111 protein-coding genes and 2 tRNA genes (1 of these 113 running past the window's edge) are annotated in these 112,037 nt (G+C 71.8%); 49 read left to right on the top strand and 64 right to left on the bottom strand.

The window, feature by feature from the left end:
• The 3 genes in view from KME79_RS07125 to KME79_RS07115 are tightly spaced (at most 54 nt apart) and all read left to right on the top strand, a layout consistent with a single transcriptional unit that may run on beyond the window.
• Positions 1-1,813 carry the final stretch of a WXG100-like domain-containing protein gene (locus KME79_RS07125; protein ID WP_219543772.1) on the top strand. 7,691 nt of this gene lie to the left of the window's left edge, so only the last 1,813 of its 9,504 coding nucleotides appear in the window; the start codon falls outside the window, past its left edge; its stop codon occupies positions 1,811-1,813.
• 54 nt (positions 1,814-1,867) lie between these two features.
• Positions 1,868-2,380, top strand: coding sequence for a hypothetical protein (locus tag KME79_RS07120; protein ID WP_308248823.1), 513 nt, complete (start codon positions 1,868-1,870; stop codon positions 2,378-2,380).
• Positions 2,373-2,903, top strand: coding sequence for a hypothetical protein (locus KME79_RS07115; RefSeq protein WP_219543770.1), 531 nt, complete (start codon positions 2,373-2,375; stop codon positions 2,901-2,903). The genes KME79_RS07120 and KME79_RS07115 overlap by 8 nt, the downstream gene beginning before the upstream one ends.
• A 79-nt stretch (positions 2,904-2,982) precedes the next feature.
• On the opposite strand, the gene KME79_RS07110 is transcribed toward KME79_RS07115, so the two are convergent.
• Positions 2,983-3,606 carry a TetR/AcrR family transcriptional regulator gene (locus KME79_RS07110; protein WP_308248822.1) on the bottom strand — a complete coding sequence of 208 codons (624 nt, stop codon included), beginning with the start codon at positions 3,604-3,606 and terminating at the stop codon, positions 2,983-2,985.
• 60 nt (positions 3,607-3,666) lie between these two features.
• Between KME79_RS07110 and KME79_RS07105 the strand changes: the two genes are divergently transcribed.
• Positions 3,667-4,056, top strand: a complete 390-nt coding sequence (locus KME79_RS07105; RefSeq protein ID WP_219543769.1) for a VOC family protein — start codon at positions 3,667-3,669, stop codon at positions 4,054-4,056.
• A gap of 244 nt (positions 4,057-4,300) precedes the next feature.
• Here the strand turns inward: KME79_RS07105 and KME79_RS07100 are convergent.
• Positions 4,301-4,377 (bottom strand) — tRNA-Lys (locus tag KME79_RS07100).
• Between the two features lie 100 nt (positions 4,378-4,477).
• Between KME79_RS07100 and KME79_RS07095 the strand changes: the two genes are divergently transcribed.
• Entirely contained in the window at positions 4,478-5,311 is an 834-nt protein-coding gene (locus KME79_RS07095; RefSeq protein ID WP_148029597.1) for an AAA family ATPase, read from the top strand.
• The gene (locus tag KME79_RS07090; RefSeq protein WP_219543768.1) at positions 5,311-6,663 is read left to right on the top strand and encodes a vWA domain-containing protein; all 1,353 of its coding nucleotides are present in this window, start codon (positions 5,311-5,313) and stop codon (positions 6,661-6,663) included. The genes KME79_RS07095 and KME79_RS07090 overlap by 1 nt, the downstream gene beginning before the upstream one ends.
• A gap of 19 nt (positions 6,664-6,682) precedes the next feature.
• Here the strand turns inward: KME79_RS07090 and KME79_RS07085 are convergent, their stop codons facing one another.
• Complete coding sequence (locus tag KME79_RS07085; RefSeq protein WP_219543767.1) at positions 6,683-7,447, bottom strand: nuclease-related domain-containing protein; 765 nt, start codon at positions 7,445-7,447, stop codon at positions 6,683-6,685.
• A 172-nt stretch (positions 7,448-7,619) separates the two neighbouring features.
• Between KME79_RS07085 and KME79_RS07080 the strand changes: the two genes are divergently transcribed.
• Positions 7,620-8,210 carry a TetR/AcrR family transcriptional regulator gene (locus KME79_RS07080; RefSeq protein WP_148029594.1) on the top strand — a complete coding sequence of 197 codons (591 nt, stop codon included), beginning with the start codon at positions 7,620-7,622 and terminating at the stop codon, positions 8,208-8,210.
• Here the strand turns inward: KME79_RS07080 and KME79_RS07075 are convergent.
• The 3 genes from KME79_RS07075 to KME79_RS07065 are packed head-to-tail and all read right to left on the bottom strand — an operon-like array spanning position 8,181 to position 11,612.
• Positions 8,181-9,227 carry an acyl-CoA dehydrogenase family protein gene (locus KME79_RS07075; RefSeq protein ID WP_148029593.1) on the bottom strand — a complete coding sequence of 349 codons (1,047 nt, stop codon included), beginning with the start codon at positions 9,225-9,227 and terminating at the stop codon, positions 8,181-8,183. The genes KME79_RS07080 and KME79_RS07075 overlap by 30 nt on opposite strands.
• Positions 9,224-10,387, bottom strand: coding sequence for an acyl-CoA dehydrogenase family protein (locus tag KME79_RS07070; RefSeq protein ID WP_219543766.1), 1,164 nt, complete (start codon positions 10,385-10,387; stop codon positions 9,224-9,226). Before KME79_RS07070 ends, KME79_RS07075 begins: the two co-directional genes overlap by 4 nt.
• Positions 10,388-10,409: 22 nt before the next feature.
• Positions 10,410-11,612, bottom strand: a complete 1,203-nt coding sequence (locus KME79_RS07065; RefSeq protein ID WP_219543765.1) for an acyl-CoA dehydrogenase family protein — start codon at positions 11,610-11,612, stop codon at positions 10,410-10,412.
• Between the two features lie 106 nt (positions 11,613-11,718).
• Between KME79_RS07065 and KME79_RS07060 the strand changes: the two genes are divergently transcribed.
• On the top strand, positions 11,719-12,297 hold the full coding sequence (locus KME79_RS07060; protein WP_219543764.1) for a GNAT family N-acetyltransferase: 579 nt from the start codon (positions 11,719-11,721) through the stop codon (positions 12,295-12,297).
• A gap of 25 nt (positions 12,298-12,322) precedes the next feature.
• On the opposite strand, the gene KME79_RS07055 is transcribed toward KME79_RS07060, so the two are convergent.
• A complete protein-coding gene (locus KME79_RS07055; protein ID WP_308248821.1) occupies positions 12,323-12,925 on the bottom strand; it encodes a TetR/AcrR family transcriptional regulator in 603 nt (200 codons plus the stop codon).
• A gap of 77 nt (positions 12,926-13,002) precedes the next feature.
• Between KME79_RS07055 and KME79_RS07050 the strand changes: the two genes are divergently transcribed.
• A complete protein-coding gene (locus KME79_RS07050) occupies positions 13,003-14,163 on the top strand; it encodes an FAD-dependent monooxygenase (protein WP_219543763.1) in 1,161 nt (386 codons plus the stop codon).
• On the opposite strand, the gene KME79_RS07045 is transcribed toward KME79_RS07050, so the two are convergent.
• The 5 genes from KME79_RS07045 to KME79_RS07025 all read right to left on the bottom strand — a co-directional run bounded on the left by KME79_RS07045 (position 14,066) and on the right by KME79_RS07025 (position 19,527).
• A complete protein-coding gene (locus KME79_RS07045; RefSeq protein WP_148029588.1) occupies positions 14,066-14,950 on the bottom strand; it encodes a DMT family transporter in 885 nt (294 codons plus the stop codon). The genes KME79_RS07050 and KME79_RS07045 overlap by 98 nt on opposite strands.
• Before the next feature lie 123 nt (positions 14,951-15,073).
• Positions 15,074-15,448, bottom strand: coding sequence for a VOC family protein (locus tag KME79_RS07040; protein WP_148029587.1), 375 nt, complete (start codon positions 15,446-15,448; stop codon positions 15,074-15,076).
• Positions 15,449-15,484: 36 nt separating this feature from the next.
• A complete protein-coding gene (gene secA2, locus KME79_RS07035) occupies positions 15,485-17,686 on the bottom strand; it encodes an accessory Sec system translocase SecA2 (protein WP_372452407.1) in 2,202 nt (733 codons plus the stop codon).
• Between the two features lie 104 nt (positions 17,687-17,790).
• Entirely contained in the window at positions 17,791-18,678 is an 888-nt protein-coding gene (locus KME79_RS07030) for a DMT family transporter (protein WP_219543761.1), read from the bottom strand.
• 252 nt (positions 18,679-18,930) lie between these two features.
• Positions 18,931-19,527 carry a nucleotidyltransferase gene (locus tag KME79_RS07025; protein WP_148029585.1) on the bottom strand — a complete coding sequence of 199 codons (597 nt, stop codon included), beginning with the start codon at positions 19,525-19,527 and terminating at the stop codon, positions 18,931-18,933.
• Between the two features lie 79 nt (positions 19,528-19,606).
• Here KME79_RS07025 and KME79_RS07020 point away from each other — a divergent pair, with 79 nt between their 5' ends.
• Both KME79_RS07020 and KME79_RS07015 read left to right on the top strand, forming a co-directional pair.
• The gene (locus KME79_RS07020) at positions 19,607-20,092 is read left to right on the top strand and encodes a DUF1360 domain-containing protein (protein WP_219543760.1); all 486 of its coding nucleotides are present in this window, start codon (positions 19,607-19,609) and stop codon (positions 20,090-20,092) included.
• A gap of 64 nt (positions 20,093-20,156) precedes the next feature.
• Positions 20,157-20,306 (top strand): GPGG-motif small membrane protein, encoded by a 150-nt coding sequence (locus KME79_RS07015; protein ID WP_020543887.1) that lies wholly within the window; start codon positions 20,157-20,159, stop codon positions 20,304-20,306.
• A gap of 137 nt (positions 20,307-20,443) precedes the next feature.
• On the opposite strand, the gene KME79_RS07010 is transcribed toward KME79_RS07015, so the two are convergent.
• Genes KME79_RS07010 through KME79_RS07000 form a run of 3 tightly spaced genes read right to left on the bottom strand, consistent with a single transcriptional unit; the run spans position 20,444 to position 22,454 of the window.
• Entirely contained in the window at positions 20,444-21,166 is a 723-nt protein-coding gene (locus KME79_RS07010; protein ID WP_219543759.1) for a metallophosphoesterase family protein, read from the bottom strand.
• Positions 21,159-21,407 carry a BON domain-containing protein gene (locus tag KME79_RS07005; RefSeq protein WP_148029583.1) on the bottom strand — a complete coding sequence of 83 codons (249 nt, stop codon included), beginning with the start codon at positions 21,405-21,407 and terminating at the stop codon, positions 21,159-21,161. Before KME79_RS07005 ends, KME79_RS07010 begins: the two co-directional genes overlap by 8 nt.
• Before the next feature lie 48 nt (positions 21,408-21,455).
• A complete protein-coding gene (locus KME79_RS07000; RefSeq protein WP_308248820.1) occupies positions 21,456-22,454 on the bottom strand; it encodes a DNA topoisomerase IB in 999 nt (332 codons plus the stop codon).
• Positions 22,455-22,510: 56 nt separating this feature from the next.
• On the opposite strand from KME79_RS07000, the gene KME79_RS06995 reads away from it, so the two are divergent.
• From KME79_RS06995 to KME79_RS06985, 3 genes are all read left to right on the top strand, one after another.
• Positions 22,511-22,768 (top strand): hypothetical protein, encoded by a 258-nt coding sequence (locus KME79_RS06995; RefSeq protein ID WP_219543758.1) that lies wholly within the window; start codon positions 22,511-22,513, stop codon positions 22,766-22,768.
• 7 nt (positions 22,769-22,775) lie between these two features.
• The gene (locus tag KME79_RS06990) at positions 22,776-23,786 is read left to right on the top strand and encodes an SDR family oxidoreductase (protein WP_219543757.1); all 1,011 of its coding nucleotides are present in this window, start codon (positions 22,776-22,778) and stop codon (positions 23,784-23,786) included.
• Positions 23,787-23,900: 114 nt separating this feature from the next.
• Positions 23,901-25,727: a transketolase gene (locus tag KME79_RS06985; RefSeq protein WP_219543756.1), complete on the top strand. Its 1,827-nt coding sequence runs from the start codon at positions 23,901-23,903 to the stop codon at positions 25,725-25,727.
• A gap of 104 nt (positions 25,728-25,831) precedes the next feature.
• Here KME79_RS06985 and KME79_RS06980 read toward each other — a convergent pair whose 3' ends face one another.
• Positions 25,832-26,218, bottom strand: a complete 387-nt coding sequence (locus tag KME79_RS06980) for a ChaB family protein (RefSeq protein WP_148029579.1) — start codon at positions 26,216-26,218, stop codon at positions 25,832-25,834.
• A gap of 14 nt (positions 26,219-26,232) precedes the next feature.
• Complete coding sequence (locus KME79_RS06975; protein ID WP_148029578.1) at positions 26,233-26,514, bottom strand: DUF6458 family protein; 282 nt, start codon at positions 26,512-26,514, stop codon at positions 26,233-26,235.
• Between the two features lie 37 nt (positions 26,515-26,551).
• Between KME79_RS06975 and KME79_RS06970 the strand changes: the two genes are divergently transcribed.
• The 5 genes from KME79_RS06970 to KME79_RS06950 all read left to right on the top strand — a co-directional run bounded on the left by KME79_RS06970 (position 26,552) and on the right by KME79_RS06950 (position 31,094).
• Positions 26,552-27,061, top strand: coding sequence for a shikimate kinase (locus KME79_RS06970; RefSeq protein WP_281429310.1), 510 nt, complete (start codon positions 26,552-26,554; stop codon positions 27,059-27,061).
• Positions 27,062-27,073: 12 nt separating this feature from the next.
• Entirely contained in the window at positions 27,074-27,625 is a 552-nt protein-coding gene (locus tag KME79_RS06965) for a GNAT family N-acetyltransferase (protein ID WP_219543754.1), read from the top strand.
• Positions 27,626-27,739: 114 nt separating this feature from the next.
• Complete coding sequence (locus KME79_RS06960; RefSeq protein WP_219543753.1) at positions 27,740-29,005, top strand: serine/threonine-protein kinase; 1,266 nt, start codon at positions 27,740-27,742, stop codon at positions 29,003-29,005.
• A 74-nt stretch (positions 29,006-29,079) separates the two neighbouring features.
• Positions 29,080-30,099, top strand: coding sequence for a sugar kinase (locus tag KME79_RS06955; protein WP_308248819.1), 1,020 nt, complete (start codon positions 29,080-29,082; stop codon positions 30,097-30,099).
• A 146-nt stretch (positions 30,100-30,245) separates the two neighbouring features.
• Positions 30,246-31,094 carry a DUF4429 domain-containing protein gene (locus KME79_RS06950; protein WP_219543752.1) on the top strand — a complete coding sequence of 283 codons (849 nt, stop codon included), beginning with the start codon at positions 30,246-30,248 and terminating at the stop codon, positions 31,092-31,094.
• Between the two features lie 19 nt (positions 31,095-31,113).
• Here KME79_RS06950 and KME79_RS06945 read toward each other — a convergent pair whose 3' ends face one another.
• The 4 genes from KME79_RS06945 to KME79_RS06930 form a co-directional block, all read right to left on the bottom strand.
• A complete protein-coding gene (locus tag KME79_RS06945) occupies positions 31,114-32,775 on the bottom strand; it encodes a catalase (RefSeq protein ID WP_219543751.1) in 1,662 nt (553 codons plus the stop codon).
• A gap of 180 nt (positions 32,776-32,955) precedes the next feature.
• Positions 32,956-33,032, bottom strand: a tRNA-Lys gene (locus KME79_RS06940).
• 54 nt (positions 33,033-33,086) lie between these two features.
• Positions 33,087-34,010, bottom strand: a complete 924-nt coding sequence (locus tag KME79_RS06935) for a nucleoside hydrolase (protein ID WP_219543750.1) — start codon at positions 34,008-34,010, stop codon at positions 33,087-33,089.
• Between the two features lie 311 nt (positions 34,011-34,321).
• Entirely contained in the window at positions 34,322-34,711 is a 390-nt protein-coding gene (locus tag KME79_RS06930; RefSeq protein ID WP_148029562.1) for an OsmC family protein, read from the bottom strand.
• A gap of 51 nt (positions 34,712-34,762) precedes the next feature.
• Between KME79_RS06930 and KME79_RS06925 the strand changes: the two genes are divergently transcribed.
• Positions 34,763-35,269, top strand: a complete 507-nt coding sequence (locus KME79_RS06925) for a ferredoxin reductase domain-containing protein (protein ID WP_219543749.1) — start codon at positions 34,763-34,765, stop codon at positions 35,267-35,269.
• An 80-nt stretch (positions 35,270-35,349) separates the two neighbouring features.
• On the top strand, positions 35,350-36,123 hold the full coding sequence (locus KME79_RS06920; RefSeq protein WP_219543748.1) for an FAD:protein FMN transferase: 774 nt from the start codon (positions 35,350-35,352) through the stop codon (positions 36,121-36,123).
• A 32-nt stretch (positions 36,124-36,155) separates the two neighbouring features.
• On the opposite strand, the gene KME79_RS06915 is transcribed toward KME79_RS06920, so the two are convergent.
• Positions 36,156-36,431 (bottom strand): hypothetical protein, encoded by a 276-nt coding sequence (locus KME79_RS06915; RefSeq protein WP_148029559.1) that lies wholly within the window; start codon positions 36,429-36,431, stop codon positions 36,156-36,158.
• A 109-nt stretch (positions 36,432-36,540) separates the two neighbouring features.
• Between KME79_RS06915 and KME79_RS06910 the strand changes: the two genes are divergently transcribed.
• Positions 36,541-36,918 carry a phage holin family protein gene (locus KME79_RS06910; RefSeq protein WP_148029558.1) on the top strand — a complete coding sequence of 126 codons (378 nt, stop codon included), beginning with the start codon at positions 36,541-36,543 and terminating at the stop codon, positions 36,916-36,918.
• Here the strand turns inward: KME79_RS06910 and KME79_RS06905 are convergent.
• From KME79_RS06905 to KME79_RS06895, 3 genes are all read right to left on the bottom strand, one after another.
• The gene (locus KME79_RS06905; RefSeq protein WP_219543747.1) at positions 36,902-37,900 is read right to left on the bottom strand and encodes a LacI family DNA-binding transcriptional regulator; all 999 of its coding nucleotides are present in this window, start codon (positions 37,898-37,900) and stop codon (positions 36,902-36,904) included. The two genes, KME79_RS06910 and KME79_RS06905, sit on opposite strands and share 17 nt — an antisense overlap.
• Before the next feature lie 129 nt (positions 37,901-38,029).
• Positions 38,030-38,686, bottom strand: coding sequence for a (2Fe-2S)-binding protein (locus tag KME79_RS06900; protein ID WP_219543746.1), 657 nt, complete (start codon positions 38,684-38,686; stop codon positions 38,030-38,032).
• A gap of 15 nt (positions 38,687-38,701) precedes the next feature.
• Positions 38,702-39,874 (bottom strand): CynX/NimT family MFS transporter, encoded by a 1,173-nt coding sequence (locus KME79_RS06895; RefSeq protein ID WP_219543745.1) that lies wholly within the window; start codon positions 39,872-39,874, stop codon positions 38,702-38,704.
• 70 nt (positions 39,875-39,944) lie between these two features.
• On the opposite strand from KME79_RS06895, the gene KME79_RS06890 reads away from it, so the two are divergent.
• The gene (locus KME79_RS06890) at positions 39,945-40,922 is read left to right on the top strand and encodes a LacI family DNA-binding transcriptional regulator (RefSeq protein ID WP_372452406.1); all 978 of its coding nucleotides are present in this window, start codon (positions 39,945-39,947) and stop codon (positions 40,920-40,922) included.
• A 252-nt stretch (positions 40,923-41,174) separates the two neighbouring features.
• On the opposite strand, the gene KME79_RS06885 is transcribed toward KME79_RS06890, so the two are convergent.
• Positions 41,175-42,416, bottom strand: coding sequence for an MFS transporter (locus tag KME79_RS06885; RefSeq protein ID WP_246639414.1), 1,242 nt, complete (start codon positions 42,414-42,416; stop codon positions 41,175-41,177).
• 124 nt (positions 42,417-42,540) lie between these two features.
• On the opposite strand from KME79_RS06885, the gene KME79_RS06880 reads away from it, so the two are divergent.
• The 9 genes from KME79_RS06880 (at position 42,541) to KME79_RS06840 (ending at position 53,042) form a co-directional block, all read left to right on the top strand.
• The gene (locus KME79_RS06880) at positions 42,541-43,557 is read left to right on the top strand and encodes an ArsR/SmtB family transcription factor (protein ID WP_148029554.1); all 1,017 of its coding nucleotides are present in this window, start codon (positions 42,541-42,543) and stop codon (positions 43,555-43,557) included.
• Positions 43,558-43,639: 82 nt separating this feature from the next.
• A complete protein-coding gene (locus tag KME79_RS06875; protein WP_219543744.1) occupies positions 43,640-44,590 on the top strand; it encodes a sugar-binding transcriptional regulator in 951 nt (316 codons plus the stop codon).
• A gap of 193 nt (positions 44,591-44,783) precedes the next feature.
• A complete protein-coding gene (locus KME79_RS06870; RefSeq protein WP_219543743.1) occupies positions 44,784-45,875 on the top strand; it encodes an ABC transporter substrate-binding protein in 1,092 nt (363 codons plus the stop codon).
• 9 nt (positions 45,876-45,884) lie between these two features.
• Entirely contained in the window at positions 45,885-46,676 is a 792-nt protein-coding gene (locus tag KME79_RS06865; RefSeq protein ID WP_219543742.1) for an ATP-binding cassette domain-containing protein, read from the top strand.
• Positions 46,673-47,944, top strand: coding sequence for a sugar ABC transporter permease (locus KME79_RS06860; RefSeq protein WP_219543741.1), 1,272 nt, complete (start codon positions 46,673-46,675; stop codon positions 47,942-47,944). The genes KME79_RS06865 and KME79_RS06860 overlap by 4 nt, the downstream gene beginning before the upstream one ends.
• Entirely contained in the window at positions 47,941-49,416 is a 1,476-nt protein-coding gene (locus tag KME79_RS06855; protein ID WP_246639413.1) for an FGGY-family carbohydrate kinase, read from the top strand. The genes KME79_RS06860 and KME79_RS06855 overlap by 4 nt, the downstream gene beginning before the upstream one ends.
• On the top strand, positions 49,413-51,113 hold the full coding sequence (locus KME79_RS06850) for an FGGY-family carbohydrate kinase (RefSeq protein WP_219543740.1): 1,701 nt from the start codon (positions 49,413-49,415) through the stop codon (positions 51,111-51,113). The genes KME79_RS06855 and KME79_RS06850 overlap by 4 nt, the downstream gene beginning before the upstream one ends.
• A gap of 253 nt (positions 51,114-51,366) precedes the next feature.
• On the top strand, positions 51,367-52,002 hold the full coding sequence (locus KME79_RS06845; protein ID WP_219543739.1) for a histidine phosphatase family protein: 636 nt from the start codon (positions 51,367-51,369) through the stop codon (positions 52,000-52,002).
• A complete protein-coding gene (locus KME79_RS06840) occupies positions 51,999-53,042 on the top strand; it encodes a 2-hydroxyacid dehydrogenase (RefSeq protein ID WP_219543738.1) in 1,044 nt (347 codons plus the stop codon). Before KME79_RS06845 ends, KME79_RS06840 begins: the two co-directional genes overlap by 4 nt.
• Here the strand turns inward: KME79_RS06840 and KME79_RS06835 are convergent.
• From KME79_RS06835 to KME79_RS06825, 3 genes are read right to left on the bottom strand one after another with little or no spacing between them, the layout of a single operon-like run.
• A complete protein-coding gene (locus tag KME79_RS06835; RefSeq protein ID WP_219543737.1) occupies positions 53,005-53,871 on the bottom strand; it encodes a carbohydrate ABC transporter permease in 867 nt (288 codons plus the stop codon). The genes KME79_RS06840 and KME79_RS06835 overlap by 38 nt on opposite strands.
• Complete coding sequence (locus KME79_RS06830) at positions 53,868-54,749, bottom strand: carbohydrate ABC transporter permease (protein ID WP_148029547.1); 882 nt, start codon at positions 54,747-54,749, stop codon at positions 53,868-53,870. The genes KME79_RS06835 and KME79_RS06830 overlap by 4 nt, the downstream gene beginning before the upstream one ends.
• A gap of 60 nt (positions 54,750-54,809) precedes the next feature.
• Positions 54,810-56,099 (bottom strand): ABC transporter substrate-binding protein, encoded by a 1,290-nt coding sequence (locus KME79_RS06825; RefSeq protein WP_148029546.1) that lies wholly within the window; start codon positions 56,097-56,099, stop codon positions 54,810-54,812.
• A 185-nt stretch (positions 56,100-56,284) separates the two neighbouring features.
• On the opposite strand from KME79_RS06825, the gene KME79_RS06820 reads away from it, so the two are divergent.
• Complete coding sequence (locus KME79_RS06820; protein WP_219543736.1) at positions 56,285-58,147, top strand: ABC transporter ATP-binding protein; 1,863 nt, start codon at positions 56,285-56,287, stop codon at positions 58,145-58,147.
• 9 nt (positions 58,148-58,156) lie between these two features.
• On the opposite strand, the gene KME79_RS06815 is transcribed toward KME79_RS06820, so the two are convergent.
• Together KME79_RS06815 and KME79_RS06810 are read right to left on the bottom strand one after the other, a co-directional pair.
• On the bottom strand, positions 58,157-58,357 hold the full coding sequence (locus KME79_RS06815; protein ID WP_219543735.1) for a hypothetical protein: 201 nt from the start codon (positions 58,355-58,357) through the stop codon (positions 58,157-58,159).
• A 76-nt stretch (positions 58,358-58,433) separates the two neighbouring features.
• On the bottom strand, positions 58,434-58,793 hold the full coding sequence (locus KME79_RS06810) for a MerR family transcriptional regulator (protein ID WP_261808334.1): 360 nt from the start codon (positions 58,791-58,793) through the stop codon (positions 58,434-58,436).
• A gap of 129 nt (positions 58,794-58,922) precedes the next feature.
• On the opposite strand from KME79_RS06810, the gene KME79_RS06805 reads away from it, so the two are divergent.
• Positions 58,923-59,843: an aldo/keto reductase gene (locus tag KME79_RS06805; protein WP_219543734.1), complete on the top strand. Its 921-nt coding sequence runs from the start codon at positions 58,923-58,925 to the stop codon at positions 59,841-59,843.
• A 37-nt stretch (positions 59,844-59,880) separates the two neighbouring features.
• Positions 59,881-60,642, top strand: a complete 762-nt coding sequence (locus KME79_RS06800; protein ID WP_246639412.1) for an alpha/beta hydrolase — start codon at positions 59,881-59,883, stop codon at positions 60,640-60,642.
• A gap of 222 nt (positions 60,643-60,864) precedes the next feature.
• Here KME79_RS06800 and KME79_RS06795 read toward each other — a convergent pair whose 3' ends face one another.
• A complete protein-coding gene (locus KME79_RS06795; RefSeq protein ID WP_148029542.1) occupies positions 60,865-62,298 on the bottom strand; it encodes an aldehyde dehydrogenase in 1,434 nt (477 codons plus the stop codon).
• A gap of 113 nt (positions 62,299-62,411) precedes the next feature.
• Positions 62,412-65,396, bottom strand: a complete 2,985-nt coding sequence (locus KME79_RS06790; RefSeq protein ID WP_308248818.1) for a M14 family metallopeptidase — start codon at positions 65,394-65,396, stop codon at positions 62,412-62,414.
• A 231-nt stretch (positions 65,397-65,627) separates the two neighbouring features.
• Between KME79_RS06790 and KME79_RS06785 the strand changes: the two genes are divergently transcribed.
• Positions 65,628-66,518, top strand: a complete 891-nt coding sequence (locus KME79_RS06785; protein WP_219543733.1) for a VldE C-terminal domain-containing protein — start codon at positions 65,628-65,630, stop codon at positions 66,516-66,518.
• On the opposite strand, the gene KME79_RS06780 is transcribed toward KME79_RS06785, so the two are convergent.
• A complete protein-coding gene (locus KME79_RS06780; protein WP_219543732.1) occupies positions 66,507-67,814 on the bottom strand; it encodes a GH1 family beta-glucosidase in 1,308 nt (435 codons plus the stop codon). The two genes, KME79_RS06785 and KME79_RS06780, sit on opposite strands and share 12 nt — an antisense overlap.
• Before the next feature lie 79 nt (positions 67,815-67,893).
• On the opposite strand from KME79_RS06780, the gene KME79_RS06775 reads away from it, so the two are divergent.
• Positions 67,894-68,544: a TetR/AcrR family transcriptional regulator gene (locus KME79_RS06775; RefSeq protein ID WP_219543731.1), complete on the top strand. Its 651-nt coding sequence runs from the start codon at positions 67,894-67,896 to the stop codon at positions 68,542-68,544.
• Positions 68,545-68,562: 18 nt separating this feature from the next.
• Here the strand turns inward: KME79_RS06775 and KME79_RS06770 are convergent, their stop codons facing one another.
• Positions 68,563-69,768, bottom strand: coding sequence for a hypothetical protein (locus KME79_RS06770; RefSeq protein WP_219543730.1), 1,206 nt, complete (start codon positions 69,766-69,768; stop codon positions 68,563-68,565).
• A gap of 178 nt (positions 69,769-69,946) precedes the next feature.
• Here KME79_RS06770 and typA point away from each other — a divergent pair, with 178 nt between their 5' ends.
• Positions 69,947-71,797, top strand: coding sequence for a translational GTPase TypA (typA, locus tag KME79_RS06765; protein ID WP_219543729.1), 1,851 nt, complete (start codon positions 69,947-69,949; stop codon positions 71,795-71,797).
• Positions 71,798-72,117: 320 nt separating this feature from the next.
• Positions 72,118-74,643 carry a hypothetical protein gene (locus KME79_RS06760; protein WP_219543728.1) on the top strand — a complete coding sequence of 842 codons (2,526 nt, stop codon included), beginning with the start codon at positions 72,118-72,120 and terminating at the stop codon, positions 74,641-74,643.
• On the opposite strand, the gene KME79_RS06755 is transcribed toward KME79_RS06760, so the two are convergent.
• The 4 genes from KME79_RS06755 to KME79_RS06740 form a co-directional block, all read right to left on the bottom strand.
• The gene (locus tag KME79_RS06755; RefSeq protein ID WP_148029535.1) at positions 74,644-75,297 is read right to left on the bottom strand and encodes a DUF2461 domain-containing protein; all 654 of its coding nucleotides are present in this window, start codon (positions 75,295-75,297) and stop codon (positions 74,644-74,646) included. It lies immediately after the preceding gene.
• Between the two features lie 30 nt (positions 75,298-75,327).
• Positions 75,328-76,119 (bottom strand): polysaccharide deacetylase family protein, encoded by a 792-nt coding sequence (locus tag KME79_RS06750; RefSeq protein WP_219543727.1) that lies wholly within the window; start codon positions 76,117-76,119, stop codon positions 75,328-75,330.
• A 30-nt stretch (positions 76,120-76,149) separates the two neighbouring features.
• Positions 76,150-76,455, bottom strand: a complete 306-nt coding sequence (locus KME79_RS06745) for a hypothetical protein (RefSeq protein WP_219543726.1) — start codon at positions 76,453-76,455, stop codon at positions 76,150-76,152.
• A 93-nt stretch (positions 76,456-76,548) separates the two neighbouring features.
• Positions 76,549-77,124: a helix-turn-helix domain-containing protein gene (locus tag KME79_RS06740; protein WP_219543725.1), complete on the bottom strand. Its 576-nt coding sequence runs from the start codon at positions 77,122-77,124 to the stop codon at positions 76,549-76,551.
• Positions 77,125-77,217: 93 nt separating this feature from the next.
• On the opposite strand from KME79_RS06740, the gene KME79_RS46175 reads away from it, so the two are divergent.
• Positions 77,218-78,051, top strand: a complete 834-nt coding sequence (locus KME79_RS46175; protein WP_219543724.1) for a DMT family transporter — start codon at positions 77,218-77,220, stop codon at positions 78,049-78,051.
• A gap of 21 nt (positions 78,052-78,072) precedes the next feature.
• On the opposite strand, the gene KME79_RS06730 is transcribed toward KME79_RS46175, so the two are convergent.
• Entirely contained in the window at positions 78,073-78,657 is a 585-nt protein-coding gene (locus tag KME79_RS06730; protein WP_187280970.1) for a sigma-70 family RNA polymerase sigma factor, read from the bottom strand.
• 245 nt (positions 78,658-78,902) lie between these two features.
• Between KME79_RS06730 and KME79_RS06725 the strand changes: the two genes are divergently transcribed.
• A complete protein-coding gene (locus KME79_RS06725) occupies positions 78,903-79,976 on the top strand; it encodes a PLP-dependent cysteine synthase family protein (protein ID WP_148029529.1) in 1,074 nt (357 codons plus the stop codon).
• Here the strand turns inward: KME79_RS06725 and KME79_RS06720 are convergent.
• The 6 genes from KME79_RS06720 to KME79_RS06695 all read right to left on the bottom strand — a co-directional run bounded on the left by KME79_RS06720 (position 79,973) and on the right by KME79_RS06695 (position 88,778).
• A complete protein-coding gene (locus KME79_RS06720) occupies positions 79,973-81,565 on the bottom strand; it encodes a tetratricopeptide repeat protein (protein ID WP_219543723.1) in 1,593 nt (530 codons plus the stop codon). The two genes, KME79_RS06725 and KME79_RS06720, sit on opposite strands and share 4 nt — an antisense overlap.
• Positions 81,566-81,932: 367 nt before the next feature.
• Positions 81,933-83,102: a signal recognition particle-docking protein FtsY gene (ftsY, locus tag KME79_RS06715; RefSeq protein WP_219543722.1), complete on the bottom strand. Its 1,170-nt coding sequence runs from the start codon at positions 83,100-83,102 to the stop codon at positions 81,933-81,935.
• A 53-nt stretch (positions 83,103-83,155) separates the two neighbouring features.
• Positions 83,156-86,947 carry an SMC hinge domain-related protein gene (locus tag KME79_RS06710; protein WP_219543721.1) on the bottom strand — a complete coding sequence of 1,264 codons (3,792 nt, stop codon included), beginning with the start codon at positions 86,945-86,947 and terminating at the stop codon, positions 83,156-83,158.
• A gap of 201 nt (positions 86,948-87,148) precedes the next feature.
• Positions 87,149-87,343, bottom strand: a complete 195-nt coding sequence (locus KME79_RS06705) for a hypothetical protein (RefSeq protein ID WP_055505123.1) — start codon at positions 87,341-87,343, stop codon at positions 87,149-87,151.
• A 192-nt stretch (positions 87,344-87,535) separates the two neighbouring features.
• The gene (locus KME79_RS06700; protein WP_148029525.1) at positions 87,536-87,811 is read right to left on the bottom strand and encodes an acylphosphatase; all 276 of its coding nucleotides are present in this window, start codon (positions 87,809-87,811) and stop codon (positions 87,536-87,538) included.
• 64 nt (positions 87,812-87,875) lie between these two features.
• Positions 87,876-88,778, bottom strand: a complete 903-nt coding sequence (locus KME79_RS06695) for a LysR family transcriptional regulator (protein ID WP_219543720.1) — start codon at positions 88,776-88,778, stop codon at positions 87,876-87,878.
• 91 nt (positions 88,779-88,869) lie between these two features.
• On the opposite strand from KME79_RS06695, the gene KME79_RS06690 reads away from it, so the two are divergent.
• A complete protein-coding gene (locus KME79_RS06690) occupies positions 88,870-90,060 on the top strand; it encodes an MFS transporter (protein ID WP_219543719.1) in 1,191 nt (396 codons plus the stop codon).
• Here the strand turns inward: KME79_RS06690 and mutM are convergent.
• The 8 genes from mutM to KME79_RS06650 all read right to left on the bottom strand — a co-directional run bounded on the left by mutM (position 90,008) and on the right by KME79_RS06650 (position 97,723).
• On the bottom strand, positions 90,008-90,853 hold the full coding sequence (gene mutM / locus KME79_RS06685; RefSeq protein ID WP_219543718.1) for a bifunctional DNA-formamidopyrimidine glycosylase/DNA-(apurinic or apyrimidinic site) lyase: 846 nt from the start codon (positions 90,851-90,853) through the stop codon (positions 90,008-90,010). The genes KME79_RS06690 and mutM overlap by 53 nt on opposite strands.
• 1 nt (position 90,854) lies before the next feature.
• Positions 90,855-91,574, bottom strand: coding sequence for a ribonuclease III (gene rnc / locus KME79_RS06680; protein ID WP_148034313.1), 720 nt, complete (start codon positions 91,572-91,574; stop codon positions 90,855-90,857).
• Positions 91,575-91,787: 213 nt separating this feature from the next.
• Positions 91,788-91,967, bottom strand: a complete 180-nt coding sequence (rpmF, locus tag KME79_RS06675) for a 50S ribosomal protein L32 (RefSeq protein WP_082535183.1) — start codon at positions 91,965-91,967, stop codon at positions 91,788-91,790.
• A gap of 1 nt (position 91,968) precedes the next feature.
• Positions 91,969-92,520, bottom strand: coding sequence for a YceD family protein (locus KME79_RS06670; protein ID WP_219543717.1), 552 nt, complete (start codon positions 92,518-92,520; stop codon positions 91,969-91,971).
• Positions 92,521-92,588: 68 nt separating this feature from the next.
• The gene (gene coaD / locus KME79_RS06665) at positions 92,589-93,065 is read right to left on the bottom strand and encodes a pantetheine-phosphate adenylyltransferase (protein WP_148029520.1); all 477 of its coding nucleotides are present in this window, start codon (positions 93,063-93,065) and stop codon (positions 92,589-92,591) included.
• A 28-nt stretch (positions 93,066-93,093) separates the two neighbouring features.
• Positions 93,094-93,657 (bottom strand): 16S rRNA (guanine(966)-N(2))-methyltransferase RsmD, encoded by a 564-nt coding sequence (gene rsmD, locus KME79_RS06660; RefSeq protein WP_219543716.1) that lies wholly within the window; start codon positions 93,655-93,657, stop codon positions 93,094-93,096.
• A 297-nt stretch (positions 93,658-93,954) separates the two neighbouring features.
• A complete protein-coding gene (gene recG / locus KME79_RS06655; RefSeq protein ID WP_219543715.1) occupies positions 93,955-96,141 on the bottom strand; it encodes an ATP-dependent DNA helicase RecG in 2,187 nt (728 codons plus the stop codon).
• Between the two features lie 34 nt (positions 96,142-96,175).
• A complete protein-coding gene (locus tag KME79_RS06650; RefSeq protein WP_219543714.1) occupies positions 96,176-97,723 on the bottom strand; it encodes a DAK2 domain-containing protein in 1,548 nt (515 codons plus the stop codon).
• A gap of 199 nt (positions 97,724-97,922) precedes the next feature.
• On the opposite strand from KME79_RS06650, the gene rpmB reads away from it, so the two are divergent.
• The gene (gene rpmB, locus KME79_RS06645) at positions 97,923-98,108 is read left to right on the top strand and encodes a 50S ribosomal protein L28 (protein ID WP_043618345.1); all 186 of its coding nucleotides are present in this window, start codon (positions 97,923-97,925) and stop codon (positions 98,106-98,108) included.
• 110 nt (positions 98,109-98,218) lie between these two features.
• On the opposite strand, the gene thiD is transcribed toward rpmB, so the two are convergent.
• The 3 genes from thiD to KME79_RS44600 form a co-directional block, all read right to left on the bottom strand.
• Positions 98,219-99,004: a bifunctional hydroxymethylpyrimidine kinase/phosphomethylpyrimidine kinase gene (gene thiD / locus KME79_RS06640; RefSeq protein ID WP_148029516.1), complete on the bottom strand. Its 786-nt coding sequence runs from the start codon at positions 99,002-99,004 to the stop codon at positions 98,219-98,221.
• A gap of 68 nt (positions 99,005-99,072) precedes the next feature.
• Positions 99,073-100,677 (bottom strand): hypothetical protein, encoded by a 1,605-nt coding sequence (locus KME79_RS06635; RefSeq protein WP_219543713.1) that lies wholly within the window; start codon positions 100,675-100,677, stop codon positions 99,073-99,075.
• A gap of 300 nt (positions 100,678-100,977) precedes the next feature.
• Complete coding sequence (locus KME79_RS44600; protein WP_308248817.1) at positions 100,978-102,033, bottom strand: thiamine-monophosphate kinase; 1,056 nt, start codon at positions 102,031-102,033, stop codon at positions 100,978-100,980.
• A 140-nt stretch (positions 102,034-102,173) separates the two neighbouring features.
• Here KME79_RS44600 and KME79_RS06625 point away from each other — a divergent pair, with 140 nt between their 5' ends.
• The gene (locus tag KME79_RS06625) at positions 102,174-102,407 is read left to right on the top strand and encodes an Lrp/AsnC family transcriptional regulator (protein WP_138708324.1); all 234 of its coding nucleotides are present in this window, start codon (positions 102,174-102,176) and stop codon (positions 102,405-102,407) included.
• 11 nt (positions 102,408-102,418) lie between these two features.
• Positions 102,419-102,847: a DUF3515 family protein gene (locus tag KME79_RS06620; protein ID WP_148029513.1), complete on the top strand. Its 429-nt coding sequence runs from the start codon at positions 102,419-102,421 to the stop codon at positions 102,845-102,847.
• On the opposite strand, the gene KME79_RS06615 is transcribed toward KME79_RS06620, so the two are convergent.
• The 3 genes from KME79_RS06615 to KME79_RS06605 are packed head-to-tail and all read right to left on the bottom strand — an operon-like array spanning position 102,830 to position 105,711.
• The gene (locus KME79_RS06615; protein WP_219543712.1) at positions 102,830-103,927 is read right to left on the bottom strand and encodes a D-alanine--D-alanine ligase family protein; all 1,098 of its coding nucleotides are present in this window, start codon (positions 103,925-103,927) and stop codon (positions 102,830-102,832) included. The two genes, KME79_RS06620 and KME79_RS06615, sit on opposite strands and share 18 nt — an antisense overlap.
• A 58-nt stretch (positions 103,928-103,985) precedes the next feature.
• The gene (locus KME79_RS06610; protein ID WP_148029511.1) at positions 103,986-104,996 is read right to left on the bottom strand and encodes an NAD(P)H-dependent glycerol-3-phosphate dehydrogenase; all 1,011 of its coding nucleotides are present in this window, start codon (positions 104,994-104,996) and stop codon (positions 103,986-103,988) included.
• Between the two features lie 4 nt (positions 104,997-105,000).
• The gene (locus tag KME79_RS06605) at positions 105,001-105,711 is read right to left on the bottom strand and encodes a lysophospholipid acyltransferase family protein (RefSeq protein ID WP_148029510.1); all 711 of its coding nucleotides are present in this window, start codon (positions 105,709-105,711) and stop codon (positions 105,001-105,003) included.
• Positions 105,712-105,788: 77 nt separating this feature from the next.
• Here KME79_RS06605 and cofC point away from each other — a divergent pair, with 77 nt between their 5' ends.
• Both cofC and KME79_RS06595 read left to right on the top strand, forming a co-directional pair.
• The gene (gene cofC, locus KME79_RS06600) at positions 105,789-106,427 is read left to right on the top strand and encodes a 2-phospho-L-lactate guanylyltransferase (RefSeq protein WP_148029509.1); all 639 of its coding nucleotides are present in this window, start codon (positions 105,789-105,791) and stop codon (positions 106,425-106,427) included.
• Positions 106,428-106,445: 18 nt separating this feature from the next.
• A complete protein-coding gene (locus tag KME79_RS06595) occupies positions 106,446-106,646 on the top strand; it encodes a hypothetical protein (RefSeq protein ID WP_219543711.1) in 201 nt (66 codons plus the stop codon).
• 48 nt (positions 106,647-106,694) lie between these two features.
• On the opposite strand, the gene KME79_RS06590 is transcribed toward KME79_RS06595, so the two are convergent.
• The 4 genes from KME79_RS06590 to leuC form a co-directional block, all read right to left on the bottom strand.
• Positions 106,695-106,994 carry an HU family DNA-binding protein gene (locus tag KME79_RS06590; protein WP_148029507.1) on the bottom strand — a complete coding sequence of 100 codons (300 nt, stop codon included), beginning with the start codon at positions 106,992-106,994 and terminating at the stop codon, positions 106,695-106,697.
• Between the two features lie 100 nt (positions 106,995-107,094).
• Positions 107,095-107,322, bottom strand: coding sequence for an SCO5555 family protein (locus tag KME79_RS06585; RefSeq protein ID WP_148029506.1), 228 nt, complete (start codon positions 107,320-107,322; stop codon positions 107,095-107,097).
• Entirely contained in the window at positions 107,301-107,888 is a 588-nt protein-coding gene (leuD, locus tag KME79_RS06580; RefSeq protein ID WP_148029505.1) for a 3-isopropylmalate dehydratase small subunit, read from the bottom strand. The genes KME79_RS06585 and leuD overlap by 22 nt, the downstream gene beginning before the upstream one ends.
• A 14-nt stretch (positions 107,889-107,902) precedes the next feature.
• Positions 107,903-109,288, bottom strand: a complete 1,386-nt coding sequence (leuC, locus tag KME79_RS06575; RefSeq protein WP_219543710.1) for a 3-isopropylmalate dehydratase large subunit — start codon at positions 109,286-109,288, stop codon at positions 107,903-107,905.
• Positions 109,289-109,389: 101 nt separating this feature from the next.
• On the opposite strand from leuC, the gene KME79_RS06570 reads away from it, so the two are divergent.
• Positions 109,390-110,106 (top strand): IclR family transcriptional regulator, encoded by a 717-nt coding sequence (locus tag KME79_RS06570; protein WP_148029504.1) that lies wholly within the window; start codon positions 109,390-109,392, stop codon positions 110,104-110,106.
• A 121-nt stretch (positions 110,107-110,227) separates the two neighbouring features.
• Entirely contained in the window at positions 110,228-111,946 is a 1,719-nt protein-coding gene (locus KME79_RS06565) for a hypothetical protein (RefSeq protein ID WP_148029503.1), read from the top strand.
• Positions 111,947-112,037: the final 91 nt, after the last annotated feature.

The raw sequence follows: 112,037 nt of genomic DNA, 5'->3' as shown, positions 1-112,037 counted from the left end.
CATCTCCCGGATGGAGTCGAACGTACGGCTCGCTCCCGCCTCCGATCCGGGAACGAGGCCGTTCATGTTCGTCCCCGGCCCCGGCCGCCAAGGGCTGATCAAGGTGGTGCAGGACGCTCGCCTCGCCGCCCGCGAGCGCGGCATCCCGGCACGTGTGCGGGTCCGGGACGCGGTGGGCATGCACGAGTACGTGGCGTCCCCCGACGGTTCGCTACGCAGCGCGAAGCCGGACGGCGGGTTCGCCGAGGCGTTCGCCACCCTGTCCCCCGCCCTGCTGGAGGCCGCCGACAACGTCCGCCTCGACCTGCGCGACGTGTTCATGAACTCCCCGGTGCCCGGCTCGTTCGTCCGGCAGGTCACGCACGCGCTGAACGAGCACGGCGTCTTCGCGGTGGACGTCGGGAAGCCGGTCTGGCCCGCCGACGTCCGCAAGTCGCACGCGCCGGTGGGCGGCAGCGTCGCCCAGGGCTGGTCCGGCGGCGGCGCGCCCTCTCCGGCCCTGGCGAACACGATCTTCGACAGGGCGGGGCGGCCCGACGGGGACCCGGATCTGGACCTGGCCGAGGTGCGTGCGCAGGACCTGCCCGCGGGCGACCTGGGCGGGGCCGCCGCGCACCTGTCCTGGACGTCCGGCGACCTGCTGACCGTCCAGTTCCCCGCCGCGCCCGACCAGCACGTCCGGGTGCTGATCGAGGATCCCGGCGCGGATCTCAACGGCGCCACCGAGGTGCGCGCGGGCACCCCCGAGGAGCCGCACCTGGTGCGCCTCTGGCAGCGGATCCACCCTGACGTGGTGTCGTCGGTCCTGGTGCACGAGCTCTCGCACGTCGCGCAGGCCGTCTCGGCGGCCGCGGCCGGTGCGCCGCAGGGCGTCATCAGACCGTCGCCGCAGGCTCACGAGGGCGACGACCTGTGCCTGGTCCCCCGCTTGGACGAGCACACCCACCTGGCGCGCAAGTGGCGTGCGGCCACGGACCCCGACACGCGTTCCGGTCTGGCCGACGCGATCGACGCCATCGCGGCCGACCTCGAACAGCGGGGCCACACACCACCGTCGCCCTGGGGCACCGGCTCGCGCACGGCCGCACCGGAGCAGCAGAGCAGGATCGCCAGGCTGCTCAACGGCGGCCCGGCCGTCGACCCGCTCGCGGCCGGGGACCGGCCGGCCCTTCCGGAGGCGGCCGCCGCGGCCGCCGTCCAGCGCGCCGCCGCCCACCTGGGCGGTCGCGTCCACGCGCCCAGCCCCGGCGTCCTGGACATCCTGCTGCCCGGCCACCCGTCCGTCCGCGTCGAGGTGCGACCGGCCGCGGCCCCCTCCTCGGGGCAGCCCTCCGGACAGCATGTCGTCACGTACGAGGTGGACGGGAGGCTCACGATCGGGGCGAACGAGCGGGCCGCCGCCGCGACGACCGCGCGGGCGATCGCGCAGGCTCGCGGGCAGGCGGCGGCGGACCACGCGGCCCTGGCGGAGCTGAACGAGGCGGTCCGGCAGGTGCGGGCGGCCACCGCGGCGCAGCGGCCCGGCCGGCTGGGCACGCTGTTCGACCTGGTGTCCGCCACCCGCCCGGAGGTGTTGCGGCTCCTGTCCGCGCCGGTGGCCGCCGAGCTCGCCACGCTCGCGAACGGCGCCCGGCCCCGCGACTGGCCCGCACACCTGCAGCGGCTCCGGACACTCGCCAACGCCACCGGCTGGTACCCACCGGAGTGGGAGTGCCGCTGCCCGGAGGACGAGCCGTGCACCTGCGGCCGCGGCGCGGGAGCCCAGGCTCCGGCGGACGCACCCCGGGAGCCCGCCGGCGCGGTCCGGGCGTGATCGGGGTCGTGCATGATGGGAACCCCGGACGAGAGGACGGTTATGGCTTTCGCGGTGGCGAGGACGAGAGACGAGGCACACCTCTATCTCGATCTGCATCCGTGTGCCTGCGGGTCCGCCGACACCACCTGGGAGAGCGGGCTGGTCACCGTGGAAGGCGAGCTGGCCAACCGCTACTCCGGCGCGTGCCAGGAATGCGCGAGCCCGAGGGAATACCTGTTCGGCCTGCCTCAGCGCCCGGTGATGCCGGCCGGCTATCCGACGTTCGGCGGCCCCGAGCCGTCCGAGCTCCTCGACGCGGGCGAGTGGCTGTGGGTGTCCGACCTGTCGGCGGGCAACGTGCCGGTCGACGACCCGGCCGAGGCCGAGCGGGTGCTGCGGGTGGCGACTGCGGCCGTGGCTGAGGTGGTCAAGTTCGTGCCGCCGGGCGCGGACGCGGTGCCCGACGACGGGTTCTGGTCCGAGCGCGGGCAGCGGGTGCGCGCGGCCGAGCCCGGCCGGTTCCAGCTAGACCGGCTGCTGGTCGTCAGGGACACCTACCAGGGTCTGGTGGGCCGGCATGCCTGAGCAGGGTCTCGCCCGTACGCTCGTGGAGGCGTACGTCCACCTCGACCTGGCCGGCGGCTCGCGCGGGGCGTCGACCGAGGAGGTGGCCGACGGCTGGCTGGTGCGTCTCGGCGACGCTGAGGTGTTCGTGCCCCAGGAGTCCGAGGCGTGGGCGCGGGAGCAGGACCTGACCTTCGGCGCGGGCCTGTCGGAGCTGATCGACCCGGGCCAGTGGGTGCTCGTCGCTGACACGTACGCGCGCCGGGCGCTGGAGGGCGCGCTGTCCTTCGCCGCCGACCCGTCGGACGCCGGGAGGTTCGACGAGGTCGCGACCGGCTGGCGGTTCGCCGCCGACGCCGTGGCGGAGGCGCTGAAGTTCTTCCCCGACGGCGCGGCCGAGCTGTCCGATGAGGACTTCTGGACCGAGGCGGGCAGGTCGCTGCGCGAGTCGGAGCCCGGCAGGCTCACCCGGGGCAAGCTGGAGCTCGATCTCGCCTTCTACCGCGCGAGCCTGGACGACTTCCTCCGCCTGCACGGCCGCTGACAGCCACCACACTGACCGAGCCCGTCGGCTGTCTGCTCGACAATCCTCCCGCGCGGCCGGGCGCCGGCGCGCCCGATCGTCAGGGAGACAGCAGGCCGTAGGAGAGCTGATCGGCGGCCCAGTCCTCCCACTGCGGCGTCGGCCAGCCGCATTCGCGCGTCATCACCAGGAACAGATCCGGCGACAAGATCCCCACGGTGATGTCGGTGGCCCGGCTCTCGGTCAAGCCGGGCCGCAGGGCCCCGAGGCCGGCCAGGATGGCGATGACCGTGCCGTGGGCGGTGTGCCGCTGCTCACTGTTGGCGGCCCATTGGGCGGCCATGCCGGGGTCGCCGCCCGCCGCGTCGCGGACCACCGCCAGCACGGGTGCGACCCGGTCGAGGATGACCCCGCTCTGATGGACCCATCCTCGTACGACCTCCGCAGGGTCCTTCGCCGCTCGCAAGGCCGCGAACCAGGGCCGTTGCAGGAGCGGCACGGGCTCGTCGTCCCCGGCGGAGGCGACGTCGACCACGTGCTTGAGCAACTCGCTCTTGGTCCCGTAATGGAAGTAGACCGTCTGCACCGACACCTCGGCCGTGTCGGCGACCAGCTGGAACGTCGTCCCGGCGTAGCCCCGCATGACGAACAGCTCTTGAGCGGCTTTCACGATGCGGCTTCTGGTCTGGGCCGAGCGACGCATCGGGCTCTTGACGTCTTCCACGACTTTAGAGTATCACTTTAAAGTATAGCTTTAAAGTACGGCTACAAGGGGTGAGGCACGATGCTCTTAGGTGGGTTCCACCACGTCAAGCTGCCGATCTCCAACGTCCACAAGAGCCTGGAGTGGTACCGCCGCGTGCTCGGCCTTGAGGTGGCGATCGAGTTCGTCGAGGACGGCGTGCTGCGCGGCGTGGCGTTGACCGACGCGGGGCAGACGCTCATGATCGCGCTGCGCGAGGAGCCCCGGCGAGCCGCGGGGTGGAGCGGGTTCGATCCCCTCGCGCTGGCCGTGCCGACCCTGCAGGAGCTCCACGCCTGGTCCGACCACCTGAACGCCATCGAGGTGAGTCATTCCGGCATCACCGAAGGCAGCGCGGGATGGCTGATCGGTGGCATCACCGACCCCGACGGCATCGAGATCCGGCTCTACACCCAGCAGAGGCGGCCATGAGCCCGCTCCGCCTGCCCGTGCTCGCCCTGCTCGCCGACTGAGGACCGCCGCCTGACAAAACGGCGGACGCGGCGGCCGACGCCCTCCAAGCGGGCTCCGATCCGGCGGCATCGCGTCCGGCCGCTGGTCCGCCAAGGTCCCGGTCCGCGTCGGCTGCTCCGTCTACTGAGCCGCCCAGCCGGAGAGCAGCCGCCCCACAACCAAGAAACCCCAGTTCAGCACAGTGAACTGGGGTTTCTCGCGGTGGTACGCCGCCAGGGACTCGAACCCCGGACCCGCTGATTAAGAGTCAGCTGCTCTGACCAACTGAGCTAGCGGCGCTTGCGGGGATGAATATACCGGCGATTCGCATGCTGGTCGAATCGGTTGGACGCGGACATCTCCGGCTAGAATAAAGTTCGGCCACCAGACAGGAGCATCGATGTTCGCATCCCCCGCCGACGTGACCGAGCGGCTCACCGCCGTCGACTATCTCTCCGACGACGCCATCTCCACCTCGGTGTTCCTGGCCGCCGCACTCGGCAAGCCGCTGCTCGTGGAGGGCCCCGCGGGCGTCGGCAAGACCCAGCTCGCCAAGGCCGTCGCCCAGGCCACCGGGTCCGCCCTGGTCAGGCTGCAGTGCTACGAGGGCCTGGACGAGGCGCGGGCGCTGTACGAGTGGAACTACAAGAAGCAGCTGCTGCGCATCCAGGCCACCAGCGCCGACGACGACATCTTCACCGAGGAGTTCCTGCTGGAGCGGCCGCTGCTCAAGGCCATCAGGGCCGAGGAGCCGACCGTGCTGCTCATCGACGAGATGGACAAGGCCGACGTCGAGGTCGAGGGCCTGCTGCTGGAGCTGCTGTCCGACTTCCAGGTGACGATCCCCGAGCTGGGCACGATCGTCGCCAGGCGCAGGCCGTACGTGGTGCTGACCTCGAACGCCACCCGCGAGCTGTCGGAGGCGCTCAAGCGGCGCTGCCTCTACCTGCACATCGAGTACCCGACACCCGAACGCGAGCGCGACATCGTGCTCGCGCAGGTGCCGTCGCTGCCCGCCGGCGTGGCCGAGCAGCTCGCCCGCACGGTGGCGACGCTGCGCGCGCTGGAGCTGAAGAAGGCGCCGTCGGTGGCCGAGACCGTTGACTGGGCCCACACGCTGCTGGCGCTCGGGCGGGGCGACCTGGACGAGGAGACGGTGGCGGAGACCTTGGGCGTGGTGCTCAAGCACAACTCCGACCACGAGCGTGCCGTCAAGGAACTCGGGCTGGCCTGATGTCGCTCGTCGACAGGCACATCGGATTCGTGCACGCGCTGCGGGACGCCGGGCTGCCCGTGTCGCTGGCCGAAGGGCTGGACGCGGCGCGGGCGCTGCAGGTGATCGACCTGGTCGAGAGGGAGTCGCTGCGCGAGGCGTACGCGGCCACGCTGGTGAAGAAGCCGGCCAACCGGCCCGGCTTCGACGTGCTGTTCGACCTGTGGTTCCCGCCGACGACGAGCGGCCTGCGGCAGCGTGAGGACGTCGACCTGGACCAGGCCCCGGTCCCCGAGCTGCGCGAGCACCTGGCCGGGCTGCTGATGGACGGCACGGAGAGCGAGCTGCGCGCGTTCGCGCGGGCCATGGTGGGCCGTTTCGGCAGGCAGGAGGCGCGGCCGGGGCGGCAGAACTGGTTCTCCTACAGCGTGCTGCGCGCCCTGTCGCCCGAGACGCTCATGGCCGGCATCCTGCGCGAGGTGCTGGCCGGGCAGGAGCGCGGCGGGCTGGCCGAGAAGACCGCCCGGCAGCGGGTGAACTCGGGCATCAGGCGGTTCGAGGAGGCGGTCTCCGCCGACGTGCGCCGCCGCATCGCCGAGGACTCCGGGATCGAGAAGATCGCCCGCTCGGCCGTGCGGCCGCCGCTCGACCAGCTCGACTTTCTCCGCGTCACCAAGGCCGACCTGGCCCGGCTGCGCCGCGAGGTCCATCCGCTGGCCCGCAGGCTGGCCGCGCGGCTGACGATCAAGCACAGGAAGGGCAGGCGCGGGCGGCTGGACTTCCGCCGCACCGTGCGGGCCTCGCTGCAGAGCGGCGGCGTGCCGATGGACACCCACTTCAAGCCGCCCCGGCCGCACAAGCCCGAGCTGGTCATCCTCTGCGACACCAGCGACTCGGTGTCGTCGTTCGCGCACTTCACGCTGCTGCTCACGTACGCGCTGCGGGAGCAGTTCACGAAGGTGCGGGCGTTCGGGTTCGTGGACACCGTGGACGAGATCACCCGGTTCTTCCAGCCCGGCGCCGACGTGCTGGACGCGATGAGCCGGCTGGCGACCGAGGCCGACATGGTGCGCTTCGGCCGCACCAACTACGGTCACGCGCTGGAGACGTTCGCCGAGCGCTACGGCGACGCGATCGGCCCGAAGAGCTCCCTGCTCATCCTGGGCGACGCCCGCTCCAACTACCAGCCGCCCGCCCTGGAGGTGCTGAAGTCGCTGGCCGGCAAGGCCCGCCACGCGTACTGGCTGAACCCGGAGCCGCGCCGCCAGTGGGACACCGGCGACTCGATCGCCACCGACTACGGCACGGTGGTGCCGATGCACGAGTGCAGGAACGTGGCCCAGCTGACCGCGTTCATCGAGGACATCGCCTGACCCGTCGCCGGGCGGCGGGTCAGACGCGCTGCAGCTCGCGGGCGGCGGTGCGGGCCAGCAGCTCGATCTGCGCGGCGTCCAGCAGGGCCTTCTGGTTGGCCCTGATGTGCCTGGCCACCAGGCGCGGCTTGAGGAAGGTGACGCCCTCGGCCGTGAGCGAGCCGCCGCGCGGCAGCATGCCGCAGTGGACGGCCATCAGCGGGCTGATGGAGATCTGGATGCCGGTCTCGCGGCCGAGCAGCTCGGCGAACGCCTGCGCGGCGTCGCACAGCGGCTTGGCCGTCTTCGTGCCGTACTTCTCGCCGAAGAACAGCCGCCCGTTGTAGGAGGCGATCTCGGTGTCGGGGCTCCACGACTCGTTGTCGACGATCCACACCCCGCCCGGCCCGATCACCAGGTGGTCGATGGACGCCTGGTCCCTGATGGCGCGGCCGTCGAGCACGCGATAGCCCTGCCTGCCGAGGGAGCGCCGCAGCAGCCGGCCCGTGATGACCTCGCCGCGCCGCCTGCCCCGCCAGACCGCGGTGGCCCGGAACGCGCGCCAGTCGAGCCACCAGTCGATGCCCGCGACGACGCCGCCGAGCGCGACGGCGTAGAGGACGGGCGCCGGAAGGGTGAACCGGAGCGCGAGCGCGAACCCGGCGACGGCTCCCACCGCCGCCTTGACCATGCGGGAGCGGCGCCTGCTCTGGGCTCCCTCCCGCCAGAACTTCTCGTACCACCACTGCGGAGACGATCCTGTGAATTTCTCGTCCTGCTGCACGTAGATAGAGCCACCGGGCACGGCAAACTCCCCGAATGAAGATGTCGTGAAACCACAGGATCTGCTACGCCGAAGATCCCTCGCCGAACTAAGAGATACCCCATGCCGAAGCAAGGCGAGCCTAAGGTGACGTAATTGGTACCTCCAGGGCCACAATCAAGACGCTCAACCGACCAGTCGGTATGCTTGCCCCGTGAAAGATGAACCGGTACGCCAGCGGCTCCTCGGCGAGGCCACCAGGCTCTTCGCCGAGCAGGGCTTCGAGAGCACCTCGGTGCAGGAGATCGTCGTCGCGGCGGGCGTCACCAAGGGCGCCATGTACCACTACTTCGACTCCAAGGACGACCTGCTGCACGAGATCTACGCCAGGGTCCTGCGCATGCAGATGCAGCGCCTGACGCAGATCGCCGACAGCGGCGGCACGGTCGTGGAGCGGCTGCACCGGGCGGCGGCCGACGTGGTGGAGACCACGACGGACAACCTCGACGACTCCAAGATCTTCTTCCGCTCGATGCACCTGCTCGCCCCCGAGACCCGCAAGACCGTGCGGGCCGAGCGCCGCCGCTACCACGAGCGCTTCCGCGACCTGGTGCTGGAGGGCCAGCGCGAGGGCGTGTTCAGCGACCGGGTGCCGGCCGAGCTGGTCGTCGACTACTTCTTCGGCTCGGTGCACCACCTGGGCACCTGGTTCCACGCGGACGGGCCGCTGACCGGTGCCCAGGTGGGCGAGCACTTCGCCGACCTGCTGCTCACCTCACTCGGGGCCGGGCACCCCGGCGAGTGAGGCCAGCGCCTCCCGGTGGTCGCCCGGCGTGCCGAGCGCGACCTCCGCGGACTTGGCGCGCTTGAGATACAGATGCAGCGGGTGCTCCCAGGTCATGCCGATCCCGCCGTGCAACTGCAGCGCCTCCTCCGCGGCGCGTACGGCCACGCCCGCGTTCCACGCCTGGGCCACGGCGGCCGCGACCGGCGTGTCCTCGGTGACGGCGTTGCGGGCGGCGGCGCGGGCGCGCACCACGTCCAGCCACAGGTCGGCCAGCCGGTGCTTGATCGACTGGAAGGAGCCGACCGGCCGGGCGAACTGGTGACGCTCCTTGACGTAGGCCAGCGTGGTGTCCAGGCACCACTGCGCGACCCCGTACTGCTCGGAGGCCAGCAGCCCGGCGCCGAACCGCAGGACGGCCACCAGGTCCACGTCGCCCACGCGGGTGGCGCCCGCGCCGTCGAACGTGACGGTGGAGACCGGCCGGGTGAGGTCGAACGACGTCTCCGCCCGCACCTCGGCGCCCTCCACGTGATACAGATCGCCCTCGACCGGGACGAGCAGCACGTCGGCCACGTCGGCCCCGGCGACGCCGGTGACCGTGCCGGACAGCGTCCCGCCCGAGTGCCGCACCGACGCGCCGCGGTCGGGCCGGTACGGGGATGCGGCGAACGACACCGCCAGCGCGGCCGTCGAGCGCCCGTCGGCCAGCCGTTCGAGCAGCTCGCCCGCCCCCGCCTGGACGAGCGCGCGGGTGGCCAGCACCGAGCTGGTGAAGAACGGCACCGGCGCGATGCCGCGGCCCAGCTCCTCCAGCACGACGGCGGCCTCGCTGGCGGACGCGCCCGCGCCGCCGTACTCCTCGGGGACGATCAGCCCGGCCACGCCGATCTCCCCGGCCAGCGTCTTCCACAGGTCCGGGTCGTACGGCCGCGACTCGGCGCGCTTGAGCACCGCCGACGGCGGGCAGCGGTCGGCGAGCAGGTCGCGCACGGCGGCGCGGAGCTCCTCCTCGACCTCGGAATACAGCAGGCTCATCGCGGCAGGTCCTTCCAGGGCACGTCCTTGTCGATGCGGGGTTCCGAGGGCAGGCCGAGCACCCGTTCGGAGATGATGTTGCGCAGGATCTCCGAGGTGCCGCCCTCGATCGAGTTGCCCTTGGCGCGCAGGTAGCGGTAGCCGGGGCCGCGGCCGTAGAAGTCGACGGTCTCGGAGCGGCGGAAGGCGTAGTCGTCGTAGCCGAGGTCGCGCAGGAACTCCATCTCCAGGCCGGTCAGCGCCTGGTTGAGCTTGGCGAACGACAGCTTCATGCCGGACCCCTCGGGCCCCGGCTGGCCGGCGGCGAGCTGCTCGCGCAGCCGCGCGCCCGACAGGCGGGTCACCTCGGCCTCCACCCAGAGCGACAGCAGCCGCTGGTGCAGGTCGTGGGTGCGCAGCTCGGGGTGCTCCCGCCAGGAGCGCAGCACGCCGCCCACCATGCCGCCGCCGCGGGCGCCACCGCCGCCGCCGATGGCCACCCGCTCGTTCATCAGCGTCGTCTGCGCGACCCGCCAGCCGTCGCCGACCGCGCCCAGCCGCAGGTCGTCGGCGAGCCGGACGCCGGTCAGGAAGACCTCGTTGAACTCGGCCTCGCCGGTGATCTGCCGCAGCGGCCGGACGTCGACGCCGGGCGCCTGCATGTCGCAGACGAAGTACGTCAGGCCGCGGTGCTTGGGCACGCCGGGGTCGGTGCGGGTGACCAGGATGGCCCAGCGGGCGTGGTGGGCGCCCGACGTCCACACCTTCTGCCCGTCGACCACCCACTCGTCGCCGTCCCGGACCGCCCGGGTGGCGAGCGTGGCCAGGTCGGAGCCGGCGCCGGGCTCGCTGAAGAGCTGGCACCAGATCTCCTCGCCGGTCCACAGCGGCCGCAGGAAGCGCCGCTGCTGCTCCTCGGTGCCGAAGGCGAGGATGGTGGGCGCGGCCATGCCCAGGCCGATGCCCTGCACGCCGCCGTCGATCTGCGGGGTGCCGGCCAGCTCTCGCTCCACGACCGCCTGCATGTCACGGGAGAGCCCGAGACCGCCGAGCCCTTCGGGGAACCAGACCCAGGCCAGGCCGGCGTCGAACCTGGCGCGCAGGAACTCCAGCCGGTCGCCTGCCGGGTCGTTCTCACTCAGGAACGCGGCGACGCGTTCCTTGAGCCGTGCTTCGTCCACTCCAGCTCCTGTCGTCGGGGGATCACATGTGCTTCTTGAGCTCGCGGTAGGCCAGCGACCGCTTGTGCACCTCGTCCGGCCCGTCGGCCAGGCGCAGCGAGCGGGCCCCGGCCCAGAGCCCGGCCAGCGGGAAGTCCTGGGAGACGCCGCCCGCGCCGTGCACCTGGATGGCCTTGTCGAGGATCCACTCCACGGTGATCGGGGTGGAGATCTTGATCGCCTGGATCTCGGTGTGGGCGCCCTGGTTGCCGACGGTGTCCATGAGCCAGGCGGTCTTCAGCACGAGCAGGCGCAGTTGCTCGATCTTGATGCGGGACTCGGCGATCCAGTCCTGCACCACGCCCTGACGGGCGATCGGCTTGCCGAACGCGGTCCTGGCCAGCGCCCTGCCGCACATCAGCTCGACGGCCCGCTCGGCCATGCCGATCAGGCGCATGCAGTGGTGGATCCGGCCGGGACCGAGCCTGGCCTGGGCGATGGCGAAGCCGCCGCCCTCCTCCCCGACGAGGTTCTCCGCCGGGACGCGGACGTCCTCGAAGACGATCTCGGCGTGCCCGCCGTGGTCGGCGTCGTCGTAGCCGAAGACGCTCATGCCGCGCCGGATGTCCATGCCGGGGGTGTCGCGGGGCACCAGGATCATGCTCTGCTGGCGGTGCTTGGGCGCCTCGGGGTCGGTCTTGCCCATCACGATGAAGATCTTGCAGTTGGGGTTCATCGCGCCGGAGGTGAACCACTTGCGGCCGTTGATGACGTACTCGCCGCCGTCACGGACGATCGAGGTGGCGATGTTGGTGGCGTCGGAGGAGGCCACGTCGGGCTCGGTCATCGCGAACGCCGAGCGGATCTCGCCGTCGAGCAGCGGGCGCAGCCACTCCTTGCGCTGCCACTCGCTGCCGAACATGGAGAGCACCTCCATGTTGCCGGTGTCGGGTGCGGCGCAGTTGGTCGCCACGGGCGCCAGCCGCGGGCTGCGGCCCATGATCTCCGCGAGCGGCGCGTACTGGAGGTTGGTCAGCCCGGCGCCGTGGTCACCGGGCAGGAACAGGTTCCACAGGCCACGCTTCCTCGCCTCGTCCTTCAGGTCCTCGACGAGCGGCGGGACGCCCCAGCCGCTGGCCTTGGCCTGCTCCTCGAAGGCGGGCTCGGCCGGGTAGACGCACTCGTCCATGAACTGCAGCAGGCGCCGGCGAAGGTCTTCGGTGACGCTGTCGAAAGCGAAGTCCATGCCGGGAGCCTACCGACCGGCCGGTATGGCTGTCGACAGTGGTCTCCGCCAAAACCCGCCAGGTGGCTCTCTCCCGTACGGACCGGTCCCCCGTAAGGTCACCGCCATGACCGCACACCTTCCCGCACCCGTGACGCTGGAGAACGACGTCGTCCGGCTGGAACCCCTCTCCCCCGGCCACGTGCCGGACCTGTTCGCCGCGGGCGGCGGTGACGACGAGGTGTGGCGGTGGATGCCGATCGCCACCCCGCGCGCCGAGGAGGAACTGGCGGCGGCCGCCCGGGCGCTGATCGAGGACGACAGGCATGTGCCGCTGGCCGTGCTGCTCAAGGAGACCGGGCGGGCGGTCGGCTGGACCGCCTACTGCGACGTGCCGGGGTTCGACGAGAGCGTCGAGATCGGCTGGACCTGGTACGGCCGCGCCCACTGGCGCTCGGCCGTGAACACCTCCTGCAAGCTCCTGCTCCTCGACCACGCCTTCGACAAGCTCGGCCACAACCGGGTGCTGCTCAAGACCGACGCGCTCAACCTGCGCTCCCAGGCCGCCATCAAGCGGATCGGCGGGCTGCACGAGGGCACGCTCCGCCGCCACCGCCGCAGGCCGGACGGCACCTGGCGCGACACGGCCTGCTTCGGCATCCTCGACGACGAATGGCCGTCCCACCGCGCCCGCCTCACCGGCTGACACCCGGCCCGCCGCCGTCCCGGTGTCAGCCCCGCCGCCGGCTCCGGCCGGCGTCGCTCCGGCCGTCGCCCTGGTCGGCGAGCATGCCTCTCAGCAGATCCCGCACACCGGCCCGCAGGTCGTCCGGCGACGGCTCGGCGCCCGCGCCGGCGATGACGTCGAACATGACGCCCTCGGCGAACGCCACGAGCTGGCGGCCGTGCCGTACCGGATCGCGCGAGCCCGCGGCGGCGAGCAGGGCGACGGCGGGATCGCGGAACCGGCGGCCCGCCCGGTCGTAGATCTCCCGCAGCTCCGGCCGCCTGGTCGCCTCCAGCGCCAGCTCGTAGCGGGCCAGCGTGCGCCGCCGGTCGCTCAGCTGCGCCGTGAGCACTCCGGCGAGCAGCTCGGTCAGGTCGGCGCCCGGCGGCGGCCCGTCGCCCATCGCCCCCGAGAACAGCCGCTCCTCCAGGTCGGTGAGCCGCGACAGGGTGAGCTCCAGGAGCGCGGCGCGGGTGCGGGCCACGTTGGACGTGGACCCGGGCGGCAGCCCGGCGGCCTCGTCGACCGCCCGATGGGTCAGCCCGCGCATGCCCCGCTCGGCCAGCAGGGTGATCGCCGCCTCCGCCACGGCCTCGGATCGCTTCACGGACCCCGATACTACGCTTGTAGTCCAAACTACGGGCGTAGTATGTTGCCACTACAGAAGTAGTGAGGGGGATGGACATGAAAGCGATCGTCATCGGTGGCGGCATCGGAGGGCTGACCGCGGGTGTCGCCCTGGACCGCAAGGGATGGGACGTCACCGTCCTGGAGCGGACGCCGAAGCTCGAACCGGTCGGCTCCGGGCTGGCCATAGCGGTCAACGCGCTGCGCGCCCTCGACACCGTAGGACTCGGCGACCCGGTGCGGGCGCGCGCCAGGATGCAGGGGCAGATCGGGATCCGCAGGCCCGACGGCCGCTGGCTCACCCACACCAGCGGCAGCGCGGCCGAGGAGCGCTACGGCGACCGGACGGCCGTGGTGCTGCTCCGCGCCCAGCTGGTGGACCTGCTGGCCGAGGCCCTCGGGCCCGACCGGCTACGCCTCGGCACCACGGTCACCGGCGTGGACGCCGCCACGGGCACCGTGCGGACGAACGCCCGCGAGTTCACCGGCGACCTGGTCGTGGCGGCCGACGGCATCCACTCCCCGACCCGCCGGGCGCTCTTCCCCGGCCATCCCGGGCCGGTCTACTCGGGGGTGACGGCCTGGCGCGGCCTGGCGCCCATGCCGGCCGCGACGCCGCGCAACAGCGAGACCTGGGGCCGGGGGCTGGTGTTCGGCGCGCACCCGCTGGACGAGAAGACGGTGTACTTCTACGCCACCGACGTCGCGCCCGCAGGCGGCGCCGCCGGTGACGAGAGGGCGGAGCTGGTGCGCAGGTTCGGCGGCTGGCACGAGCCGATCCCCGAGCTGCTGCGCACCGCCGACCCGGCCCACGTCCTGCGCAACGACCTCTACTACCTGCGCGAGCCGCTGCCCGCGATGCACGCGGGGCGGGTGGCGCTGCTGGGCGACGCGGCCCACGCGATGACGCCCCACCTGGGCCAGGGCGCCTGCCAGTCGATCGAGGACGCGGTCGTGCTCGCCCACCTCGCCGGGGGCGACCTGGCCGCCTACACCGAGGCCAGGCTGAGCCGCACCGCCGGGATCGTGCGCAAGGCCATGAGCATCTGCCGGACGACCAAGCTGCGCAACCCGCTCGCCGTGGCCCTGCGCGACCTGGGCATGTCGCTGGCCACGCGGGTCACGCCAGATCTGATGCTGCGGCAAATGGACGGGGTTCTGCGGTGGCGGCCACCGGCGCCGGCCGGGAGTGATCGGGTGCGAGACGGCCGAGCGTGATCGTGCCGGCGATGGTCAGCGCCGCCGCGCACACGGCGGGGATCGCGGTGGACGGGCTGGTCGGCAACGACTCGCCGAGCAGCAGCGCGCCGGCCATCACCGACGTGATCGGGTCGACCACCTGCACGCCCGCGTAGGCGATGCCGAAGTAGCCGACCGCGTAGGAGCGCTGCAGCAGCACCACCGCGAAGATCAGCAGCACCGGGATGGCCAGCGTGAACCAGTGGACCAGCCGCCCGAGGTCGCCCTCCAGGCCGCCCCCCACCACCCGGACGAACGTCGAGACGCTGGCCGTGACCGCGCCCGCGCCGATCGCCAGCAGCATCGCCCTGACCGGCCCGCGTACCCGGGCGGCGGCGACCTGCGTGGCCAGCGCGATCAGCGTGATCACGCCGATGAACCCGAGCGCGGCCCCGTCGCTCAGCCGGGGCGTGACGTCCTGGTGGGGCACCAGCATCATCAGCCAGAGCAGGCCCACCGCCACCGCGATCGAGCCGAAGATCTCCGCCTTGTACGGTTTGCGACCGTACATGAAGGCGGCCAGCGGCACCGCGAACACCAGCGTCGCCACGCTGATCGGCTGGACCGCCACCAGCGGCGCGAAGCTCAGCGCGACCGCGTGGAGGCACGCGCCGGTGAACCCGATGACGCCGCCGATCCACCATCGGGGGCGCCGCATCAGCCTGAGCGACGCGCCCTCGGCCACGGCTTCGTACTGCTGCAGCGCCGCCCCCAGCGCGTATCCGAGAGCGCCCGCCAGCGCGATGAGCACGCCGATCCAGGTCATGGGCGTGCTCGGTGGGGAGGAGATCCTTGGAGCATTGCCCCAGCTTAGAGGGTACGCGCCAGCCCCGAATCATCCTTTAGGCCATTCTTCCCCTTAAGGGGGCCGTGATCTGGCCCTCCGGGTTCAGGACTTCTCTGGGCAGACGCAGAACGCGTGGCCCTCCGGGTCCTGCATCACGATCCAGCCCACGCCCTCGTCGGTGACGCCCGGCTGGAACTCCGGCCTGGTGGCGCCCAGCGCGACGTACTCCTCGACGGCCTTCTCCACGTCGGGCACCCGGAAGTCGAAGTGGAACTGCTTGGCGGGGCTGGGCCACGGGACGGGCTCGCGGTCGGGCACCCTGCCGAAGTAGATGTTGGTCGTGCCGTCGCCCACGGCGGCGTACTCGTCCTCCGAGTACTGGATGGGCAGGCCGGTCAGCTGGTGGTAGAACTCCGCCAGCTTCTTCGGCTCCGCGCAGTCGATGGTCGTGGCGAGCAGCTTTGCTTTCGTCGTCATGCTCCGCAGCCTGCCAGGCATACCTGCCAACTACTGTCAGGTACGGGCGGGGCCGCCCTTGATCCGCTTGAGGATGCGGTCCCACTCGGTGCCGAACGGGTTGTCCTGCACCAGGTAGGTCCAGGTGGCCTCGGGGCGCTTCAGGTCGGGCTCGGGGGCCTGGAACGCCTCCAGCGAGCGTCGCTCGATCTCCGCCTGGAGCGTCTTGTATTCGGCCACCGCCTCCCGCTGGAACTCGTCGATCGGGCTCATCCGGCCCAGCGCCCGCAGGTGGATGCCCTCGCGCAGGTCGTGCAGGAACGCGAGGTGCTCGGTCCAGCAGGTGTCGATGGCGTGCAGCACGATCTGACGGGCCGTCTCCTCGCGGGTGTCCTCCGGCGCCGCCGCCCACTCCTCGGGGTGGGCCGCGGCCAGCGCGCGGGCCGCCGAGTCGGTGTGGAGCACCTTGTCGCGCCACTCCAGGATGAGCTCGCGCTGCTGTTCGAGCAGCCGGGTGTAACGCCAGGTGTTGCGGTGGATCTGCAGGTTGACGCCCTCGGCGATGCGCTGGGCGTGACCGACGATGTAGGCGGCGCGGCGGTGGCGCACCAGGCCGTCGGGGTCGGCGGCGGGCGGCCGCTCGTCGGGCGCGAACTGGGTGACCAGCTCGTCCTCCAGGCCGACGAAGAACACCGAGCCGCCCGGGTCGCCCTGCCGGCCCGCCCGGCCGCGGAGCTGGTCGTCCAGGCGGCTGCTGGCGTGGCGGCCGGAGCCGATCACGTACAGGCCGCCCAGCTCCGCGACGCCCTCTCCGAGACGGATGTCGGTGCCGCGGCCGGCCATCTGGGTGGACACGGTGATCGCGTCGCGCTCGCCCGCCCTGGCGATGATGGCGGCCTCTTCCGCGTCGTTCTTGGCGTTGAGCACCACCGGTTCGAGGCCGCGGCGGCGCAGCAGGTCGGCGAGGTTCTCCGACTCGGCCACGTCGAGCGTGCCGATGAGGATGGGCCTGCCGGTTTCGTGCACCCGCTGGATCTCCTCGACCAGCGCCGACTCCTTCTCCGGCACCGTCGGGTAGATCCGGTCGGGCTCGTCCTCCCTGACGCACGGCCGGTTCGGCGGGATCACCGCGACCTTCAGCCCGTAGAACTCGCCGAGCTGCTCGTGCACCGCGACGGCGGTGCCGGTCATGCCGCACACCCGCGGGTAGCGCCTGATCAGGCCCTGGATGGTGATCGAGTCGAGGATCTCACCCTTGTCGCTGGCGGGCAGCGCCTCCTTGGCCTCGACGGCCGCCTGGAGGCCGTTCGGCCAGCGCTGCAGCACCGCCACCCGGCCGCGCGACGGGTTGATGAGCTGCACCTTGCCGTCGCGCACGATGTAGTCGACGTCGCGGGTGAGCAGGGCGTGGGCGTGCAGGGCGAGGTTGAGCTCGATCAGCGTGCCGGGCTCGTCCTGGTCGTAGAGCTCGACGTCCAGCCGCTTCTCGACCGTCTCGGCGCCTTTGGGCGTCAGGTAGACGTTGCGGGCCTGCTCGTCGATCTCGTAGTGGTAGCCGCGGACGAGCGTGCGGACCAGCACCGCCATCTCGGGCACGGTGTTGCCGGCGTCGGACGAGCCGGCCATCACCAGCGGCACCCTGGCCTCGTCGACCAGGACCGAGTCGGCCTCGTCGACCAGCGCCACCTCCGGCTCCGGGACGATCAGCTCGCTCGCGTCGGTGCGCAGCCGGTCGCGCAGCACGTCGAAGCCGATCTCGCTGACCGGCCCGTAGGTGATGTCCTTCGCGTACGCCTCGCGCCGCTCGGCGGGCGTGGAGTTCTGGTCGAGCCAGCCGACGGTGACCCCCATGGCCTCGTAGAAGGGGGCCATCCACTCGGCGTCGCGCCTGGCAAGGTAGTCGTTGACGGACATGACGTGCACCCGCCTGCCCTTCAGGGCGTAGCCCGCGGCCGCCATGGCGCCGGAGAGCGTCTTGCCCTCGCCGGTGGCCATCTCCGCGACCTTGCCGTCGAGCAGCGCGAGCGTGCCGAGCAACTGCACGTCGTACGGACGGAGCCCGAGGGTGCGGTCGGCCGCCTCCCTGGCGACGGCGCAGAACGCGGCCAGGTCGCTCATGTCGGGCCGGGGCAGCTCGTCGAGCGTCTTGAGGCGGTCGGCGTGCCCGGCGGCGGCCTTGACGACCTTCCGGTAGGGGCTCAGGTTCGCCCCTCCGGGGCGGTCCAGAAGGTTCCTGACGATTCCTGTTATCGAGGCCACAGTTCCTCCAACGCGCGCTTCGCCGGCGCCGTTCCCTCGCGCCGGGGCGCAGCGGTCCGCCGTACGGACCTTAACCCATACGACGGACCGCACTCGCCCGTCCGCTAGCCCCGTGCCCGCCGGGCCGGGAACACCCCGGCCAGCAGCAGCAACGCGCATCCGGCCCAGCCCGCGGGGCCGGGCCGTTCACCGAGCAGCGCCACCCCGATCAGGGCCGCGAAGGCGGCCTCGCCCAGGGAGACGATGGCGACGGTGGTGGCGCTCAGCGCGGTGAGCGCGCGGAAGAACAGCCCGTAGGCCAGCGCGGTGGGCACCGCGCCGAGGAACGCGAGCAGCGCCGCGCTCTCCCAGCTCACCCGGGGCAGCACCCCGCCGGCCAGCGCGAACGGCAGCACGCACGCGGCCCCCACGAGGAACCCGGCCGCGGCGGTGGCCAGCGGGTCCCCCGGCTCCTCCGCCGTGCCGAGCCGCCGTGACAACAACGTCACCCCGGCGTAACCGAACGCCGACAGCAGCGCGAACCCGGCCCCGCCGAGCGCGCCCCCCGCCCCGGAGCCGCCCGGCGCCTCCGGGGAGCCCGCCATCAGGAGGGCGAGTCCCGTCAGTGCGGCCAGGAGTGCGGCGAGGCCGGACCGGCCGAGCCGCTCGCCGAGGAGAAGACGCCCGCCGAGGGCGGTGAACACGGGCGTCGCGCCCATGGTGATCACGGTGGCCACCGCGACCCCCGAGCGCGCGATGGCCGCGAAGTAGGCCGCCTGGTAGACGGCCATGCCCGCGCCGACGACCAGCACGTGGCGGTCCAGCCGCCAGGACGCCCCACCGAGCAGGGGCAGGAGGAACGCGGCGCCGAGGAGGAAGCGCCAGAAGGTGACGTCGAGGGCGTCGAAGCCGCCCGCGGCGAACAGCAGGGATCCCGCCGCGCCGCCGGTGCCCCACGCAGCCGCGGCCGTGACGACGTACCCGGTGGCACGCCGGATGGACAGTTGGGTCATGACAGATCGCTCCGGATGGGAGTGGTGGAGAAGGGCCCGGATGCGGGCAGCAGCCACCCCCGGATCGGTCAGACCCGGAAAATCAGGAAATGCCGCCCGCTAGCGGGCGGGAGGAGGGGAGCAGATCAATCGCGGCACGGGCTCACCTTAGCCGGGACGGAAAGCAGCGTTCATCCCGAAATCGGCGAGCCCGCCCGGGGACATCGAAAAGGCCACGCCCGGCGACGCGGCCCACGGCGGTTCCCCCGTGGCTCACGGCCAGGAGGTGTCACCCGCGGGCTCGACCGGCTTCTCCAGCACGGCCAGCCGTTCGAGCAGGGTCAGGAACGTGGCCGCGTACGGGGAGGACCCGGTCACCGCCGCGACCCTGGACCAGTCCACCTGCTCCCGCAGCGCCCTGACCTGGGGCAGCAGCGCGCCGTAGTCGCAGGCGTGCTCCGACAGCGGCATCAGCCAGGAGATCACCAGGTCCGTGGCCTCCAGGACGGGCACGATCACCGCCGACGCCTTCATCGGCTCGGCCCGGTTCAGCAACTCGTCAGTGACCGGGCGGTCGGACACCTTGAAGATCAGATCCACCAGCTTGCCGTCGTCGTACGCCTTGACCAGCCAGTCCTCGGGCGGCTTGGCCGTCCGGAAACCGATGCCCCGCAGCGCTTCCAGAGCCGCGGGCACGTCGTGCTCGGTGACCACGAAGTCCACGTCGTGCAGGGACGGCGCCGCGCCGCGCGCGTACGCAGCGCACCCTCCCGCCAAGGCGAATTTCACGCCCGCGTCCTTCAAACCGGAGCTCGCCCGTTTGAGCGTGTCAAGGATGGCGTCAGTGACCTCATGACTATGACTGCTCATGAGAGCGGGCTACCCTCAGGCCCTTCGAATAGGCCTGTCCCGGCGCGTGAACCGACGGCCGAAGGGTAGCCGCGACCCCATGACGGAGTACCTGGAAAAGACCGGGCAGGAGTACGAGGGCGAGCATGATCGTCCCCTGGGCGCCTACGCCCGCATCATCGGCGTGTACGGGACGGTCGTGGCGGCGGCGGCCGTCGCGGCGAAGCTCACCGGCAGGCGGCCGCCGGAGCGGATCGGGCCGATGGACGTGGCCCTGATGGCGGCCTGCACGCACAAGCTCGCCCGCCTCCTGGCCAAAGATCCGGTCACCAGTCCGATCAGGGCGCCGTTCACCCGGTTCGAGGGTGTGAGCGGGCCGTCGGAGCTGAAGGAGGAGCCGCGCAACACGGTCGGCGAGCTGGTGAGCTGCCCGTTCTGCATCGCCCAGTGGGCGGCCACGGGTTACGCCATCGGCCTGGTGTTCGCGCCGCGCGCGACCAGGCTGGTGGGAGCGGCGATGACGGCGGTGGCCGCCTCCGACTGGCTGCAGTTCGCGTACGCCAAGCTCGCCAGGTCCGCCTCATGAAAGAGGAAAATATCGGCGGCACATCGAATGTTAAAGGTCCCGCCACGAGGGCAGTGGCTGTGTCATGGCTACTTTGCTCTGGATCATCGCGGTAATTCTCGTCATCGCCGGCATCTATGTGATTCTGGCCCGTCGCGATCTCCTCTGGGGGATCGTCCTGATCGTTCTCGGGTTCCTGGTCGGCCCCGGTGGGGTCAGCATCTTCAATGTGTAGGGCGTGTTCTGACGCCCCACACGCTCGTTCGTCGGGCCGGTGTTTATCACCGGCCCGATGAATTGCCATAAATGAAGAAGGAGTTGTACGCCGAAGAAGCCCTTCCCGGTCTCCGGGAAGGGCTTCACCATGAACGGCTACTCGTCGGCCAGGCAGTAGACCGCGTAAGCGGCGCCGAGCACCGGCAGGGCGACGTTGCGCACGCGGATGCCGCCGGAGGTCATGCCCTTCTCGGTGCCCCTGTGCGCGTGGCCGTGCAGGATCAGGTCGGCACCCGCCGTGTCGACCGCCTCGGCGAGCAGGTAACTGCCCAGGAACGGGTAGATCTCCAGCGGCTCGCCCTCTAGCGTCTCCTTGATCGGAGAGTAGTGCGACAGCACCACCCGGCGGTCGGCGTCGATCTCCTTCAGCGCGTGCTGCCAGGACTCCGCGATCAGCCGGGTGTGGCGGACGAAGTTCTTGGTCTCGCGCTCGCCGAACTCGCTCGCGCACTTGCCCGCGAACCCGCCGCCGAACCCCTTGCCGCCGACCACGCCGAGCCGCGTGCCGTCGCACTCGATGACCGCGCTGTCGTCGTTCAGCACGATGACGCCGGCGTCGCGCAGCTCACTGGCGATCTCGTGCTGCATGTCGGAGTGGTAGTCGTGGTTGCCGAGCACGGCCACGACCGGGATCGGCAGGTCGCGCAGCTCGTCGGCCACCACCCTGCCCTCCTCCAGCGTGCCGTGCCGGGTCAGGTCGCCGGCCACCATGAGGATGTCGGCGCGGTCCCCGATGCCGTCCAGGCTCTTGCGGTACTGGCCGCGCACGTCCTCACCCAGGTGGATGTCTCCCACGGCCGCGATGCGCAGTTCAGTCAAGATGCTCTACCTCCCCTGGCCTGCCGACCTCGACGACGTTGATCTCGTTGTGCACGTGAAGGTCGGGAGCGGCCTCCCTGGCCACCTCGCCGAGCCGTTCACGTTGCTCGGCCCCGCTCACCTGGCCGCGCAGGAAAAGCTGATCGCCTCTCACGTCGACACGGATGCCGAGCTCATGCGTGCGGCGGTCCTCAGCCAGCGCCGCCTGGACGCGGGCCGCGACGTACTGCGGAGCTTCCATCGCTTCCCTCCCTATACTCCCTGCCGCGCATGCCCGGCAAAGAACCGCTCAAACGGTGCGAAGGAGGTTGATGACGGCTCGTTCCACCTTGCCGTGCGTGGCCAGCTTCCCCGGGTCCACGCCGGCTCCCAGCTCGGTCAGCGCGTGACCGATCGTCTTGTCCGCCTCGTACGCGCTGATCACCCGCGGATCCACGTACGAGGCCCGCGCCACGGCGGGGGTGTTGCCGAGATACTCGGCGACCTCCCGCATGACCCGGGTGACAGCCCGCTTCCTGGCCGTGTCGCTCTCGGCCATGCGGGAGACGGCCAGCCCGACGGCGGCCAGCACCGTGGCGTGCCAGGTGCGGAAGTCCTTGGCGGTGAACTCGCCGATGGTCTCGCGCAGGTAGTCGTTGATGTCCTCGCTGCGCACGTCCACCCAGCCGTTCTCGCCCCGGTAGCGGAGCAGTTCCCCCTCGGCGCTCAGGGACTTCAGCGACCTGACCACCCGGCAGGCGCCGGGGTCGGCCACCCGGATCTCACGCGGCACGTCGCCCTTGGCCGGGTACGAGCAGGTGATCGTGTTGCGCGAGCAGACGACGTGCTCCATCCGGAGCGTGGCCAGGCCGTAGGAGTCGTAGCTCTCGCCGCCGACGCGGAAGAAGCCGATGTCGAGCAGCCGCGCCGCGGCGGCCAGCACCCGTTCCTTGGTCAGCCCGCGGCCCCTGAGCTGCTCGTCGACGCTCTTCCTGAACGCGGGCAGCCGGTCGGCCAGCTCCAGCACCCGGTCGAACTTGGCCTCGTCCTGCTGCTGCCGCCACAGGTCGTGGTAGCGGTACTGGCGGCGCCCGGCCGCGTCGGTGCCGACCGCCTGCAGGTGCCCGTGGGGCGAGGCGCAGATCCACACGTCGGTCCAGGCCGGCGGGATCGTCAGCGCCCTGATCCTGGCCAGCGTCGCATGGTCGCGGACGGTCTCGCCGCCGGGTCCGCGATAGCTGAACCCGCGGCCTCGACGGCGCCGGGTGATCCCCGGTTCGTTCTGGTCGCTGGGATGCAGCTCGGGCACGTCTGCCGCGCTACCCGGCGTGTTAGGCGGCAAACGGCTCGGGCAGGTGCAGCTACATGAGCGACAACAAGGATTGGGTCGAGACAAGGGACAAGAAGGGCCATGCGATGGTCCCCGCCACGCCACGGGACGTGGTCCACATCAGGGTGGGCTCGTTCATCCTGGTGTTCCTGTTCGCGATGTGCGTGCTCAGCCTCATCGCGAAGGCCTGGGTCATGACCGGGATCACCGTCGTCCTGGCGATTCTCACGGTGATCAACATCTGGCGGGCCGTACGCAAGCAGAAGGACAGTGACGTCGGAGAGATCGGCTGACTCGCCCATGGCTCCCCACATCCTCCAGGACAGGGTGGTCGTCGTCACGGGCGCGAGCGGCGGGGTAGGCAGGGCGGTGGTGCGCGAGCTCGGCGCGAAGGGCGCCAAGGTGGCGCTCATCGCCCGGGGCACCACGGGCCTCGGCGCGGCGGCGGTCGACGTCGGCGCGGCCGGCGGCGTCGGCCAGGTCTACGAGGCGGACGTCGCCGACTACGAGCAGGTCAGGAAGGCCGCCGAGCGGATCGAGGCCGAGCTGGGCCCCATCGACGTATGGATCAACTCGGCGTTCTCCTCGGTGTTCGCCCGGTTCGCCGACATCTCCCCCGAGGAGTACGAGCGCGCGACCGCGGTCACCTACCTGGGCTACGTCTGGGGCACCAAGGTCGCCCTGGACCTGATGCGCCCGCGCAACCGGGGCACGATCGTGCAGACGGGCTCGGCCCTGGCGCACCGGGCCGTCCCCCTGCAGTCGGCGTACTGCGGCGCCAAGCACGCCATCAGGGGCTTCACCGAGTCCCTGCGCACCGAGCTGCTCGCGGAAGGGAGCGATGTCCGGGTCACGATGGTCCAGCTCCCGGCGGTGAACACGCCGCAGTTCGACTGGGTGCTGTCCAAGCTGCGCCGCCATCCCCAGCCGGTGCCCCCGATCTACCAGCCCGAGGTGGCCGCCCGGGGCGTCGTGTACGCGGCCGCGCACCCGGAACGCAAGGAGTACTGGGTCGGCGGCACCACCGCGGCCGCCCTCCTGGCCCAGCGCGCCGCCCCCGCGCTGGTGGACCGCTACCTGGCCAGGACCGGCGTCCAGGCGCAGCAGACCGACGGGCAGCCCCCGAGCGGCGCCGCGAACCTGTGGGAGCCGGCCGACGAGCATCAGGACCACGGCGCGCACGGCGGCTTCGACGACCGCGGCCACCACCGCAGCCCGCAGCTCTGGCTCTCCCAGCACCGCCGGTCGGTCATGCTCACCCTGGCGGCCGCGGCGGCGGGCGCGGCGGCCCTGATGCGGAAATCCCGCTGAGCGGTCCCTTCTCGGCCGTTCCGGATGGGCCGGAACAAGCGGCCCGGCCGGGAATCGCAGCACGATTCGCCCGATCCCCCACGGGTAGGCGCCCGGAAACGATCGGAGGGAATCATGGCTGAACGAGATCTGCGGTTTCTCGGAGAGCTGGCCGCGCAGCTCCGCGTCGACTCGGTGAGAGCCTCCGCCGAGGCGGGCTCCGGCCATCCCACGTCGTCGATGTCCGCCGCCGATCTGATGGCGGTGCTCTTCGCCCACCACCTGCGTTACGACTTCGAGGACCCGGGCAACCCGGCGAACGACCACCTCATCTTCTCCAAGGGCCACGCGTCGCCCCTGCTGTACTCACTGTTCAAGGCGGCCGGCGCGGTCACCGACAGGGAACTGCTCAGGTTCAGGAAGCGCGGCAGCCGGATGGAGGGCCATCCGACGCCCAGGCTGCCCTGGGTCGACGTCGCCACCGGCTCGCTCGGCCAGGGGCTGCCTGTCGGGGTCGGCGTGGCGATGGCCGGCAGGCTGGAGCGCATGCCGTACCGCGTGTGGGTGTTGTGCGGCGACAGCGAGCTGGCCGAGGGCTCCATCTGGGAGGCGGCCGAGCAGGCCGGCGACACGGGACTGGACAACCTGACCCTGATCGTGGACGTCAACCGCCTGGGCCAGCGCGGCCCCACCCGCCACGGCTGGGACACCGGGGCGTACGCGCGCAGGTTCGGCGCGTTCGGCTGGCACACGATCGAGGTCGACGGGCACGACCCCGGCGCGATCGACGACGCGTTCCAGGAGGCGCACGGCGTCCGCGGGCGGCCCACCGCCATTCTGGCCAGGACCCGCAAGGGCGAGGGCGTGCGGGCGGTGGCCGACCGCGAGGGCGCGCACGGCAAGCCGCTGAAGGAGCCGGAGCCCGCCGTCGCGGAGCTCGGCGGCGAACGCGACCTGCGGGTGGAGGTGCGGTCTCCGGACCGCGCGGGCGAGCCGTACCGGTTCGAGGGCGGCGAGCTGGTGCTGCCCGAGTACAAGGTCGGCGACCAGGTGGCGACCAGGAGCGCGTTCGGGGAGGCCCTGGCCGCGCTGGGCGCCGCCCGCGGCGACGTGGTGGCGCTCGACGGCGAGGTGGCCGACTCGACCAAGACCGAGGAGTTCGGCCGGGCGTTCCCCGAGCGGTTCTTCGAGATGTACATCGCCGAGCAGCAGCTCGTCGCCGCCGCCATGGGCCTGGCCGTGCGCGGCTGGGTCCCGTACGCGGCCACCTTCGCCGCCTTCCTCACCAGGGCGTACGACTTCATCCGGATGGCGGGCGTGAGCCGGTCGCCGATCCGGCTGGTCGGCTCGCACGCGGGGGTGTCGATCGGCGAGGACGGCCCGTCCCAGATGGGGCTGGAGGACCTGGCCATGATGCGGGCCGTGTACGACAGCACCGTGCTCTACCCGTGCGACGCCAACCAGGCCGCGGCCCTGACCGTGGAGATGGCGGACCTGACCGGGGTGTCGTACCTGCGCACCACGCGCGGCGCGACGCCGGTCATCCACCAGCGGGGCGAGCGTTTCCCCATCGGCGGCTCGTGCGTGCTGCGCCGTTCGCCGTCGGACCGGGCCACGATCGTGGCCGCCGGGATCACCGTGCACGAGGCGCTGGCCGCCGCCGAGACGCTGGCCGCCGAGGGCGTCCAGGTCGGCGTGGTGGACATGTACTCGATCAAGCCGATCGACACGGCGGTGCTGGTCGAGGCGGCGACCACGACCGGCAACCTCATCACGGTGGAGGACCACCGGCCGGAGGGCGGCCTGGGCGACGCCGTGCTGGACGCGGTGTCCGAGCTGGGGCCGCGGGTGGTGAAGCTGGCCGTGCACGGCATGCCCGGCTCGGCCACGCCCGGGGAGCAGCTCGCCGACGCGCGCATCGACCGTCACGCCATCGTCGCGGCGGTCAACAGACTGGTGTGAGCACCGAGAAGGCCGGCCGCCGTCTCCCGGTGACCGGCATCACGACACGTACGGGCCGGCCGCCGTCTCCGGTGGCCGGCCCGTACCGCCGCGGCGGGCGCGGATCAGCCGCGGGCCTTCGCGGTCGCTTTCCTGTTCGCCTTCTTGATGGCGTCCACGAGCTCCTGCTTGCTCATCTTCGAACGGCCGCTGATGTCCAGGTCGGCGGCCACGCCGCGCAGGTGCTCCTTGCTGGCGTTGGCGTCGACGCCCTCGGCCGTGCGTCCAGAACGGTCCGTCGCGCCCTTGTCCGACGGCCCCTTCTTCGACTTGGGCTCCCAGTGGTCTCCCACCTTCTCGAAGGAGTGCTTCAGCGCGGCGAAGGCCGTCATGTGGGCGCGCCTGCCCTCGCCGTACGTCTCGACGGCCGAGTCGTGCGCCTTCATCCACGTGTCCTGCGCCTTCTTCGGGGAGCGGCGGATGGTGGACGGGAGTTCCTCTCTGGCCGGCATGTCCGGCTCACCTCCTAGAGCGGCGGCTCGTCGTAGTGTCGACGCTCCTCGTACACGGTCGTCCTGCGTGCCTCGGGCTCCTCGTAGATCTCGTGCCGGTGGACCGGCTCCTCGATCGGGCCGACCGCCCTGCGCGTGACGTTGATCCGGTAGAGGGCGAACAGCAATCCGACCAGTCCGCCGAGCATGATGATCACGCCGACGACGTTGATGTCCACACCGGCGAGATCGAATTCGACGGCCCACGTGAGGATCGCACCGAGCATGATGAGGATGATGCTTCCGGCGATGGTCATTTGATTTACCTCCTTGACACGAGGAACCTCTATCCACATGAAGAAAAACAAACCAATCGTGTTAATCGGGCTGATGGGCAGCGGTAAGAGCACGACAGGTCGGCTCATCGCCGAGGCTCTCGGCCTTCCGTTCAGCGACAGCGACTCCTTTCTGCGGTCGAGATACGGAGGCCCGTCCGCGGAGATCGCCGCCCGCGAGGGAGCCGACGTGCTGCACGAGCGGGAGGCCGAGCACCTGATCGAGGAGCTCGCCGGCGAGCCCAAGGTGATCGCCGCGGCGGCCAGCACGCTCGACGACGAGCGGGCCCGCGAGGCGATGCGCGCCGCCACGGTGATCTGGCTGGACGCCGACGACGAGGTGCTCACCCAGCGGATGCGCACCAGCGACCACCGGCCCGAATTCGCCCCGGCCGCCCTGCGCGCCCGGCGCGAGCCGTACTTCCGTGAAGTGGCGGACCTGAAGTACGACGTGGGCGTGCTCAAACCGGAGGAGGTGCTGGCGGCCGTGCTGCGCGATTCGGGTTTGCCCGCGCCCGGCCGGGACTGATAACCAGGGGCGATGTTCTCCGACAAACCCGTGCTGACCGGCGAGCGGGTGACGCTGCGGCCGGTGGGGGCCGAGCACGCCGACGGCCTGTTCGCGCTGGTCTCCGATCCCGAGGTGCGGCGGCTGACCGGCTCCCACGCCGCCTTCGAGCTGGAGGCGTGCCGGCGCTGGTGCGCCACGCGGGCCGGCCAGGCGGACCGCCTCGACCTGGCCATCGAGGCCGGCGGCGACTACGTGGGCGAGGTCGTGCTCAACGAGCTCGACGAGCCCAACCTGTCGTGCAACCTGCGCATCGCGCTCATCGGCGACCGGGCCTTCGGCAAGGGCTACGGCACCGAGGCCATCGCGCTCGCCCTCGACCACGCCTTCCGCACCACGCCGCTGCACCGGGTGGGCCTGGAGGTGTTCGCGTTCAACGACCGGGCCCGCCACGTCTACGAGAAGCTCGGCTTCGTGGAGGAGGGCCGGCTCCGCGACGCGCTGCGCTGGGACGGCGAGTGGTACGACTCCCTCGTCATGTCCGTGCTGCGGCCCGATTGGCAAGCAAGATCCGGATTGCTGTAATAATGATCTTTACCCACGGGCTCCCCGAGGCGCGCGGGGGGCCTGTGGCGTTCTGGGAGCCGTGCGCAACAAATTCTCGTCGGGGTGCGTCTAAGCCTTTCGATGATGCGCTCGGTGCCTGGTGATCCCGAGAGGCTCGGCGGCTACTGGCTGGCGGGGCGGCTCGGCGCGGGCCGCCACGGCGTGGTCTACGACGCCTACGACGACGAGGGGCGCAGGTTCGCGGTCAGAGTCCCGCGCGGTCCCCTCCCCCGCGTCCGGCCCGTGACCCACCCGCATCTCGCGAGCGTCCTCGAAGTCCGGTCCGGCGGCACGCCCGCCTACGTGGTGAGCGAGTTCGCGAGCGGGCCGTCCCTGCGGGAGGCGATCTCCCTGCACGGCCCGTACGCGGGTGAGGAGCTGGTCGCGCTGGCCACGGCGGTGGCGTCCGCGCTCGCCTGTCTCCACGCCGCCGGGCTCGCCCACGGCGACCTGCGGCCGGGCAAGGTGCTGCTCACCGGCGACGGCCCGAAGGTGATCTGCCCCGGCGTGCCCGGCTCGATCGGCGGCACCCGCACCTACCTCGCCCCCGAGGTCGTCACGGGGCAGCCGGGCGGCGCGGCGGGCGACGTGTTCGCCTGGGGCGCGCTGGTGCTGTTCGCGGCCACGGGCGACGACCCGTTCCGCGGCGGCTCCATGGGCGAGGTCATGCACCGGCTGCTGTCCTGCGACCCCGACCTGACGGCGCTCCCGCCGCGGCTGCGCGACCGGGTGGCGCGCGCCCTGTCCAAGGACCCGTCGTCCCGGCCCTCAGCCGACGCCCTGCCGCTCCCGACGTCGGCCCGGGTGCCGTCCCTGCCGGGGCCGCCCGCGCTGGGCGAGGTGGCCGAGGAGCTGTACGCGTCCTTGACCGCCGTCGAGCGGGACCGGCTGAGGGACCTCCTGGTCGAGCTGGCCCCCGGCGCGCCACCGGCCGCCGCCCCCTCCCTCGACGAGCCCGTCCTGTCCCGGCTGCTGGAGTCGGGGCTGCTCGTCCGGCCCAGCGTCGCCGTCCCGCCCGCCCGCACCGACGCCGGCACCCTGGTGGCCGTCACCGGCGACCGCCTCGTGCCCGCCACCGCCGCCCTCTTCCACGCCTGGCCGCGCCTGCGCGGCTGGCTCGACCGGCCGCGCGAGGAGACCCGCTCGTGGGCGCTGGCCTGCCTGCCGGCGTCCAGGCCCAGACGGCTCGGGCTCCTGTCGCCCGCGCTGGCGCTGGTCGCCGCCGTCGCCCTGGCCGTCAGCGTGGCCACCGTCGTCAAGGACGCCCGCCGCACGCTCGAATGGCTCGGCGACGCCACCTCCGGAGTCGCCCCCCTCCTCCCCGTCCCCACACCTGAACCACCACCGAGCCGCCGCTGACGGGTCGCCCCCGGCCGGAGCCCTCAGATCCCGACGATTGGCATACGGGCGCGCGCCGAAATAGGTTTTCATGCGTGCCCGAACTCAATCCGATGACAGACCTGGTGACCTTCGGCGAGACGATGGCCCTGTTCGCGGCCCGCCGCACCGGCCCGCTGCGCTTCGCCCGCGACTTCGACCTGGGGCTCGGCGGCGCCGAGTCCAACGTGGCGATCGGCGTCGCCCGGCTGGGCCGCACGGCCTGCTGGGCGGGCCGGGTGGGCGCCGACGACTTCGGCGACCTGATCCGCTCGGCCCTCGCGGGCGAGGGCGTGGACGTGCGTGCCGTCCCCGACCTGGAGGCGCCGACGGGCCTGATGATCAAGGGCCGCCGCACGGCCGACCACATCGACGTCCGCTACTACCGCGCGGGCAGCGCCGGCTCACGCATCCGTCCGGAGGACCTGGACCCGGACCTGATCAGGGGCGCCCGCGTGCTGCACGTCACCGCGATCACCCCGGCCCTGTCGGAGTCCGCCCGCGCGACCGTACGGCACGCCGTCGAGGTGGCGCGGAGCGCGGGAGTCCAGGTGTCCCTGGACGTCAACTACCGCAAGGCCCTGTGGTCCCCGGCGGAGGCGGGCGCCTGGCTGCGCGAGGTGATCGGCCAGGTGGACATGCTGTTCGCCACGGAGGAGGAGGCCCGCCTGCTCCTCCCGGACACCTTCCCGGCCCCGCCGCACGACGGGCCGCGGGAGGACGCGGAAGGAGCCGTCCCGGAGGGGCCGGTCGCGGTGGCGGAGGCGCTGGCCGCGCTGGGCCCGCGCCACGTGCTGGTCAAGCTGGGCTCGCGGGGTGCTGTCGAACTGTCCGACGGCGTCGCGTACCGGGCGCCCGCCTACCAGGTCACCGAGGTGGACCCGGTGGGCGCGGGCGACGCGTTCGCCGCCGGATGGCTGGCCGACTGGCTGGAGGGCGCCGAGCCCGAGCACCGGCTGCGCACCGCCTGCGCCGCGGGGGCGTTCGCGGTCACCTCCCAGGGCGACTGGGAGAGCCTCCCCCGCCGCGCCGACCTGGCACTCCTCGACCGCACCACCGACGGAGTCAGCCGATGACGACGGCGAACTCCAGCGCCTCCACCAGGTGCTCCGGGTACGGCAAGCCGGTCGGTCGCCGCTGGGCGCCACCTCCCGCCCCATGAGACGGGTCTCGCTACTTAAGTCGCGCTACCGGACGGTTTCCCGCTACTAGGCTGGAACGCATGGCTGAGATCGCGCTTGCCGACGGCGTGTGGACCTTCGACGGCGAGACGCTGCGGATCGTGCCGGGCAGCGGGCGCGACGTGCACGAGATCCGCAAAGCGCTGGGAGAGCTGGTCATCCCGCTGGAGGCGATCGCGGGGGCCACGTTCGAGCCCGCGCGCAAGGGCGGCCATCTCAGGCTGCGCCTGCGCAAGGGGGCCGACCCGCTGACCGACGCGGTGGCGGGCTCGCTCACCGCGCCCGCCGACCCGTACCGGTTGCAGATCCCGAAGGACCGCACCGGCGCGGCCGAGTACTTCGCCGACGAGGTCCGCGACAGCCTCGCGGTGTGGCAGACGGCGGCGGGGCCGTGCGAGGACTTCGTGCTGCCCGGCCCGGAGGTGCCGATCACGGCGACCGCGGGCGACGGCACGGTGAGCTTCGACGGCGAGCGCGTGCGCGTCGAGTGGACCGGTTTCGCCTCGACGGCCAAGGACGAGGCGGGCCCGCAGGAGTTCGCGGTGACCGACCTGACCGGCGTGGAGTGGAAGCCGCAGAGCGGCATGGGCTACGGCGTCCTGCGCTTCCATCCCAAGGACGAGGGCCCGCTCAGGCCGCCGCAGAAGGACCCGCGCTGCCTGTCGTGGGGGGTGCAGCGGTTCGGCGGGACGACCTGCCTGGTCGCGGCGGCCGTCCTGGCCCGCATCCCGCGCGGGCCCGCCGAGCTGCCCCCGCCGCCGAGCACGACGGCGGAGACGCAGACGATCCTGGGCCAGTTGTCCGAGCTCGGCGAGCTGCACCGCCAGGGCGTGCTGACGGACGAGGAGTTCAGCGCGGCGAAGCAGGCCCTGCTCCGCCGCCTGGGGTGACTTCCGGGACTGTCCGGGACTACTGCTCGGCGCGCGCGGCGCGCTCGTTCGGCACGCAGTGCGTCATCTTCAGGCCCTGCACGTCGCGCGGCCCGTTCCTGCCGAGGTTCGCCATGCGCTCCCGCTCCTCCTTGGTGAGGTCCTGGGTCGCGAGCGGCTCCAGGTGCGCCACGTCGTCGGGCGTGATGCCGAGCCCCTCGCCGACGCGCAGGCCCAGCTCGTCCTCGGCCATGAGGAAGTGCCAGACCATGCGCTCGGCGATGCGCCGGTCGCACTGCCTGAGGTTCGCCGTGAAGTTGGCCACCAGGTCGTCGCGTTCCCATTCCTCCATGAGCAGGTAACGCTGCCCCGCCTGGGTGTAGTCGTTGGTCCTCGGGATGCGCTTGCGGGTCAGCCGCCCGGAGATGACCGGCCCCTCCTCGTCCACGGTGGGGTACTCGGCCTCGCGCAGCCCGTCGATCAGCGACGGCTCGTAGTTGATGTGCGGCGACTCGCCGGCGGTGTCGACGAAGTACGTCATCTGACCGTCGCGCTGGTTCGTCCGGATCTCCGCGTTCTTCGCCTGGTTGACCGGGAGCTGCAGGTAGTTCGGGCCGACCCGGTAGCGCTGGGTGTCGCTGTACGAGAACGTCCGGCCGACGAGCATCTTGTCGTCGGAGAAGTCCAGGCCGTCGACCAGCACGCCGGTGCCGAAGGAGATCTGCTCGTTCTCGGCGAAGTTGTTCGACACGTTGCGGTTGAGCACCAGCCGCCCGACCGGCCTGGCCGGGAACTCGTTCTCCGGCCACACCTTGGTGTCGTCGAGCGGGTCGAAGTCGAGCTCGGGGTGCTCGTCGTCGCTCATCATCTGCACGAGCAGCTCCCACTCGGGGTAGTCGCCCCGGTCGATCGCCTCGTGCAGGTCACGGGTGGCGTGCCCCAGGTCCTGGGCCTGGACGACGGCGGCGTCCAGCTCGGTCATGCTGCGCACGCCCTGCTTGGGCATCCAGTGGTACTTGACCAGCACGGTCTCGCCCTGCTGGTTGACCCACTTGTAGGTGTTGACGCCGAACCCCTGCATGTGGCGGTAGTCGGACGGGATGCCGCGCGGGCTGAACAGGTTGACCAGCATGTGCAGGCACTCGGGCGTCTGCGACATGAAGTCGAAGATCCGGTTCGGCTCCTGCCGGAACGTCACCGGGTCGGGCTTGAGCGAGTGGATCACGTCGGGGAACTTGATCGCGTCCCGGATGAAGAACACGGCCAGGTTGTTGCCGACCAGGTCCCAGTTGCCGTCCTCGGTGTAGAACTTGACCGCGAACCCCCGAGGGTCGCGGGCCGTCTCCGCCGAGTCCCGGCCGCCGATGACCGTGGAGAACCGCAGCGCCACGTCGGTCCGCTTGCCCGCCTCCTGGAACAGCTTCGCGCGGGTGTAGCGGCTGATCGGCTCGTCGCCGATCTTCCCGTACGCTTCGAAGAAGCCGAACGCGGTCGCGCCGCGGGCGTGCACCACCCGCTCCGGGATGCGCTCCCGGTCGAAGTGGCTGATCTTCTCCAGGAACTGGTAGTTCTCCAGCGTCGCGGGGCCTCTGGCGCCGACCGTGCGCTGGTTCTGGTTGTCGTATACGGGGTGGCCTTGCCGGTTCGTCAGAATCTGCCGCTGGTCACCGGTGCCGGACCCCTGTCCGGAAACATCTGTCATGTCACCGTTCCTCTCCTCCGTTGGCCTCTTCCCCCCATGCCCTCAACCCTCGACAGCTCACAGGCAAAGACTCACTCCTGCCCTGTCGCGGGCTCAGGTGGGTGGAGGATGACTCGTCGCGGAAACCGGTCCGGACATGAAACAACCCCGACCCGGCTGAACCGAATCGGGGTTTCTTGATGGTGCGCCGCCAGGGACTCGAACCCCGGACCCGCTGATTAAGAGTCAGCTGCTCTGACCAACTGAGCTAGCGGCGCCCGCAACACGTGTAACTGTATCAGCCGCCGAACACTCCCCGCACCACGCGCGCGTCAGCCCAGGCGCTCGGCCAGCCTGCCGTACGCGTCCAGCATCGTGTCCCAGAAGCGGTCCACGTCCAGGTGGGTGCCGACGAGCGCGTTGGGGACACGGTCCATCGGCCGGAAGTCCACGACGGTCATGCCCCGGGTGTGCTCGCCCCTGGTCTCCACGTCGACCACGGCCGGCGTCATCGTCACCAGGGCCGGGTCCAGCACGTACGCCACCGCGCACGCGTCGTGGATGGTGGGTCCGCCGTCGGCGGTGACCACGCCGTAGGAGGTGGCGGCGGGGATCAGGAACTCGGCCAGCCGGCCGAGCGGCCGCATGCGGTCGAGCACCGCGGAGGTGACGACGGCGGTGAGCGTCACGTCCAGGCCCAGCATCTTCACCGTCCAGCCGGACCTGAAGACGATGGCTGCGGCCTCCGGGTCGGCGAGCATGTTGAACTCGGCGGCCGGGTTGTGGTTGCCGCGCGTGTAGGAGCCGCCCATGATGACCAGGTCGCGGGCCCACTCCACGACGCGCGGCTCCCTGCGGACGGCGAGCGCGATGTTGGTGAGCGGGCCGATCGCGACGAGGGTGACCTCGCCGGGGGCGGCGCGCAGGGTGTCGATGATGACGTCGACCGCGTGCCCGTCCGCCGCCGCGCGCACCGGTTCGGGGAGCACGGCGGCGCCGAGGCCGGTGGGTCCGTGCACGTGATCGGCGCGGACGACGGGGTGCAGGAGGGCGCCGGGGCTTCCCGGGGCGACCGGGATGTCGCCCAGGTCCAGGAACTCCCGCAGCGCCAGCGCGTTCCTGGTGGTCACGGCCAGGTCGGCGTTGCCGCCCACGGTGGTGACGGCGACGACCTCCAGACCGGGCGCGCCGGCCGCGAGGGCCAGGGCCATGGCGTCGTCGATGCCGGGATCGCAGTCAATGAGGATCTTCGTCACGGAACCGTACGATACGCAAAGATCAAAAAGTCGGAGCCGGGCGGTCTGCCGCCCGGCTCCGGTGGGTATGAGACCGGGGCCGGGCAGTTCCCCCAAATCTGCCCGACCCCGGTCCGGTGGCGGTCCAGGCCGGTCGGCTTTCCCCCAAAAGCCCCGGCGGTCCCGCGCTGCAGACGAGCGGTCCCCCTCCGCTGCCTGCTTTTCGGTGTAGGTCTCTCGGCCGGTCACCATGCTTCCGACCTGTCTACGACGCTACCGGGGCCTATGCAACGACCGCGTCATAACGCAGTCGAATATCCGTTTAATCAGGGCTACGGGATCTCCAAACGGACCTCGGTGCCCTCTTCGAGCGAGCGGCCGACGGTGCAGTACTTCTCGTGCACCCGGTGCGCCACCGCCCTGAACACCTCGTCGGCCTCCTCCGAGGGCAGCTCGACGTCGTAGCGGACGGTGACGGGACCCAGGCGGTTCGGCTCGACCTTGTCGGCCGAGACCTCCATGGCCAGGCGCACCAGCCGCTGGCCGCGCTTGGCGGTCAACGGCTCGACGGTGACGATGTGACACCCGCCCAGCGCCGCGAGCAACAACTCGACAGGCGTGAACACGCCGTCCTCCGCACCACCCATCCGCACCTGGGCGCCTCTGGCATTGGTCGCCAGGAATCCGCCGTCCTCGGTCCGCTCTACCCGCACGTTAGCCATGTTTTAGACCTTACTCAGATGCTTCTCATCTTCGAGACGCATCGTTCAATCATGGCTAGTGAGCGGAAATTCCTCGGTTCCCTCCTCTTCTGTCTGGGAGCGGGTGCGGCGCCGGCCGCGTACCTGCTCGGTCACGCGTCCCCGGTCACGAGCGCGGCTCTGGCCGTGTACGCGGTGGCGGCCGTCATGGCGGTACGCGTCCACGGCCGGCACACGAAGGGCACCGTGCTCATCGCCACCGGGCTGGAGCCCGGCGCGCTGCGGGGGCTGCTGGCCGGCAAGGGCGCGGACACCGTCGCCGTCTACCGCACCGAGCGGGTCGACGCCGAACTGCTCGACCTTCACCAGCGGTACGGCCTGGTGCTGGTGGTCGGCGCGGAGCACGACCCGCGGACGAAGGAGCGGCTGAGCGCCTCCGGCCTGAGCAGGCAGGTTCCGGACATCGTCGAGCGCGAGGTGATCCTCGCCGGCCCCCGGCACTTCCAGCGGTACGTGCGCGGCGCGCTCTCCCGGCTGGCCGTCCCCGGCGCCCAGGTGCGGACGGCCAGGACACGGTAAAAGGCCGGTAAAGCTGCGACATACCCTTAACCCGACATTACGGACGTTATGAGAGTGTTACTGGGGACAAGGAGGCGAAGGTGACGACTTTCCCCGGAACGGCCCGTGTCGGGAACTTCATGGGCACACACGTCAGTGTCGACATCCGTACCGCCCTGCCGACGCGGGAGCTCACTCCCGTGCTCGACCACGCGTTCAGGTGGCTGCGGTGGGTGGAAGAGACGTTCGACCCGGACGACGAGGACAGCCAGATCTTCCGCCTCAACCGCGGGCAGACCCTGCGTCAGGTGCCGGAGCTCGTCGAGGTGCTCCACCGGTGCGACGAACTGAGCAAAGCGACCGACGGCTGGTTCGAGGCCCGGATCAACGGCAGGGTCGACCCGTCCGGCTACATCAAAGGCTGGGCGCTGGAGCGGCTGTCACGGGCGCTGACGCAGTCGGGAGCGGTGGACCACCTCATCGACGCCGGCGGCGACATCCGGGTGCGCGGCTCGGCCTCGCCGGGCAAGCGCTGGCGGATCGGCGTCCGCGACCCGAAGACCGGGGTGGTGCGCAGGGTCCTGTTCGCCCACGACCTGGCCGTCGCGACCTCCGGCCGCGCCGAGATCGTGAACCCCCGTACGGGCGAGCGGCAGGAGGCTCTGTCGTCCGTCACCGTGCTCGGTCCCGACCTGGGAGTGGCGGACGCCTACGCCACCGCCATGTACGCGATGGGACCGGTGCTCGCCAGGCGCTTCGGGATCGAGCTGGGCGAGGGCCCGTACCAGAGCCTGATCGTGACCCGTGACGGCCAGGAGTTCGGCACCCCCGGCCTGGCCGCCTACAGCGGGGCGGGCACCCTGCTGGCCGGCTAGCTGGCCGGCTAGCTGGCCGGCTAGCTGGCCGGCTAGGCGTCGGGATGCTCGCGTAGATACTCAAGGTAGACGGGGCGCAGCGCCGCCCCCAGGTTGCCCTCGCCCGCGGTCATCGCGTCGCTCAGCAGCGCCGAGACGCGGGTGAGGTCGGCCGTCGTCTCGCTCGCGTGGCCGGTGGCCGCCTCGGCCGCGGGGATCACCTTGAGCAGGTTCCACAGGAACCCGAGGTCCCCATGGCGGACGGCGTAGCGCACGGCGCGTTCGTGCAGCTCGCTGTCCGACAGCGTTTCGAGTCCGGTGGCGTCCATCTCGCTCCTCCCTGGTAACCTCCCCCTTTCCCGGGCGAGCGGGGCGGTAACGCATCGGGATCCGCTCCGGCCTATCCGTATGGCGACGGCAGTGGGAGGATCAAGCAGCGTGAGATTCATCATCAGAACCCTCGCGGCCGCGGTCGCGCTCTGGGTGGCGGTCCAGTTCCTCGACGGCATCGACGTGACGGCGCCGGAGTATTCGGCGAGCTACTGGGGCACGCTCCTCGTCGTCGCGCTGATCTTCGGCCTCATCAACGCCATCGTCAAACCCATCGTGAAAGGCCTCGGGTGCGCGCTGATCGTGCTCACCCTCGGGTTGTTCCTGCTGGTCATCAACGCCGCCATGCTGCTGCTGACCAGCTGGGTGGCCGGCCAGCTGAGCATCCCCTTCCATGTCGACTCCTTCTGGCCCGACGCGTTCTTCGGCGCGATCATCATCAGCGTGGTGACCTGGCTGCTCAGCTGGCTCATCCCCGACGACTGAGGTCGGCCACCGACTCGCGCTCGCGCAGGGTGGGCAGCTGGACGACGCGCCGGCGCTCGCCCTGGCCGTCGGCCGCGTCGGTCATGAGGCGGACGGCCGCGCCGACGATGCCGTCGATGTTCCAGTCGACGGTGGACAGCTCGGGAGTGAGCAGGCCGGACATCGGGTGGTCGTCGTAGCCCATCACCGAGACGTCGCCGGGGATCGACAGCCCCAGCTCGCGGGCGGCGGCGTAGACGCCGTAGGCGATGGAGTCGGCGAAGCAGAAGACGGCGCTCGGCCGGGCGCCGCCGAGCAGGTCGCGGGCGGCCCGCGTGGCGGCGATCGGGCCGTGCGCGGCGCTCGCCACCTCGATGTCGAGGCCCAGCCGCTCGGCCTCGGCCAGGACGTGCACGTCGGCGGGACGGTCGGGGGTGCTGGGCCGGGTGGGGGTGAGCACGCCGACGCGGCGGTGGCCGAGCGCCCGCAGGTGCTCCAGCGCGAGCGTGACGCCGCGCCGGTTGTCGAAGACGACCTCGGCGGCGGTGCCGCGCAGCGAGTCGCCGACCGCGACCACCGGCAGCGACGCGCACAGCTCGGGCCAGAACGGCGCGGCGGGGTCGAGCGGCTGCACGATGAGGCCGTCGACGCGCTGGTCACGCAGCTGGCCGGCGAGCGCCCGCTCGCGCGCCGGGTCGCCGGCGGCGTCGAGGATGAGCGCGTAGCGGTCGCGTTCGCGCAGGCCCCTGCTGATGCCCACGGCCAGCGACTGCTGCCAGAGGTCCTCCAGCGAGGCGCAGAGCAGCCCGATCATGCCGGTGCGGCCGCTGGCCAGGGCGCGGGCGATCGGGTCGGCCTCGTAGCCGAGCTCGGCCGCGGCGGCGCGGACCCGCTCGACGGTCTCGGGCGCGACCTGCACGCCGCGCAGCGCGTAGGAGACGGCGGCCTGGGACAGGCCCGTGGCGCGCGCCACCTCCCGGATCGTCGCTCGCTTGCGGGGCATCCCGCCACGATAAACGCCGCCACCGACATTCCGGTGACCGCGTGGTAACGCCCCGGTCACGCCGCGCGTTCAGGCACTCCGCGTCCCCGCGATCAGACGCCATCCAAGCCGCCGTCCCCAGGTCCGTGTTCAGGCGGCGGGCTTCCTCAGCACGCAGCAGCTCCCGCACGGCTCGGCGTCCGGCAGCGTCACCCACAGGCAGCAGGTACGGCGGAAGTATCCGTCGCCGGACGGCTCGATCAGTCCGTCGACCGGCTCGCCGACGCGCCTGAGCAGGTCCATGTAGTCGCCGGGCACCATCGAGATCAGAGGGTGCGCGAACGCCTCGGCCGTCGAGCCCCACAAGGTCCGCTCGCCCACCCTGGCCATCGAGCCGATCGCCTTGACCAGAGGCCGCTGCGACTCCGCCAGCGCCTCCCGGATCGCGCCGGCGCCCTCCGTCCAGCTCACCCGGCTCGCCGCGATCGTCACCCCGGCGTCGGAGCGCCTGACGTACGTGTCGGCCAGCTTCATGATCGGCACGCGCCCGTCCAGCGCCCAGCCGAGCGCCATCGGCAGCGTGTGCCAGTAGCCGTAGGTCTTCCAGAACAGCGCCGCGCCGACGTGGCGTGGCGCGTTCCAGCGCGCCGCCGTCTCGTCGACCAGCTCGCCCAGCACCGTGTACGGCTCCCGCACCAGACCGGCGACGGCCGTCCAGCTCTCGTCGGGCTCGATGACCAGGCCCGGCTCCACGCCCAGCACGCCACCGCGCTCGGCGGCGACGCGTTCCAGCACCTCGGTCAGCACCCCGGAACCCCTTCGCTAAAGGTTAGCCTTGCCTAAGGTAGCAGGGCGTCCCGCGAACCATCCGGTGACCAGCTGCGCCCCCACCACGCCCAGCCCGGCCGCCAGCGGCACGGACCAGCCACCGGACACCTGCCCCAGATACCCGAACAGCAGCGGGCCGAGCGCCGCGATCACGTACCCGAGCGACTGCGCCACCGCGGACAGCGCCGTCACCGCCGCCGGGTCGGCCGGGCGCAGCGCGATGATCAGCAGCGCCAGCGCGAACGACGCGCCCTGACCGATGCCCAGCACGATCATCCACAGCCACGGCACCGTCGTCGGCGCCACCAGCACCCCCAGGTAGCCGAGGCCGGTCAGCACACCCGCCGCCATCACGTACGGCACCTGCGACGCCCGCCGCCCGGCCAGGACCGGCACCCCCAGCGTGGCGGCCACCTGGACCAAAGTCGTCAGCCCGAGCAGGTAACCGGCCTGGTCGGCGGGCAGCCCGGCGTCCAGGAAGATCTTCGGCAGCCACGTCAGCATGATGTAGAACGTCGCCGACTGCAGCCCCATCCAGGCCGTCACCTGCCAGGTCACCCGGCTGCGCAGGACCGCCCGGATGGGCCGCGGCCCCTGCGGGGGGAGCACCTGCCTGCCGAACACCTGCGGCAGCCAGAGCAGGGCGGCGGCCAGGGCCGGCACGGCCATCAGCGCCGACACGCCGCGCCAGTCGTGACCGGTGGCGTTCTCCAGCGGGATGACCAGGGCCGAGGCGCCCGCCGCGCCGCCCACGATGGCCGAGGAGTAGACGCCGGTCAGCAGGTTCAGCCGGTGGGGGAAGTGCTGCTTGACGATGGCGGGCATGATCACGTTCATCACGGCGATGGCCGTCGCCGCGACGGCCGAGCCTGCGTACAGGACCGGGGCGCCGTCGAGGACCCGCAGCACCACCCCGAGCGCGAGCAGCAGCAGGCCGGCCAGGAGCGTGCGGTCCAGCCCGATGCGGCGGGCGAGCAGCGGCGCCAACGGCCCGAACACGCCCAGGCAGATCACCATGACCGTGGAGATGCCGCCGGCTCCTGCGGGGCTGAGCCCGACGTCGGTCATGATCTCGTCGAGGAGCGGCGAGACCCCGGCGATGGCGGGCCGGAGGTTCAGCCCGGCCAGCACGATGCCGGCGACGAGCAGTGCGGATCTGAACGACATCGGGTTCCTCCTGTCGCACAGTGCTTTGACAACGTTGTCCGGCACTGCGAGGTGAGAAAGGATCCTAGACGTGAGACCGACGATGAAGGACGTCGCCTCGGCCGCGGGCGTCGCGCTCAAGACCGTGTCCCGCGTGGTCAACGGCGAGCCCGGCGTGCATCCGGCGACCGCCGACCGGGTGCGCGCCGCCATCGACCGGCTCGGCTACAGCCGCAACGAGAGCGCCCGCGTGCTGCGCCGGGGCCGCACCGCCACCATCGGCCTGGTCATCGAGGACGTCGCCGACCCCTTCTACGCCGGGCTGAGCCGGGCCGTGGAGTCGGTGGCCGCCGCCCACGGGTGCCTGCTGCTCAGCGGGTCGTCCAGCGAGGACGCGGAGCGCGAGCGGGAGCTGGTGCTCACGTTCTGCGCGCGGCGGGTCGACGGGCTGATCGTGGTGCCCGCCGGCGAGGACCACTCCTACCTGCGGCCCGAGCTCGACGCGGGCACCCCGGCCGTGTTCGTGGACCGGCCGCCGGGGCCGGGGATCGACGTCGACACGGTGCTCGCCGACAACGCGGGCGGCGCGGCGCTGGCCACCCGGCACCTCGTCGCGCACGGGCACAGCAGGATCGCGTTCCTCGGCGACGAGCCGTCGATCTTCACGGCCGCGCGGCGGCTGCACGGCTTCCGGACCGCGCTGGGTCACCTCTACGACGAGCGGCTGGTGTGCATGCGGTCCCCCGCGCTCGACACCGTACGGGCGGCGCTCGACCGGATGCTGGCCCTGGACCGGCCGCCGACGGCGGTGTTCACCGGCAACGGGCGGCTCACCGTGACGGCCCTGCGCGCGCTGGCGGGGCGGCGCGGGCCGGCGGTGGTCGGGTTCGACGACTTCGAGCTGTCGGACCTGCTCGGCGTGACGGTGGTGGCGCAGGATCCGGCGCGCATGGGGCGGGTGGCGGCCGAGCTGCTGTTCCGCAGGCTCTCGGGCGACACCGGACCCGCCGAGCACCCGGTGCTGCCGGTCGGCCTCGTCCCCCGCGGCTCGGGCGAGCTGCCCCCGTGAGACCCGCTGAGATCGACGCGCCGCACCCCAGAGAGCTTCGGCCGAACGATTCCCCTCCCTGACGCGGGCGGCCCCGTCAGCGGACGCGGTCCCGAATCCGGGGCTACGGCGGGCTGAGCGGGCCGTCAGGCACGCATGACGGCGCCGAGCCCGAGGGGTTTCCCAAAAGGTCGTGATTTTTCTGAACTTACGGCAGGGTCGACGGGCCTCAGGCACCCGTTGCGGCGCCCTGCCCGAGAGGGGATCAACGGATCAGGGGGTTCGGGTGGGGGTCTGTTCGGCGGTGATTCTCCCCGGGGCAGGCTCCGGGCGGAGGGGCCGCCACAGGGCCAGGGCGGCGAGGACGCCGGCGGCGCCCGCGACCACGATCCCGAGCCGGGGTGAGAACACCTCGCCCACGACGCCGATGAGCGCCGCGCCCACCGCCTGCCCGGTCATCAGCCCCGTCGACAGCAGCCCGAACGCCTGCCCGCGCACGTCCTCGGGCACGGCGTCGACGAAACGGCGCTGCAGCCCGAGCTGGTAGGCGAGGCCCGCGGCCGCGACGGCGGCGAGGGCGGCGGCCCACCCGACGCCGGGCGCGGCCAGGAACCCCAGCCACGGCACCCCGAGCAGCACCGCCAGCGGCAGCGAGAGCCGTTCCCGCAGCGCCGGCGCGGCGAACCGGCCGACGGCGAACTCCCCCACGGCCATCCCGGCGGCGGCCGCGGCCAGCACCACGCCGGCCTTGCCCTGCCCGCCCAGGTACGGCACGATCATCGCCTCGCCCCCGGCCAGGAACAGCGGCGGCACCCACGACGCCAGCAGCAGCCCGCGCACCCGCCGGTCGGCGAGCAGCACTCTGTTGACCCGCAGCGTGGTCCGCACCGCTCCGGAAGCGGAGCCCCGCCGGTCAGTCTGGCGGGGCGGACCGGGCGGAAGGCCGAAGCGGAGGATCAGGGCGCCGAAGGCGGAGAGCGCGGCGGTGGCCGCGAGGGCGCCCTGGGGGCCGGTGGCGGCCAGGAAGGCGCCGCCCACGGCCAGGCCGCCGATCTGGGCTCCGGCCGAGGTGACGCCCAGGAGCGACCGTCCCAGGACGAACGCGTCACCGGGCAGCACGTCCGGCAGCATGGCGCTGCGCGCGGCGCCGAAGACGGGCGAGAACAGCCCTGTGACCAGCACCAGCGCCAGCATCGCCCAGACCGGCAGCCCCGCGTACGCCAGCAGCAGGCACACCACCACCCTGACCAGTTCGCCCACCACCATGAGCCCCCGCGCGGGCAGCCGGTCGGCCAGCGACAGCAGGAACATGCCACCGACGATGTACGGCAGCCAGCCCACCATGTAGGCGGCCGCGGCCAGCCCGGGCGAGCCGCTCTCCGCGTACACCAGCACCGACAGCGCCAGCATCTTGATCGAGTCGCCGGACACCAGCAGCGCGAAGCTGCCGAACAGCACCCGGAACTCGCGGACGGCGAACACCTCGCCGTAGGTCGCCGCGCGTTCGGTGGACAAGGCGGATCTCCTCAGGAGGGGTGGGAGGGGCGGCCCCGGAGGGAGGGCCGGGGCCGCCTCGTCTGTTCATCCGATGGTGGCCGGGGTCCGAGCTCGCGGCGAAGCTTTCGGATATAACCGAAAGATGGTGTACAGGATCGAGGTCACCCCGCAGGACGTGGCCGCCAGCCGGTTCGCCATCTCGCCGCTGATCGAGACCATGCACGCGCAGTGGCTGCTCGACGGCCGCGGACCGGCGGGCGTGCACCGGCAGTGGGTGGACCGGTGGCGGCCGGCGTACCGGGAGCTGGCGCGCCGCCACCCGGCGCTGCGCGCCACGGCCGTGATCTCCGGCAACCGGGGCGACGCGAACGTGGACTTCATCGCGCCCCCGCCCACCGGCGTGGGCGTGCCGTTCGAGGCGGAGCTGTCCGCCGTCAGGGAGACCCCGATCGAGCAGGCGCACGCCGAGATCGCCGCGGTGCTGGCCCGCCGCCCGCCGCCCGCCGAGGAGGCCAGGACCCTGCTGCTCGGCGCCGACGTGGTGCGGCTCATCGCCGACGCGTACGAGGCGCTCTGGACGGAGATCGTGTCCAGGGAGTGGCCGCACTTCCAGGCGATCCTGGAGCGGGACGTGGTGCACCGGGCAGGGCGGCTGGCGGCCTACGGGTGGGCGGCGGCGCTCGACGGCCTGAGCGAGCAGGTGCGCTGGAACGGCGACGGCCACATCGAGATCGCGATGGGCACGCAGGACGAGTGGTACCGGCTGGGCGGCAAGGGGCTGCTGTTCCTGCCGTCGGCGTTCATCGGCAACCTGGGCGCGTACCTGGAGGAGGCGTGGCCGTCCGCGCTGGTGTACCCCGCCCGCGGGATCGCGGCCGGACGGCGCCGGGCGGGGGCCGGCCTGGCGCGGCTGATCGGGCGCACCCGCGCCCGAGTCCTGGAGGAGCTGGCCGCGCCGGCCACGACCACCCACCTGGCCGCGCTGCTCGGGCAGAGCCTCGGCACCACGGGCGGCCACCTGGCGGCGCTCCGCGAGGCCGGGCTGATCAGCGGCACCCGGACCGGCCGCAGCGTCCTGTACGCGCGCACCCCGCTCGGCGACGCCCTCGTCGCGGGCGCGATCCGGCCGGGCATCCCGGATTCGCGCCAGGATCGCTAGCCTTTCTTCCAGGCGGCGCGAAGGTATAGTCGAGCGCATACGTTCAGCACAATTGTTCAGAGAATCCCCAGGGAGCGCGCGCATGAATGTCGACGCCGCACAGGAAGCCCGCTTCCCCCAGGAGCTGATGTACGCCGCGGCGTCGCAGTACTACCTCCACGACGCCACCCAGGCCGACATCGCCAAACGGCTGGGCGTCAGCAGGGCGACCGTGAGCCGGCTGCTGACCGAGGCGCGCAGGCAGGGCATCGTCGAGATCAAGGTGCACCGCCCCGAACGGCTGGCCGGAGGCCACCTGGCGAGCGAGGTCGCCGCCGCGCTGAACCTCCACGACGTCCACCTGGTCCCCAAGGTCAGCGGCCCCGCGCTGGGCCCGTGGCTGGCCCCCGGCCTGGCCAAGGCGCTGGCGGCGGTGGGGCTGGAGTCGGGCGACGTGGTGCTGGTGTCGTCGGGCAGCACCGTGTACGAGTGCGCGCGCGAAGGGCTCGGCCGCTTCCCCGGCGTGCGGATCGCCCCGGCGGTCGGCGGGCAGCAGGACCCGCAGCCCTGGTTCCAGACCAACGAGACCACCCGGCTGCTGGCCGACCAGGTCGGCGGCGTGCCCCACTACCTGCACGCGCCCGCGCTGCCTGGCCCCGAGCTGTTCTACTCGCTGCAGCACGAGCCGTCGGTGCGCCGGGTGATGGACCTGTGGGCGCAGGCCAGGTGCGCGGTCGTGGGCGTCGGCTCGCCGCCGCTGACGCGCCAGGTCGTGCCCGCGTTCGTGCCGCGCGACGAGCCCAGCCTGCGCAGGGCCGTGGGCGACGTCTGCTCGCGCTTCTACGACCGCGACGGCGAGCCGGTCGACTATCCGGGCAGCGAACGCCTGGTCGCGGCCGGCCTGGAGGAGCTGCGGCGCATCCCGCACTCGATCGCCGTCGCCGTGGGCGGGGAGAAGGTGGCCTCGATCATCGCGGGGGCCAGGGGCGGCTACTTCAACCGGCTCGTGACCGACGCGCTGACCGCCGAGAGCATCCTCGCCGCCACGCGTTGAGCGCCACGCCGGGGTGAACTCGGCGTCGTCCGCATGCCTAAAGTGTGAACACTCGTGCTGGACAAATGTTCTGGCCCCGGCTAGCGTGATGCCCACCACAGGACGTGGCCCGACAGGCGCGTCATTGGTCGCATTCGGGGGACGCGACGCATACGAGATCGTCCGCTGGACGTAGCGAGTGAGGAAAGAACCCGTGAAGAGAATCAAGATGCGGACGTCCGCCTTCGCCGCCGTGGCGGTCCTCGCGACTTCGGCGCTGGCCGCGTGCGGCTCGACCGGCGGCGGCGACGGTGCGGCGACCAGCGGCGCCGAGGGCGGCGCGGAGAACGCCAAGGTGGCGTTCCTCATGCCCGACCTCGCCTCCACCCGGTACGAGCAGCAGGACAAGCCGCTGTTCGAGGCCAAGATGAAGGAGCTCTGCCCCAGCTGCTCCGTCATCTACCAGAACGCCGACTCCGACGCCGCCAAGCAGCAGCAGCAGGCGAACTCCGCGCTGGCCCAGGGCGTCAAGGCCATCGTGATCGACCCCGTCGACTCCACCGCGGCGGCCACCATCGTGCGCGCCGCGCAGGCGCAGCAGGTGCCGATCATCGCCTACGACCGGCCGATCCCGTCCACTCCGGCCGACTACTACATCTCGTTCGACAACGAGAAGATCGGCTCGCTGATCGCCCAGTCGCTGGTCGACCACCTCAAGGCGGAGAACGCCGAGGGCGGCATCCTCCAGGTGAACGGCTCCCCGACGGACGCCGCGGCCGGCCTGATCAAGAAGGGCATCCACAGCGCCGTCGACCCCAGCGGCTTCAAGCTGCTGGCCGAGTACGACACGCCCGAGTGGAGCCCGGAGAAGGCGCAGGCCTGGGTCAGCGGCCAGATCACCCAGTTCGGCGACGACATCGTCGGCGTGGTCGCGGCCAACGACGGCACCGCCAGCGGCACCATCGCCGCCTTCAAGGCCGCGGGCAAGGACGTGCCGCCGGTCACCGGCAACGACGCGGAGATCGCCGCCGCCCAGCGCATCATCAAGGGCGACCAGTACAACACGATCTCCAAGCCGATCAAGATCGTCGCCGAGGCCGCCGCCGACGTCGCCTACCAGTTCATGCAGGGCCAGAAGCCCGAGGGCAAGGACTCCCTGTACGACACGCCCTCCGAGCTCTTCGTCCCGACGGTCGTGACGAAGGAGAACGTCAAGGAGGTGCTGTTCGACAGCGGCATCATGAAGGCCTCCGAGGTGTGCACCGGCGAGTACGCCGAGGGCTGCGCCGCGCTCGACATCAAGTAAGGGGTCCCCGTGTCGCCCACTCAGCAGCCGGACGCAGTCCTGTCCCTGCGCGGCATCAGCAAGACCTTCGGGGCCGTCGCCGCGCTCACCGACATCGAGCTCGACGTGGCCCCGCACCAGGTCGTCGCGGTGGTCGGCGACAACGGCGCCGGCAAGTCCACGCTGGTCAAGATCCTCTCAGGGGTGCATCCGCCGGACTCGGGGACGATCACGTTCGCCGGCCGTGAGGTCGACATCCCCAACCCGGCGGCGGCGCACAAGCTCGGCATCGCCACCGTCTTCCAGGACCTGGCGCTCTGCGAGAACCTCAACGTGATCCAGAACCTGTTCCTGGGCCAGGAGATCCGCCCGCTGCGCCTGAACGACGTGGCGATGGAGACGCGTTCGTGGGAGCTGCTCCGGCAGCTCTCCGCGAAGATCCCGAGCGTGCGGGTCCCGGTGGCGGCGCTGTCCGGGGGCCAGCGCCAGACGGTGGCGATCGCCAGGTCGCTGCTCGGCGACCCGAAGATCATCATCCTGGACGAGCCGACGGCCGCGCTGGGCGTCGCCCAGACGGCCGAGGTGCTCAACCTGGTCGAGCGGCTGCGCGAGAACGGCCTGGGCGTGATCATGATCAGCCACAACATGGCCGACGTGAAGGCCGTGGCCGACAAGGTCGCGGTGCTCAGGCTCGGCCGCAACAACGGCGTCTTCGACGTCGGCGACGTCTCCGCCGAAGACATCATCGCCGCGATCACCGGGGCCACCGACAACGCGGTGGCCCGGCGGGCGTCCCGGCGTCAGGAAGGGCTCCCGTCATGAAGGACACGGTGAACAGCACGACGGGCGGCACGACGGGCGGCACGGTCGCCACGGACCACCAGGACGAGCGGCTGCAGCGGCGCGAGGGCCTGCGCGGCGCGTTCACCGACGTGGTCGAGCGGGCGCGCGGCGGCGACCTCGGCGTGATCCCGGTCGTGGTCGGGCTGATCGTCATCTGGAGTGTGCTGCAGATCCTCAACCCGATCTTCCTGTCCAGCCAGAACCTGGTGAACCTGACGATGGAGTCGGCCGCGGTCGGCGTCATCGCGCTGGGCATCGTCTGCGTCCTGCTGGTCGGCCAGATCGACCTGTCCGTCGGCTCGGTCAGCGGCCTGTCGGGCGCGGTGCTGGCGGTGCTCTTCGTGGACCAGGGGCTGCCGGTCTGGGTGGCGATCTCGGCCGCGGTCATCATCGGCGCCGCCGTCGGCTGGGTGTACGCGCAGCTGTTCAACAGGTTCGGCGTGCCCAGCTTCGTCATCACGCTCGCGGGCCTGCTCGGCTTCCTCGGCCTGCAGCTGTACGTGCTCGGCACCAAGGGCGCGATCAACCTGCCGTTCGACTCGGGGCTGGTGAACTTCGCCCAGCTCGCCTTCGTGCCCGCCTGGCTTTCGTACACGCTGGCGGTGGTCGCGGCCGGGTGGCTGTTCGCGAGCGGCTACCTGCACGCCAGGGAGCGCCGCAAGGCCGGGCTGTCGTCGAAGAGCACCTCGGCGCTGGTCGTGCGGAGCGCCGCGCTGCTGGTGGCGCTGCTGTTCATGGTCTGGTACCTGGGACAGACGCGCGGCGTCGGCTGGATGTTCGTGTTCTTCGTCGCGCTGGTGCTGGTCATGCACTACCTGCTCTCGCGTACGCGGTGGGGCAGGTCGGTGTACGCGGTCGGCGGCAACGTCGAGGCCGCCAGGCGCGCCGGCATCAACGTCAGGACCATCTACACCTCGGTGTTCGTGCTCTGCTCCTCCTTCGCGGCGGTCGGCGGCATCCTCGCCGCGGCCCGGCTCGCGGCGGCCAACCAGAGCAGCGGCGGCGGCGACGTCAACCTCAACGCCATCGCCGCGGCGGTCATCGGCGGCACGAGCCTGTTCGGCGGGCGCGGCACCGCGTTCGGCGCGCTGCTCGGCATCATCGTCATCCAGTCGATCTCCAGCGGCCTGACGCTGCTGAACCTCGACTCCTCCATCCGCTTCATGGTCACCGGGGCCGTCCTGCTCCTGGCGGTGGTCGTCGACTCCGTCTCGCGCCGGTCGAGGACCTCGCACGGCAGGGCATGATGGCGGCCATCTGCGTCGACGCGGGCACCACGGTGATCAAAGCCGTCGGCTACGACGCCCGGGACGCCGAGTCCGCGGTGTCCAGGCGGCCCACGACCGTCTCCAGACCCGTACCCGGACACGCCGAGCAGGACATGGCCGCGGTCTGGGACGCCGTCGAGGCGACCGTGCGCGAGGTGGCCGCCGCGCTCGGCGAGCCGGTGGACTTCGTGGCCGTGACCGCGCAGGGCGACGGCTGCTGGCTGGTCGACTCCGCCGGAGAGCCCACCGGCCCGGCCATCCTGTGGAACGACGGCCGCGCGGCCGGGATCGTCGACGGCTGGACCCGGTCCGGGCTGGCCGCGCGGGCCTTCCGGGTCAACGGCTCGTCGGCGGCCTCCGGGCTGCCGCACGCGATCCTCGCCTGGCTGAAGGAGCACGACCCCGCACGACTGGCCCGCTCCGCCGCCGCACTCACCTGCGGCGGCTGGATCTTCGCGCGGCTGACCGGCGAGCTCGCCGCCGACGAGTCCGACGCCTCCGCCCCGTTCATGGACCTGCGCGCCCGCCGCTACGCGCCCGAGCTGCTTGAGCTGTTCGGGCTGGAATGGGCGCAGCGGCTGCTGCCCGGCATCCGCGACGACGACCGGCGCACAGCCGGGCTGTCGAAGCGGGCGGCGGAGCGACTCGGGCTGGCCGAGGGCACGCCCGTGGTGCTGGCCCCGTACGACATCGTCACGACCGCGCTCGGCGCGGGCGCGGTCAGCCCGGGGCAGGCGTGCGGCATCCTCGGCACCACGCTCTGCGTGGAGACCCTGGTCGAACGGCCGGACCTGGACGGCGACCCGGTCGGCATCACGATCGCGGCGCCGGGCGGCTACCTGCGCGCCTTCCCCACGTTCGCCGGCACCGAGGTGATCCAGTGGGCCTGCCGGATGCTCGGCCTGGACCGGCCCGCCGAGCTGAGCGAGCTGGCCGCGCGGAGCGAACCGGGGGCGCGCGGGCTGGCGTTCCTGCCCTACTTCTCCCCCGCCGGTGAGCGGGCGCCGTTCTCCGACCCGTACGCCAGGGGCGCGTTCCTCGGCATGTCCGTCGAGCACGGCCGCGAGCACCTCGCCCGCGCCGTGCTGGAAGGGCTCACGCTCGTCGTCCAGGACTGCCTGGCCGCCACCGGCGCCGCCCCGCGCGAGCTGCGGGTCTGCGGCGGCGGCTCGGCGAGCGGGCTGTGGCTGCGGCTCATCGCCGCCGTCACCGGGCTGCCTGTGCTGCGCCCGGCCGACGCCGAGGTCGGCGCGAGGGGCGCCTTCCTCGTCGGGCTCGCCGCCACCGGCGCCGCGACGATCCAGGACGCCGCCGCCCGGCACGTGCGGCTCGGGGACGTCGTGGAGCCCGAGCCCGGCCCGTACGCGAGCGCGTACCGGGACTTCCTGACCCTGCGCGAGCACGCGGCCCGATCCTGGCCGCTGCTCGCCGAGATGCGGAGCAGGTCATGAGCGCGTGGATCGGGATCGACCTCGGCACCCAGAGCGTGCGCGCGATGGTCGTGGACGCCGGCGGGCGGGTGCTCGGCGCGGCCGTCCGCCCGCTGACCAGCCGCCGCGACGGCGTCCGGCACGAGCAGGACCCCGAGGAGTGGTGGCAGGCGCTGGCCGCGGCCACCCGCGAGGCGCTGCGCGACGTGCCCGCCGGGCGGATCGAGGGGGTCGCGGTCGACGCCACGTCCGGGACGATCCTGCTCACCGCGCCGGACGGGACGCCGCTGACGCCCGCGCTCATGTACGACGACAGGCGCGCCGCCGGGATCGTGGACCGGGTGAACGAGGTGGGCGCGCCGGTCTGGGAGCGGCTGGGTTACCGGCGCATGCAGACCAACTGGGCGCTGCCCAAGCTGCTGTGGCTGCTCGGCGACGCCCCGGCGGGGGCCCGCCTGGCCCACCAGAGCGACCTCGTCAACCGCCGGCTGGCCGGGCGCGAGGTGGCGACCGACCTGGGCAACGCGCTCAAGACCGGGGTGGACCTGATCGACGAACGCTGGCCGTCCGACGTCCTGTCCGCGCTCGGGGTGCCCGCCGGCGTGCTGCCCGCCGTGGTACGTCCCGGCACCCGCGTCGGCGCGGTCTGCGCGGAGGCGGCCAGGGCCACCGGCATCCCGCGGGGCACCCCGGTGATCGCGGGGACCACCGACGGGTGCGCCGCCCAGCTCGGCGCGGGCGCGCTGACCCCCGGGAGCTGGAACTCCGTCCTGGGCACCACCCTCGTGCTCAAGGGCGTCACCCGCGAGCCGGTGCGCGACCCGCTCGGCGTCGTCTACTCACACCGCGCCCCGGACGGGTCCTGGCTCCCGGGCGGCGCGTCGAGCACCGGCGCCGGCGTCCTCTCCCGCGACCTCCCTGGCCTCGACCTCGACGCCCTGTCCCTGGAAGCCGCCACCCGCTACGCCCCCGCAACCTCCACAGGCCTCACGCACGGCCGCTCGGGCTCCTCAGGTGCCACGTACGGTCGCGTGGACTCCCCGGGTGGCACGTACGGTCGCCGGGACTCCGCAGCCGTGGATGGCACGTACGGCCGCAGGAGCTCCTCGGACGTGGACAGTCCGTACGGTCGCGGGACCACCGTGGGCGCGTACCCTGCGGGCCGGGGCGGAGGCGGCGGCCCGCTGGATCCGGCAGGGCTGCCGATCACGTATCCGCTGGTCTCGCGGGGTGAGCGGTTCCCGTTCGCGGCGCCGGACGCCGAGGGTTTCACGCTCGGTGAGCCCGCCGACGACGTGGAGCGGTATGTCGCGATCCTGCTCGGCGCGGCGTTCGTCGAACGGCTCTGCTTCGACTACCTCGACCTGCTCGGCGCCCCCGTGGACGGCGAGATCATCCTCACCGGCGGCGCCACCCGCAGCGCGTACTGGACCCAGCTCCGCGCCGACGTCCTCGGCCGTCCGGTGACCCTCCGGGAGAACGCCGAACCGGCACTCGGCATGGCCGTCCTGGCAGCCGGAGCCACCGACACGGCCGGAACCGCGGGCACGACCGGCGCCGCAGACGCCGCCGCCCGCATGATCCGTACCCGCGAGGTCGTCGAACCCTCCGGCGCCGGCCTGCGCGAACCGTACCTGCGCTTCGTCACCGCCCTGGAAGAGCGCGGCTGGCTCCCCACCCCCGCCGCCGCCCACGCCCGCCAAAGGAGCGAGCGATGACCCCGCCCGCACACACAGCGCGGCCCGCCCAGGGCGCGCGGCCAACGCATACGGTGCAGCCCGCAAGGGTGCAGCCCGCAAGGGTGCAGCCCGCAAGGGTGCAGCCCGCAAGGGTGCGGCCCGCGGCCGAGCCTCAGCCGTCGCAGGCGGCACGACCCTCGCGAGCGGAACCGCCGCGAGTGGCGCCGGACGAGGGCGGGGCGCGGTTTGCGGGGCTGGTGGGGATCGTTGGAAACGGGATGAGGGGGACGTGGTGACCGACGCAAGGGCCGCGACGCTGGTGCTGGTGCGGCATGGTGAGACCGTCTGGCACGCCGAGAACCGCTACGCGGGGATCAGCGACGTGGAGCTGACCCCGCGCGGTCACGAGCAGGCGCGGCAGCTAGCCGGATGGGCCGCCGGGGCGGGACTGAGCGCGGTGTGGGCGTCCACGCTGAGCCGGGCCCAGATCACCGCCGGTGCCAGCGCCGAGGCGGCCGGGGTGCGGCTGCGGGTGGACGAGCGGCTGAGGGAGCTGGACTTCGGCCAGGCCGAGGGCCTGACCGCGCGCGAGATGCGCGAGCGCTTCCCCGAGGCCCGCGCCGCCTTCGAGGCCGACCCCGGCGCGAACCCGCTGCCCGGCGGCGAGGACCCGGCCGCCGCCGCGGACCGGTTCACGGCCGCGCTGCGCGACATCGCCGCCGCCGACCCGGACGGGCGGGTGCTCGTCGTCGCGCACACCACCGCCATCAGGATCGCCCTGTGCCGCCTCGTCGGCGTGCCGCTCGGCGAGTACCGGCGGCTGTTCCCGCGCCTGGACAACTGCGCCCTCACCGAGCTGCGCCTGCGCGACGACGCGCCCCGGGCCGCGATCCTGCAGTACAACACCCCGATTGGAGCCGTTCGTTGACCATCCGAGTGCTTGCCGCCGGCGACCACTTCGTCCGGAACGACCTGCTGGCCGGCGCGCTGCGCCGCGAGGTCACCGGTGGCCTGGCGATCAGCGAGCTCACCCTGCCGTGGCCGGTCGTCCCGTTCGGCCCCGTGGGCGAGGTCGACGAGGCGTCGGACGTGGAGGACGAGCTGATCGCCGCGCTGCGGGGCGTGGAGGTGTGCGTGACCCAGATGGCCCCGCTCACCAGGCGCGTCCTCGACGCCTGCCCCGACCTGCGGCTGTTCTGCGTCAGCCGGGGCGGCCCGGTGAACGCCAACCTGGAGGCCGCCACCGAGGCCGGCGTGGCGGTCACCTTCGCCCCCGGGCGCAACGCGGTGGCCACCGCGGAGCACACGATGGCGCTGCTGCTCGCCGCCACCCGCCGGATCCCGCAGACGCACGGCGACCTGGCCGGGGGCGTCTGGCGCGGCGACTACTACACCTACGACAGGGTCGGCCCGGAGCTGGAGGGCAGCACGGTCGGCCTGGTCGGCTACGGCGCGATCGGCCGCCGGGTGGCCCGCATGGTGGAGGGCTTCGGGGCCGAGGTGCTCGTGTACGACCCGTACGTGGACGTGCCGGGACAGGTGGAGCTGGACGAGCTGCTGCGCCGCTCCCGGTTCGTGTCGCTGCACGCGCGGGCCACGCCCGAGACCACCGGCATGATCGGCGCCGAGCAGCTCGCGCTGATGCCGCGCGGCTCGGTGCTGGTCAACTGCGCGCGCGGCGCGCTGCTCGACTACGACGCGCTCTGCGACGCGCTGGAGTCGGGCCACCTGTTCGGCGCCGGCGTGGACGTCTTCTCCGAGGAGCCGATCCCGGCCGGCTCGCGGCTGCTCGCCGCGCCGAACCTGGTGATGACCCCGCACCTGGCCGGCGCCAGCAAGGAGACGGCCATGAAGGCCGCCTCCATCGTGGCCGCCGACGTGGCCAGGTACGCCCGCGGTGAGCCGCCGGCGCACTGCGCCAACCCCGCCGTCACCCTTTCAGCGCGCCGGCCATCAGGCCGCGCATGAAGAACCGGCCGAGCAGCACGTAGATGAGCATGGTCGGGATCGACGCCAGGATGGCCGCGGCCATCTGCTGGCTGTAGGGGGTGGCCTGGGCGCCGGCGATGTTGTTCAGCATCACCGTGGCCGGCCAGCTCTGCGGGCCGGTGAGGAAGACGGCGAACAGGAAGTCGTTCCACAGTGAGGTGAACTGCCAGATGATCACCACCGCGATCGCCGGCCCCGACACCGGCAGGACGACCGACCAGTACGTGCGCAGCATCCCCGCCCCGTCCACCCGCGACGCCTCGATCAGCTCGTCCGGGATCGTCACGTAGTAGTTGCGGAAGATCAGCGTGGAGATCGGGATCCCGTACACCACGTGGGCCAGCACCAGCCCGGGGATGCCGCCGTACCAGACACCCTGCATCCCGGTCAGCTCGTTCAGCCCGACGAGCAGCTGCACCAGCGGGATCATCACGCCCTGGTACGGGATGAACATGCCGAACAGGAACAGCGTGAACAGCACGTCCGCGCCGGGGAAGCGCCACTTGGAGAGCACGTACCCGTTCATCGAGCCGAGCGCGCACGACAGGATCGAGCCGGGCACGGCCAGCAGCACGCTGTTCCACAGGCCGGGCGCGAGCTTCTCCCACGCGACCCGCCACGCCTCGAACGTCCACGTCTGCGGCAGGTTCCACGCCTGGCCGGGGTCCGCTTCGGTGAGCGGCTTGAAGCTGGTGACCAGCAGCACGTAGATGGGGATCAGGAAGATCACCACGAACGCGATCAGGACCGCCAGCTTCGCGAGCGAGAAGGCCCGGCGCCTGCGCCCCGCCACCGCGACCGCCGTCATGGCCGCCTCTCCTTACGTACGGACCAGATCAGGTACGGGATCACGAAGACGGCCACGCTGAGCACGATGTAGGAGGCGATGGTCGCCCCCTTGGCCGGATCGTGGGAGTCGAAGACCGCCACCCACATGAACACCGCCGGCACGTCGGTGATGACCTGCTTGCCGGAGACCGCCACGATCAGGTCGAACACCTTGAGCGAGATGTGCCCGAGGATGATCAGCGCCGACAGGGTGACCGGGCGCAGCAGGGGCAGCACCACGTGCCGGTAGACGCCCCACTCGGTGCAGCCGTCCACCCGCGCCGCCTCCCGCAGCTCCTCGGGGACGCCGCGGAACCCCGCCAGGAATAACGCCATGACATATCCGGACATCTGCCAGATCGCAGGGATGGCCATGGCCGCCATCCCCCAGTCCGGGTCCCGGAACCACTGCCATTGCGGCAGCCCGAGCCAGTCGAACATCCGGTTCAGCCCGACCGCCCGCTCGTCCTGGCCCGAGTTCATCAGCCACCGCCACACGATGCCGGTGGCGACGAACGACACGGCCATCGGGAACAGGTAGATCGCCCGGAACGTGCCCTCGCCGCGGACGCCCTTCTCCATCAGGAACGCCAGGAACCACCCGAGCACCAGCGCCCCGGCCACGAACACGACCGTGAACATGATCGCGTGGTTGACCGAGAGATGCCATCGGGCCTCGTCCCAGATGCCGATGAAGTTCGTCAGCCCGACGAACTCCCCCTCGGACACCTCGTCGTGCTTGTCCGTCATGGCCAACTGGAAGTTCCACCCCAGCATGCCGTACACGAACACGCCGATCGCCACGATCGACGGCGCGACGAGGAGCAGCCCCGGGAGCCAGGCGCGCACTCGTCTCACCGACCACTCCCTCCGTGAAAAGGCACGGCAGGCGCGTGCCGCGCCTGCCGTGCCGTCGTCCTACTGGGCGTTCGCCGCCGCGGCGTCCGCCAGGCCCTTCTGCAGCGCGGCCACGTCCTGCGTGCCGAGGAACAGGCCGACCTGCGTGTTGATCTCGGCCAGCCACGGCTGGTTGACCGCGACGCCGTGCTGGATGGAGCCGGCGAGCTTGTCGGCCGACCAGTCCTTCAGCGCGTCGGCCAGATAGTCGGTGTAGAGCGCCTGGTCGGCGTCCTTGCGGGCGGGGATGGAACCCTTCTTCGGGTTGAACGCGTCCTGGCCCTCCTTGCTGGCGGCGACCTTCAGCCACGCGACGGCGCCGTCACGGTTCTTGGCGCCCTTGGGGAGTGTGAAGCTGTCCGACAGCCACAGGTACGTGCCCTCGGTGCCGGGAGAGGGCGCCCAGTCGAAGTCGGTCTTCGACGTCTTGCCGAGGCCGCCCTCCGGCGGGTTGTGGAAGTAGCCGTACGCCCAGTCGCCCATGACGTTGAACGCGGCCTCGCCGTCGGCCACCTGCTTGGCTGCGGGCTGCCAGTCGTCCTGCGGGTCTCCCGCGTACGACATGATCTTCTTGAAGTCCTCCAGCGCCTTGGTCACCCCGGCGCTGTTCCAGTCGGCGCCCGGCAGGAACAGGGCGTTGTAGGCGTCGGTGCCGAGCGAGCCGAGCAGCACGCTCTCCAGCAGGTGGACCGCGGTCCACTCGGAGCCGATCGACAGCGGGATCTTGCCGGTGGCCTTGACCTTCTCCAGGGCCGTGAGGAACTCCTCGATGCTCTTCGGCGCGCCGGCCACGCCGGCCTCCTTGAGCACGGCCGGGTTGAACCACAGGACGTTCGACCTGTGGATGTTGACCGGCACCGAGTAGATCTTGCCGTCCACGCTGATCTGCTCGATGAGCTGGGAGGGGAAGACGTCCTGCAGCTTCAGCTCGTCGTAGAGGAAGTTCAGCTCCTCCAGGTCGCCCGCCTTGATGTAGCCCTGCAGCTCGGCGCCCGCGTGTCCCTGGAACGTGTCCGGCGGGGTGTCGGCCTGCAGCTTGGAGGCGAGCAGCGCCTTGGCCTTGTCGCCCGAGCCGCCCGCCACGGCGGCGTCGAAGAACGTCTGGCCGGGATTCTGCTGCTCGAAGATCTGCCGCATGGCCTGCAGGCCGTCGGCCTCGCCGGGGCCGGTCCACCACGAGAAGACCTCGACCTGCTGCTTCCCGCCGCTCGGCTGGCCGCCGGCCGTGTCACCACCGCCGCCGCCGCAGGCGGAAAGGCCCAGCACGCTCGCAAAAGTGATCGCGGCGGCTGCCATCCACCGTCGTCTCATCGCACACCATCCCTTCGAGAAGCCCCCGAACTTCGGTGAGTTGACAACGTTGTCAGTAGGGCCATCAACCCATCTCGCCCGCTGATGCGTCAAGGACGTGCGGATAACAGGTCGGCATACTCCCCCGGCAACGCGAAGGAACATCGCATGCGGATTCGCCGGTGCGGGCGGGAACAACACCAGGTATGGCCGACGAGCCCCTCGAACTGGGCGAGATATCCCTCTCCGACTGGCACGCGCACACCGACAAGATGGCCGAGGTGGGGTTCCTGACCATCGCCCGGCGCCTCCCCTCCCTCATCCGCCAGGCGATGGGCATGGCCTGGCGGGCCAGCCCCCGCGACACCGTGGCCACCGTCTCGCTCAACCTGCTGGGCGGCGTCTTCACCGCGTTCGGGCTGCTGGCGACCACGGGCGTGCTCAACGCCCTGTTCAGTGAGGGGCCCACGCCCGACCGGGTGCGGGCGGCGCTGCCCGGCCTGATCCTGGTCGCCACCGCCGCCGCGCTGCGCACCGCCGTCACGGCGGGCGCCGGCTGGGCGCAGGCCCGGCTCACCCCCCAGGTCGCCCGGCTGACGGAGGAGCGGCTCTACGGCCTGACCAGCCGCGTGGAGCTGGTCTCCTACGACGACCCGGCGTTCCACGACTCGCTCCAGCGGGCCAGGCTGCGCGGCGTGTCGGTGGCCGACACGGTGGTGACCTCGGCCATCGACGTGGTGACCGCCGCCGTGGGCATCGCCGCCGTGGCCGGCGTGCTCGGCGTCCTCCACCCGGTGCTGCTGCCGCTGCTGCTGCTCGCGGTGCTGCCCGACGCGTGGGCCGCGGTGCGCAGCGCCAGGATGCGCTACACGACCATGTTCGCGCTGATCCCAGTCATCCGCCGCAAGTGGATCACCGCCGACCTGCTGGCAGAGCGCGACCCGGCCGCCGAGGTCCGCTCGTTCACCATGCGCGGTTTCCTGCTGCGCATGTACGACGCGGTCGCCAGGGCGGAGCAGGAGGTGATGCTCCGGCTGGCCAGGCGGCAGACCGTCGCCAAGCTGGTCGGCGAGGCGCTCGGCGGGCTCGGCAGCGGCCTGGTCTACGTCGCGCTCGGCATCCTGCTGGCCCTCGGCGCCATCCCGCTCGCCGTCGCCGGCACCGCCGTGCTCGCCATCCGCTCCGGCTCCCAGTCGCTGGCCAATCTCATGTACGCCACCAACCGGCTCTACGAGGAGGGCCTCTACTTCACCGACTTCGTGGAGTTCTGCGCCGACGCCGAGCGGCGCCAGCCCGACCCGAGCCGCTCCCCCGCCCCCGAGCGCTTCGAACGGATCAGCGCCCGCGACCTGACCTTCACCTACCCCGGCTCCGACGAGCCCGCGCTGCGCGGCGTCAGCGTGGAGATCAAGCGGGGCGAGGTCATCGCCTTCGTCGGCGAGAACGGCTCCGGCAAGACCACCCTCGCCAAGATCCTCTCAGGGTTGTACGAGCCCGACACCGGCAGCGTCCTGTGGGACGACGTCGACCTGCGCCTCGTCAGCCCGGAGGACCTGCGCCTGCGCACCGCCGTCATCGCCCAGGACCACACCCGCTGGCCGCTCAACGCCCGCTACAACATCACCATGGGCACCGGCAAGGGCGAGCCGGCCCTGCACGCGGCGGCCGCGGTGGCCGGGGCCGACGAGGTGATCGCGGAGCTCCCCCACGGCTACCGCACCCTCCTGGACCGCCGCTTCAAGGACGGTCACGAGCTGTCGGGCGGCCAGTGGCAGCGCATCGCGGTCGCCCGCGGCTTCCACCGCGACGCCCAGCTGCTCATCTGCGACGAGCCGACCGCCGCCCTGGACGCCCGCGCCGAACACGCCCTCTTCGAGCGCATCCGCCACCACTCCGACGGCCGCACGGTCCTGCTCATCACCCACCGCCTGGCCAGCGTCCGCTACGCCGACCGCATCTACGTCCTCCGCCACGGCCAGGTCACCGAACAGGGCGACCACGAGACCCTCATGACCCTCGACGGCCTCTACGCCGAGCTCTACACCCTCCAGGCCTCGGCCTACCGCTGACCCGCCGGTTCAGTCGCCGAACATGCCCTGGAGCGTCTGGGCGGTGGCCGCGAAGAGCAGCACCGACTTGGCAGCCTCTTCGGCCTTCCCTTCGGCCACACCCTCCTGGAGACCGCGGCCGTAGTGTTCGCGGGCCCACGGCGTGTAGACCGGCCAGTCGGTGGCCGTCATGATCTCCTCCATGAGGCGGCGAATCGCGGGGGCGGCCATGAACTTACTGTTACATCATGAGCACGGAAAGTGATGGCAGTTCGCGTGCTCTACCCCGACGACTGGAGCCGCTCGGTCAGAGGACGCTGCGGTAGTAGGAGATCTTGTTTCTGATGTAGCGCTTGCGTTCCTGGAGGTTGTCGATCTGGCCCTCGACTCGGCGGTCGTGCTCTTCGAGGAGTTTGATGCGGTCCGGGATGGTGTGGTCGCCGGCGCGGGTCAGCTCGGCGAAGCGGAGCATCTGGGCGATCGGCATGCCGGTGTCGCGCAGGCAGCGGAGCATGCCCAGCCAGCCGATGTCCTGTTCGGTGAAGCGGCGCTGGCCGGCGGCGTTGCGTTCGACGCGTTCGAGCAGGCCGATCTTCTCGTAGTAGCGCAGCGTGTCGAGGGTGAAGCCGGTCTCCTCGACGACCTCGGCGGGGGTGTAGACGCTCACGCGAAAGAGCATGCCACCTGGAGCGGACTCCAGGTCAAGCTCCAGGTCGAAATGCCCGAAATAGCCCGATAAATCCGATAAAAGTGGACGGTTGACATGGAGTGCGCTCCAGCTTCCATCGTCATAGCCATGAGAATCGCACTCGGCACCATCCCCTTCGGCACGACCGTCAGCGAGAAGGACACCTTCGCCATCCTCGACCGCTTCGTCGAAGCCGGCGGCCGGATGCTCGACACGGCCGACAACTATCCGTTCTGGGAGCCCGGCCGCACCGGCGACGAGAGCGAGCTGGCCATCGGTGCCTGGCTCGCCGCCCGGGGCAACCGGGACCAGGTGTACCTGAGCACCAAGGTGGGCGCGCGCCCCACGGTGCCCGGCGACGTCACCCTCGACTCCGCCGAGGGCCTGTCCGCCGCGGCGATCCGTACCGCGATGGAGGGCAGCCTGCGCAGGCTGGGCACCGACCGCGTGGACCTGTACTGGGCGCACATCGAGGACAGGTCGGTGCCGCTGGAGGAGACGCTGGGCACGTTCGAGGAGCTGGTCCAGGCGGGGCGGGCGCTGGCCATCGGCGCCAGCAACCTGCCGGCCTGGCGGCTGGAGCGGGCCAGGAACGTCTCGGCGGCCCACGGCTGGACCCCGTACACGCACCTGCAGCTCCGGCACACCTACCTGCGCCCGCGCCCGTACACGAAGCTCGTCGAGAGCGGTCACACGCTCACCACGGACGAGCACCTGGGCTACCTGGAGGACACCGGGGTGACGCTGTGGGCGTACAACACGCTGATGTTCGGCGCCTACACCCGCGAGGACCGGCCGATCCCCGACATCTACCACCACCCCGGTACGACCCGCCGCCTGGAGGTCCTGCACCAGGTGGCGCGGGAGCTCGGCGCGACCCCCAACCAGGTGGTGCTGGCCTGGCTCCTGGCGGACGGCCACGTGCCCATCGTCGGCGTCAGCTCGATGGCCCAGCTGGAGGAGGCCATCGCCGCGACGGAGCTCAAGCTGGACGACGACCTGAAGTCCCGCCTCGACACCCCCAGCTGAACGCGGGCGGCCCGGGGAGGGAAATTAAGCTCGGAGCATGCAGTTCGCGCCCAGCTTCCCCGTCATGCTCAGGACCGACGACGGCGTGCGCATCGACGCCGCGCACACCCCTCCCGCCGGGAGCGCGGCGCGGGACGTCGGCATCGTGGTGGCGCACGGGTTCACGGGCTCGTGGCGGGAGCGGCCAGCCCGGCGGATCGTGCACGTGCTCAGCGCGTACGGCGGGGTGATCGCCTTCGACTTCCGCGGCCACGGCAGGTCCGGCGGCGAGAGCACGGTGGGCGACAAGGAGATCCTCGACGTGGCCGCGGCCGTCCGCCACGCGCGGGCGACCGGCTACCGCAGGATCGCCGTGGTCGGCTTCTCCATGGGGGCCGCCGTGGCGGTGCGGCACGCGGGGCTGTGCGAGGGCGCGGACGCGGTGGTCGCGGTCAGCGGCCCGGCCCGGTGGTACTACCGCGGCACCAAGCCGATGCGCCAGGTCCACTGGATCATCGAACAGCCGCTGGGCCGCTGGGCGGCCAGGATGGCGAAGCGGACCAGGATCGCCGTCGGCCGCTGGGACCCGATCCCGATGCCGCCGCACGAGGCCGCCGCGCTGATCTCGCCGACGCCGCTGCTGATCGTGCACGGTGACGCGGACGCGTTCTTCCCGCTCGATCACGCCCGGCAGCTGTACGAGGGCGCGCGGGAGCCGAAGGAGCTGTGGATCGAGCCCGGGTACGGCCACGCGGAGTCCGCGGCGACCCCCGAACTGGTCCGCAGGATCGGAAAGTGGATCTCCTCGAACTTTTCCTGAATAAAACACGTCTACCTAGGGCGGACAGCAGCAAACCGCCGGGAGAAGTCTCAGGGGTAAGCGATCCGCCCAGGCGATGGGCGTGGTTCATACTTCTCGTAGTCGGCTGATTGCCCAAAGTGGTCCACCGCAGGGTGGGCACCTAGCGTCGCGGGGGCGCGCTGGGTGCCATCCGCGTCACGACGAGGGCCCCGGCGCGTCGCCGGGGCCCTCGTCGTGACGTCAGCCCAGCCGGGCGATCGTCTTGTACTCCAGGTAGCCGGCCAGCCCTTCGGGGCCCAGCTCGCGGCCGAGCCCGCTGGCCTTGTAGCCACCGAACGGCGCGCCCGTCTCGATCATGTAGCAGTTGACGCCGTACGTGCCGGCGCGCACCTGGCGGGCCACGTCCATGCCGTGCTCGGTGTCGGCCGTCCAGACGGTGCCGGCCAGGCCGTAGTCGCTGTCGTTGGCGATCCGCACCGCGTCCGCCTCGTCCTCGTACGGGATCACCGCGAGGACCGGGCCGAAGATCTCCTCGCGGGCGATGCGCATGTCGTTGGTCACGTTCGCGAACACCGTCGGGGCGACGTACCAGCCGCGGTCGTGCGGGCGCTCCAGCCCGCCGACGACGACCTTGGCGCCCTCGTCCATGCCGATCTTGATGTAGCCCTCGACCCGCTCCTGCTGCCGCCGGGCCACCAGGGGCCCGATGCCGGTGGCCGGGTCGGCGGGGTCGCCGACGGGCTGGGAGTTGACCATGTTCACGACCGCCTCGACGACCTCGTCGTAGCGGTTGCGCGAGGCCAGGATGCGGGTCTGCGCCACGCACGCCTGGCCGTTGTTCATCAGCGAGGCGATGGCCAGCATGCCCATCGAGGAGGCCAGGTCGGCGTCGTCGAGCACGATCGCGGCCGACTTGCCGCCCAGCTCCAGGCTGACCCGCTTGAGCTGCTCGCCGCAGATGGAGGCGATGCGCCGGCCGGCCGCGGTCGAGCCGGTGAACGCCACCTTGTCGACGCCCGGGTGCGACACCAGGTGCTCGCTCACCTCGCGGCCGGCGGGCACGATGTTGAGCACGCCCGCCGGCACCCCCGCCTCGCGCGCCATGTCGGCCAGCACGTACGCGTCGAGCGGCGTCTCGGGGGCCGGCTTGAGGACGATCGCGCAGCCGGCCAGCAGCGCGGGCGCGACCTTGGTCATCGTGACGAACTGCGGGACGTTCCACGGCACCACGGCCGCCACCACGCCCACCGGCTCGCGCCGGACGGTCACCGGGCCGAACACGCCGGGCCGCTGCTCCTCCTGCTCGAACGTGGCGCCGTACTGGGCGTAGTACTGCAGCATGCCCAGCGGCTGCGGCGCCTGGGCGAGGTTGGAGAAGGTGATCGGCGAGCCCATCTCCTCGGTGATGAGCGCGGCCATCTCGCCCTGCCGCTCGGCGTAGATCTCGGCCAGCCTGCCGATGACGGCCGCCCGCTCGGCGAACGTCATGCGCGGCCACGGTCCGTGGTCGAACGCCTCGCGGGCGGCGGCCACCGCCCGGTCCACGTCCTCGGCGGTGCCGTCGGGGACCCGGCCGACGACCTCCTCGGTGTGCGGGCTGATCACGTCGATCGTGCCGGTGCCCGCCGGGGTCACCCACTCGCCCCCGATGAACAGCTTGTCGTGCTGGCGCATGTCGTGAGCCTCCTGCCGGAACCGAATGCTTTCTTCGCAAGAGGACCGAATCATGTTCTGTCCGGGCACGCAAGAGGGGCACGGCACCCGGTGCCGTGCCCCTCTTCAGACCGTCAGCGCCGGCCGTTGAGCAGGTGCGCCATCGACCGCTTCACCAGGTCGGTCCTGGTGGCCTGGTCGAGCAGGCTTTCCGCGCCGAAGCCCAGGTAGACGGTGTCGCGGGTGGTGATGCCCGCGCCCTCCTCGAACACCTGGTCCGTGCGGGCCCAGTTGTTCACCGAGGCGGACGTGCCCTCGGGCGGGTCCGCCACCGTCCAGCCGCCCAGGTCGGACTCGAACGAGGTCTCCTCCGCCGTCGCGCCGTCCAGCGTGACGACCGCGTCGTCGACGAAGACGCCGGCGCCCTGGGTGGCCCAGTCGCTGACGTACGAGATCGAGACCTCGACCTGCTTGCCCGCGTACGGGGTCAGGTCGATCCGCCACTGCTGCCAGCCGCCGGAGTTGCCCGAGGCCGCGTTCCAGGAGCCGGAGGTGCCGGTCGGCTCGCAGTCCGGGCCCTGGTACCGCTGGGTGAACGGGTGGATGCTGCTCCACCCGGACTGGCAGCTGCTGCCGGTCGCCTGGGAGGTGTGGCCGTTGGCGTCGGGCAGCGTCGTCCAGTCGTCGCCGTCCGCCGTGCGCGCCTCCACCATGAAGAAGTCCCAGTCGGCCTCGGTGTCGAGCGACGCCCAGAACGTCAGCTCGCCGCTCGACCGGCCGGTCAGGTCGATCGTCTTGCTCAGCCGCTTCCATGAGACGTCGGCGATGCCGCTGTAGACGTCCCAGGACCCGGTGTGCGGGTCGAACGGGGCGCCGGGCCGCTCCCACTTGATCGGCGCCGAGCTGGCGAACAGCGGGAACTTGTCCGCGGGCAGGATCGCCGAGGTGGCCACGAAGGCGTTGGTGTGCACGTCCGGCTCCAGCGTGCCCGCGAAGCCGTCGAACCCGCCGTTCACGCCCTTCACCGGGTACGGCTGGCCGGTGGCCGGGTCGCTGCCCGAGTTGTCGAAGTAGACGTACGCCCCCAGCCAGTACTGCTGGAAGTCGTTGAACACCGGGATGCAGGGCGGGTCGCTCGGCTCCGAGCACTCCGGCTGACCCGGCTGGTCGGGCTCGTAGTAGTAGGCGCCGTTGGCGTTGGCCGCGTACGACGGGTACTTGCCCGCGTGCATGACCTTGCCGCCCTCGTTCAGGTAGTCGCGGACGGCCAGCTCGGTGTCCACGCCCGCCAGGGAGGTGGTGCCGGGCACCTGGCCCGCGCTGCGCGGGATGATGTCGTCACCGGTCTCCCAGATGACGGCCTTGTAGTGGCTGAGCACGCCCAGCGGGTGCGGCGCCTTGCGCCCCATCTTGTCCATGTCGTACACGTCGGAGCTGTAACCGGCCGCCTGGAGCGCCTGGGCGTAGGCGCCGGCGTACTTCGCCTCGGTGACGCCCTGCGCCGGGCTCAGACCGGTGACGTCCTCGGCGGCCAGCACGAGCACCTTGCCGCCGATGTCGTCGTGCACCTTGTACGTGAACGACTGGCTCTTCTTGCCCAGGGAGCTGAACCACACCTTGACCGTGTCGCCCGGCTTGGTGCCGGTGACCTCGCCGCGCAACCGGTGGTAGTAGCGGTCGTAGCCCTTGCCGTACCGCTCGCCGCCCTTCCACTCCTTGGTCAGCTTCACCCGCGTGCGGCCGTTGTCGACCTGGTAGTTCAGGAACACCGGGCCGAGCTTGCGCTTGGCGTTGACCTGGACCGTCTGGTTCTTGCCGTAGCTGACGTCGAACGGGTCCAGGACGAAGTCCGGCGTGGTGTTGCCCAGGTGGCTCACCGGCTCGACCGGGTTGACCGCCGACTTGGCCACGTCGAGCGCGAACGGCAGGTTCCTCTCGAACTCGGCCTGCACCAGCGCCTCGTCGTCGGGGAAGACGAAGCCGCAGCCGTCGCAGCCCTCGTTCAGCTCGGGCGTCCACGCCAGCGTGCCGTAGGTGGAGTGGGCGTGGTCGGTGGTCTCGCCGTTCGTGGTGTAGAGCTCGGCGCCCAGGTCCGGGTCGAAGCCGGGCACCGCCGGGTTCTCGTCGTCACCGGTCAGCGCCTGGTAGATCGGGTGGTCGGCGGTCTCCGTGGCGATCTGGAAACCCGACGGGTAGAGCAGCAGCGGGCCGTACGAGTGGTAGTTGAGCTGCATCTCGAACTTCACCCGCTTGAGCAGGCCGTCCATGGCCTTCGTCTCCGGCTCGCTGGCCGGGCCGGCGCCGCGGTAGGTCTCGCTGCTCGGGATCGAGGAGGAGCCCTCCTCGTCGTAGTGGAAGTTCGTGGGGAAGTTCCGGTTCAGGTCGACGCCGTCGCCGGTGGTGATCTGGCCGTCCCCGTTCACGTCACGCAGGTTCTTGCGCCACAGGCGGTTGCCCTCGGTGAAGGTGAAGTCGTAGCCGTCGGGGTTGGCGACCGGCACGAACCACAGCTCGGTCCGGTCCAGCAGGCTCCTGAGCTGCCTCTTGTTGGCCACCACGTGCTTGAGCAGCCGCATGTCCACCTCGGTGGCGATCCACTCGCGGGCGTGCTGGGTGGCGGAGTACAGGGTGGCGGGCTTGATGCCGTCGGGCAGCACCCTGGCCAGCGAGGTCACCTTGGCGGCGAGGATGTCCTGGCCGCGGAGCGTCTTGCCGATGGACTGGAGCTTGACGACGTCCTTGTTCTCGTCGGCGATCTTCCTGAGCTGGTCGGCGATGCCGCCGCTCTCGGAGTAGGACTTGTAGACGGTGTATCCGCTCGCCGCCTGGGCCTTGGCCGCCTGGAGCTGGGTCTGGCCCTGCGGGTTGCGTACGGGCGCGGGTTCGTGGCCGAGCTTCTCCAGCCCTTCGAGATCCTTCTGGGCGGCGGTGAGCTCGATGTGCTCCTTGCCGTTCCGGATCTCCTGCTGGACGACGTCGAAGCCCTTCTCCCTGAGGGCCTGGGCGGTGCCGAGCGGGCTGTCGAGCTGGTAGAGCTCGATCCGGTCGCCGGGCGGTAGCGGGTCCACGGCCGCCTGGGCTTGCAGCGCGACCATGGACGTGCCTAAGCCGAGGATCACGGCCGTGACAAGGGTGAGTGAACGAGACACAGGTTCCTGCCCCTTCGCAGAGACGCGTACGATCGCCATCTCAATGGGACTTGACGATCCCGGCAAGACCCAATCTTTATTCCTGTCTTATTCCAGACAGCCAGGACAATCCTCACTAAACGGTCGCGAGTTGAGCCGTTAAGATGACAGCTTTCAAGATCATCTTCTATAGTTTCGGTCGTCTACGAGGGGAGGACGGGCGTGAAAGCCGGGCGCGTGGCCGTGTTCGCCATCGTCCTCGCCGGGCTGCTCGCGCTCCCCTCCGGGCGGCCGGCCGCCGCCGACCCCAGCCCTGCGGAGCTGCGCAAGCTCACCAAGCAGGCCTCCCAGCTCAACGAGCGCTACCGCGGCTCGATCCAGAGCCTGGAGGAGATCCGCATCCAGGCCAAGAAGGCCGTCGACACCTCCGGCTCACTGCAGAGGCGCCTGGCGGAGGCCCAGTCCGACCTGGCCGCGCTGGCCGAGACCTCCTACATCCTCGGCCCGCTCGACACCACCCGGCTCTTCGGCACGGAGATCGACCCCTACAAGGCGCTCGGCCAGGCGGCCAACATGACCCACATGATCGAGGAGCGGGCCAACCGGGTCGCGGGCGTCGAGAGGCTCATCAAGGACGCCCAGAAGGCCAAGCTGCGGGCCAACACCACGATCAAGAAGCTCCAGAAGGAGATCAAGACCCTCCAGAGCAAGCGCCGCGACCTCGACAAGCTGCTCGCCAAGTACGGCTTCCAGCAGCCCGGCAGCGCCGGCGGCCTGACCCAGCGCATGGTCAACGTGCGCGCCGAGGTCATGCAGAACTTCCCGATGCCGTACGGGGTCGGCTGCCTGCGCCCCGGTGACCCCGGCGAACACGGCAAGGGCCGGGCCTGCGACTTCATGATCTCCCGCGGCATGGCCAGCGGCGGCGAGGCCGACCGCGGCGACGCCCTGGCGGAGTGGCTCATCCGCAACGGCGACCGGCTGGGCGTGATGTACATCATCTGGAAGCAGCGCTACTACGACATCAGGTCGGGCGGCGGCTGGGACCCCATGTCCGACCGCGGCGGGGCCACCGCCAACCACTACGACCACGTGCACGTCTCAGTGTTCTGACGACAGGAAGTCCCTCAGCCAGGCGTAGGACGCCTTCGGGGTGCGTCTCTGGGTGGGGAAGTCGACGTGCACCAGGCCGAACCGCTGGTGGTAGCCCTCCGCCCACTCGAAGTTGTCCAGCAGCGACCAGACGAAGTATCCCCGCACGTCCACCCCCTCCCGCCCGGCCCGGCGCATCGCCTCGATGTGCTGCTCCAGGAACGCGATCCGGCCCCGGTCGTCGACCACGCCGTCCGGCCCCGGCACGTCCTCCTGGGAGCAGCCGTTCTCGGTGACGTACACGGGCGGCAACCGATCGCCGTACCGGTCCTTCAGCCGTACGAGCAGCTCCCGCAGCCCGTCCGGCACCACCGGCCAGCCGAACGCGGTGGTCGGGTAGCCGGAGATCCCGGCGTCCTCCCACGGCAGCCCCTCGGAGGAGGGTGCGGCGATCCGGGTGGGGTTGTAGTAGTTGATCCCGATGCCGTCCAGCGGGGTCGCGATGACGTCGAGGTCCCCGTCGTACACGAAGTCCAGGTTTGTCACCCCGTACGCCGACAAATCTGGGTATTTGCCGAGAAGTACCGGGTCGTTGAAGAGGCGGTTGTGCAGGACGTCGTACGCCTCCGCCGCCGCCAGGTCCGCCTCCGAGTCCGACGCGGGCCAGACCGGCGTGCAGTTGTTGGTGATCAGCACCTGCTCGGCCCCCGCCGCCCGCAGCGCGCCCGCCGCCAGCCCGTGGCCCAGCAACTGGTGGTGCGCGACGGGCAGCGCGTCCAGCATCAGGGCGCGTCCGGGGGCGTGGATCCCCATCGCGTATCCGTACGCCATGTGCACGAACGGCTCGTTGAGCGTGATCCACATCCGCACCCGGTCGGCCAGCCGCCCGGCGGCCAGCGCGGCGTACTCGGCGAAGCGGTGCGCCGTGTCGCGGGCGAGCCAGCCGCCGCCGTCCTCCAGCGCCTGCGGCAGGTCCCAGTGGAACAGCGTCGGCACCGGCGTGATGCCCTCCGCCAGCAGCGCGTCCACCAGCCGGTCGTAGAAGTCCAGGCCCTCGGCGTTGACCGGCCCGCTCCCGGACGGCTGGATCCGGGACCAGGAGAGCGAGAAGCGGTAGGCGTTCACCCCGAGCCCCGCCATCAGCGCGACGTCCTCCGGCCAGCGGTGGTAGTGGTCGCAGGCGACGTCACCGGTGTGGCCGCCCCTGGTGCGGCCGGGCTCGCGGGAGAACGTGTCCCAGACGGACGGCCCCCGGCCGCCCTCGTCCGCGGCGCCTTCGATCTGGTAAGCGGCCGTCGCCGTACCCCACAGGAACATGCCCGGCTCCCTCTGCTTGAGTCCGGCTCATGTTAACCGAGACGCCCGCTACCTGCGGGTAATGCGCCAGGATGGGGACATGACGAGTACCTTGCGTCGCAGGCCGGCCCAGCGCCGCAGCCTGGAACGGGTGGAGCGGATGCTCGACGAGTGCGCGTTCCTGCTCGACGAGATCGGCTACGAGTCGCTGACCACCAAGGAGGTCGCCCGCCGCGCCGAGGTGCCCATCGGCACCTTCTACCAGTTCTTCCCCGACAAGCAGGGGCTGGTGCGGGCGCTGGCCCTGCGCAACCTCGAAGCGTTCCTCGGCCGCGTCACCGAGCGCATCAAGGAGCGCATCACCGCCGCCGACCTCGGCCACTGGACCGACCTGGTCGACCTGGCGATCGACGAGTTCGTGGCCATGAAGCGGACCACCCCGGGGTTCGCGGTGGTCGACTTCGGCGAGATCCTGCGCGCCCCCGGCGGCCCCGCCATCGAGGGCACCAACCGGATGCTCGACACCGCCCTGGAGAACAACGCGATCGTGGCCGACCGCCTGCGCGCCATCACCGTCGACCTGCTCGACGCCCCGGCCGGGCCGGCGTTCGACCGCGCGGTCCTGGTCACGGTCGAGGCCGCCGACGCCGTACTCAAGCTGGCCTTCCGGGTCGACCCCGACGGCGACCCCGACCTGATCGCCGAGTGCAAGCGACTGGCCCACGGATATCTCTCCGCCCATCTGCCCTGAGGCGCCTGGTTCGCCCGCTCAAGCCTGGGACAGGATGTTGTGCGGCGGTTCCTCCCCTATGGCGCGCAGGATCGGCAGGGTGCCCGCGCGGTGGCGGGCCGCCTCGTCGTGGTCGCCCACCGTGTCGGCGACGGCCGCGAGGCGGCGGAGCGCGGCGACGATCGCGCGCGGGTCACCGGCTTCCCGCGCCAGCGTCAGCGCGGCACCCGCGTGGCGGCGTGCCTCGTGCACCTCACCGGCCAGCAGCGCCAGGTCGCCCCGCGCCATCCGCGCCCCCGCCAGCGCCACCAGGTCGTCGTCGGCCGCCGCCGCGGCCTCCAGCTCGCCCAGGTAGCGCCGGCCGAGCCCGCACCGCCCGTTCGCGAAGCAGACCCGCACCGCCGCGTTGTAACCCACCCCCAGCCAGTACGAGTAGCCCCGCGCCCGCAGCCCGTCCACCCCCGCCACGACAGGCTCCACCGCGCCGCGCGCGCACCCCAGCAGCACCTTCGCGGAGTCGGCCAGTTCCCCCGGCGCCCCGAGCGCCGGCAGCCGCTCCAGCGCGTCGTCCGGGCAGGACACCCCCATCGCCATCGCGGCCCTGACCAGCCGCAGCCCGCACGCCGCCTCCCCGCGCTCCACCGCCCGCCCCAGGGCGGCACGGCACTCCGCCCCGAGTGCTCGCGCCCTGCGCAGGTGGCGCACCCGCTCCGGCCACGGCTGCCGCCGCGCCAGTGACGCCCCCTCATGACACTCCTCGTACGCCTCGCGGACCGCCCTCAGGTGCCGGTCGCGCAGCAGGTCATGCTCGCCCGCCTCCCGCAGGCGCTCGGCCGCGTACTCCTTGACCACCCCGCGCAGCGCGTACGACCCCGTCACCAATCGCGCGGCCACGAGCCGGTCGAGCAGCCGGGGCACCTCGGCCCGCCGCAGGATCCCGCCGTCGCCGCACACGGCTCCCGCCAGCGGCGCGTCGAACGCCCCGGCGAACACCGCCAGTCTGCGCAGCAGCACCCGCTCGCGGGGCGCCAGCAGCTCGTGCCCGAGCCGCACCACGGCCAGCACCTTGCCGGCCCCGTCGGCGGAGGCGGGCAGCAGACCGTGGCGCCCGCCGAGCCGGTCGGCGATCCGCCCGGGGCTCAGCGCGCACCCGGCGGCCAGCTCCAGCGCGAGCGGGATCCCGTCGAGCAGCCGGCACAGCCGCTCGACGTCGTCCGTCGGCGCGCCGGCGAAGAACTGCGGCATGTGGTCACCATCTGTGGCGGGAGGATCACTCTGACGTCACAGTGTGGCACCTTCCCTAGGTCAGCACCTCAGGGAAGCGGCCTCTCCAGTCCGCGCGTGTCACCAGAGGGGATCAACTAGACTTATAAGGTCGCGAGATCGCGCGGCCGGCCCCATCAATACAGAGCGAGAACTCATCATGCCTTTGAACAGCCGCGACGACCTGAGGAACATCGCGATCATCGCGCACGTCGACCATGGCAAGACCACGCTCGTCGACGCCATGCTCTGGCAGTCCGGGGCGTTCCGCGCCAACCAGGACGTCGATGACCGGGTCATGGACTCCAACGACCTCGAGCGCGAGAAGGGCATCACCATTCTCGCCAAGAACACCGCGGTGCGCCACGGCGGCATGACCATCAACATCATCGACACCCCCGGACACGCCGACTTCGGCGGCGAGGTCGAGCGCGGCCTGTCCATGGTCGACGGCGTGGTGCTGCTGGTCGACGCCTCCGAGGGCCCGCTGCCGCAGACCCGCTTCGTGCTGCGCAAGGCGCTGTCGGCCAAGATGCCCGTCATCCTGTGCATCAACAAGGTCGACCGGCCCGACTCGCGCATCGCCGAGGTGGTCGACGAGGTCTACGAGCTGTTCATGGACCTCGACGCGACCGACGACCAGATCGACTTCCCGATCGTCTACGCCTCGGCGAAGGCGGGCCGCGCCTCGCTGGAGCGTCCCGGCGACGGCACCATGCCCGCGTCGGCCGACCTGGAGCCGCTGTTCGACATCATCAAGTCGACGATCCCGGCCCCGACCTACGACCCCAGCGCGCCGCTGCAGGCGCACGTCACCAACCTCGACGCCTCGTCCTACCTCGGCCGCATCGCGCTGTGCCGGATCCACCAGGGCCGGCTGACCAAAGGCCAGCAGGTCGCCTGGTGCCGCACCGACGGCAGCATCCAGCGGGTGAAGATCACCGAGCTGCTGATGACCGACGCGCTGGAGCGCAAGCCCGCCGAGGAGGCCGGCCCGGGCGACATCATCGCCATCTCCGGCATCCCCGACATCATGATCGGCGAGACGCTGGCCGACCCCGACGACCCGCGCCCGCTGCCGCTCATCACCGTCGACGAGCCCGCCATCTCGATGACGATCGGCACCAACACCTCGCCGCTGGTCGGCAAGGTCAAGGGCGCCAAGGTCACCGCCCGCATGGTGAAGGACCGCCTCGACAGGGAGCTGGTCGGCAACGTGTCGCTGCGCGTGCTGCCCACCGAGCGGCCCGACTCGTGGGAGGTGCAGGGCCGCGGCGAGCTGGCGCTGGCCATCCTGGTGGAGCAGATGCGCCGCGAGGGCTACGAGCTGACGGTCGGCAAGCCCCAGGTGGTCACCAAGGAGATCGACGGCAAGGTGCACGAGCCGGTGGAGCGGCTCACGGTCGACTGCCCTGAGGACTACCTCGGCGCCGTCACCCAGCTCCTGGCGGTGCGCAAGGGCCGCATGGAACACATGACCAACCACGGCACCGGCTGGATCCGGATGGAGTTCGTGGTCCCGGCGCGCGGGCTGATCGGCTTCCGCACCGAGTTCCTCACCGAGACCCGCGGCACCGGCCTGGTGCACCACGTGTTCGAGGCGTACGAACCCTGGTTCGGGGAGCTGCGCACGCGCGGCAGCGGCTCGCTGGTGGCCGACCGCTCCGGGCCCGTCACCGCGTTCGCGATGCTCAACCTCCAGGAGCGCGGCGCCCTGTTCGTCTCGCCCGGCACCGAGGTCTACGAGGGCATGGTCGTCGGCGAGAATTCCCGTTCCGACGACATGGACGTCAACATCACCAAGGAGAAGAAGCTCACCAACATGCGCTCCTCCACCGCGGAGGAGACGGAGAAGGTGATCCCGCCGCGCGTGCTCTCGCTGGAGCAGGCGCTGGAATTCATCCGCGAGGACGAGTGCGTGGAGATCACTCCCGACGCGGTGCGCATCCGCAAGGTGATTCTCGACGCCGCCACGCGGGGCCGCGCCGCGGCCCGCGCCAAGCGCGCCTGACCGTCCTTACTCCGGGTCACCCCACCGTGTGGAGATTGTTTCTCCGGTACGGCGGAGTGGCCCGTAGTCATTTCTCCGGGCGGCGATTCGGGAATCCGGGAGCGGAGCACAGGTTCCCTGGTCGGAGGCTACGATGCGGAATCACGCATTTCCGCTTACCTCTCTAGTGAGGTGTGCCGTACCTGGAGAAGGGGAATTCAAGGGATTGGCGGGCTTTTACGCTCCGGAAATAGACAGAAGATGTCAAGACCGGAGCAATGTAATCACACCGTTACCCCATCAGCGAGAACAATCGGCCGGGCGAGTGAATCATCCAGACTGTGGAGAGGCTCCGAGCTGTTGCCGGGTTCGGGCTGGCCGTCATATCGATGGGCGCCATCATCTGGTGCACCATGGCCGCCGAGCCCGTGCCTCCGGCTGCGGTCCCGCCCTCGATGCTGGAGGCCGACTCGTGGAACCTCCCCGCCACCCGCGCCGAGCCCGGCGTCGAGCGTGACCGCGAGGCGTTCACCGAGGTGACCATCGCCCCGGCGAGCGCCGCCGACCTGGCCGGCGTGCCCGAGGGGCGGCTGGACGAGCGCCGGCGTCAGGTGAAGGTGACGATCGTGCACCGGATGCTGATGGACTCCACCGACAGCCTGGCCGGCACGCTCCGCCAGGGGGCCGAGTTCCCGCGCGGCATGCGGCGCTTCACCGACGACGGGTTCGGCGCCGTCAAGGTCAACGGCACCGTGCTGGCCCCGGCCTCCCGGCTGCCGCCCCTGCTCACCACCGAGGACGGCCGCACCACCGTGCGCTTCACCGTGACGCTGCTGCGGCAGGTGCGTCCTGAAGAGCTCATGCGCGTCGACTTCAACGCCCCCACCGCCCGGCCGCTGCTGGTCGTCCACCGGAAGGTGACCCTGCGGCCCGGCGAGTGGACCGTGCTGCGGGCGGCCTCGATCGAGCCCGACCGGGAGGAGCGGCAGCGGCTGGAGTTCACCGTCGGCGTCTACCCCGTGAGCGTCACGCTCGCGCAGGGCTCCTACGGCTTCCCCGACGTGCGGGAGGAGGACGACTTCTCCTGGGCGACCGCGCTCGGCGTGCTCACCGCGGTCGTGCTGGCGGCGCTGCTGCTGCGCGCGCTCGGCGGCGAGTGGTGGCAGCGGACGGCCAACCGGGAGCTGGCCGCCGGGCTGGCCCTGGCCGTGCCGGTGGTGCTGCTGCCGGCCGTGGCGGAGGAGTTCACGCTGCCCGCGTACGTGATGCTGTTCGGCGGGCTGCCGCTGCTCGCGCTGCGCCACGCGGTCCAGGTGCTGCCGACCGGGCCGCAGTGGACGCCCCGTGACGCGCTCGGCGCGACCGGGGTGGGCGTCCTGCTGGCGGTCGGCATGCTGTCGTGGTCCTACCGCTACGGGCAGCTCCCCGGCGACACGCTGCTCACCGGGTCGGGTGTCGCCGCGGTCGCGGCCGCCGGGTCCGCGGTGGTGCTCAGCGCCGACCTCGGGGTGCGGATCGTGGTCGTGCGGCTGGCCGCCTTCGCGGCCGGCTCCGCGGTCGCGCTGCTGGCCCTGGCCCTGTGGGGCAAGGCGCTGGCCACCCAGGTCTACCCGCCCGACAGCGTCCGGCTGCTGCTGGCGTTCTGCTGGGCGCTGATCCCGGTGGCCGCCGTCGCCGTGGCCATCAAGCAGTGGACGCGTGGCGCGGCCGTGGTCGCCGTCGTGGTGAGCCTGATGGTGCAGGGCTGGCCGAGCGAGTGGCTCGACGCGGGCTCGTGGAGCCGCGAGGTGCCTGGCCAGGTCGTGCCCCACATCGGCGAGCTGGAGCTGACCCCGGCGGTGCGCGGGGTGATGGGACTGCTGCTGCTCGGGTTCCTGCTGCTGGTGCTCCGGCTCAGGCGGCTCGGCTCGGCCCTGGACGCGACGCGGAGCTCCGCCGCCGAGGCCACGATGATCATCTGCCTGATGGTGGCCTACCTGGCCCCGCAGGGCAGCGCCACGCTGGGCGACATCAACGTGCCGCTGCCGATGCTCTCGATCACCGCGCTCATCGCCTGGGTGACGGCGCGCTGGCTGCTGACCCATCCGCACCCGTCGGTCGTCGAGCCGGGCGACCAGGAGGAGCACCGCGAGCTGATCAGGTCCGCGCTGCACCGGCGGCTGCTGCTGGCCTCCGAGCAGGAGCTCTACCGCGCCGGCCGGGGCCGCATCGGCACCGGCGAGCTGTCCATGGAGGAGTTCGGCAGGCAGCGCGACGGACTCGACGCGGCGCTGCGCCGGCACGGCGGCCACCCCGAGACCGCCTTCGCCACCGCCGCGGGCTGCTCCCCCTGGCACAACGGCGTCTGCGGGTTCGTCGTCAGCCTGCTGCTGAGCCTGCCGTTCCTCATCGTGTTCGGGGTGCCCGCCGGGGCCGATCTGAGCAGCTTCGTGTTCGAGGCCCGCTCGGTGATCGCGCTGCCCGCGTTCGGCTTCCTGTTCGGCTACTTCTACCCGCGCGTCCGCGGCACCCAGCCGATGACGAAGGCGCTCCACCTGATGGCCGCCGCGCTGGCCACCGAGCTGTCCGGCTACCTGTCGGCCCTCGCCGAGCCCGACCTGGGCGCGATGGACAAGGTGCAGGTGGTGGCCATCATCGTGGGCAAGGTGGCGCTGGTCTCGATCGGGCTCGGCCTCTACTGGGAGTGGCGGATCATGCACCTGGCCGGCGAGCCGTGGGCCAGGGTGCGCAACGTCCGCAGCCTGCGCAGCCTCGCGACGCCGCTGCTGGCCATCGTGATCGCGGCGGTCACCACCGCCGCCACCTCGGCCGCGGGCCAGACCGTCGACCGCATCCTCAGGGGAGACGAGACCTCCCAGCAGCCCTGATCAGGGCCTGCGCGGCAGCTCGCTCCCCCGTACGTGCGCGCAGAGCCACTCGATCAGCGGCCGGAAGTCGCGCCAGCAGGCGCGCACCCGGTCGGCGGCCCGCGCGGTGTGCACCCACGGCTCCGGCTCGAACCGGCGGCTCGCGTAGAGCGACCTGTGGCGCAACAGGTCGAGACGCGGATGGTCCTCCGGCACGCCGCGCGGCCGGGTCTTGAGCCGCTCGCCGCCGCGCTCGTAGCCGGCGGCGTCGAGCGCGGCCACCACGGTCTCCAGCGGCTTGCCGGTCTCGTCGTGGTCGACGGCCGCGCGGAAGCGGGCCACCTGGTCGGGCGCCTGCGAGAACAGGCCGCCCGCGGCCTGGACGCCGGCCGCGCTGACCTCGGCGTAGAACCCGATGCCGGGCATCAGGTCGACGAAGACGCCCTGATGGGTCTTGTACGGCGACTTGTCCTTGGCGTAGCGGACGTCACGGTACGGGCGGAAGAGCTTGGCGTCGCCGAACTCCTCGGCCAGCTCGTCGGCCAGGGCCAGCATCGGAGCCCGCACCGCTTCCTCGTACAGGTGCTTGTGGCGGGAGAAATAGGTCTTGGAGTTGTCCGCCTCAAGCCCTTCGTAGAACAGGAACGCCTCGTCCGGGATGCCGGTGAAACCCATGGCGCCCAGCCTGCCATGCCGGGCCCGCGGTCACGGCTTCGGCTCCGCCGCGAGGTAGCGCCGGCCCGGCTCCGGCGGCTTCTCGTACAGCTCGCTCACCGTCACCAGCCGGTAGCCCTTGCGGGTGAGCGTCTCGATGATCCGCGGGACCGCGTCGACGGTGGTGCGGTGGATGTCGTGCAGCAGCACCACCGAGCCGGGCCCGGCCCGGACCGCGCGCTTGGCCACGACGGCGGGCACCCGGTCGCGCCAGTCGTGGGTGTCGACGTTCCACAGGATCTGCGCCAGCCCGCGCCGCCGGGACTCCTCGGCGACGGTGCGGTCGGTGGACCCGTACGGCGGCCGCATCAGGTGCATGCGCACCCCGGTCACCGAGCGCACCAGGTCGCCGGTGCGCTGGAGCTCCTGGGCGATCAGCCGGCGCGGCAGGGTGGTGAGCTCGGTGTGGGTCCACGAGTGGTTGCCGAGCTCGTGCCCCTCGCCGGTGATGCGGCGCAGGAGGGCGGCCCCGCCGGGAGCGGCCACCATCTGGCCGACCACGAAGAACGTGGCCCGCGCGTCGTGCTCGCGCAGCACCCGGAGCAGCCTGCCGGTGTCGGCGCCCGGCCCGTCGTCGAAGGTGAGTGCCACGCACCGGCCGCACTCGGTGGGGCGGGCGGGCCAGTCGCGCTGCATCGAGGTCAGCCGCCTGGCCAGCGCCTCCGGGTCGGCGGAGGCAGCGGGGCGCTCCGGCGCGGCGAGGGGCACCCGTGCGGGCGGCTGGGCCGCGCATCCCGTCACCGCCGCCAGCACCAAGACCGGCGCCACCCCCCACGCGCGCATGTTCCCCCCGGTGGCACGCCAACGGGGGCATCACGGATAGTCGCCGGCAGGCCGCCCCCGCGAGTCCCTGACCAGCTCTTCCCACCATGATGGGATATCAGCCTGCAACTCCTTGGAGCGACGCGCCACTCTTAGGGCACATCCGGCCGGATCGGTACCGAGATGGCGGCGTTTCACCGGGCCTTCCCGCCAACGGTAGAACCCGTCCCGGTAGCGCACGACGAGCCCGATCCAGACGGAGAGGGTCACACCGTCGCCGATCTCGTACGAGGTGGTCACGCCCAGGCCGTGCAGCTCCGCTCGGAGCTTCTCCGTCACCGCGCGGGACTCACTCACCCATTACCCCCTGCCGACGGTCCGTCGCACACGAAGAGGTGTACCCACCTACAGCTCACAGTCGTCAAGAAGTTTCACAGCCGGGAGTCGGCGTCAGTGGTCCGCCACCTCGCGCGGCTCCGCCACGACCATGATGAACCGCAGCTCGCCGTCGCCTTCGTTGGCGTAGCGATGCGCCCTGTCGGCGGTGAAGAGCACCGCGTCGTCGGTGCCGATCACGTGGCTCTTGCCGTAGACGGTCAGGGTCAGCTCGCCCCGCAGCACGGTCAGCATCTCCCTGGTGCCCGCCGGGTGCGGGTCGCCGTCGTGGTGTTCGCCGGGCGCCAGCCGCCAGTCCCACAGCTCCAGGATCATCGGCGAGTCGGCGCCGACCAGCAGCCTGGCCCGCACGTCGCCCTGGTCGAAGGTGACCGCGTCGGCCTTGCCGACGATGCGGACCACCGGGACGTCGCCGACCTCGACCAGCCGGGCGACGGTCACGCCGAGGGCGGAGGCGATCCGGGTGAGTGTCGACACGCTCGGGTTGGTCCTCCCCTGCTCGACCTGGACGAGCATGCCCCGGCTGACGCCGGACCGGGCGGCCAGCGCGTCCAGGGTGAGCCCGCGATGGGCCCGCTGGGCGCGCACGTTGCTGGCGATGGCCTGGGTGATCAGCTCGGTGTTCTCCACCCTTGTGCAGTGTAGTGGAAAGAGTTTGCACCACAGTGCACTCTGTGTGGTGTACTAGGAGTGCAATATATTGAACCAAGGGGATGGTGAAACGTGATCGCGGTGATCCTCGCGACCGCCAGCGCGGTGGTCTACGGCACGGCCGACTTCTTCGGCGGCCTGGCCACCCGACGATCGCGGGTGCTCGCCGTGGTCGCGCTCTCCCAGTTGGCCGGGCTCGCACTGATCCTGGCCCTGCTGCCCGCGCTGCCCGGCGCCTTCGACGGCCGGGCCGTGCTCTGGGGGCTCGGCGCCGGGCTGTCGGGCGCCGCCGGCCTGGTGCTGTTCTACCGGTCGCTGGCCACCGGCGTGATGTCCGTGGTGGCGCCGACCACCGCCGTGACCTCCGCGGCGCTGCCCGTCGGGTTCGGGCTCCTCCAGGGGGAGCGTCCCGAGGCCACGGCGCTGCTCGGGGTGGCGCTCGGGCTGGGCGCGGTGCTCCTCATCAGCCAGGACCGGTCCGGGAGCGCGAGCGGGTCGGCGAGTTCGGTGCTCACGGCGCTGGCCGCCGGCGCGGGGTTCGGCGGCTTCTTCATCCTGCTCGCCATGGCCTCGGCGGAGTCCGGGCTCTGGCCGCTGGCCGGCGCCCGGGTCTCGTCCATCAGTCTGGTGCTCCTGCTCGCGCTGGCCACCCGGCGGGCGCTGAAGCCGGCGTCCGGCTCGCTGGGAGTCATCGTCGCCGCAGGGGTCCTCGACATGGCCGCCAACGTGCTCTACCTGCTGGCCCAGCGACAGGGCATGCTGAGCCTCGTGGCGGTGCTGGTCTCTCTCTACCCGGCCAGCACGCTGCTGCTGGCCAGGCGGGTGCTCGGCGAGCGGCTGCACGCGATCCAGCTCGCCGGCGTGGCATGCGCACTGGGCGCGGTGGCGCTCATAGCCGTCGCGTAGCACGCGGGCGGCTCCGCGACCTCAGGCCGCGCTCGGCGCGGCCTCGCGGACCGCGCCCTCCTCCCGGGCGTACTCCTCCAGCATGCCGCGCAACTGCCTGCGCCCCCGGTGCAGGCGGGACATCACGGTGCCGATGGGCGTGCCCATCCGCTCGGCGATCTCCTTGTAGGCGAACCCCTCGACGTCGGCGAGGTAGACCGCCACCCGGAAGTCCTCGGGCAGCGAGCGCAGCGCGTTCATCACCACGCTGTCGGGCAGCCGGTCGAGCGCCTCGGTCTCGGCCGAGCGCAGCCCGGTCGAGGTGTGGGACTCGGCGGCGTGCAGCTGCCAGTCCTCGATGTCCTCGGCGGCCGACAGCTTGGGCGAACGCTGCTTCTTGCGGTAGTCGTTGATGAAGTTGTTGGTGAGGATCCGGTGCAGCCAGGCCTTGAGGTTGGTGCCCTCACGGAACTGGTGGTAGGACGTGAAGGCCTTGGCCACGGTCTCCTGCACCAGGTCCTCGGCATCGGCGGTGTTACGGGTCAGACGCATGGCGGACGCGAACAGCTGCGACGTCACGGGCACGACATCGCGCTCGAACCAGTCTTGACGCTGCTCTTCGGTCATCGTGATCAAATCATTCCCCCTTGCGCTATCCCCCGTTCGGCACCAGCCGACTGACAGCGGTTCCATCGTCGCAGGCCCCGCGTAAGGGCCGCGTTAGGGGTTCCGCGCTGGTCAGAGAGGTGAACAGTCCCTGTGCTCGCGGCGTGCGACATCACGTCCACGGCTGGACAAGTTTCATAATCATAACATCATCCGCTCAATTTCGTGGAAAATGTGGCGGGAATCACATGGGATAGCGTATGGGCATGGATTTCGTGGACCGCCACGCTCCGGCGACACGCCAATGGGTGGCCGAGGCCGTCCGCAAGGTGGAGGCCGACGCCAACCGGAGTTGTGATACGCACCTGCACGTGTTCCCGCTTCCCTCGGAGTGGGAGGTAAACCTCTACCTGAAAGACGAGTCGGTGCACCCCACCGGTTCACTCAAACACCGGCTCGCCCGGTCTCTTTTCCTGTACGGCCTGGCCAACGGGTGGATCGGCCCCACGACCACGATCGTGGAGGCGTCCAGCGGTTCGACCGCGGTCAGCGAGGCCTACTTCGCCCGGCTGCTCGGGCTGCCGTTCATCGCGGTCATGCCGGCCGCCACCTCGCCCGAGAAGATCCACCTGATCGAGTTCTACGGCGGCAAGTGCCACCTGGTCGGCGATCCGGGCGCGATCTACGAGGAGTCCCGCCGGCTCGCGGCCGAGACCGGCGGCCACTTCATGGACCAGTTCACCTACGCCGAACGGGCGACCGACTGGCGGGGCAACAACAACATCGCCGAGTCGATCTTCGACCAGATGCTCATGGAGCCGCACCCCGAACCCACCTGGATCGTGGTCGGCGCCGGCACCGGCGGCACCAGCGCGACGATCGGCCGCTTCATCCGCTACCGCCGCTACCCGACCCGCCTGGCCGTCGCCGACGTGGAGGGCTCGGCCTTCTACCCCGGCTGGGTCTCCGGCGACCCCGAGGTCACCGCCCCGGGTTCGCGGATCGAGGGCATCGGCCGGCCGCGGGTCGAGCCGTCGTTCCTGCCGACGGTGATCGACCGCATGATCGCGGTGCCCGACGCCCGCTCGATCGCCGCCATGCACTGGGTGCGTGAGGTCACCGGCCGCGACGTGGGCGGCTCGACCGGCACCAACGTCGCCGCCTGCGTGGAGCTGATCAAGGAGATGCGCGGCGCCGGGGAGCGCGGCAGCATCGTCACGCTGATCTGCGACAGCGGCGACCGCTACCGCGGCACCTACGGCAACCCCGCCTGGCTGGCCGGCCAGGGCCTCGACATCGAGCCCCACCTCGCCGACTTGCGCGCCTTCCTGCCCTCCTAGGCGAGCTCGGCCAGGGCCTCGCCGATCTGGTCGTCCTCCGGAGCCAGGGCGGCGGCGTGCCGGAGGTCGGCGCGCGCCGCCTCCAGGTCGCCGAGCGAGCGCAGCGCGTAGGCCCGGTTGAACCGCACCTCGGCCCCGTCCTCCAGCTCGACCGCCCTGGTCAGGTCGGCCACCGCCGCGTGCGCGTCGCCCTCCTCGAACGCCAGCGCTCCACGCCCGGCCCAGGCCGCGGCCAGCTCCGGCGCCCGTTCCAGCGCCGAGTCGAACGCCTTGCGCGCGCCCACCAGGTTGCCCTGCGCCGTCTCGATCTGCCCCAGCACGCTGAGCAGGAACGGGTTGCCCGGATCCCGCTCGACGTCCGCCTTGGCCCGGTCGAACTCGTCCATGGCCACCAGCAGCCCGGCCCGGTTCACGTACGCGTCGGTGAAGCCGGGATCCAGCTCGACCGCGTGGTCCAGGTCGGCCAGCGCGCCCGCCAGGTCGCCGCGCGCGTACCGCACCTCCGAGCGGTTGTAGTACGGCTCGGGGAAGGGCGGCCCGGCCCGCATGGCGCTCTCGTAGTCGGCCTCCGCCTCGTCCAGCCGCCCCAGCCGGTACCGCAGGTTGCCCCGGTCCACGTAGTAGTCGGGATAGCCGGGATCGGCCGCGACGGCGGCGTCCAGATCGGCCAGGGCCGCCTCCGGGTCGCCGAGCACGGCCAGCAGCTGCGCCCGGTTGGCCCGCAGCACCAGCCGGTGGATCGGATGGCCCGGCGCGAGGTCGCGCTCGCCCAGGTCGATGGCCTCCTGGACGAGCCGCATCGCCTCGCCGGCGCGGCCCAGGCGGACCTGCACGAGCGCCTTGCCGTTCAGGTCGAATCCCAGGTGGAACGCCCGCTCGCGCCGGTCGGGCAGCAACGAGGTGAGCGCGACGGCCTGGTTGATCCAGGCCAGCGCCTCCTCAGGGTCCCGCCGACCGGGGTCGTGGTGCCTGACCAGCAGCATCGCGGTCGCGTACGCGGCGGTCGCGAGGTTCTTGGGGTCGGTGCTCGCCCGCCGGCCGCGGTCGAGCAGCTCGCGCGCCTCGTCCTCGCGGTCGAGCGCGGCCAGCGCGGTGGCGGCCCGGTGCGCGAGCGTCCACCACTTCGCGCCGCCTTCCGGCAGCGTGGGCAGCAGCGCCGCCCCGGCCTCGGCCATCGCGTGGTGGAAGCCCTCGTTGCGGTATCGGTCCAGCTCGGGCCCGAGCGCGTACGAGGGAGCCGGGTGCGAGGGCCCGGACGGCTCGCGGACGATCGCCAGGCCGGGTACCCGCCGTTCGAGCACGTCCAGCAGCTGGAGGTCGGTGGGGTCGGCGTGCGCGGTGTTGGCGACCCGCAGCTCCATCGGCCCCGCGGCCGTCAGATGACCGCGGACGAACTCCGCCAGCCCGTTCGCCAGCCGCAGCGTGCGCAGCGGCGCGGGCACCAGGATGCGCTCACCCTGGGGCAGCCGGTCGGCCAGCGTCACCCGCCGGGCGGGCACCCGGTCGCGCAGCGCGGGCGCCACCGTCCTGATCTCGATGTCGTAGGCGGCGATCAGCTCGTCCCCCGCCTCGGGGACGAGCGCGTGCATGAGCGCGGCTCCGAAGGTGTAAGGGCCCCGGAGACCACGATGGGCGTCGAAAATGATCCTTCTCAGAATCGTCGCTCCCCTGGCGAGCAGAAAACACCGCAATCACGGTCCGAAAAACCGGATCGCGAGAAAAGCGGGAGCGGCGCCCCCGTCCGCTGGCGCCGCGCCCTCTGCCATGGAGGAGGTCAGGCGGCGTGCTTCGGCGTCGCCGCCCCGGCCAATTTGACGGTCCCCGGCTTATGGACCACGACCTTCTTCATGTTCGGCCTTTCCCGATCAATGACAGACAGATCGTCCAATATCAACACGGCTTCCGTCGGACGACAAGGGCTAACGTGAAAAGGATTATTTCCTAATCAGTGACCTTTTAGTCGCCAAGGATGGCCTCCACGAACACCTCGGGGTCGAACGGCGCCAGATCGTCCGGCCCCTCGCCCAGACCCACCAGCTTGACCGGGACGCCCAGCTCCCGTTGGACGGAGATCACGATGCCGCCCTTGGCCGTGCCGTCGAGCTTGGTCAGCGCGATGCCGGTGATGTTGACCACCTCGGCGAACACCTGGGCCTGGCGCATGCCGTTCTGGCCCGTGGTCGCGTCGAGGACGAGCAGCACCTCGTCGACGGTCGCCTTCTTCTCGATGACCCGCTTGACCTTGCCCAGCTCGTCCATCAGGCCGGTCTTGGTGTGGAGGCGGCCGGCCGTGTCGACGATCACCACGTCGGCCTTCTCCTCCATGCCCCTGGCGGTCGCGTCGAACGCCACCGAGGCCGGGTCGCCGCCCTCGGGGCCGCGCACCACGTCGGCCCCCACCCGGTCGCCCCAGGTCTGCAGCTGGTCGGCGGCCGCGGCGCGGAAGGTGTCGGCCGCGCCGAGCACGACCTTCTTGCCGTCGCCGACCAGCGAGCGGGCCAGCTTGCCGGTGGTCGTGGTCTTGCCGGTGCCGTTGACGCCCACGACCAGCACCACCGCCGGCCGCTCACCGTGCTTGGCGATGTGGAGGCCGCGGTCGAGGTCGGGGTTGATCTGGATGAGCAGCTGCTCGCGCAGCAGCTCGCGGACCTCCTGAGGGCTGCGGCTGCCGAGCACCTTGACCTTGGTGCGCAGCTCCTCGACCATGGTCTGGGTCGGCGCGACGCCGACGTCGGCCGTGATCAGCCGCTCCTCGATCTCGTCCCACACCTCGTCGTCGAGGCGGTCGCGGGACAGCAGCTCCAGCAGGCCGCGGCCGAGCGCGCTCTGCGACTTGGCCAGCCGGGAGCGCAGCCGCACCATCCGGCCGGCCGACGGCGGCGGCACCTCCAGCTCGGGCGCCTTGACCATCGGCTCGGCGGGCTTGGCCGGCGGCGGAATGGTCGTGGTCGCGCCTTCGGCCTCCTCCGCCGGGGGCCGCTTCTCCTCCTCCTCGGGAAGAGGCGGTGCCTCCGGGGGCGGCGGCGGGGCCGCCTTGCCTCCCGGCCGGAAGAGCAGGAACAGGCCACCTGCCGCGATGAGGGCGACAAGGACCACGATCACGATCACGCCGAGGTAACCATCCACAAGATGTCAGTTTTCCAGATGGACCGGCATGGTCAGGACCAAGGGCGCGCCGATCAGGCGGGCTCTCGCTCCCGCAGGCGCTGGCTGACCACCTGTGTCACACCGTCACCGCGCATCGACACGCCGTAGAGCGCGTCGGCTATCTCCATCGTGCGCTTGTTGTGGGTGATGACGATCAGCTGCGAGCTCTGCCGCAGCTCCTCGAAGAGCTTCAGCAGCCGCTGGGTGTTGGTGTCGTCGAGCGCGGCCTCGACCTCGTCCATCACGTAGAACGGAGACGGCCGCGCCTTGAAGATCGAGATCAGGAACGCCACCGCCGTCAGCGACCGCTCGCCGCCCGACAGCAGCGACAGCCGCTTGACCTTCTTGCCCGGCGGCCTGGCCTCGACCTCGATGCCGGTGGTGAGCATGTCGCCGGGCTCGGTGAGCACCAGCCGGCCCTCGCCGCCGGGGAACACCCGGGTGAAGATCTGCTCGAACTCGCGCGCCACGTCCTCGTAGGCGGAGGCGAACATCAGCTCCACCCGCTCGTCGACCTCCTTGACCACGGTCAGCAGGTCGCGCCGGGTCTTCTTCAGGTCCTCCAGCTGGGAGTTGAGGAAGGCGTGGCGCTCCTCCAGCGCCGCGAACTCCTCCAGGGCCAGCGGGTTGACCTTGCCGAGCTGGTTCATCTGCCGCTCGGCGGTGCGGGCCCGCTTCTCCTGCTCCTCGCGCACGTACGGGACGGGCGGGTCGCCCGGCACCGGAGCGGCGGGGCCGTACTCGGCGACCAGGGCCTCCGACTCCACCCCGAACTCGTCCATCGCCCGCCGCTCCAGCTGCTCCAGGCGCATGCGCTGCTCGGTGCGGGCCACCTCGTTGCCGTGGACGCGGTTGACCAGCTTGTCGAGCTCCTGGCCCAGCTCGCGGACGCGCAGGCGGACCTGCTTCAGCTCGGCGTCGACGGCCACCCTGGCCAGCTCGGCCTCGTCGCGCTCGCGGGCGGCCAGCCCGACGGAGCCGGCCAGGGCTGTCAGGACCCTCTTGGCGCCCGCGCTGACGGCCTGGGCGACCGCCGCCTGCTCACGCCTCCTGGCGCGCTGAGCGGCCGCCTGGGCGCGTTCCTGGCGTTCGCGCTGCGCCGCCCGCAGCAGGCCGTCGGCGCGGCCCTCCATGCCCTTGACGCGTTCCTCGGCGGTGCGGACCTGCAGGCGGCTCTCCATCTCGCGCCGGCGGGCGGTCTCGGACACCGTGGCGAGCTCGTCGCGCCGGTCGGTGGTCGGCTCGCTCTCCAGCTCCTGCGCGTATTCGGCCTCCGCGAGCCGGATCTCCAGCTCGGACAGCTCCTCCAGGCCCTCGGCGCGGGCCTCCTGCGCGGCGGCGACGCTCCGGCCGAGGCGCTCGGCCTCGTCGCGGGCGGCCTGGGCGGCGGCCTCCAGCTGGGCCAGCCGCCTGGCGACCGCCGCGGTGGCCTGGTCGGCCTCCCGTTGGCGGGCCCTGACCTGGTCGAGCATGCCCTGGGCCGCGTTCGCCTGCCCCTGGGCGGCGCCGGCGGCGGACTGCGCCTCGCTCACCGCGCCCTGCGCGGCCTCCAGAGCCGCCTGGGCGGCGTGCTCGGCCGCGACCGCCTCCTCCAGCCCCGCGGCCGTCTCGCCCGCGCGTGTCCCGGCGTCCTCCAGGTCCGCGACGGCGTCGTCGAGCGCCGCCCTGACCTGCAGCACGGACGTGCCGCCCTCGGACCCGCCGGCGGCGACGTGCGCCCCCACCAGGTCGCCGCCCGTCGTGACGGCCCGCAGCCCCGGATGCTCCTCGGCCACCCGGCGCGCGGTCTCGAGGTCGGCCACCACCACGACCCCCGCCAGCACCCGGTCCAGCGCCGCCCGCAGATGCGCGGGCACGGTGACGAGCTGAGCCGCCCACCGCCCCCCACCCGGCGCCTCCCCCGCCCCACCGTCACCCACGCCTTCGCCGCTCTCCGGATACGCGGAAAGCACCTCGGAACCGCCTGGCCCGGCACCGCCGTTCTCCCCGGTCGCGGAGGGCGCCACGGCGCTCGCACGGACGGAGTGCGTGTCGTCCTGGGCCGCCACCAGGAGGGTGGCCTGGCCGGCGTCCTTGACGCGCAGCAGCTCCAGGGCGTTCACCGCGGTGGCGACCGACTTGACGGCGATGGACTCGGCGACCGGCCCGAGCGCCGCCGCGACGGCCGGCTCCGCACCGGGGGTGACCTGCATGACCGCCGCCAGCGGGCCGAGCACGCCCGCCAGGTCGGTCTCCAGCAGGGCCGCGCCCCCGTCGCCCTTGGCCAGGCCCAGCTCCAGGGCGTCGCGCCGGGCGCGCAGCGCCGCCACGGCCTGCTGGGCCTCCTGGTCGGCGGACCTCGCCGTGCCGACGGCCGCTCGCGCGGCCCTGAGCGCCGCTCGCGGGCCCTCCAGCGCGGCCTCGGCGCCCATGACGGCGGCCCGCGCCTCTTCTGCGGCCGCCCTGGCCTGCTCGACCCGCTCCTGGGCGGTGGCCAGCTCCTCGGCCAGCGCCGGATCGATCTCCGGCTGCTCCAGCCGCTGCGCCTCCAGCTCCTCGCGGGCCAGCCGCTCGCGCTCGACGGCCCCGGCCACCGACCGCTCCAGCCGCCCGATCTCCTCCTCGGCGGCCCGTGTCCGGCTCCGTACGGAGTCGACCTGGCCGCGCAGCTTGGCCAGGCCCTCGCGGCGGTCGGCGGCGGCCCTGGCGGCCATCGCCAGCCGGCGCTCCTCGGCAGCCAGCTCGGCCTCGGCGTCGGACCGCTGCTGAACCGCCTCCTCCAGCAGCTCCTGGGCCTGCTCCAGCTCGGCGCGCAGGATCAGCTCGCGCTCGCGGACCTCGGCCGCCTCGCGTTCGAGGTCTTCGGGGTCGCGGCCGCGGCGCTCGATGGCGGCGGCGTCGAGCGCGTGGCGGTGGCGTTCGGCGGCGAGCTGCTCCAGGCCGGAGATGCGCTCGCGCAGGGAGGACAGCCGGAAAAAGGTCTCCTGGGCGGCGGCCAGGCGCGGCTGGGTCTCGGCCTCGGCCGCGTCGAGCGCGGTCTCGCGCTCCTGGGCCTCGGCCAGCGCGGTCTCCACCTGGGAGCGCCTGGTCAGCACCGCGGCCTCGTCGGCGGCCTCGCGCTCCAGCCTGGCCCGCAGCGTGCAGACGTCGTCGGCGAGCAGCCGCAGCCGGGCGTCGCGCAGGTCGGCCTGGATGACGGCGGCCTTGCGGGCGATCTCGGCCTGGCGGCCCAGGGGCTTGAGCTGGCGGCGCAGCTCGGTGGCGAGGTCCTGGACGCGGGTCAGGTTGGCCTGCATCGCGTCGAGCTTGCGCAGCGCCTTCTCCTTGCGCTTGCGGTGCTTCAGCACGCCCGCGGCCTCTTCGATGAACGCCCGCCGGTCTTCGGGCCCGGCGTGCAGCACGGCGTCGAGCTGGCCCTGGCCGACGATGACGTGCATCTCGCGGCCGATGCCGGAGTCGGACAGCAACTCCTGGATGTCGAGCAGCCGGCAGGTGTCGCCGTTGATCGCGTACTCGCTCTGCCCGGACCGGAACATCAGCCGGCTGATCGTCACCTCGGTGTAGTCGATGGGCAGCGCGCCGTCGGTGTTGTCGATGGTGAGCGTGACCTCGGCGCGGCCGAGCGGCGGCCTGGACGAGGTGCCGGCGAAGATGACGTCCTCCATCTTGCCGCCGCGCAGCGACTTGGCGCTGTGCTCGCCCATCACCCAGGCGAGGGCGTCGACGACGTTGGACTTGCCGGAGCCGTTGGGACCGACCACACAGGTGATGCCGGGCTCGAAACGCAGGGCGGTCGCGGAGGCGAAGGACTTGAATCCGCGCAGCGTGAGGGTCTTCAAATACAAGCGCGGACCCCCTTCTCCCTGGACGGACTCCGGGAAAGACTACTGGTCCCGACTGCCCGTCGCTCGCGGGTGCAGTCGAGACCAGCCGGATCCCTGTCGAGAAGGTACGAAACTGTCTCGAATCAGAACTTGTGTCGAATTAGACCAAATAACGAGGGACGCCTCTCCGAGACGTCCCTGGATCTTGCGCTCCGATCACTCTCAGGTGAGTGCCGGCTCGCGCTCCTGCATGCGACTGAGCGCCTCATCGCGGGTTTGCGCCGCAAGAGCGTCATTCTGGGCCTGGAGTCGGATGAGTTCTGCCTCCAGGTCACGGATGCGCTGCTGCAGGCGGCGCATCTCCGAGACCATACGAGGGTCAGGACCGCCGACGTGGCCGAGTAGAGCCTTCGCCATGGTAAAGGGTCCTCCACGCTGAGTGACCAGACTGGTTCGCGCACTTCTTTATTCCGCGGGAGGGGTGCGCGTGGTACCTAACAAGAGTCGCACCGGCAGTGTGGGCGGTCAAGTCGAAGCGACTGTTGGAACCCACCCGCAGGCACTCCCGACATATAACTATACCCTATTTGCGCGGTTTAACGAAACCGCCTACCTCTCCACAAAACCGCCCAAACTACCTCGGGGTTCGCTCCAACGTTCCACTACTCCATCGACTCTTCCCGGCGTGTCGCAACCTCGGAGCAGCTCCAGGAGCTTGACGCAGGCGTCGCGCGGCCCTTCGGCCACGACCTCCACCCGGCCGTCGTCGGTGTTCCTGGCCCATCCTGCCAGGCCGAGCTCCAGCGCCCTGGCTCTGGTCCACCAGCGGAACCCGACTCCCTGCACCCGCCCCCGCACCCAGGCCGTCAGCCGCACGTCGTCCATATCACCCGCTGTCTCCACCAGTGTCCTCAGCCGCGTCTCCCGCGGCTCCTCCCGCGCCGGGCCGTCAAGCCACCATCGGCCCGGCCACCGCCGCTTGCCCGGCCGCCGCGGCGCCGAACGCCCGGATCACCGCTGTTTCCGCCTCCTTGACCCAGGCCAGCCCGAGTATCGACGGAGGCAGCCCGGTGACGGGCACGAAACTCACGTCGGGGCGCCGGTGGTGAGCGGCCGTCGGCGCGCAGAACAGCATGCCACCCCGGCCGAGCGCCACCTGGGTCAGCCCCTCCTGACCCGTGGACACCGTACCCGCCTTGGGGATCATCCGCCCGCGCGGGGTCAGGGAGGGCGTGATCCGCTCCAGCCAGGCGCGGGGCGCGGGGCCGTCGAGCCCGATCAGGCGGATGCCGGCCAGTTCCTCCGCGTCGATCCCGGCCCGCCCTGCCCACGGATGACGGACGGAGACGCCGAGCTCGTAGGAGACCCGGTTCAGGGCCTCACCCGTGGCCAGGTCAGGCTCGTCCACCGGCAGCAGCGTGAACGCGAGATCGATCCGCCCCTCCCGTAGCCTCCCGAACGGGTCGGAGAGCGGGATCTCCACCAACTCGACCTCGCACCCGGGATGGCGGCTCTCGAAAGCCCGCACGCTGCCCGTGACGACGTCTGTGGGACTGGCCAGGAACCCCACCCTGAGCACGCCGGTGACCTCCCGGGCGGCCGCCTTCGCCCGGCCCACCGCGCTCGCCAGACCGTCGTAGGCGGGCCGCAGATCGGACAGGAAACGCTCGCCGAGAGGCGTGAGGCGCACCCGCCTGCTGGTCCGGTGGAACAGCCTGGCGCCGATCCGGCTCTCGAGCGAGCGCATGAGCTGGCTCACCCGGCCCGGCGACAGGTAGAGACGCTCCGCCGTACGGGCGAAATGCAGCTCCTCGCTGAGCACGACGAAGCACTCCAGCTCTCTGAACTCCATCCCATCCTCCGCTGATCGCTTAACCTGACTCAACCAAGCCTTCGGCCTTCGTCATTGTTCCCGGGACGGGCCGGCGGCGAGTCTGAGCGGCATGACGACGACCGTTGAGCCCGCCTCCGAATCCGCCGCCGACCGGGCGCGGTGGCTCGCCGTGACCTCCTTGGCGGCGGGCACCTTCATCCTCGTGACCAGCGAGATGCTGCCCGTCGGCCTGTTGACGTCGATCGGGTCCAGCCTGGGTGTGTCCGACGGCACCGCCGGCCTGATGATGACCGCGCCCGGCCTGGTCGCCGCCGTCGCGGCGCCCGTGCTGGCGATCACCACCCGGCGGCTGGACCGGCGCGTCACGCTGCTGGGGCTGATGGCCCTGCTGGGGGTCGCCAACCTGGCGGGCGCGCTGGCCCAGGACTATCCGTTCATGCTGGCCGCCCGGGTGCTGACGGGAGTGAGCATCGGCGGGTTCTGGGCCTTCGCGGCCGCTCTCGGGCCGCGGCTGGTGCCGGACCGGTTCGTCGGCCGGGCCACGTCGATCATCCTGTCGGGCGTGTCCGTGGCGTCCGTGCTGGGCGTGCCGGCGGCAGCGTTCCTCTCCTCGTTCGCGGACTGGAGAGCGGCGTTCGCCGCCCTGGGGGTGGCCGCGCTTGCCCTGGTCGCCCTGCTGGCCGCGACGCTCCCGCCGCTGCCCGGCGAACCGCCCACCAAGCCCCGCCCGTCCGGGGCCGCGGCGGGTGGCACAGGGAAGCTCTCACGGCCGCTCAAGGTGGTTCTCGTCCTGACCGTGCTGATCGTGTCCGGCCACTTCGCCGCCTACACCTACGTACGGCCGTTCCTGGAGCAGGTCGCGGGCGCGGACCCCGCCTTCGTCGGCGCGGCGCTCCTCCTGTACGGCGCCGCGGGCGTGGCCGGAAACTTCGCAGCGGGCGCACGGGCGGCGGCAAGGCCCAGTGCCGTGCTCGTCACGCTGGCCGCGCTCATGGCCGTCGCCACCGCGGCGCTGCCGCTGATCGACCTGCCCCTGGCCGCGCTGGTGGTGTGGGGCGTGGGTTACGGCGGCGTGGGCGTGACCCTGCAGCTGTGGATCATGCGGTCGGGCGGCGGCGAGCTCGGCACCGCGCTCTTCGTCTGCGCCTTCAACGTCTCCATCGCGCTCGGCGCGTTCGCCGGCGGCCGGGTGGCGGACGGGGTCTCCGTCGCCGCGGTGATGTGGCTGGGAGCTGCACTCGCCGCCGTCAGCGTGGCCGTCGCTGGCATCGGGGGCAGAAATAGGAAGAGCGGTTCATGAACGGCTCGCGCCTGATCGGGGTGCCGCAGCGCGAGCAGGGCTGGTCCTGCCGCCCGTAGACCTCCAGCGAGCGGTCGAAGTAGCCGCTCTCGCCGTTGACGTTGACGTAGAGGCTGTCGAAGGAGGTGCCGCCCTGCAGCAGCGCGGCGCCCATGACCTGACGGACCGCCGCCAGCAGCTCAGTGATCTTGGGGCGCGTCAGTGTGTTGGTGGGCCGCGCCCAGTGGAGGCGGGCCAGCCAGAGCGCCTCGTCGGCGTAGATGTTGCCGACGCCGCTGATCAGCGACTGGTCGAGCAGCGCCCGCTTGATCTCGGTCCGCTTCCCGCGCAGGCCGGCGGCGAAGCGGGCGTCGTCGAAGGCCTCCTCGAACGGATCGGGCGCGATGTGCGTGATCGGCTCAGGCACGCCGGCGACCAGCGGGCTGACCATGATGTGGCCGAACGTCCGCTGGTCGACGAAGCGCAGGTCGGGGCCGCCGTCACGGAAGCGGATCCGCACCCGCAGATGCTTCTCCAGCGGCGCGTCCCGCTCCACCACGAGCAACTGGCCGCTCATCCCGAGATGGGCCATCAGCGCGTCCTCGTCGCCCGACAGCGGCAGCCAGAGATACTTGCCGCGCCGCTCGGCCGACACCAGCGTGCGGCCCCGCAGCCGCGCGGCCAGCTCCAGGGCCCCGGGCAGGTGGCGCCTGATCGCCCGGGGATGGAGCACCTCGGTCGAGTCGATCTCCCGCCCGATCACCCACTGTCGCAGGCCGCGGCGGACGACCTCGACCTCGGGCAGCTCCGGCAACCTAGCCCGCCGGCTGGCTCTCGCGCTGCTCGCGGCCGGCCCTGATGCGGGTCCAGGCGGCCTCGGCGGCCTGCTGCTCGGCCTCCTTCTTGCTGCGGCCGGTGCCGGAACCGTAGGACTCGCCGCCCACCCGCACCTCGGCGGTGAACGACTTGGCGTGGTCGGGGCCGCTCTCCTCGACGTGGTATTCGGGCACGCCGAGCGCCTCCGAGGCGGTCAGCTCCTGCAGCGAGGTCTTCCAGTCGAGCCCCGCGCCGAGCGAGGCCGAGCGCACGATCAGCGGGTCGAAGAGGTGGTGGACGACCCGGAACGCCTCGTCGAGCCCCTTGTCGACGTAGACGGCGCCGATGAGCGCCTCCAGGGTGTCGGCCAGTATGGAGGACTTGTCGCGCCCGCCGGTGCCCTCCTCGCCCCGGCCCAGCCGCAGGAACCGGCCGACGCCGAGCCCTCTGGCCACGTCGGCCAGGGCACGCATGTTGACCACCGCGGCCCGCAGCTTGGCCAGTTGGCCCTCGGGCAGGTCGGGGTGGTTGTGGTAGAGGGTGTCGGTGACCACGAGGCCGAGCACGGAGTCGCCCAGGAACTCCAGGCGCTCGTTGGTCGGCAGGCCGCCGTTCTCGTACGCGTAGGAGCGGTGCGTGAGCGCCCGCTCCAGGATGTCGGGGCCGAGAGCCACCGACAGGACTCGCTCGAGCTCGTCTTTGGCGACCTCCACGGCCACCGGCTTAGGACCTGCGCCCACGTGCTTTCCTCCTCGGACATCTCCACATGGCGCGACGGCCGCGGATGATGCCCGAAAACGTGGTGGGCGTCGGGGGATCGGATCCCCGGCGTCCACCACGGCCGCGGGCGAGACCGCCACCGCACACGTCTGAGACGGTAACGCCGACCGGGGCACAATGGCACCCGGCCGGAATCACGTCAACTCGGTGGATCAGGCAGACGGCTCGACGACCTGACGACGGTTGTAGGTGCCACAGGTGGGGCACGCGATGTGCGGCTGCTTCGGAGACCGGCACTGCGGGCAGCTCACCAGGGCGACAGCAGTCGTCTTCCACTGGGAGCGACGGGCGCGGGTGTTGCTCCGCGACATCTTTCGCTTCGGGACGGCCACGTCACTTCTCCTGATCGTTATCGTTCTCGGTCATCAGACCCTGCAACGACGCCCAGCGGGCGTCGATCTTCTCGTGACGGTGATCGTCACCGGCCTCGGCCAGCTTGATCCCGCACTCCGTGCACAGCCCCTGGCAGTCGTCCTGGCAGACGGGGCTCAGCGGAAGCGAGAGCACCACCGCGTCGCGGAACGTCGGCTCCAGGTCGAACAACTCACCGTCGAGCAGCGAATCGTCCTCGGAGGCGTCCTCGTCGGAGTAGAAGAACAGCTCCTGCAGCTCGACCTCGATGTCGGAGGACACCGGATCCAGGCACCGCGCGCACTCCCCGGACAACGGGGCGTGCGCCGTGCCCGAGACGAGCACGCCTTCCATCACTGCTTCGAGCCGGAGAGCCAGCTCGACCTCGGCGTCCTTGGGGACGCCGATCATGTCGACGCCGAGATCCGCCGGCGCAGGGAGGACCAGGGAGAGCTCGCGCATCGTGCCCGGCCGCTTTCCCAGGTCATGGGTGGAGATCACCCAAGGGGAGCGGGGGTCGAGGTGCTGAGTCATCCTGCTCTCGCTAGGCATGGCGAAATCGCTGTCGTACAGGGCCGAAAAGAAAGGATACCAGGTCGCCGTCAGCCCTTGAGCCGCTCGACGAGCAGCTTGTGGACCAGGTCGGGGACCAGGCCCGACACGTCTCCACCGTACCGGGCGATCTCCTTCACCCGGCTCGACGACAGGAACGAGTATTCGGGATTGGTCGGCATGAACAGCGTCTCCACGCCCGACAACCGGTAGTTGAGCTGCGCCATCTGGAGCTCGTAGTCGAAGTCGCTGACCACCCGGATGCCCTTGACGATGGCCGGGATGTCGTTCTGCTTGCAGAAGTCGACCAGCAGGCCGTGGAACTTGAGCACCTTGACGTTGGAGTACTCCTTGGTCACCGTCTGCAGGATCTCGATCCGCTCGTCGACGGTGAACAGGCTGCTCTTCTCGATATTGATGAGCACGGCGACGACGACCTCGTCGTACAACCGGGCGGCTCTGGCGATGATGTCGAGGTGGCCGTTGGTGATGGGGTCGAACGACCCCGGGCAGACTACGCGGCGCAAGACGCCTCCTCTGGTCTACGGACGGTCATCATTCCCCGGCGGCGCGACCGTACCAAACGGACGCTTCGCCGTAACGACGGACCCTCTCCTCAATGAAACCATCCGGCCACACCAGGGCTTTTCCTCTGCTTTCCCGCTCAAAAGCCACCAAAGCGCCAGGCAGCAACCACCCGTTGTCCCGCAGCGACTCCAGCACCCGGGTCGCCTCCTCGCCGCCGACCGCGTACGGAGGATCGGCGAACACGATGTCGTACGGCTCCGCGCACGGCTTGGCCAGCACCCGCTCCACCCGGTCGGCCACGACCCCGGCGCCGTCGAGCCGGAGCGCCGCCATGTTGGCCCGGATCGTGCGCACCGCCTTCGGGTCGGACTCCACCATCAGCGCGTGCGCCGCGCCCCGCGACAGCGCCTCCAGCCCGGCCGCCCCCGAACCCGCGTACAGGTCCAGCACCCGGGAGCCCGCGAGCCCGTACAGCGAGTCGAGCGTCAAGAAGATGCCTTCGCGCGCCCTGTCACTGGTCGGCCTCGTGCCGCGGCCCGGCGGCACCTCCAGCCGCCGTCCACCTGCGGCGCCCGCGATGATACGAGTCATGTGGGCCATTGTTCCGCATGTCCACGCAGGTCAAGAGTGGACAAGTGTCGGCCTCGACTGCGCAAGGGTGATTCACACCGGTGCGCTCAGTGAGCAAGATGAGTTCTGCGGCCTTCGAGGTGACCCAGAGGAGGCCGACCGGCGTGATCGTGAGCCCTTCCGCACGTCGGTACCCTCGGCACCTGACCCGAGGGATGGGCCCAGCCGGGGACGGCATTCGGGGGGAGGCCGTCCCCGCGGCTGGGTCCTTTTCTTACTTCGTCCTTCTCCGGCGCGCGGCGCCTCGACGCCGCCCGGTCAGGTTTTCTCCAGGTATTCGGCCTTCTCGTCTTCCAGGAGCCTGTCGATCTCGGCTCTCAGCGCGGGGTGGGAGGCCAGCTCCGGGTCCTCGGCGAGGAGGGCGGCGGACTCCTCGCGGGCCGCGGCGATGACGTCCTCGTCCCTCAGGAGCTGGAGCAGCTTCAGGGACGAGCGCTTGCCCGACTGGGCGGCGCCCAGGACGTCGCCTTCCCGGCGCTGCTCCAGGTCGACCCGGGAGAGCTCGAACCCGTCGAGTGTCGAGGCGACCGCGTCGAGGCGGGCGCGGGCGGGGGTGCCGTCGGCGAAGTCGGTGACCAGCAGGCAGAGGCCCGGCAGGCCGCCCCGGCCGACGCGGCCGCGGAGCTGGTGGAGCTGGGAGACGCCGAACCGGTCGGCGTCCATGATGATCATGACGGACGAGTTGGGCACGTCCACGCCGACCTCGATGACCGTGGTCGCGACCAGGATGTCGAGCTCGCCGCGGGTGAAGGCGCGCATGACCGCGTCCTTCTCCTCCGGCGGGAGCTTGCCGTGCAGGACGCCCAGCCGCAGGTCGTGGAACGGCCCCTGGCCGAGCAGCTCGGCCACGTCGAGCACCGCGAGCGGCGGGCGGCGCTCGTCGTCGGCCGCCGGGGTCTCCTGGGCCGCCAGGTCGCCCTCGTCGCCTTCGAGGTCGCCGATGCGCGGGCAGACGATGTAGGCCTGCCTGCCGAGCGCGACCTCCTCGCGGACCCGCTCCCACGTGCGCTCCAGATAGTGGGGCTTCTGCGCGGCGGGCACCACGTGGGTGGTGATCGGCGCGCGGCCCGAGGGGAGCTGCGAGAGCGTGGACACCTCCAGGTCGCCGAAGACCGTCATGGCGACCGTGCGCGGGATCGGGGTGGCGGTCATCACCAGCACGTGCGGGCGCGCCTCGCCCGCCTTCTCGCGCAGCGCGTCGCGCTGCTCGACGCCGAAGCGGTGCTGCTCGTCGACCACCACGAGGCCCAGGTCGGCGAACTGGACGTGCTCCTGCAGCAGGGCGTGGGTGCCGACGATCACGCCGGCCGTGCCGGAGGCCGCGTCGAGCAGGGCCGCCCGGCGGGCCTGGGCGCCCATGGAGCCGGTCAGCAGGGTGACGGCGGTGCCGCCGAACACGCCGCCCTGCGCCAGGTCGCCCAGCATCGAGGTGATCGAGCGGTGGTGCTGCTGGGCGAGCACCTCGGTGGGGGCGAGCAGCACCGCCTGTCCGCCCGCGTCGACCACCTGCAGCATGGCCCGCAGCGCCACCACGGTCTTGCCCGCGCCGACCTCGCCCTGCAGCAGCCGGTGCATCGGGTGCTCGGCGGCCAGGTCGTCGGCGATCTCCTCGCCGACCTGGGCCTGCCCCTCCGTGAGCGCGAACGGCAGCCGCCCGTCGAAGGCGGCGAGCATGCCGTCGTCGCGGCGCGGCCGGGGCCTGGCCGGCCAGGCGACGGCCGCCTGCCGGCGCTGCAGCAGCACGGACTGCAGCACGAACGCCTCGTCGAACTTCAGCCGCTTGCGCGCCCGCTGCACGTCGGCATGGTCCTTCGGCCGGTGGATCGCCTCCAGCGCGTCGGCCAGGCCGGTGAGGCGGTGGCGGGCGCGCAGCTCGCCGGGCAGCGGATCGTCCAGCGGGCCCAGCGTGTCGAGGACCACGCCGACGGCCCGCCTGATCGCCCAGGGCGTGATGTCCTTGCCCGCCGGATAGATCGGCACGGGTGCGGCGGCGAACTCCTCGGCGCTCGCCTCACCCTCCTCGAACAGCTCGAACTCCGGGTGGGCGAGCTGCCAGCGCGGTTTCGCGCGGGCGCCGAACAGGCCGACCTTGCCGGCGAACATGCCGCGCCGCCCCGCCTTGAGCCGCGACTCCGCGGCGTGGGAGCCCTTGCCGAAGAACGACAGGTAGATCTTGTTGCCGGTGCCGTCGACGACCTCGACCTCCAGCCACGTGCCGCCGCGGTTGCGCATCGGCTTGCGCATCAGCCGGGTCACCTCACCGACCACGGTGACGTGCTCGTCGACCGACAGCGCGTCGAGCGAGGTCAGCTCGCCGCGCTCGGCGTAGCGGCGAGGATAGTGGCGCAGCAGGTCGCCCACGGTCTCCAGGCCGAGCACGCCGCCCAGCAGCTTGGCGGTCTTCGGGTCGAGCGCCTTCGTCAGAGGCTCGTCGAAACGGCTCACGGCACCTAGTTCTACCGCGTACGGCCGACAGGAATCACTCGACACCGATGAGAAGCGGGTAACCGCCCTGCTCGCCGCCGTAGACGACGAGGTCCGCGTCGGGCCTGGCGCGCCGCAGGTGAGCGGCCACGCCGTCGGCGAGCCCGGCCGGCGCGCCGGCCCCGGTCACCAGCGTCACCAGCTCGCCGCCGCCCGCCAGCATCCGGTCGACCACCAGCGCGGCGACCTCCTCCAGCGTCCGCCCGATCACCGCCACGTCGCCGTCGATCAGCCCCAGGACGTCGCCGGGGTGGCACAGGCCCGCGCTGGTGACCCCCTCGCGGTCGGCGACAGCGAGATGGCCGTGGCGGGTGTGGCCGGCCGCGCCCGTCATGGCCACCACGTCGTCGTCGTAGCGCCGCAGCGGGTCGTGCACGGCCAGCGCCGCCAGCCCCTGCACGGTCGCCCTGGTGGGCAGCACGGTCACCACCACGCCGTCCTCGCGGGCGATCTCCGCCGCCGCCACGGCCACCGCGCCGGCGTCCTCGTCGTTGGGCAGCACCACGACCTCGCGGCCCGCCTGCCGGATCGCTGCGAGCATGGCGGGCAGCGCGGGCCGGCCGCCCGGCTCGCGCCGCACCACGACCGCGCCGCACTCCTCGAACAGCTTCGCGATGCCCTCGCCCGCCGCCACGGCCACCACTCCCCTGCCGTCGCCCACGCCCCTGGCGACGCGCTCGGCGAGGTAGGTGACCCTGATGCGGTGCGGCCTGCCCACCCGCAGCGCCGCCTCGATGGCGGGCCCGGCCTCCCCGACGTGGACGTGCACGTTCCACAGGCCGTCGCCGCCGACCACGACCAGCGAGTCGCCCATCGCGTCGAGCTCCTCGCGCAGCTTGCCGACCGCGCCGTCGTCGGCGTCGAGGAGGTACATCACCTCGTAGCCGGCGCCCACCTCGGTCATCGGCGTGACCCTCGCCGTCGGCGCGGGCACGTCGTAGCGCTCGCGGTGGCTGCCGGTGATCGCCGCGGCCAGCGACTCCAGCACGATGGCCAGCCCCGCGCCGCCCGCGTCGACCACGCCGCTGCGGGCCAGCACGTCGAGCTGGTCGGGCGTACGGCGCAGCGCGGCGCGGGCCTCCTCGGCCGCCCGCCGCGCCACCTCCGCCGGCCCGCTCTCCACCTCCTGCACGGCCGCGGCCGCCGCGGTCAGGACGCTCAGCACGGTGCCCTCGACGGGCCTGGCCACGCACCCGCGCGCCAGGTCGGCGGCCCTGGCCAGCGCCGCGCGCAGGTCGGCGCCCTCCTTCAGGACCTCGGCCAGCCCGCGCAGCGCCTGGCTGACGATCACCCCGGAGTTGCCGCGCGCACCCACGAGCGCCCCGTACGAGAGCGTCTGCCACATCACGCCGGCGTCCACGTCGTCGGGCAGCGACTCCACCGCCTCGGCGGCCGAGAGCATCGTGAGATGCAGGTTGGTGCCGGTGTCGCCGTCGGCCACCGGGAACACGTTCAGCGCGTCGATGTCGGCCCTGGCCCTGCCCAGCGCGTCGGCCGCCAGCCGCGCCCAGCGCCGCACCGAGGGCGGATCGAGAACGTCCATGGGCACGCCCCGACCTCCCGGTGCTACAGTTTCGACACAGAGGAGAATATCGTCGCGTCACGCCCGGTCCCAGTGATCGGTTCGCACGCACTGGTGGCGATCCGATATTCTTGCCTGGCTAGCCGGTTGTCCCGGCATGCCCTCCGCCCTCACAGCATCAGCGGACAGGGCTACATCGACTGTTTTAAGGAGCGATACCGTGGCTTCCGTCTGCGATGTCTGCCGCAAGGGACCGACTTTCGGCAACAACGTGTCCCACTCCCACCGCCGCACCCGCCGCCGCTGGAACCCCAACATCCAGACGGTCCGCGCCGTCGTCGGCGGGACGCCGAAGAAGCTCAACGTGTGCACCTCCTGCATCAAAGCCGGCAAGGTCACCCGCTGAGCCACACCTGACGAAGAAGCCCGCACTCCGCGAGGGGTAGCGGGCTTCTCGCTTCGTCCGGGCCCGCCTCTCCACGAGTGGCGGGCTTTCGCGCGTACGGGCCCGGCGGGTCAGCGCCAGCGCCAGGCGTGGTCCACGGGGCCGATGCCGGCGCCGAGCGGGAAGCCGTGGGCGATCGCGCCCGTGACGTACTCCTTGGCCTTGCCGACCGCGCCCGGCACGTCCTCGCCCAGAGCCAGGTACGAGGCGATCGCCGAGGCCAGCGTGCAGCCGGTGCCGTGCGTGTGACGGTTGTCGTGACGCTCGGCGGTGAACCGGTGCTCGGTGACGCCGTCCGTTAGCAGGTCCACCGGGGCGCCCGGCAGGTGGCCGCCCTTGATCAGCGCCCACCTGGGCCCGAGTGCGAGCACGGCGTCGGCGGCGCGGCGCAGGTCGTCCTCGTCCTCGACCTTGACGGAGGTGAGCTGCTCCACCTCCCACAGGTTCGGGGTCACCACGGTCGCCACCGGCATCAGCCGCGCCCGTACCGTCTGCACGGCCTCAGGCGCCAGCAGCGCGTCGCCGTGCTTCGACACCCCCACGGGGTCCACCACGACCGGGGCCGCGTACGCGCCGAGCGCCTCGGCCACGGTCTCCACCAGGGCCGGCGAGGCGAGCATGCCCGTTTTGACCGCCTGGGCGCCGATGTCGCCCAGCACCGAGTCGAGCTGCGCCCGCACCGCCTCGGGCGGCAGCTCCCAGTAACCCTGGACGCCGATCGAGTTCTGCGCGGTCACGGCCGCGATCACGCTCATGCCGTGCACGCCGAGGGCCAGCATGGTCTTCAGGTCGGCCTGGATGCCCGCGCCGCCGCCGGAGTCGGATCCGGCGACGGTGAGGACGCGTGCGGGACTCATGGGGGAAGCTGAATCCGTCATGTCCCCCATCCAACCACTTGACCAGCGACGCAGCGGCCGCGCTCCGGTCAGGCGACGGCGCACTCCCCGCCGACGAGGCCGCAGCTCTTCGGCGCGCCCGCCCTGCCGGTGGCCGAGATCGTCAGGTCGGCGGTGGCGCCGGTGGCGATCGGCGTGGTCATGTCCAGGATCAGCAGGTTGCCGTCCTGCGTCCAGTCAGCGCCCTCCACGTCCAGGACCTTGCCCTTGACGGGCATGGACAGGGTGAAGACGCTCAGCGTCTTCCGGGAGTCGTTCGTCACGCTCATCGTCGCCGTGTAGCCGGTCAGCCGCTGCCGGTCCACGTTGAACTGGACGTTGACCGAGCTCGCCCCGCCCGACAGCGGCCGGCGCGAGCTTCCCGTGTCGCTGGACGGCGGCGTGTCCTCCGGCTGGGGGACGCCCTGGGTCGGGATGGAGCCGTTGTCGACGTCGAGCGGCGTGTCGGTCGGCTCCTGGGTGACCTCTTCCTCGGAGATCTCCACCGTCGGCTCGTCGATCAGGTCCTCGGCGGGCGCCTTGGACTTGGTCCTGGTCGGCTTCGGCGTGGGCGTGGCGGTGCGGCGCGGGGCGGGCGCCTGGGTGTTCGCCCGCGTCGGCTCGGGCCGGGACTCCTCCTCCGTGGGGTCCTCCTCGGGCGTCGCCTCGTCCTCCTCCAGCGGCTCGGACTCCTCCTCCACCGCCGGCTCGGACGCCTGCGGGCCCGGCTGGCTGGAGCCCTGCACGGCGGCGCACTTGCCGCCGGGGCAGCTCGCCTCGGCCCCTGGGGAGCTCATCATCTTGACGCCCGCGACCGTGCCGCCCAGCACGACCACCACGGCGGCCACGGACAGCAGGGCCAGCTTCCCCCTGCCGCCGCCGGACGGGGCGTCGAGCCGGTCGGGGTCCTTCTGCTGCTTGCGACGGCCGCGTCCGCGGCGGGACTCCTGGGCGGGCTCCTGGCCCGACCAGCCCGAGTCGAGGAAGCCGGTCTCCGCCTCCGCCCATGCCGGGGTACGGGCGACCATGGTGGGCTCGCCGGCCACCTTGACGTCGCCGGGCTCGGGCGGGAGGCTGGGCGGCTCGAACCGGCCCGTCGCCTCCTGCCCGAACGGGTCGCCCTGCTCCCCGGCGGGCTCCCGGCCGAACCGGTCGTCCTGGAAGTCGCCGCGCGGATTCCCGAACGGGTCGTCCTGTGCACGGAGCCCGCCCTGCGGATCGGCGCCGAACGGGTCACCCTGCCCGGAGCGGAACCCGCCCTGGGGATCGCCGGGGCCGAACGGGTCGTCCTGCGGGGACCGGAAGTCACCGCGCGGATTCCTGAACGGGTCGCCCTCCGCGGAGCGGAACCCGCCCTGGGGGTCGGCGGGGGCGAACGGGTCGTTCTGGGGGGCGCGGTAGGCGCTGTGGGGGTCGGCGGGGGCGTGTCCGGACGCGTGGTCCTGGTCGGGCAGGCGGCCGAAGGTCTGGGTGCTCTCCGGGACGTCGTCCCAGGACGGCGGCGGGGCGAACGCGCCGGTGGTCTCGTACGGCTGCTCGTCCTGCGGGTGCCCCTGGTCACCGCCGGGGCGCGGGGGCACCGCGAAGGCGCCGGTGGTCTCGAAGGGCGCGGACTGGTAGCCCCCGGCCGGCGGCGGGGTGTCCTGCTTCGGCATCGGCGCCCACTGACCGGTCACTTCCGGCTGATCGGGCAGGGCAGGCCAGCCCGGAGGCTCCGGCTGTTCGCCTCTGCCCCAGAAGCTGTCGGACTGCTGGTTGTCAGGGCCCCAGAAGGCGCTGTCCCCCCGATCGTGCGCGTCTTCGGATCCACCTGTCCCGTGGCGGCCCATAACAGCCCTTTCTGCCGGTTACGGTTGGCCGCCAATCTTCATAACACCTCGGCTACGTCTTTGTCTCATCAATCTCCATAGTCACAGCCCAAATCCGGAAATTATTACTCAAATCGGGACAGTCGATCACCGAAAGTGATCCCAGCCGCCGCGGCCCGGCGCGCGTCCCCGCACGTGCACGCCTTCCCCCTCCGACACCCGGCCCACGACCCGCCACGACGCCGGCAACGGCACCTCCGGAGGGAAGGTCGCGGCCAGCGCGTGGTCCTCCCCGCCGGTGAGCACCCAGTCGAGCGGGTCGGCGCCCAGCTCCCCGGCCGCCGCCGCCACGGCGAACGCCACGGCGAACGCCCCGGGGTCCAGGTCGATCCGCACTCCGCCGGCCTCCGCGACGTGCCCCAGATCCTGCAGCAACCCGTCACTCACGTCGATCATCGCGCTCGCCCCGAGCCGCGCCGCCTCCACGCCGCACGAGTACGGAGGCCGCGGCCGCAGATGCGCCCCCACAACTTCCCCCAGCAGATCCCCAAGCACTTCCCCGCCGCCCCCCGGGGTGGGCCCGACAGAGGACCCGTGCGGACCACCCTCCGCCTCCGCGCCTCCCCCGGATACGGCTCTCCCAGGGGCGGAAGGGTCGGGCGGGGATGCGGGCTCGTCCGGGGTGACCTCTGTCTTCTGGGGTTCCTCGTACGTGGCGGAGGTCGCGGGTGGGGGGACGCGGCCGGATTCGAGGAGGGCGAGACCGGCGGCCGACCAGCCGAGGCGGCCGGCCACCGCGACGACGTGCCCCGGCCGAGCGCCGGAACGCTCCACGGGCGGGCGGCCCTGAAGGTCGCCGAGCACCGTCACCCCGATCACCACCAGGTCGCACCGGGTGATGTCACCGCCCGCCACGCTCGCCCCCACCAGCGCGCACTCGTCGCGGAACCCGTCCGTCAGCGCGTCCAGCCACGTGACGGGAAGGCCGGCGGGGATGCCCAGCCCGACCACGATGGCCGTGGGCACCGCGCCCATGGCCGCCACGTCGGCGAGGTTCTGGGCGGCGGCCTTGCGTCCGACGTCGTAGCCGCTGGACCAGTGGCGGCGGAAGTGTCTACCCTCGATGAGGACGTCCGTGGAGACCACCACGCGCCCGTCGGGCGCGCTCACCATGGCGGCGTCGTCGCCCGGGCCGAGAAGCACCGTCTCGCCCTGGGGCAGCCGCCCCGAAACACGTGCTATGACACCGAACTCGCCGAGATCTCCGACTGTGATGACGCACCTCCTGACGCACACAGGGTACGGTGGCCCTTCGGCGTGATCCAATCGCCTGGGAGGACGTAATGGTGCAGGCCTACATCCTTATTCAGACCGAGGTCGGCAAGGCCGCCGCAGTGGCTCACGAGATCTCCGGCATCCCCGGGGTGACTCAGGCGGAAGACGTGACCGGACCGTACGACGTGATCGTCCGCGCCGAGGCCCGCAACGTCGACGAGCTGGGCAAGCTGGTGGTGGCCCAGATTCAGGCGGTGGAGGGCATCACACGTACTCTTACGTGTCCGATCGTCCACATCTGAGGTTCCCATCGATGCGTGCGGCTTCCATCCTGTTCGTCCTTCTCGCGCTCGCCGGGTGCGGCGCCGTCCAGGTGGAGCCGCCGGTGCCGGAGGGTGAGGCGGTGGCCGCCTGCGAGCGCCTCGCCGGGCTGCTGCCCGAGACCCTCGACGGCGACGGCCGCACCGCGACCATGCCCGAGTCCCCGTACGTCGCGGTGTGGGGCGAGGGCGCCATCGCGCTGCGCTGCGGTGTGCCGCGCCCGGCCAGGATGGCGCCGACCGACCAGCTCCAGGAGATCGACGGGGTGGGCTGGTTCGCCGATCCGGAGACGCCCACCCTGTTCACGGCCGTGGCCGCGCCGCTCTACGTGGAGGTCGCGGTCGGCGGCTCGCACGTGGCCGGCGAGGTGCTGGCCCTGCTGTCGGGCCCGATCGGGCAGGTCTCACCGCAGGCCGGGTGACCGGTTCAGGGCGAGCTGGATGAGCCTGTCGACCAGCTCCGGGTAGGACAGCCCGGACGCCGCCCACAGCTGGGGCGCCACCGACAGCGAGGTGAAGCCCGGCATGGTGTTGATCTCGTTGAGCACGAGTTCGCCCTCGGGCGTGTAGAAGAAGTCGACCCGGGCCAGCCCCTCGCACTCCAGCGCCTCGAACGCGCGCACCGCCAGCGCGCGCACCTCCTCGGCCACCTCGGCGGGGATGTCGGCGGGCACGGTCAGCGACATCTGGTCGGGGTAGTACTTGGCCTCGAAGTCGAAGAACTCCTGCCCGCCCTCGACCTTGACCTCGCCGGGCCTGGAGGCGGCGGGCGGGTCGTCGCCGAGCGACTGCAGCACCGCGCACTCGATCTCCCTGCCGCCGACCGCCGCCTCGATGAGCACCTTGGGGTCGTGCTCGCGGGCGAACTCGACGGCACGCTCCAGCCCGGCCCTGTCGTGGGCCTTGGAGATGCCCTGCGAGGACCCGGCTCTGGCGGGCTTGACGAACATCGGCCAGCCGAGCTGCTGCTCGGCCTCCTTCATGATCCGGTCTCGGCCGAGCCGCCAGTCGCGGTCGCGTATGGCGAGGTAGCGGCCGATCGGCAGGCCGGCGGCGGCCAGCACGGCCTTCATGTAGCCCTTGTCCATGCCGACGGCGCTGGCCAGCACGCCGGAGCCGACGTAGCGGACCCCGGCCATCTCCAGCAGGCCCTGGATCGTGCCGTCCTCGGCGAACGGCCCGTGCATCACGGGGAAGACCACGTCGACCGACCCCAGCTCGACCGGGATGCTGCCCGGGTCGTAGGCGACCAGGCCGGTGCCGCCGGTGGGCAGCGCGAGCGACGCGCCGGAGGTGTCGACGGAGGGCAGCTCGCCGCCCTCGATCTGGAACCGCTGGTCACCGGCGGCCAGCACCCATCTGCCGTCTTGGGCGATCCCGATGGGGACCACCTCGTACTTGCTCGTGTCGATCGCCTCCAGCACGCTCCCCGCCCCCATCAGGGACACGGCGTGCTCAGAATTGCGACCTCCGAAGACGACGGCGACGCGTGGCTTGCTCATGTCGTCCGAATCTACCGGGCGCGTTCCCGTCACAGCGAGCCGAGCACGCGGTAACGGGTCAGACTCCGTAACGCTCGGGCTTGGGCGAACGCGACATCAGGAGCATCCCGGCCTCGGTCGGGGACATGCCGTCGTGCACCACGCCCACCACGACCTCGGTGATCGGCATCTCCACTTCGTGCTTCCTGGCCAGCCCCAGCACGGACTCGCAGGACTTGACACCCTCGGCGGTCTGGCGGGTGGCGGCGATGACCTCGTCGAGGGTCATGCCCCGGCCGAGGTTCTCGCCGAAGGTGCGGTTGCGCGACAGCGGCGACATGCAGGTGGCCACCAGGTCGCCCATGCCGGCCAGGCCGGCGAAGGTGTGCGGGTCGGCGCCGAGCGCGGCCCCGAGGCGGGAGATCTCCGCCAGCCCCCTGGTCATGAGCATGGCGCTGACGTTGGCGCCCATGCCCATGCCGGCGGCCACGCCGACGGCCAGCGCGATGACGTTCTTCACGGCGCCGCCCAGCTCGACGCCCACCACGTCGGTGTTGGTGTAAGGGCGGAACCAGGGCGGCAGGTGGCAGGCCTTCTGCAGCCGGGCGGCGACGCCCTCGTCGGAGCAGGCGACGACGGCGGCCGCGGGCTGGCGCAGCGCGATCTCCTTGGCCAGGTTGGGCCCGGACACGACGGCCACCTGCTCGTCGGGGACGCCGGCGACCTCGCGGATCACCTCGCTCATCCGCTTGGAGGTGCCGAGCTCGACGCCCTTCATCAGGCTGACCAGGACCGCGTCGCGCGGGATGTGCGGGCGCCAGGCGTCCAGGTTGGCCCGCAGCGTCTGGGAGGGCACGGCGAGCACCACGAACTCGGCCCCGTCGAGCGCCTCGGCCACGTCGGTGGTGGCGCGCAGCGAGGCGGGCAGCGCGATGCCCGGCAGGTAGTCGGTGTTCATGTGGGTGCGGTCGATGGACTCGACCACCTCGCGCCTGCGCCCCCACAGGGTGGTCCGGTTTCCCGCCTCGGCCAGGATCATCGCGAACGTGGTGCCCCATGACCCGGTGCCGAACACCGCGACCTTCGCCATCACGTCACCGCCCTTCGGGGTCGTAGGGAGTCTCCGGCGCCTTCTCGCCCCGGAGCTCTGCCAGCTGCGCGGTGATCGCCGCCATGATGTCGGCGGTGGCCTCGCGCAGCACCTGAGCGTGCGGCGGCAGGCCCGCGTATCCGGACAGGTCGACCGGCTCGCCGACCATGACGCGGAACGTCTTGCGCGGGAACAGCCTGGGCTTCTTCTCCCCGTACGGGAGCAGCTCCTGGGCTCCCCAGTGGGCCACCGGGATCACCTTCGCACCGCTCTCCAGGGCCAGCCTGGCGACGCCGGTCTTGCCCACCATGGGCCACAGCCCGGGATCGCGGGTGCAGGTGCCCTCGGGGTAGAACAGGATCGCCCCGCCGGCCCTGAGCCGCTCCGACGACGCCTCCAGCGACCTGGCCGCCTCGCTGCTGCCGCGGTTGACCGGGATGGCGCGCAGCGACCGCACCGCGTGACCCAGGAACGGCACCTTGAACAGGGTGGACTTGGCGAGGACGATCGGCCAGCGGCCGTTGTTGTAGAGGAAGTGGGCCAGCAGCACGGGATCGGTCCACGACAGGTGGTTGGCCGCGATGATGATGCCTCCGGTGCGGGGGATGCGGTCGCCCCGGCGCCAGTCGCGCTTGACCAGGAGCGTCGAGAGCGGTTTCACGATCACGACGGCCAGCGTCTCCCAGAAACGCGATGGACGCGTAAAGCGGCTCATGGTCTCCTCCAGCACCGACGGATGCGCCCAAGTGTCCCGGTTGGCCGCGCGGGATGTCGAGGCGCGATGCTTAGCCTATGAGCTTGCGCTGGTCACTGGTGATCCCGGTGAAGACCCTGGTAGCGGCGAAGACCCGGCTGGCCGCCGCCACGGGTCCGCACCGGACGCGGCTGGCCGTCGCCGTCGCCTGCGACACCGTGACGGCGGCGCTCGCCTGCCCGCCGGTGGCGCGGGTGATCGTGGTGACGGCCGACCCCGCCGCCGCGGGACCGCTGGCGGCCCTGGGCGCCGACGTGGTGGAGGACCCCGACCGGGGGCTGAACACCGCGCTGCGCACCGGCGCCGCGCACGCCGCGCGGCTGGCGCCCGGCGACGCGGTGGGGGCGCTGCAGGCCGACCTGCCGGCGCTGCGGCCGGCCGAGCTGGCCACGGCGCTGGCCGCCGCCGCCGAGTTCGACCAGGCGTTCGTGCCCGACGCGCTGGACGTCGGCACCACCTTCTACGGGGTACGGCCCGGCCGGCCGTTCCTGCCCCGGTTCGGCGGGGAGTCGCGGGCCAGGCACCTGGCGGGCGGGGCGAAGGAGCTGTGCCTGGAGGGCATCGACTCGCTGAGGCGGGACGTGGACACGCCCGACGACCTGCGCGCGGCGCTGGCGCTGGGGCTGGGGCGGCACACCGCCGCGGTGGTGGCCGAGCTGTGGCCGGGCTCGGGCTGACCCTCTAGATTGGTTCACGTGCAGGGCACAGTGCGCAGCTTCGACACCGGCACCCGGTCCGGCACGGTCTTCCTCGACGACGGGACCGTGCTGGCCTTCCCCACGCGCGCCTTCGACGCGGGCCCGCTCCGGCTGCTCCGCACCGGGCAGCGGGTCAACATCGCGGTGACGGACGGCGAGATCACCTACATCACGCTGTCGACGTTCCCGCTGCCATGAAAGAGCCCGGGGCCGCGATCGCGGGACCCGGGCCTTCGCCGTCAGCGCTTACTTCTTCTTCGCGGCCTTCTTGCCGCCCTCGTTCACCAGCTCCTTGAAGTCGGAGCCGGGCCGGAACTTGGGCCCCCAGCTCTCCGCGACCTTGATCTCGGCACCGGTCGACGGGTTCCTCGCCGTGCGGGCGGGCTTGTGCACCATTTCGAAGGCGCCGAAGCCGGTGATCGAGACCTTGTCACCGTTCGCCACGGCCTTCTGGACGGCGTCGATGATCGCGTTGACGGCCTCGGTGGCCGTCCTCTTGTCGCCCACGCGGTCCGCGATGGCGTCGACGAGCTCCCGCTTGTTCATGAAAGTTCTTTCCCCCCAAGTTGCGGCTCGGGGTTCCAGCTCACGAGTCCGGCGTAGAAACCCCGTACGCGCTCGAAAGTAGGCGGGATCGCGGGTGAACTCAATCACCATGCGTGTTTTCGGCATCGCGTGGCGTGTCGAGCAGCGCCATCAGGCTTTCGAGACGGGCGGCGGCCCGCCCCGGATCGCGTTTGGCGAGATCGCAGATGGCGAGGTAGCGGCGGCCCAGCCGCTCCCGGTCGGCGGCGGGCAGCATGCGGACGCGGCGGTGCGCTTCGCGCAGCCGCCGCGCCAGTTCGTCGTCTTCTAGACGGTGGTCGGCAACCATGGCTGCCGACCATTCTCGTACGAGGTGATGTCGTCGGCGTGACGCAGGGTCAGCCCGATGTCGTCGAGGCCCTCCATCAGCCGCCAGCGGGTGTAGTCGTCGATCTCGAACGCGACGGTCTCGCCGGCCCAGCGGACCTGGCGTTCGGCCAGGTCGACGGTCACCTGCAGCTCGGGGTCCGCCTCGATCGCCCGCTGCAGGTCCTCGACCCGCTCGCCCGGCAGCACGACCGGCAGCAGGCCCATCTTGGTGGAGTTGTTGCGGAAGATGTCGCCGAACCGGGCGGCGATGACGACGCGGAAGCCGTACTGCTGCAGCGCCCAGACGGCGTGCTCGCGCGAGGAGCCGGTGCCGAAGTCGGGACCGGAGACCAGGATCGAGGCGCCCGCGTGGACGGGGTCGTTGAGCACGAACGACGGGTCCTCGCGCCAGGCGGCGAACAGGCCCTTCTCGAACCCGGTGCGGCTGACCTGCTTGAGCCAGACGGCCGGGATGATCTGGTCGGTGTCGACGTTGCTGCGGCGCAGCGGCGCGGCCTTGCCGGTGTGGGTGGTGAAAGCGTCCATCGGTACGGGGTCTCCTAGAGGTCGGCGGGCGCGGTCAGGCGGCCGGTGATCGCGGTCGCGGCGGCGACCTGCGGCGACACCAGGTGGGTGCGGCCACCCTTGCCCTGGCGGCCCTCGAAGTTGCGGTTGGAGGTGGAGGCGCTGCGCTCGCCGGGCTGGAGCGTGTCGGGGTTCATGCCCAGGCACATGGAGCACCCGGCCTCGCGCCACTCGGCGCCGGCCTCCTTGAACACCTCGTGCAGGCCCTCCTGCTCGGCCTGCTTCTTGACCATCATCGAGCCCGGCACGACCAGCATGCGGGTGGTGACCTTGCGGCCGCGCAGGATCTCGGCGGCCGAGCGCAGGTCCTCGATGCGGCCGTTGGTGCACGAGCCGACGAAGACGGTGTCGACCTCGATGTCACGCAGTCGCGTGCCGGGGGTCAGCGCCATGTACTCCAGCGCCCGCTCGGCCGCGGACCGCGCCACCGGGTCGGCGAAGCTCTCCGGGTCGGGCACGCTCGCGCCGAGCGGCAGGCCCTGGCCGGGGTTCGTGCCCCAGGTGACGAACGGGGTGAGCGTCGTGGCGTCGATCTCGACGACCTGGTCGAACACGGCGTCGTCGTCCGTCCTGAGCGTCTTCCAGTACGCCACCGCCTGGTCCCACGCCTCACCGGAGGGGGCGTGCGGGCGGCCCTTGAGGTAGGCGAACGTGGTCTCGTCCGGGGCGATCATGCCCGCGCGGGCGCCGGCCTCGATGGACATGTTGCAGACGGTCATGCGGCCCTCCATGGAGAGCTTGCGCACGGCCTCGCCGCGGTACTCGATGATGTGGCCCTGGCCGCCGCCGGTGCCGATCTTGGCGATGATGGCCAGGATCAGGTCCTTGGCCGTGACGCCGACGGGCAGCTCGCCCGAGACCTCGATGGCCATGGTCTTCGGCCGGTAGGCGGGCAGCGTCTGGGTGGCCAGGACGTGCTCGACCTCGCTGGTGCCGATGCCGAACGCGATGCCGCCGAAGGCGCCGTGGGTGGAGGTGTGGGAGTCGCCGCAGACGATGGTCATGCCCGGCTGGGTGAGACCGAACTGCGGGCCGATGATGTGGACCACGCCCTGCCCGGCGTCGCCCATCGGGTGCAGCCGGACGCCGAACTCGGCGGCGTTCTTGCGCAGGGTCTCGACCTGGGTCTTGGAGACCGGGTCGGCGATCGGGCCGAGCACGGTCGGCACGTTGTGGTCCTCGGTGGCGATCGTGAGCTCGGGCCTTCGCACCTTGCGGCCGGCGAGCCTGAGCCCGTCGAACGCCTGCGGGCTCGTTACCTCGTGGATGAGGTGAAGGTCGATGTAGAGCAGGTCGGGCTCGCCGTCGGCACGGCGCACCACATGCTGCTCCCAGACCTTCTCCGCCAGTGTGCGGCCCATGATCTCCTCCTGTTTGCCTGCGATGCCTCGTCGCACCGCCGCTCCCTCGCGGGGCTGCCCCCGACTTGCCTTCTCATATGGCGAGACTGCAGTATCGATGCATGGACAACTCTAGCGGAGTCGGAGTACTGGACAAGGCCGTTCTGGTGCTCAACGCCCTCGAAGCCGGACCGGCATCCCTGGCGCAGCTCGTTCAGGCGACCGGCCTGGCCCGCCCCACGGCCCATCGGCTCGCCGTCGCTCTCGAACACCACCGCATCGTGAGCCGTGACACGCAGGGCCGGTTCGTGCTCGGCCCTCGCCTTTCGGAGTTGTCCACCGCCGCCGGCGAGGACCGGCTGCTGGCGGTGGCGTCGCCCGTGCTGACCCAGCTGCGCGACACCACGGGCGAGAGCGCGCAACTCTACCGCCGCCAGGGCGACGAGCGGGTGTGCGTGGCCGCGGCCGAGCGCTCCAGCGGCCTGCGCGACACCGTGCCCGTCGGCTCGGCGCTGCCGATGACGGCGGGCTCGGCGGCGCAGATCCTGCTGGCCTGGGAGGAGCCCGACCGGCTGCACCGGGGGCTGCGCGGCGCCAAGTTCACCGCCGCGACGCTGGCGTCGGTGCGGCGGCGGGGCTGGGCGCACAGCGTGGGCGAGCGCGAGCAGGGGGTGGCCAGCGTCTCCGCGCCCATCAGGGGCAACGGCGGCAAGGTGATCGCCTCCGTCTCGGTGTCCGGCCCCATCGAGCGGCTGACCAGGGCACCCGGGCGGCTGCACGCGGTGCCGGTGGTGGCCGCGGCGGAGCGGATCACCGAGGCGATGCGGCGCACCTCGTGATCGGTCGAAGCCGTGACGAACGGGAAACCGGCCCACCGGCCCGCCGCCAGCGGTTCCTATAGCACATTTCCCCTTCGTATTTCGGGAGCCGAGTGTCTCGCGGGAGCACTAGCCTGAGTGCGTGACCGATCGCATCGAGGTAGCCGCCACTGAGCTGCGACCCCTGCTCGAAGAGTTCATCTTGTGGGCGCGCACCAACGCGCCTGACAGCGACCCCGAGCTGGTGGGGCCCGCCGCACTCTGGCACCGCCTCGCCTTCTCGCCGGACCTCGGCACGTGGAAGCGCGCCGACCTGCGCGACCTGCTGCTGGACCGCATGCCGGAGGTCGTGGATGATCCTGACGCCGCGGCCGACGGCATGCTGCCGGCCGTCGACGCCTACCTGACGTTCCTCGCGCAGACCGGCAGGCTGACGGCGGGCTCCGACGGCCTCGACGATCTGCGGGCCGAGCTCGACGACGTCGAGGACCGCTTCGTCGAGCTCATGGAGGACCTCATCGACGACGTCGACGAGGACGAGGACGACGATGACGACGTCGGCGACCTCGGCGACCTGGAGCCGTTCGCCGACGAGCTCGCCGCTCTCCCGACGATCCGGCTGCGCCCCGACTCCGAGCTGGCCGCGGCCGCCCGGGGGGTGCCGCTGATCGCCAAGGCCCGCGACCTCGCCCTGTGGGTGGGCTCGGGCCGCCGCATGGGCGACGACACGCTGCTCAGCGACGCCGAGATCGAGGAGGCGCTGGCGACCGTCGGCCTGCCCAGGCCGGAGACGTCCGGCCCGCTGGCGGAGTCCGTCCCGCAGCTGTGGAACGTCTGGAACCTCGCCGTCGACCTGGAGTTCCTGGAGCCGGGCGAGGGCAACACGGTCGCGGTGCAGGACGACACCTCGGAGTGGCCGTTCGACGACGACGAGGACGTGCTCGACGCGTGGATGCTCGGCCTCCACTCGGTCGACTACGGCGACCCGGAGCCGTCCGACGACGACCTGGCCATGGCCCTGGCGGGCCTGACCCGCAACCTGCTCGTCAGGCTGCTGCTCGGGGGCGGCTCGCGGGCGCTGCCCGAGCTCCGCGAGGAGCTGGCGGAGGCCGTCGCCGACAACGACGAGCTGGGCGGCGACGCCTGGGCGGCGACCGGCGACCCGCTGGCGCCCGTGCTCGACTGGCTGACCGGCTACGGCATGGTCGAGCTCGACGGCGACACGCTCAGGCTCACCGCGCTCGGCACCGAAGGCGTCGTCCACCTGGTGGACGATTCCGACATCGAGATCGACGCCCGCCCGGCGATCGAGTCGATGAGCGCCCACGAGCTGCTGGTGCTCAGCGCCGAGCTGCCCGAGGAGGAGGCCGACGCCGAGCTGGCCGCGTGGATGCGGCTGCGCGAGCCGGCCAAGGCGGCGGAGGAGCTGCTGCAGGCGGCGGCCGAGGACGAGGCCGACGCGCTGATCCGGGTGCAGGCGGCCAGCGTGGTCGGCACGCTCGGCGCCGACGCGGTCCCGGCCTGGCAGGCGGCGCTGAAGGAGCCGTCGCTGCGCCCGTACGCGGCCACCCACCTAAGCCAGCTGGGGGTGGAGGGCGCGCCGCAGCCGACGGAGGACGACACCTACTGGCTGATCCTCGACATGTGGACGATCTCGGCCGGGCTGGGCCGGGCGGAGTTCGTGGGCAGCCTGCGTGACATCGACCCGGAGATGATCAACAACCTGCTCGAGGTGATCTGGAAGATCCCGCACGCGCACGTCGAGGAGCTGCTGGACCGGATCTCCCAGGTCCACCCCGACAAGCAGGTGGCCAAGGCGGCGCGAAGGGCGCTGTTCAAGGCCCGCTCCGCCAGTCAGTGACGTTTCGGGAAACGCCGCCTGCCCAAGCAACAGGGCAGGCGGCGTTTTCTGGCATATGCCCCGAAATGCGAAAAGACCCGGTCGGCAGACC

Source organism: Nonomuraea harbinensis (genome assembly GCF_019396385.1).
Classification (GTDB): Bacteria; Actinomycetota; Actinomycetes; order Streptosporangiales; family Streptosporangiaceae; genus Nonomuraea; species Nonomuraea ferruginea.
Note: the sequence above shows the minus strand (reverse complement) of the source record. Positions and strands in the feature narration are given on the sequence as shown.

Excerpts from the sequence above, each read along its gene's own strand:
- KME79_RS07115 (WP_219543770.1), top strand. The coding sequence starts at position 2,373 with ATGCCTGAGCAGGGTCTCGCCCGTACGCTCGTGGAGGCGTACGTCCAC.
- KME79_RS07105 (WP_219543769.1), top strand. The coding sequence starts at position 3,667 with ATGCTCTTAGGTGGGTTCCACCACGTCAAGCTGCCGATCTCCAACGTC.
- KME79_RS07095 (WP_148029597.1), top strand. The coding sequence starts at position 4,478 with ATGTTCGCATCCCCCGCCGACGTGACCGAGCGGCTCACCGCCGTCGAC.
- KME79_RS07090 (WP_219543768.1), top strand. The coding sequence starts at position 5,311 with ATGTCGCTCGTCGACAGGCACATCGGATTCGTGCACGCGCTGCGGGAC.
- KME79_RS07075 (WP_148029593.1), bottom strand. The coding sequence starts at position 9,227 with ATGAGCCTGCTGTATTCCGAGGTCGAGGAGGAGCTCCGCGCCGCCGTG.
- KME79_RS07065 (WP_219543765.1), bottom strand. The coding sequence starts at position 11,612 with ATGGACTTCGCTTTCGACAGCGTCACCGAAGACCTTCGCCGGCGCCTG.
- KME79_RS07060 (WP_219543764.1), top strand. The coding sequence starts at position 11,719 with ATGACCGCACACCTTCCCGCACCCGTGACGCTGGAGAACGACGTCGTC.
- KME79_RS07050 (WP_219543763.1), top strand. The coding sequence starts at position 13,003 with ATGAAAGCGATCGTCATCGGTGGCGGCATCGGAGGGCTGACCGCGGGT.
- KME79_RS07045 (WP_148029588.1), bottom strand. The coding sequence starts at position 14,950 with ATGACCTGGATCGGCGTGCTCATCGCGCTGGCGGGCGCTCTCGGATAC.
- KME79_RS07040 (WP_148029587.1), bottom strand. The coding sequence starts at position 15,448 with ATGACGACGAAAGCAAAGCTGCTCGCCACGACCATCGACTGCGCGGAG.
- KME79_RS07030 (WP_219543761.1), bottom strand. The coding sequence starts at position 18,678 with ATGACCCAACTGTCCATCCGGCGTGCCACCGGGTACGTCGTCACGGCC.
- KME79_RS07025 (WP_148029585.1), bottom strand. The coding sequence starts at position 19,527 with ATGAGCAGTCATAGTCATGAGGTCACTGACGCCATCCTTGACACGCTC.
- KME79_RS07020 (WP_219543760.1), top strand. The coding sequence starts at position 19,607 with ATGACGGAGTACCTGGAAAAGACCGGGCAGGAGTACGAGGGCGAGCAT.
- KME79_RS07015 (WP_020543887.1), top strand. The coding sequence starts at position 20,157 with ATGGCTACTTTGCTCTGGATCATCGCGGTAATTCTCGTCATCGCCGGC.
- KME79_RS07005 (WP_148029583.1), bottom strand. The coding sequence starts at position 21,407 with ATGGAAGCTCCGCAGTACGTCGCGGCCCGCGTCCAGGCGGCGCTGGCT.
- KME79_RS06995 (WP_219543758.1), top strand. The coding sequence starts at position 22,511 with ATGAGCGACAACAAGGATTGGGTCGAGACAAGGGACAAGAAGGGCCAT.
- KME79_RS06990 (WP_219543757.1), top strand. The coding sequence starts at position 22,776 with ATGGCTCCCCACATCCTCCAGGACAGGGTGGTCGTCGTCACGGGCGCG.
- KME79_RS06985 (WP_219543756.1), top strand. The coding sequence starts at position 23,901 with ATGGCTGAACGAGATCTGCGGTTTCTCGGAGAGCTGGCCGCGCAGCTC.
- KME79_RS06980 (WP_148029579.1), bottom strand. The coding sequence starts at position 26,218 with ATGCCGGCCAGAGAGGAACTCCCGTCCACCATCCGCCGCTCCCCGAAG.
- KME79_RS06975 (WP_148029578.1), bottom strand. The coding sequence starts at position 26,514 with ATGACCATCGCCGGAAGCATCATCCTCATCATGCTCGGTGCGATCCTC.
- KME79_RS06970 (WP_281429310.1), top strand. The coding sequence starts at position 26,552 with ATGAAGAAAAACAAACCAATCGTGTTAATCGGGCTGATGGGCAGCGGT.
- KME79_RS06965 (WP_219543754.1), top strand. The coding sequence starts at position 27,074 with ATGTTCTCCGACAAACCCGTGCTGACCGGCGAGCGGGTGACGCTGCGG.
- KME79_RS06950 (WP_219543752.1), top strand. The coding sequence starts at position 30,246 with ATGGCTGAGATCGCGCTTGCCGACGGCGTGTGGACCTTCGACGGCGAG.
- KME79_RS06945 (WP_219543751.1), bottom strand. The coding sequence starts at position 32,775 with ATGACAGATGTTTCCGGACAGGGGTCCGGCACCGGTGACCAGCGGCAG.
- KME79_RS06930 (WP_148029562.1), bottom strand. The coding sequence starts at position 34,711 with ATGGCTAACGTGCGGGTAGAGCGGACCGAGGACGGCGGATTCCTGGCG.
- KME79_RS06925 (WP_219543749.1), top strand. The coding sequence starts at position 34,763 with ATGGCTAGTGAGCGGAAATTCCTCGGTTCCCTCCTCTTCTGTCTGGGA.
- KME79_RS06915 (WP_148029559.1), bottom strand. The coding sequence starts at position 36,431 with ATGGACGCCACCGGACTCGAAACGCTGTCGGACAGCGAGCTGCACGAA.
- KME79_RS06905 (WP_219543747.1), bottom strand. The coding sequence starts at position 37,900 with ATGCCCCGCAAGCGAGCGACGATCCGGGAGGTGGCGCGCGCCACGGGC.
- KME79_RS06895 (WP_219543745.1), bottom strand. The coding sequence starts at position 39,874 with ATGTCGTTCAGATCCGCACTGCTCGTCGCCGGCATCGTGCTGGCCGGG.
- KME79_RS06880 (WP_148029554.1), top strand. The coding sequence starts at position 42,541 with ATGGTGTACAGGATCGAGGTCACCCCGCAGGACGTGGCCGCCAGCCGG.
- KME79_RS06875 (WP_219543744.1), top strand. The coding sequence starts at position 43,640 with ATGAATGTCGACGCCGCACAGGAAGCCCGCTTCCCCCAGGAGCTGATG.
- KME79_RS06860 (WP_219543741.1), top strand. The coding sequence starts at position 46,673 with ATGAAGGACACGGTGAACAGCACGACGGGCGGCACGACGGGCGGCACG.
- KME79_RS06855 (WP_246639413.1), top strand. The coding sequence starts at position 47,941 with ATGATGGCGGCCATCTGCGTCGACGCGGGCACCACGGTGATCAAAGCC.
- KME79_RS06850 (WP_219543740.1), top strand. The coding sequence starts at position 49,413 with ATGAGCGCGTGGATCGGGATCGACCTCGGCACCCAGAGCGTGCGCGCG.
- KME79_RS06835 (WP_219543737.1), bottom strand. The coding sequence starts at position 53,871 with ATGACGGCGGTCGCGGTGGCGGGGCGCAGGCGCCGGGCCTTCTCGCTC.
- KME79_RS06825 (WP_148029546.1), bottom strand. The coding sequence starts at position 56,099 with ATGAGACGACGGTGGATGGCAGCCGCCGCGATCACTTTTGCGAGCGTG.
- KME79_RS06820 (WP_219543736.1), top strand. The coding sequence starts at position 56,285 with ATGGCCGACGAGCCCCTCGAACTGGGCGAGATATCCCTCTCCGACTGG.
- KME79_RS06815 (WP_219543735.1), bottom strand. The coding sequence starts at position 58,357 with ATGGCCGCCCCCGCGATTCGCCGCCTCATGGAGGAGATCATGACGGCC.
- KME79_RS06805 (WP_219543734.1), top strand. The coding sequence starts at position 58,923 with ATGAGAATCGCACTCGGCACCATCCCCTTCGGCACGACCGTCAGCGAG.
- KME79_RS06800 (WP_246639412.1), top strand. The coding sequence starts at position 59,881 with ATGCAGTTCGCGCCCAGCTTCCCCGTCATGCTCAGGACCGACGACGGC.
- KME79_RS06795 (WP_148029542.1), bottom strand. The coding sequence starts at position 62,298 with ATGCGCCAGCACGACAAGCTGTTCATCGGGGGCGAGTGGGTGACCCCG.
- KME79_RS06780 (WP_219543732.1), bottom strand. The coding sequence starts at position 67,814 with ATGTTCCTGTGGGGTACGGCGACGGCCGCTTACCAGATCGAAGGCGCC.
- KME79_RS06775 (WP_219543731.1), top strand. The coding sequence starts at position 67,894 with ATGACGAGTACCTTGCGTCGCAGGCCGGCCCAGCGCCGCAGCCTGGAA.
- KME79_RS06770 (WP_219543730.1), bottom strand. The coding sequence starts at position 69,768 with ATGCCGCAGTTCTTCGCCGGCGCGCCGACGGACGACGTCGAGCGGCTG.
- typA (WP_219543729.1), top strand. The coding sequence starts at position 69,947 with ATGCCTTTGAACAGCCGCGACGACCTGAGGAACATCGCGATCATCGCG.
- KME79_RS06755 (WP_148029535.1), bottom strand. The coding sequence starts at position 75,297 with ATGGGTTTCACCGGCATCCCGGACGAGGCGTTCCTGTTCTACGAAGGG.
- KME79_RS06750 (WP_219543727.1), bottom strand. The coding sequence starts at position 76,119 with ATGCGCGCGTGGGGGGTGGCGCCGGTCTTGGTGCTGGCGGCGGTGACG.
- KME79_RS06730 (WP_187280970.1), bottom strand. The coding sequence starts at position 78,657 with ATGACCGAAGAGCAGCGTCAAGACTGGTTCGAGCGCGATGTCGTGCCC.
- KME79_RS06725 (WP_148029529.1), top strand. The coding sequence starts at position 78,903 with ATGGATTTCGTGGACCGCCACGCTCCGGCGACACGCCAATGGGTGGCC.
- KME79_RS06720 (WP_219543723.1), bottom strand. The coding sequence starts at position 81,565 with ATGCACGCGCTCGTCCCCGAGGCGGGGGACGAGCTGATCGCCGCCTAC.
- KME79_RS06705 (WP_055505123.1), bottom strand. The coding sequence starts at position 87,343 with ATGGCGAAGGCTCTACTCGGCCACGTCGGCGGTCCTGACCCTCGTATG.
- KME79_RS06700 (WP_148029525.1), bottom strand. The coding sequence starts at position 87,811 with ATGGACGACGTGCGGCTGACGGCCTGGGTGCGGGGGCGGGTGCAGGGA.
- KME79_RS06695 (WP_219543720.1), bottom strand. The coding sequence starts at position 88,778 with ATGGAGTTCAGAGAGCTGGAGTGCTTCGTCGTGCTCAGCGAGGAGCTG.
- KME79_RS06690 (WP_219543719.1), top strand. The coding sequence starts at position 88,870 with ATGACGACGACCGTTGAGCCCGCCTCCGAATCCGCCGCCGACCGGGCG.
- KME79_RS06670 (WP_219543717.1), bottom strand. The coding sequence starts at position 92,520 with ATGACTCAGCACCTCGACCCCCGCTCCCCTTGGGTGATCTCCACCCAT.
- rsmD (WP_219543716.1), bottom strand. The coding sequence starts at position 93,657 with ATGACTCGTATCATCGCGGGCGCCGCAGGTGGACGGCGGCTGGAGGTG.
- KME79_RS06650 (WP_219543714.1), bottom strand. The coding sequence starts at position 97,723 with ATGGACGTTCTCGATCCGCCCTCGGTGCGGCGCTGGGCGCGGCTGGCG.
- thiD (WP_148029516.1), bottom strand. The coding sequence starts at position 99,004 with ATGAGTCCCGCACGCGTCCTCACCGTCGCCGGATCCGACTCCGGCGGC.
- KME79_RS06635 (WP_219543713.1), bottom strand. The coding sequence starts at position 100,677 with ATGCCGAAGCAGGACACCCCGCCGCCGGCCGGGGGCTACCAGTCCGCG.
- KME79_RS06625 (WP_138708324.1), top strand. The coding sequence starts at position 102,174 with ATGGTGCAGGCCTACATCCTTATTCAGACCGAGGTCGGCAAGGCCGCC.
- KME79_RS06620 (WP_148029513.1), top strand. The coding sequence starts at position 102,419 with ATGCGTGCGGCTTCCATCCTGTTCGTCCTTCTCGCGCTCGCCGGGTGC.
- KME79_RS06615 (WP_219543712.1), bottom strand. The coding sequence starts at position 103,927 with ATGAGCAAGCCACGCGTCGCCGTCGTCTTCGGAGGTCGCAATTCTGAG.
- KME79_RS06610 (WP_148029511.1), bottom strand. The coding sequence starts at position 104,996 with ATGGCGAAGGTCGCGGTGTTCGGCACCGGGTCATGGGGCACCACGTTC.
- KME79_RS06605 (WP_148029510.1), bottom strand. The coding sequence starts at position 105,711 with ATGAGCCGCTTTACGCGTCCATCGCGTTTCTGGGAGACGCTGGCCGTC.
- cofC (WP_148029509.1), top strand. The coding sequence starts at position 105,789 with ATGAGCTTGCGCTGGTCACTGGTGATCCCGGTGAAGACCCTGGTAGCG.
- KME79_RS06590 (WP_148029507.1), bottom strand. The coding sequence starts at position 106,994 with ATGAACAAGCGGGAGCTCGTCGACGCCATCGCGGACCGCGTGGGCGAC.
- KME79_RS06585 (WP_148029506.1), bottom strand. The coding sequence starts at position 107,322 with ATGGTTGCCGACCACCGTCTAGAAGACGACGAACTGGCGCGGCGGCTG.
- leuD (WP_148029505.1), bottom strand. The coding sequence starts at position 107,888 with ATGGACGCTTTCACCACCCACACCGGCAAGGCCGCGCCGCTGCGCCGC.
- leuC (WP_219543710.1), bottom strand. The coding sequence starts at position 109,288 with ATGGGCCGCACACTGGCGGAGAAGGTCTGGGAGCAGCATGTGGTGCGC.
- KME79_RS06570 (WP_148029504.1), top strand. The coding sequence starts at position 109,390 with ATGGACAACTCTAGCGGAGTCGGAGTACTGGACAAGGCCGTTCTGGTG.